108 protein-coding genes and 2 pseudogenes (2 of these 110 cut by a window edge) are annotated in these 114,605 nt (G+C 62.4%); 54 read left to right on the top strand and 56 right to left on the bottom strand.

Annotated elements, in window-relative coordinates:
• Window positions 1–622: the 5' portion of a GntR family transcriptional regulator gene (locus ON753_RS01505; RefSeq protein ID WP_265960785.1), read on the bottom strand. 101 nt of this gene lie to the left of the window's left edge; 622 of the gene's 723 nt are visible here — the first part of the coding sequence; it begins with the start codon at window positions 620–622; the stop codon falls past the left edge of the window.
• A 201-nt stretch (window positions 623–823) separates the two neighbouring features.
• On the opposite strand from ON753_RS01505, the gene ON753_RS01500 reads away from it, so the two are divergent.
• The 6 genes from ON753_RS01500 to ON753_RS01475 all read left to right on the top strand — a co-directional run bounded on the left by ON753_RS01500 (window position 824) and on the right by ON753_RS01475 (window position 6,149).
• Window positions 824–2,011, top strand: coding sequence for an ABC transporter substrate-binding protein (locus ON753_RS01500; protein WP_265960784.1), 1,188 nt, complete (start codon window positions 824–826; stop codon window positions 2,009–2,011).
• An 88-nt stretch (window positions 2,012–2,099) separates the two neighbouring features.
• Window positions 2,100–2,969 (top strand): branched-chain amino acid ABC transporter permease, encoded by an 870-nt coding sequence (locus ON753_RS01495; RefSeq protein WP_265960783.1) that lies wholly within the window; start codon window positions 2,100–2,102, stop codon window positions 2,967–2,969.
• Window positions 2,970–2,973: 4 nt separating this feature from the next.
• Complete coding sequence (locus ON753_RS01490) at window positions 2,974–3,957, top strand: branched-chain amino acid ABC transporter permease (protein ID WP_265960782.1); 984 nt, start codon at window positions 2,974–2,976, stop codon at window positions 3,955–3,957.
• On the top strand, window positions 3,954–4,736 hold the full coding sequence (locus ON753_RS01485) for an ABC transporter ATP-binding protein (protein ID WP_265960781.1): 783 nt from the start codon (window positions 3,954–3,956) through the stop codon (window positions 4,734–4,736). Before ON753_RS01490 ends, ON753_RS01485 begins: the two co-directional genes overlap by 4 nt.
• A gap of 3 nt (window positions 4,737–4,739) precedes the next feature.
• Entirely contained in the window at window positions 4,740–5,462 is a 723-nt protein-coding gene (locus tag ON753_RS01480) for an ABC transporter ATP-binding protein (protein WP_265960780.1), read from the top strand.
• A gap of 3 nt (window positions 5,463–5,465) precedes the next feature.
• On the top strand, window positions 5,466–6,149 hold the full coding sequence (locus tag ON753_RS01475; protein ID WP_265960779.1) for an aspartate/glutamate racemase family protein: 684 nt from the start codon (window positions 5,466–5,468) through the stop codon (window positions 6,147–6,149).
• 26 nt (window positions 6,150–6,175) lie between these two features.
• Here the strand turns inward: ON753_RS01475 and ON753_RS01470 are convergent, their stop codons facing one another.
• From ON753_RS01470 to dctP, 9 genes are all read right to left on the bottom strand, one after another.
• The gene (locus ON753_RS01470) at window positions 6,176–6,871 is read right to left on the bottom strand and encodes a GntR family transcriptional regulator (protein ID WP_265960778.1); all 696 of its coding nucleotides are present in this window, start codon (window positions 6,869–6,871) and stop codon (window positions 6,176–6,178) included.
• A gap of 67 nt (window positions 6,872–6,938) precedes the next feature.
• Window positions 6,939–8,222 carry a TRAP transporter large permease gene (locus tag ON753_RS01465; RefSeq protein ID WP_265960777.1) on the bottom strand — a complete coding sequence of 428 codons (1,284 nt, stop codon included), beginning with the start codon at window positions 8,220–8,222 and terminating at the stop codon, window positions 6,939–6,941.
• Between the two features lie 6 nt (window positions 8,223–8,228).
• The gene (locus tag ON753_RS01460; protein ID WP_265960776.1) at window positions 8,229–8,678 is read right to left on the bottom strand and encodes a TRAP transporter small permease; all 450 of its coding nucleotides are present in this window, start codon (window positions 8,676–8,678) and stop codon (window positions 8,229–8,231) included.
• 41 nt (window positions 8,679–8,719) lie between these two features.
• Window positions 8,720–9,697, bottom strand: a complete 978-nt coding sequence (locus tag ON753_RS01455) for a C4-dicarboxylate TRAP transporter substrate-binding protein (protein ID WP_265960775.1) — start codon at window positions 9,695–9,697, stop codon at window positions 8,720–8,722.
• 133 nt (window positions 9,698–9,830) lie between these two features.
• On the bottom strand, window positions 9,831–10,556 hold the full coding sequence (locus ON753_RS01450) for a ribonuclease activity regulator RraA (RefSeq protein WP_265960774.1): 726 nt from the start codon (window positions 10,554–10,556) through the stop codon (window positions 9,831–9,833).
• 7 nt (window positions 10,557–10,563) lie between these two features.
• On the bottom strand, window positions 10,564–12,297 hold the full coding sequence (araD, locus tag ON753_RS01445; RefSeq protein WP_265960773.1) for an L-arabinonate dehydratase: 1,734 nt from the start codon (window positions 12,295–12,297) through the stop codon (window positions 10,564–10,566).
• A gap of 4 nt (window positions 12,298–12,301) precedes the next feature.
• On the bottom strand, window positions 12,302–12,469 hold the full coding sequence (locus ON753_RS01440) for a hypothetical protein (protein ID WP_265960772.1): 168 nt from the start codon (window positions 12,467–12,469) through the stop codon (window positions 12,302–12,304).
• A 10-nt stretch (window positions 12,470–12,479) separates the two neighbouring features.
• Window positions 12,480–14,306, bottom strand: coding sequence for a TRAP transporter large permease subunit (locus tag ON753_RS01435; protein ID WP_265960771.1), 1,827 nt, complete (start codon window positions 14,304–14,306; stop codon window positions 12,480–12,482).
• A gap of 224 nt (window positions 14,307–14,530) precedes the next feature.
• Entirely contained in the window at window positions 14,531–15,556 is a 1,026-nt protein-coding gene (gene dctP, locus ON753_RS01430; RefSeq protein ID WP_265960770.1) for a TRAP transporter substrate-binding protein DctP, read from the bottom strand.
• A gap of 135 nt (window positions 15,557–15,691) precedes the next feature.
• Between dctP and ON753_RS01425 the strand changes: the two genes are divergently transcribed.
• Window positions 15,692–16,417 carry a GntR family transcriptional regulator gene (locus tag ON753_RS01425; protein WP_265960769.1) on the top strand — a complete coding sequence of 242 codons (726 nt, stop codon included), beginning with the start codon at window positions 15,692–15,694 and terminating at the stop codon, window positions 16,415–16,417.
• A 145-nt stretch (window positions 16,418–16,562) separates the two neighbouring features.
• On the opposite strand, the gene ON753_RS01420 is transcribed toward ON753_RS01425, so the two are convergent.
• Complete coding sequence (locus ON753_RS01420; protein ID WP_265960768.1) at window positions 16,563–17,249, bottom strand: FMN-dependent NADH-azoreductase; 687 nt, start codon at window positions 17,247–17,249, stop codon at window positions 16,563–16,565.
• A 227-nt stretch (window positions 17,250–17,476) separates the two neighbouring features.
• On the opposite strand from ON753_RS01420, the gene ON753_RS01415 reads away from it, so the two are divergent.
• Window positions 17,477–18,445, top strand: coding sequence for a LysR family transcriptional regulator (locus ON753_RS01415; RefSeq protein ID WP_265960767.1), 969 nt, complete (start codon window positions 17,477–17,479; stop codon window positions 18,443–18,445).
• A gap of 40 nt (window positions 18,446–18,485) precedes the next feature.
• Here the strand turns inward: ON753_RS01415 and ON753_RS01410 are convergent, their stop codons facing one another.
• Complete coding sequence (locus tag ON753_RS01410; RefSeq protein WP_265960766.1) at window positions 18,486–19,310, bottom strand: MurR/RpiR family transcriptional regulator; 825 nt, start codon at window positions 19,308–19,310, stop codon at window positions 18,486–18,488.
• A gap of 161 nt (window positions 19,311–19,471) precedes the next feature.
• On the opposite strand from ON753_RS01410, the gene ON753_RS01405 reads away from it, so the two are divergent.
• From ON753_RS01405 to ON753_RS01340, 13 genes and pseudogenes are all read left to right on the top strand, one after another.
• On the top strand, window positions 19,472–20,758 hold the full coding sequence (locus tag ON753_RS01405; RefSeq protein ID WP_265960765.1) for an ABC transporter substrate-binding protein: 1,287 nt from the start codon (window positions 19,472–19,474) through the stop codon (window positions 20,756–20,758).
• Window positions 20,759–20,834: 76 nt separating this feature from the next.
• Window positions 20,835–21,755 (top strand): branched-chain amino acid ABC transporter permease, encoded by a 921-nt coding sequence (locus ON753_RS01400; RefSeq protein WP_265960764.1) that lies wholly within the window; start codon window positions 20,835–20,837, stop codon window positions 21,753–21,755.
• Window positions 21,756–21,759: 4 nt separating this feature from the next.
• Window positions 21,760–22,788 (top strand): branched-chain amino acid ABC transporter permease, encoded by a 1,029-nt coding sequence (locus ON753_RS01395; RefSeq protein ID WP_265960763.1) that lies wholly within the window; start codon window positions 21,760–21,762, stop codon window positions 22,786–22,788.
• Window positions 22,789–22,791: 3 nt separating this feature from the next.
• Window positions 22,792–23,535 carry an ABC transporter ATP-binding protein gene (locus ON753_RS01390; protein WP_265960762.1) on the top strand — a complete coding sequence of 248 codons (744 nt, stop codon included), beginning with the start codon at window positions 22,792–22,794 and terminating at the stop codon, window positions 23,533–23,535.
• Window positions 23,535–24,251, top strand: a complete 717-nt coding sequence (locus ON753_RS01385) for an ABC transporter ATP-binding protein (protein WP_265960761.1) — start codon at window positions 23,535–23,537, stop codon at window positions 24,249–24,251. Before ON753_RS01390 ends, ON753_RS01385 begins: the two co-directional genes overlap by 1 nt.
• A gap of 4 nt (window positions 24,252–24,255) precedes the next feature.
• Window positions 24,256–24,879, top strand: coding sequence for an ATP-binding cassette domain-containing protein (locus ON753_RS01380; RefSeq protein ID WP_265960760.1), 624 nt, complete (start codon window positions 24,256–24,258; stop codon window positions 24,877–24,879).
• On the top strand, window positions 24,876–25,193 hold the full coding sequence (locus ON753_RS01375) for a cupin domain-containing protein (RefSeq protein WP_265960759.1): 318 nt from the start codon (window positions 24,876–24,878) through the stop codon (window positions 25,191–25,193). The genes ON753_RS01380 and ON753_RS01375 overlap by 4 nt, the downstream gene beginning before the upstream one ends.
• The gene (locus tag ON753_RS01370) at window positions 25,186–26,187 is read left to right on the top strand and encodes a Gfo/Idh/MocA family protein (RefSeq protein WP_265960758.1); all 1,002 of its coding nucleotides are present in this window, start codon (window positions 25,186–25,188) and stop codon (window positions 26,185–26,187) included. Before ON753_RS01375 ends, ON753_RS01370 begins: the two co-directional genes overlap by 8 nt.
• Window positions 26,184–27,001, top strand: a pseudogene (locus ON753_RS01365) (SDR family NAD(P)-dependent oxidoreductase). Before ON753_RS01370 ends, ON753_RS01365 begins: the two are co-directional and overlap by 4 nt.
• On the top strand, window positions 26,998–28,719 hold the full coding sequence (araD, locus tag ON753_RS01355) for an L-arabinonate dehydratase (protein WP_265960755.1): 1,722 nt from the start codon (window positions 26,998–27,000) through the stop codon (window positions 28,717–28,719). The pseudogene ON753_RS01365 and the gene araD (ON753_RS01355) overlap by 4 nt, the downstream one beginning before the upstream one ends.
• A gap of 14 nt (window positions 28,720–28,733) precedes the next feature.
• Window positions 28,734–30,188 carry an NAD-dependent succinate-semialdehyde dehydrogenase gene (locus ON753_RS01350; protein WP_265960754.1) on the top strand — a complete coding sequence of 485 codons (1,455 nt, stop codon included), beginning with the start codon at window positions 28,734–28,736 and terminating at the stop codon, window positions 30,186–30,188.
• Between the two features lie 3 nt (window positions 30,189–30,191).
• Entirely contained in the window at window positions 30,192–30,986 is a 795-nt protein-coding gene (locus tag ON753_RS01345) for an HpcH/HpaI aldolase family protein (protein WP_265960753.1), read from the top strand.
• 327 nt (window positions 30,987–31,313) lie between these two features.
• Window positions 31,314–32,303 carry an ABC transporter transmembrane domain-containing protein gene (locus ON753_RS01340; RefSeq protein ID WP_265960752.1) on the top strand — a complete coding sequence of 330 codons (990 nt, stop codon included), beginning with the start codon at window positions 31,314–31,316 and terminating at the stop codon, window positions 32,301–32,303.
• 30 nt (window positions 32,304–32,333) lie between these two features.
• On the opposite strand, the gene ON753_RS01335 is transcribed toward ON753_RS01340, so the two are convergent.
• The 8 genes from ON753_RS01335 to ON753_RS01300 all read right to left on the bottom strand — a co-directional run bounded on the left by ON753_RS01335 (window position 32,334) and on the right by ON753_RS01300 (window position 39,425).
• Complete coding sequence (locus ON753_RS01335; protein WP_377047306.1) at window positions 32,334–33,206, bottom strand: transglutaminase family protein; 873 nt, start codon at window positions 33,204–33,206, stop codon at window positions 32,334–32,336.
• A gap of 168 nt (window positions 33,207–33,374) precedes the next feature.
• The gene (locus ON753_RS01330) at window positions 33,375–33,785 is read right to left on the bottom strand and encodes a hypothetical protein (RefSeq protein ID WP_265960751.1); all 411 of its coding nucleotides are present in this window, start codon (window positions 33,783–33,785) and stop codon (window positions 33,375–33,377) included.
• On the bottom strand, window positions 33,782–34,504 hold the full coding sequence (locus ON753_RS01325; RefSeq protein ID WP_265960750.1) for an ABC transporter ATP-binding protein: 723 nt from the start codon (window positions 34,502–34,504) through the stop codon (window positions 33,782–33,784). The genes ON753_RS01330 and ON753_RS01325 overlap by 4 nt, the downstream gene beginning before the upstream one ends.
• Window positions 34,505–34,507: 3 nt before the next feature.
• Entirely contained in the window at window positions 34,508–35,641 is a 1,134-nt protein-coding gene (locus ON753_RS01320) for an ABC transporter permease (protein WP_265960749.1), read from the bottom strand.
• Window positions 35,638–36,801: an efflux RND transporter periplasmic adaptor subunit gene (locus tag ON753_RS01315; RefSeq protein WP_265960748.1), complete on the bottom strand. Its 1,164-nt coding sequence runs from the start codon at window positions 36,799–36,801 to the stop codon at window positions 35,638–35,640. Before ON753_RS01315 ends, ON753_RS01320 begins: the two co-directional genes overlap by 4 nt.
• Window positions 36,798–37,427 (bottom strand): TetR/AcrR family transcriptional regulator, encoded by a 630-nt coding sequence (locus ON753_RS01310; RefSeq protein WP_265960747.1) that lies wholly within the window; start codon window positions 37,425–37,427, stop codon window positions 36,798–36,800. The genes ON753_RS01315 and ON753_RS01310 overlap by 4 nt, the downstream gene beginning before the upstream one ends.
• A 134-nt stretch (window positions 37,428–37,561) precedes the next feature.
• Window positions 37,562–38,014: a protein tyrosine phosphatase family protein gene (locus ON753_RS01305; protein ID WP_265960746.1), complete on the bottom strand. Its 453-nt coding sequence runs from the start codon at window positions 38,012–38,014 to the stop codon at window positions 37,562–37,564.
• 10 nt (window positions 38,015–38,024) lie between these two features.
• A complete protein-coding gene (locus tag ON753_RS01300; protein WP_265960745.1) occupies window positions 38,025–39,425 on the bottom strand; it encodes an MBL fold metallo-hydrolase in 1,401 nt (466 codons plus the stop codon).
• Between the two features lie 215 nt (window positions 39,426–39,640).
• On the opposite strand from ON753_RS01300, the gene ON753_RS01295 reads away from it, so the two are divergent.
• The 3 genes from ON753_RS01295 (at window position 39,641) to ON753_RS01285 (ending at window position 42,088) form a co-directional block, all read left to right on the top strand.
• A complete protein-coding gene (locus ON753_RS01295) occupies window positions 39,641–40,132 on the top strand; it encodes an Lrp/AsnC family transcriptional regulator (protein ID WP_265960744.1) in 492 nt (163 codons plus the stop codon).
• Between the two features lie 160 nt (window positions 40,133–40,292).
• A complete protein-coding gene (locus ON753_RS01290; protein WP_265960743.1) occupies window positions 40,293–41,435 on the top strand; it encodes a glycine cleavage T C-terminal barrel domain-containing protein in 1,143 nt (380 codons plus the stop codon).
• 215 nt (window positions 41,436–41,650) lie between these two features.
• A complete protein-coding gene (locus ON753_RS01285; protein WP_265960742.1) occupies window positions 41,651–42,088 on the top strand; it encodes a CBS domain-containing protein in 438 nt (145 codons plus the stop codon).
• A 108-nt stretch (window positions 42,089–42,196) separates the two neighbouring features.
• Here the strand turns inward: ON753_RS01285 and ON753_RS01280 are convergent, their stop codons facing one another.
• Window positions 42,197–42,964, bottom strand: a complete 768-nt coding sequence (locus ON753_RS01280) for an SDR family oxidoreductase (RefSeq protein ID WP_265960741.1) — start codon at window positions 42,962–42,964, stop codon at window positions 42,197–42,199.
• A 452-nt stretch (window positions 42,965–43,416) separates the two neighbouring features.
• On the opposite strand from ON753_RS01280, the gene ON753_RS01275 reads away from it, so the two are divergent.
• From ON753_RS01275 to ON753_RS01265, 3 genes are read left to right on the top strand one after another with little or no spacing between them, the layout of a single operon-like run.
• On the top strand, window positions 43,417–45,336 hold the full coding sequence (locus ON753_RS01275) for an autotransporter assembly complex protein TamA (RefSeq protein ID WP_265960740.1): 1,920 nt from the start codon (window positions 43,417–43,419) through the stop codon (window positions 45,334–45,336).
• Window positions 45,333–48,950 carry a translocation/assembly module TamB domain-containing protein gene (locus ON753_RS01270; RefSeq protein ID WP_265960739.1) on the top strand — a complete coding sequence of 1,206 codons (3,618 nt, stop codon included), beginning with the start codon at window positions 45,333–45,335 and terminating at the stop codon, window positions 48,948–48,950. Before ON753_RS01275 ends, ON753_RS01270 begins: the two co-directional genes overlap by 4 nt.
• Window positions 48,926–49,621: a translocation/assembly module TamB domain-containing protein gene (locus tag ON753_RS01265; protein WP_265960738.1), complete on the top strand. Its 696-nt coding sequence runs from the start codon at window positions 48,926–48,928 to the stop codon at window positions 49,619–49,621. The genes ON753_RS01270 and ON753_RS01265 overlap by 25 nt, the downstream gene beginning before the upstream one ends.
• Window positions 49,622–49,764: 143 nt before the next feature.
• On the opposite strand, the gene ON753_RS01260 is transcribed toward ON753_RS01265, so the two are convergent.
• Window positions 49,765–51,258 carry an aldehyde dehydrogenase family protein gene (locus ON753_RS01260; RefSeq protein WP_265960737.1) on the bottom strand — a complete coding sequence of 498 codons (1,494 nt, stop codon included), beginning with the start codon at window positions 51,256–51,258 and terminating at the stop codon, window positions 49,765–49,767.
• 1 nt (window position 51,259) lies between these two features.
• Window positions 51,260–52,366 carry a mandelate racemase/muconate lactonizing enzyme family protein gene (locus ON753_RS01255; protein ID WP_265960735.1) on the bottom strand — a complete coding sequence of 369 codons (1,107 nt, stop codon included), beginning with the start codon at window positions 52,364–52,366 and terminating at the stop codon, window positions 51,260–51,262.
• Window positions 52,367–52,495: 129 nt separating this feature from the next.
• Here ON753_RS01255 and pdxR point away from each other — a divergent pair, with 129 nt between their 5' ends.
• The 8 genes from pdxR to ON753_RS01215 all read left to right on the top strand — a co-directional run bounded on the left by pdxR (window position 52,496) and on the right by ON753_RS01215 (window position 61,075).
• Window positions 52,496–53,983 carry a MocR-like pyridoxine biosynthesis transcription factor PdxR gene (pdxR, locus tag ON753_RS01250; RefSeq protein ID WP_265960734.1) on the top strand — a complete coding sequence of 496 codons (1,488 nt, stop codon included), beginning with the start codon at window positions 52,496–52,498 and terminating at the stop codon, window positions 53,981–53,983.
• Window positions 53,984–54,094: 111 nt separating this feature from the next.
• Window positions 54,095–55,171, top strand: coding sequence for an extracellular solute-binding protein (locus ON753_RS01245; RefSeq protein WP_265960733.1), 1,077 nt, complete (start codon window positions 54,095–54,097; stop codon window positions 55,169–55,171).
• A 100-nt stretch (window positions 55,172–55,271) separates the two neighbouring features.
• Complete coding sequence (locus ON753_RS01240) at window positions 55,272–56,075, top strand: ABC transporter ATP-binding protein (RefSeq protein WP_265960732.1); 804 nt, start codon at window positions 55,272–55,274, stop codon at window positions 56,073–56,075.
• Window positions 56,072–56,395: a TOBE domain-containing protein gene (locus ON753_RS01235; RefSeq protein WP_265960731.1), complete on the top strand. Its 324-nt coding sequence runs from the start codon at window positions 56,072–56,074 to the stop codon at window positions 56,393–56,395. The genes ON753_RS01240 and ON753_RS01235 overlap by 4 nt, the downstream gene beginning before the upstream one ends.
• Complete coding sequence (locus tag ON753_RS01230) at window positions 56,395–57,264, top strand: ABC transporter permease (protein ID WP_265960730.1); 870 nt, start codon at window positions 56,395–56,397, stop codon at window positions 57,262–57,264. Before ON753_RS01235 ends, ON753_RS01230 begins: the two co-directional genes overlap by 1 nt.
• Window positions 57,265–57,275: 11 nt before the next feature.
• Window positions 57,276–58,136 (top strand): ABC transporter permease, encoded by an 861-nt coding sequence (locus ON753_RS01225; protein ID WP_265960729.1) that lies wholly within the window; start codon window positions 57,276–57,278, stop codon window positions 58,134–58,136.
• Window positions 58,137–58,144: 8 nt separating this feature from the next.
• Entirely contained in the window at window positions 58,145–59,767 is a 1,623-nt protein-coding gene (locus tag ON753_RS01220; RefSeq protein WP_265960728.1) for a GMC family oxidoreductase, read from the top strand.
• 9 nt (window positions 59,768–59,776) lie between these two features.
• Window positions 59,777–61,075: an NAD(P)/FAD-dependent oxidoreductase gene (locus tag ON753_RS01215; RefSeq protein ID WP_265960727.1), complete on the top strand. Its 1,299-nt coding sequence runs from the start codon at window positions 59,777–59,779 to the stop codon at window positions 61,073–61,075.
• 71 nt (window positions 61,076–61,146) lie between these two features.
• Here ON753_RS01215 and ON753_RS01210 read toward each other — a convergent pair whose 3' ends face one another.
• The 8 genes from ON753_RS01210 to ON753_RS01175 form a co-directional block, all read right to left on the bottom strand.
• Window positions 61,147–62,037 carry a 2-oxo acid dehydrogenase subunit E2 gene (locus ON753_RS01210; RefSeq protein ID WP_265960726.1) on the bottom strand — a complete coding sequence of 297 codons (891 nt, stop codon included), beginning with the start codon at window positions 62,035–62,037 and terminating at the stop codon, window positions 61,147–61,149.
• 10 nt (window positions 62,038–62,047) lie between these two features.
• Window positions 62,048–63,478, bottom strand: a complete 1,431-nt coding sequence (locus ON753_RS01205; protein ID WP_265960725.1) for an NAD-dependent succinate-semialdehyde dehydrogenase — start codon at window positions 63,476–63,478, stop codon at window positions 62,048–62,050.
• 15 nt (window positions 63,479–63,493) lie between these two features.
• On the bottom strand, window positions 63,494–64,804 hold the full coding sequence (locus ON753_RS01200; RefSeq protein WP_265960724.1) for a biotin/lipoyl-containing protein: 1,311 nt from the start codon (window positions 64,802–64,804) through the stop codon (window positions 63,494–63,496).
• 3 nt (window positions 64,805–64,807) lie between these two features.
• The gene (locus ON753_RS01195) at window positions 64,808–65,791 is read right to left on the bottom strand and encodes an alpha-ketoacid dehydrogenase subunit beta (protein WP_265960723.1); all 984 of its coding nucleotides are present in this window, start codon (window positions 65,789–65,791) and stop codon (window positions 64,808–64,810) included.
• An 11-nt stretch (window positions 65,792–65,802) separates the two neighbouring features.
• Window positions 65,803–66,789 carry a thiamine pyrophosphate-dependent dehydrogenase E1 component subunit alpha gene (locus ON753_RS01190; protein ID WP_265960721.1) on the bottom strand — a complete coding sequence of 329 codons (987 nt, stop codon included), beginning with the start codon at window positions 66,787–66,789 and terminating at the stop codon, window positions 65,803–65,805.
• Window positions 66,790–66,844: 55 nt separating this feature from the next.
• Window positions 66,845–68,143 (bottom strand): M24 family metallopeptidase, encoded by a 1,299-nt coding sequence (locus ON753_RS01185; RefSeq protein ID WP_265960720.1) that lies wholly within the window; start codon window positions 68,141–68,143, stop codon window positions 66,845–66,847.
• A 63-nt stretch (window positions 68,144–68,206) separates the two neighbouring features.
• Window positions 68,207–69,016, bottom strand: coding sequence for an SDR family NAD(P)-dependent oxidoreductase (locus ON753_RS01180; protein ID WP_265960719.1), 810 nt, complete (start codon window positions 69,014–69,016; stop codon window positions 68,207–68,209).
• Between the two features lie 12 nt (window positions 69,017–69,028).
• Complete coding sequence (locus tag ON753_RS01175) at window positions 69,029–70,783, bottom strand: extracellular solute-binding protein (RefSeq protein ID WP_265960718.1); 1,755 nt, start codon at window positions 70,781–70,783, stop codon at window positions 69,029–69,031.
• Between the two features lie 283 nt (window positions 70,784–71,066).
• On the opposite strand from ON753_RS01175, the gene ON753_RS01170 reads away from it, so the two are divergent.
• The 7 genes from ON753_RS01170 (at window position 71,067) to ON753_RS01140 (ending at window position 78,076) form a co-directional block, all read left to right on the top strand.
• A complete protein-coding gene (locus ON753_RS01170; protein ID WP_265960717.1) occupies window positions 71,067–72,029 on the top strand; it encodes a sugar ABC transporter substrate-binding protein in 963 nt (320 codons plus the stop codon).
• Between the two features lie 66 nt (window positions 72,030–72,095).
• Window positions 72,096–72,893, top strand: a complete 798-nt coding sequence (locus ON753_RS01165) for an SDR family oxidoreductase (RefSeq protein ID WP_265960716.1) — start codon at window positions 72,096–72,098, stop codon at window positions 72,891–72,893.
• A 27-nt stretch (window positions 72,894–72,920) separates the two neighbouring features.
• A complete protein-coding gene (locus ON753_RS01160) occupies window positions 72,921–73,952 on the top strand; it encodes an ABC transporter permease (RefSeq protein ID WP_265960715.1) in 1,032 nt (343 codons plus the stop codon).
• 11 nt (window positions 73,953–73,963) lie between these two features.
• Window positions 73,964–74,965 (top strand): ABC transporter permease, encoded by a 1,002-nt coding sequence (locus ON753_RS01155; protein ID WP_265960714.1) that lies wholly within the window; start codon window positions 73,964–73,966, stop codon window positions 74,963–74,965.
• Window positions 74,962–76,473: a sugar ABC transporter ATP-binding protein gene (locus ON753_RS01150; protein WP_265960713.1), complete on the top strand. Its 1,512-nt coding sequence runs from the start codon at window positions 74,962–74,964 to the stop codon at window positions 76,471–76,473. The genes ON753_RS01155 and ON753_RS01150 overlap by 4 nt, the downstream gene beginning before the upstream one ends.
• The gene (locus ON753_RS01145) at window positions 76,473–77,348 is read left to right on the top strand and encodes an NAD(P)-dependent oxidoreductase (RefSeq protein WP_265960712.1); all 876 of its coding nucleotides are present in this window, start codon (window positions 76,473–76,475) and stop codon (window positions 77,346–77,348) included. Before ON753_RS01150 ends, ON753_RS01145 begins: the two co-directional genes overlap by 1 nt.
• On the top strand, window positions 77,345–78,076 hold the full coding sequence (locus ON753_RS01140; RefSeq protein WP_265960711.1) for a ThuA domain-containing protein: 732 nt from the start codon (window positions 77,345–77,347) through the stop codon (window positions 78,074–78,076). Before ON753_RS01145 ends, ON753_RS01140 begins: the two co-directional genes overlap by 4 nt.
• Before the next feature lie 66 nt (window positions 78,077–78,142).
• Here the strand turns inward: ON753_RS01140 and ON753_RS01135 are convergent, their stop codons facing one another.
• The 4 genes from ON753_RS01135 to ON753_RS01120 all read right to left on the bottom strand — a co-directional run bounded on the left by ON753_RS01135 (window position 78,143) and on the right by ON753_RS01120 (window position 82,954).
• Window positions 78,143–79,345 carry a mandelate racemase/muconate lactonizing enzyme family protein gene (locus ON753_RS01135; protein WP_265960710.1) on the bottom strand — a complete coding sequence of 401 codons (1,203 nt, stop codon included), beginning with the start codon at window positions 79,343–79,345 and terminating at the stop codon, window positions 78,143–78,145.
• A gap of 52 nt (window positions 79,346–79,397) precedes the next feature.
• A complete protein-coding gene (locus tag ON753_RS01130; RefSeq protein WP_265960709.1) occupies window positions 79,398–81,026 on the bottom strand; it encodes a TRAP transporter large permease in 1,629 nt (542 codons plus the stop codon).
• A 1-nt stretch (window position 81,027) separates the two neighbouring features.
• Entirely contained in the window at window positions 81,028–81,840 is an 813-nt protein-coding gene (locus ON753_RS01125; protein ID WP_265960708.1) for a TRAP transporter small permease subunit, read from the bottom strand.
• Window positions 81,841–81,943: 103 nt separating this feature from the next.
• The gene (locus ON753_RS01120; protein WP_265960707.1) at window positions 81,944–82,954 is read right to left on the bottom strand and encodes a TRAP transporter substrate-binding protein; all 1,011 of its coding nucleotides are present in this window, start codon (window positions 82,952–82,954) and stop codon (window positions 81,944–81,946) included.
• A gap of 238 nt (window positions 82,955–83,192) precedes the next feature.
• Between ON753_RS01120 and ON753_RS01115 the strand changes: the two genes are divergently transcribed.
• Both ON753_RS01115 and ON753_RS01110 read left to right on the top strand, forming a co-directional pair.
• A complete protein-coding gene (locus ON753_RS01115; RefSeq protein ID WP_265960706.1) occupies window positions 83,193–83,858 on the top strand; it encodes a GntR family transcriptional regulator in 666 nt (221 codons plus the stop codon).
• Window positions 83,859–83,973: 115 nt separating this feature from the next.
• Entirely contained in the window at window positions 83,974–84,237 is a 264-nt protein-coding gene (locus tag ON753_RS01110; protein ID WP_265960705.1) for a hypothetical protein, read from the top strand.
• 144 nt (window positions 84,238–84,381) lie between these two features.
• On the opposite strand, the gene ON753_RS01105 is transcribed toward ON753_RS01110, so the two are convergent.
• From ON753_RS01105 to ON753_RS01095, 3 genes are read right to left on the bottom strand one after another with little or no spacing between them, the layout of a single operon-like run.
• Entirely contained in the window at window positions 84,382–85,170 is a 789-nt protein-coding gene (locus ON753_RS01105) for an SDR family NAD(P)-dependent oxidoreductase (protein WP_377047312.1), read from the bottom strand.
• Entirely contained in the window at window positions 85,170–86,348 is a 1,179-nt protein-coding gene (locus ON753_RS01100) for a zinc-dependent alcohol dehydrogenase (RefSeq protein WP_265960703.1), read from the bottom strand. Before ON753_RS01100 ends, ON753_RS01105 begins: the two co-directional genes overlap by 1 nt.
• An 11-nt stretch (window positions 86,349–86,359) precedes the next feature.
• On the bottom strand, window positions 86,360–87,004 hold the full coding sequence (locus ON753_RS01095; protein WP_265960702.1) for an SRPBCC family protein: 645 nt from the start codon (window positions 87,002–87,004) through the stop codon (window positions 86,360–86,362).
• A 162-nt stretch (window positions 87,005–87,166) separates the two neighbouring features.
• On the opposite strand from ON753_RS01095, the gene ON753_RS01090 reads away from it, so the two are divergent.
• Window positions 87,167–87,700: a superoxide dismutase family protein gene (locus ON753_RS01090; RefSeq protein ID WP_265960701.1), complete on the top strand. Its 534-nt coding sequence runs from the start codon at window positions 87,167–87,169 to the stop codon at window positions 87,698–87,700.
• Window positions 87,701–87,799: 99 nt separating this feature from the next.
• On the opposite strand, the gene ON753_RS01085 is transcribed toward ON753_RS01090, so the two are convergent.
• A complete protein-coding gene (locus ON753_RS01085) occupies window positions 87,800–88,195 on the bottom strand; it encodes a PRC-barrel domain-containing protein (protein WP_265960700.1) in 396 nt (131 codons plus the stop codon).
• A gap of 355 nt (window positions 88,196–88,550) precedes the next feature.
• Here ON753_RS01085 and ON753_RS01080 point away from each other — a divergent pair, with 355 nt between their 5' ends.
• Window positions 88,551–89,189, top strand: a complete 639-nt coding sequence (locus ON753_RS01080; protein WP_265960699.1) for a PRC-barrel domain-containing protein — start codon at window positions 88,551–88,553, stop codon at window positions 89,187–89,189.
• Window positions 89,190–89,410: 221 nt separating this feature from the next.
• Here the strand turns inward: ON753_RS01080 and ON753_RS01075 are convergent, their stop codons facing one another.
• The 12 genes and pseudogenes from ON753_RS01075 to ON753_RS01020 all read right to left on the bottom strand — a co-directional run bounded on the left by ON753_RS01075 (window position 89,411) and on the right by ON753_RS01020 (window position 100,856).
• The gene (locus tag ON753_RS01075) at window positions 89,411–89,863 is read right to left on the bottom strand and encodes a hypothetical protein (protein WP_265960698.1); all 453 of its coding nucleotides are present in this window, start codon (window positions 89,861–89,863) and stop codon (window positions 89,411–89,413) included.
• Window positions 89,864–90,202: 339 nt separating this feature from the next.
• Window positions 90,203–90,703 carry a substrate-binding domain-containing protein gene (locus tag ON753_RS01070; protein WP_265960944.1) on the bottom strand — a complete coding sequence of 167 codons (501 nt, stop codon included), beginning with the start codon at window positions 90,701–90,703 and terminating at the stop codon, window positions 90,203–90,205.
• Window positions 90,631–91,254 carry a LacI family DNA-binding transcriptional regulator gene (locus tag ON753_RS01065; RefSeq protein ID WP_265960697.1) on the bottom strand — a complete coding sequence of 208 codons (624 nt, stop codon included), beginning with the start codon at window positions 91,252–91,254 and terminating at the stop codon, window positions 90,631–90,633. The genes ON753_RS01070 and ON753_RS01065 overlap by 73 nt, the downstream gene beginning before the upstream one ends.
• Window positions 91,255–91,259: 5 nt before the next feature.
• On the bottom strand, window positions 91,260–92,423 hold the full coding sequence (locus ON753_RS01060) for a dihydrodipicolinate synthase family protein (protein WP_265960696.1): 1,164 nt from the start codon (window positions 92,421–92,423) through the stop codon (window positions 91,260–91,262).
• A 19-nt stretch (window positions 92,424–92,442) separates the two neighbouring features.
• Entirely contained in the window at window positions 92,443–92,757 is a 315-nt protein-coding gene (locus ON753_RS01055; RefSeq protein WP_265960695.1) for a Dabb family protein, read from the bottom strand.
• A complete protein-coding gene (locus ON753_RS01050; RefSeq protein WP_265960694.1) occupies window positions 92,754–94,346 on the bottom strand; it encodes a GMC family oxidoreductase in 1,593 nt (530 codons plus the stop codon). The genes ON753_RS01055 and ON753_RS01050 overlap by 4 nt, the downstream gene beginning before the upstream one ends.
• A gap of 10 nt (window positions 94,347–94,356) precedes the next feature.
• Entirely contained in the window at window positions 94,357–95,115 is a 759-nt protein-coding gene (locus tag ON753_RS01045; protein ID WP_265960693.1) for a 3-ketoacyl-ACP reductase, read from the bottom strand.
• Window positions 95,112–96,596, bottom strand: a complete 1,485-nt coding sequence (locus ON753_RS01040; RefSeq protein ID WP_265960692.1) for a GMC oxidoreductase — start codon at window positions 96,594–96,596, stop codon at window positions 95,112–95,114. The genes ON753_RS01045 and ON753_RS01040 overlap by 4 nt, the downstream gene beginning before the upstream one ends.
• 3 nt (window positions 96,597–96,599) lie before the next feature.
• Complete coding sequence (locus ON753_RS01035; protein WP_265960691.1) at window positions 96,600–97,709, bottom strand: ABC transporter ATP-binding protein; 1,110 nt, start codon at window positions 97,707–97,709, stop codon at window positions 96,600–96,602.
• 4 nt (window positions 97,710–97,713) lie between these two features.
• Window positions 97,714–98,517: pseudogene (locus ON753_RS01030) on the bottom strand (carbohydrate ABC transporter permease); the annotation flags it as partial.
• A gap of 125 nt (window positions 98,518–98,642) precedes the next feature.
• Complete coding sequence (locus ON753_RS01025; protein WP_265960689.1) at window positions 98,643–99,548, bottom strand: carbohydrate ABC transporter permease; 906 nt, start codon at window positions 99,546–99,548, stop codon at window positions 98,643–98,645.
• 57 nt (window positions 99,549–99,605) lie between these two features.
• Window positions 99,606–100,856: an ABC transporter substrate-binding protein gene (locus ON753_RS01020; RefSeq protein WP_377047336.1), complete on the bottom strand. Its 1,251-nt coding sequence runs from the start codon at window positions 100,854–100,856 to the stop codon at window positions 99,606–99,608.
• A gap of 269 nt (window positions 100,857–101,125) precedes the next feature.
• Here ON753_RS01020 and ON753_RS01015 point away from each other — a divergent pair, with 269 nt between their 5' ends.
• Window positions 101,126–102,175 carry a LacI family transcriptional regulator gene (locus ON753_RS01015; protein WP_265960687.1) on the top strand — a complete coding sequence of 350 codons (1,050 nt, stop codon included), beginning with the start codon at window positions 101,126–101,128 and terminating at the stop codon, window positions 102,173–102,175.
• 8 nt (window positions 102,176–102,183) lie between these two features.
• Here the strand turns inward: ON753_RS01015 and ON753_RS01010 are convergent, their stop codons facing one another.
• The 5 genes from ON753_RS01010 to ON753_RS00990 form a co-directional block, all read right to left on the bottom strand.
• Entirely contained in the window at window positions 102,184–103,704 is a 1,521-nt protein-coding gene (locus ON753_RS01010) for an aldehyde dehydrogenase family protein (protein ID WP_265960686.1), read from the bottom strand.
• A gap of 2 nt (window positions 103,705–103,706) precedes the next feature.
• Complete coding sequence (locus ON753_RS01005; RefSeq protein WP_265960685.1) at window positions 103,707–104,474, bottom strand: enoyl-CoA hydratase/isomerase family protein; 768 nt, start codon at window positions 104,472–104,474, stop codon at window positions 103,707–103,709.
• Window positions 104,471–106,045: an acyl CoA:acetate/3-ketoacid CoA transferase gene (locus ON753_RS01000; protein ID WP_265960684.1), complete on the bottom strand. Its 1,575-nt coding sequence runs from the start codon at window positions 106,043–106,045 to the stop codon at window positions 104,471–104,473. Before ON753_RS01000 ends, ON753_RS01005 begins: the two co-directional genes overlap by 4 nt.
• A 3-nt stretch (window positions 106,046–106,048) precedes the next feature.
• On the bottom strand, window positions 106,049–107,050 hold the full coding sequence (locus tag ON753_RS00995) for a Gfo/Idh/MocA family protein (RefSeq protein ID WP_265960683.1): 1,002 nt from the start codon (window positions 107,048–107,050) through the stop codon (window positions 106,049–106,051).
• 207 nt (window positions 107,051–107,257) lie between these two features.
• Window positions 107,258–108,490 (bottom strand): DUF2254 domain-containing protein, encoded by a 1,233-nt coding sequence (locus ON753_RS00990; RefSeq protein ID WP_265960682.1) that lies wholly within the window; start codon window positions 108,488–108,490, stop codon window positions 107,258–107,260.
• Window positions 108,491–108,795: 305 nt separating this feature from the next.
• On the opposite strand from ON753_RS00990, the gene ON753_RS00985 reads away from it, so the two are divergent.
• The 7 genes from ON753_RS00985 to ON753_RS00955 form a co-directional block, all read left to right on the top strand.
• On the top strand, window positions 108,796–109,134 hold the full coding sequence (locus ON753_RS00985; RefSeq protein WP_265960681.1) for a hypothetical protein: 339 nt from the start codon (window positions 108,796–108,798) through the stop codon (window positions 109,132–109,134).
• Between the two features lie 132 nt (window positions 109,135–109,266).
• On the top strand, window positions 109,267–110,739 hold the full coding sequence (locus ON753_RS00980) for a multicopper oxidase family protein (protein WP_265960679.1): 1,473 nt from the start codon (window positions 109,267–109,269) through the stop codon (window positions 110,737–110,739).
• 122 nt (window positions 110,740–110,861) lie between these two features.
• Window positions 110,862–111,311, top strand: coding sequence for a DUF411 domain-containing protein (locus tag ON753_RS00975; RefSeq protein WP_265960678.1), 450 nt, complete (start codon window positions 110,862–110,864; stop codon window positions 111,309–111,311).
• A 137-nt stretch (window positions 111,312–111,448) separates the two neighbouring features.
• Window positions 111,449–112,063 (top strand): TlpA family protein disulfide reductase, encoded by a 615-nt coding sequence (locus ON753_RS00970; protein WP_265960677.1) that lies wholly within the window; start codon window positions 111,449–111,451, stop codon window positions 112,061–112,063.
• A gap of 13 nt (window positions 112,064–112,076) precedes the next feature.
• Window positions 112,077–112,826, top strand: coding sequence for an SCO family protein (locus tag ON753_RS00965; RefSeq protein WP_265960676.1), 750 nt, complete (start codon window positions 112,077–112,079; stop codon window positions 112,824–112,826).
• 84 nt (window positions 112,827–112,910) lie between these two features.
• Window positions 112,911–113,651 carry a cytochrome c biogenesis CcdA family protein gene (locus tag ON753_RS00960; RefSeq protein WP_265960675.1) on the top strand — a complete coding sequence of 247 codons (741 nt, stop codon included), beginning with the start codon at window positions 112,911–112,913 and terminating at the stop codon, window positions 113,649–113,651.
• A gap of 611 nt (window positions 113,652–114,262) precedes the next feature.
• Window positions 114,263–114,605: the beginning of an arylsulfatase gene (locus tag ON753_RS00955; RefSeq protein WP_265960674.1), read on the top strand. It continues 2,192 nt past the right edge of the window; the window shows 343 of its 2,535 coding nt (coding positions 1–343); it begins with the start codon at window positions 114,263–114,265; its stop codon lies off the right edge, out of view.

The raw sequence follows: 114,605 nt of genomic DNA, 5'->3' as shown, positions 1-114,605 counted from the left end.
GTGCGGCGAGGTCGGCGTTGCCGTCGACGATGGCCGCGACGATCTGGCAGTGTTCGTCTTCGGGGCAGGTTATCTTGCGGTTCGTTCCGAACAACCCGACGATCAGCGATGTCCGTGTCACAAGTTCGCGCACGACGCGGGCCAGGAGCGTATTGCCGTTGGCCTTTGCCAGTTGCACATGGAATTCACCGGAGAGCCGGATGATGTCGGTGCGGGCCTGGCGCTGCCGCGCCTCGTCTTCCAATGTGATATGCCTGCTGAGCACGTCCACGGCCGGCGGCGAGATTTCGCTGGCCAGCTTTCGAACGATGCCGGTCTCGACCAGCAGCCTGGCCTCAAACACCTCGCGGGCATCGTCGGCGCTCGGGCAGGACACGTAAGCCCCCTTGTTGGACTGAAGATCCACGATGCCCTGGCTCCCCAGAAGCAGAAGGGCGCGGCGGACGCGCATGCGCCCGACACCGAAGGTTTCGCACAGAGCCGCTTCGCTCAATTTCGTGCGAGGCGCCAGGCGCCGCTCCATCACAGCCGAATAAATCCGGTCGACGATCAACTGCTCTTCCGGGTGTATCTTGGCAATGGCTGCGGCACGTTCGGTGAATGGCTCGGTCGATGGGGGCATGGTTTCTATCTTAAATTGTTGCGGCGCTATTCCTAATATTTGCACAAATTGTATGCAAGGCAAGAATTCTTTGTTGACAAGAATTGTTAACAATAGCTGGATACATCTGCGGCGAACAAATCTCGCCGGACCGCACCAGAGGGCGATGCCGCCGATACGGCATCGAAAACAACCAAGCGGACATCAACTCGGGAGTTACTCATGAAACGCAGAACCCTAATTAAGGCCTCGGTGGCACTTGCTGTTGCCACCAGCCTGCAGGCCGGCTCGGCCTGGGCAGAAAACCCGGTTCTCAAGATCGGGTTCGTAGGCGTGACGTCAGGTCCGGCCGCGGCCTGGGGAATTTCCAACCAGCGCTCGATGGAGGCCCGCGCGGCCTGGCTCAACGAATTGGGCGGCTATGAAATCGGCGGAACCACCTACGACATCGAGATTGTTTCCTTCGACGACCAGAAGGATCCCAAGCGCGCGATCGCGGGCATGGAGAAGATGGCGCAGGAAAACATCCACTACGTTGTAGGCCCGAACGTCGATGACGGCGCTGCGGCCGTGCGCCCCGTCGCCGAGGAAAAAGGGATCATCTATTTCCCCTATGCCTTCCCGAAGGAGCTTTACACTCCCCCGGCCTCGAACGCAGTTCTGGGCATGGTGGCGAACTATCAGTCGGGACCGGCGATTTACGAGTATCTTCGTGACGAGAAGGGCGTGAAGACCGTGGCCTTTGTCGCGGCGAATGAATCCGACCCGTTGAGCCAGCGCGATGGCGGCGTCGAAGCGGCAAAGGAACTCGGGCTTGAGGTCGTTTCGTCGAACGTGACCTATCAGGTCGACACGACCGACTTCACGCCGGTGATCACCCCGGTGATCCGCACTCAGCCTGACCTGCTGGTGCTGTCGGGCGTATCGCCCGCGCATGCGCCGCAGCTTATCCGGTCCGCCCGCGAGCTGGGCTTCGAGGGCATCATCTCGACCGAGACCGCGCAGGACGCGACTGTCCTGCAGGAAGGCGCCGGCGATCTGGCGAACGGCTTCATTTCGGTCGGCGGCGCTTCAACTCCGGAAATCGCTTCCGATGCGATGAAAGAGTTCGTGCAGCGCTACACCGACATGTTCGGCGAGTACAATGACGAGTCGAACACCAAGGTCTATGCGCTGGAATATATCCTCGAGACGCTCAAGGCGAACCCCGCCGCGATCGACGATGTCGAGGAATTCAAGAAGACCATGGATACGTTCGAGGCACCGAATCCCTTCATGGAGGGCGATGCCAAACTGCGCTACGTGGGCACGACATCCTTCGGCCAGAAGCGTCAGGTGGCGGTGCCGCTGGTCGTGAACGTCTTCCAGGACGGCGAGTTCGAAACACTCTTTGTCGCCGAAGTCGACTGAGTTTCCCGCTTCGAACGGCGAGAGCACTGAACAGTGTTTGTCTCGGGCCAGCTGACGGCCCGAGATAGCCTCAAACTCTGGGACAGCCATGGAACAGATCATCGCAAACGGCATCTATCTGGGGGCGCAATACGCGATGATCGCCCTTGGACTGACGCTGATCTTCGCGCTCATGAATGTGCTGAACTTTGCCCACGGGCAGATGTACGTGCTGGGCGGCTTCGTCACCTACACAATCTACGGGCAACTGGGATTGCCCTACGTGGTGGCGCTCCTGGCGTCATGCGTCACGCTCGCGGTTCTTGGCGCACTGATCGAGAAATTCCTCTTCGGACCGGTGATCAGGCGATCGTCTCGCGAGGAGAGCACCATGCTGCTGGCGGCCGGTCTCGCGTTCCTCCTGGACGCGGTGATCCTGCTGCTCTTCGGAGAAAAGCAGCGCGGGGTGCCGAAAATCGTCGATGGCGTGCTGAACTGGGACTTCCGGATCATCATGCCCTATGACCGCATTCTGATCTGCCTCCTGGCGATCCTTTCAATCGTCGCCTTCATCTCGTTCATGCAATTCACCAAGACCGGGCGTGCTCTGCGCGCGCTTGCGCAGGATCGCGTGGCTGCCCAGCTGATGGGCGTGAATGTCGAACGGTATTCGATGATCGGCTTCGCGCTTGGCGCCATGCTGGCCGGACTGGTCGGCGGGCTCCTGGTCACCATCACCGGGATCAACCTCGGGATGGGAGGGCCGACCTCGATAAAGGCCTTCATGATGGTGATGATCGGAGGTGCCGGCGTGATTTCCGGCGCCATCGCGGGCGGTATCATTCTCGGTTTCATGGAGGCGATCGGTCTCGCCGTCCTGTCGCAATACGGCGACATCACCTATCTGCTGATCTTTGTGTCACTGATGATTTTCCTCGCCATCCGCCCGCAGGGGCTGATGGGCAAACCCTGGGGCTGAACCGATGACGCAATCACTGAAAATGCTGATCAACGCCGTGATTTTCCTGGTGGTGCTCTTCGTCGCGGTTCCAGTGCTGATCGCCGCCTCGGGCCGCACCGATTTCTACTTCACCCTGACGTCCGTGGCGCTGCTCTCCATCGCCAGCGCGGGCGTATGGCTGATGTTCTACATCGGGCGGATCAACATCGGGCAGGGCGCCTTCGCTCTGATCGGGGCCTATGTCTCGGCAATCCTCGTCACCAAGGCCGGCATGTCGTTCTGGCTGACGCTGCCGCTTGCGGGCCTGTTCGCCGCCCTCGTCGGGGTTCTGATCGGGGTGCCGATCCTGCGGCTCAAGGGGGTCTATTTCGCCATGATCAGTCTGGTCTTGACCCAGGTCGTGTCGCTGACCGCGCTTGCCCTGCCGATCACCAACGGCGCCAAGGGGATCACCTCGATACCGCTTCCGGACGAGCTGTCGGTACTCGGCGTAACCCTGATCCCCGATTTCGCCACCCTGGAGAACTCGCGCCTCGCGTTCTACTACACGGCATGTATCCTGATGGTGCTGACTTTCGCCGCCATGTACCGGCTCGTGAACTCGCGGCTCGGCCACATCTGCCGGTCGATGCAGCAGAACGAAGAACTGGCCGCGTCCATCGGCATCAACATCGCCTATGTCCGCGTGATCGTCTTCGCGATCTCCTCCTTCTTCGGAGGCATCGGCGGGGCGATGTTCGGCTCCATTGCGCAATCGGTCTATCCGTCGACCTTCGTTGTCACCGACAGCGTGAATTTCATGCTCAACTGCTTCCTCGGCGGACTTGGTTACGTCTTCGGGCCGATGCTGGGAACCCTGGTACTCTATTTCGGCTGGGACCTGATGTTCGAACTCGGCCGATTCCAGCTGCTTGTCTATTCCAGCGTGCTCATCATGCTGATGCTGGTGCTGCCGAACGGGCTCTTGAGCCTGAAGCTGCCGCGCTTTGCAGGAGCAGGCAAATGAGCGCGCTGCTGGAGGTTCGCCACCTGACCAAGAAATTCGGTGGCCTGACGGCAAACCGCGACATCTCGTTCAGCGTCAAGGAACACGAGATCCTGTCCGTGATCGGACCGAACGGGGCCGGCAAGTCGACGCTGTTCAAGATGATCTCCTCGTTCCTGCCCACCACATCGGGCGAAGTGCTCTACAGGGGCGAGCGGATCTCGAACCTGAAACCCCATATCGTCGCGCGCAAGGGCGTGGTCCGCACCTTTCAGGAAACCACGATCTTCAAGTCGATGACTGTGCGCGAAAGCATTATCGTCGCCCAGCACCTCAGGTCGAGAGCCTCGCTTGCCGGCTATTTCTGGCGTTCGAAAACCGCCCAGGAGGATATCGAGAGCTTTGGCCGGTATGCCGACGACCTGCTCGAATTCCTGGGAATGTCCGCGCTTGCCGGCGAACTTGCCTCGAATCTGCCCCAGGGCAGCCTGCGGGCGCTCGGCATTGCCATCGGGCTGGCGACCGACCCCAAGGTCCTGCTGCTCGACGAACCCTTCGCGGGCATGAATCACGACGAGACCATGCGCATGGTGGCACTCGTGCGCAAGGTCCGCGACGACCGGGGCGTCACGGTGCTTCTGGTCGAACACGACATGGCGGCGGTGATGTCGATTTCCGATCGGATTGTCGTGCTGAATTTCGGTGAGATGATCGCGGAAGGCACCCCTCAGGAAATCCAGTCGGATGACAAGGTCATCGAGGCCTACCTCGGCAGCGCCGACGACGAGATCGGAATGTAACCCATGAGCAAGATGCTGGAATTTCACGATGTCGAGCTCTACTACGACCACGTCTACGCGTTGCGCGGCGTTTCGATCGACCTTGACCAGGGCGAAACGGTCGCCCTGATCGGCGCAAACGGGGCGGGCAAGACATCGATCCTGCGGGCGATCACCGGGCTCGCCCGCCCGCGGACCGGTTCGATTCGTTTCGAGGGCGAAGAGATCGCAGGCGCGAACCCCGCCGACGTCGTCGCCCGCGGCATCGCCATGGTGCCCGAAGGGCGAAGGGTCTTTCCTTATATGAGCGTGAAGGACAACCTGCTGATGGGAGCGTTCACGCGCTCGGACAAGAAAGACATCCAGCAAACGCTCGACCGCGTGCTCGAACGCTTCCCGCGGCTGAAGGAACGCTACAGCCAGACGGCGGGCACGCTTTCGGGAGGAGAGCAGCAGATGATGGTGATCGGCCGGGCGCTGATGGCAAAGCCGCGCCTGCTTCTGCTCGACGAACCCTCGCTCGGGATCGCGCCCAAACTGGTGCAGGACATTGCCCGTTCGATCGTTTCGATCAACCGCGAAGAAGGCGTGTCGGTGCTTCTCGTCGAGCAGAACTCGCGCATGGCGCTTTCCATCTCGAACCGCGCCTATGCGCTGACCACCGGCAACGTGGTGATCGAAGGCAATTCGAAGGAATTGATGACCGATCCGCGCATCAAGGCCGCCTATCTGGGCGGCGAGGTCTGAGCCATGCGGATACTCGTCGTCAATCCGAACTCGACCGGTTCCATGACCGCCAAGATTGCCGCGGCCGCGCGTCGCGTGGCCCGGCCGGATACCCAGATCGTCGCCACCAACCCGGCCGACTCCCCGCCCAGCATCCAGGGCTTTCTGGATGCAGCCCTTTGCGTGCCCGGTCTCCTCGACGAGGTGCGCCGGGCCCGGGATTATGACGCCGTCGTCGTTGCGTGTTTCGACGATACCGGTGTCGATGCGCTCCGCTGTGTGGTGGATGTCCCGGTGATCGGGATCGGCGAGGCTGCCTATCACGCCGCCGCGATGGTGAGCACGAAGTTCAGCGTCGTGACGACGCTTTCGAGGTCGGTCGCGGGGCTCGAGGCCAATCTGCTGCGCTACGGCCTGGACCGAAGATGCGGCCGGGTGCGGGCCAGTGACGTTCCGGTACTGAAACTGGAGGAAGGCGACGAAACCACCATCGACAGGATACGCAGGGAAATCGAGGCGGCCATAACCGAAGACGGCGCAGAAGCCATCGTGCTTGGTTGCGCCGGCATGACCGACCTGATGTCGCGCCTCTCGGAGGAATTTCAGGTGCCTGTGATAGATGGCGTCACCTGCGGCGTGACGATGGCCGAGGCGCTCGTTGCGAGCGGGCTCAAGACGTCCAAGAAGCGGACCTATTCGCTGGCCTGAGTTGCGACCCGCGCAGGATACGGGCTTTATTGCCTGGCAAAATACGCGGGATGCGCATCCCTGATGGCATTCGCCGAAGCAAGGGTGCCGGTGAGGTGATGGCGCACGCTCTGCTCGGCGGCGGCCAGGTCACTGTTGGAAATGGCGCTCAGGATTTTCTCGTGCGAGGCGAGAACCTGGCTCATCTTGCCGGGATCGGGCAAATTGAGCATGCGCAGCCGGTCGATATGTCCTGACCGTCCGGCGATCAGATGCCACAAGGACGGCACCCCCGCCGCCTCGAACAGGGACAGATGGAAGAGACGGTCCAGGGCCGTGAATTCGGCGATATCCTGATCCTCACCGGCCATCTTCTGCATTCTCAGAATCCGCGAGGTCGGAAGCAGCAATTCGGCACTGCTCGTGCTGGCGAGCGTTCTTGCGACTTCCAGTTCCACTCCGAGCCGAAGAAACTGCGTATCGCGCGCATGCTCGATGTCGATCTTGGAGACCACGGTCTTGGACTGCGGGAAGGAAATCACCAGGCCTTCCTTCTCCAGTTCCTGGATGGCTTCACGCACCGGCGACTGGCTGACCTCATGCTCCCTGGCGAGGTCCGCGCGCGAAAGGACCGTGTCCGGCGGCAGGTCCAGGGAGATGATGAGGCCCCTCAACTTTGCATAGACCCGTCCGGCTGCCGAACCATGGTGAATAGGTCCGGTGCCGTCGGCTGACGTCCTCACCAAGACTTCCGATAGGGAACGGACATTCATGGGCGTGATCGACCTCGTGGAGCTGAATACCAAGCGTTTACATCAGACGGCCTGGAAGAAAAAGCGAAAGCGCCGGTATGGCGATCAGGATCGCCAGAAAAACCAGCAACCCGACGAAATAGGGAATCGAAGCCTTGGCAAACGCGCCGGTCTTGACGTTCAGAATGCCGCAGACCGTGAACATGATGACGCCGACCGGCGGTGTCAGACCGCCGATATTGATGAGCGTGACCATCAGGATCCCCATGTGGATCGGGTCGTAACCGGCGTGCACCAGCACGGGCAGGACGATGGGTGTCACCAGAAGGATATTGGCGGCACCTTCCAGAAACATGCCGCTGACCAGCAAGAGCAGCAACACTAGGACCAGTATGAACAGAGGATCTTCGGTCAGGGACGTGACGAGAGAGGCGACCTGCTGCGGCCCCCGTTCGATGGTAACCGCGTAACCGAGAACCGCGGCCATCATGATCAGCAGCATGACCATGCCCAGGTCGGTCACCGAACCCTTGACGGCATCGTACAGCTTTGCCGGCGTCAACTCGCGATAGACGAAGAAGCCGACGAACAAGGCGTAAAAGACGAGAAAGGCGCCAGCCTCCGTCGCCGTGAAGATCCCGAAACGGAATCCCACGATGAGTATGACAGGAAAGGCGAGGGCCCAGATGCTCTCCTTGAAGCTGGACCACAGCTGCCGGGATGTCGGCAGCTCTGCGAGATCCGGCAGATAGCCATTCCGCGTGGCCACAATCCAGCTGACCAGCATCAGCGTTAGCGTCAGCAGGATGCCCGGGACGACCCCGGCAAGAAACAGACGGCCGATGGAGACCTCGTTTATGAAACCGAACAGGATCAGCCCGATGCTGGGCGGAATGGTCGCCGTTATGATCGAACCGAAGGCCAGAACGGCGGCGGCAGCCGATTTGGAATAGCCGCCCTTGGCGATCATCGACGGCCCGAGCAGGCGGGCCTCCATGGAGGCGTCCGCAACGGCCGACCCCGAGATGCCGCCCATCATCAGGCTGAGAACGATGGAGACCTGGCCCAGTCCGCCGGCGAGCCAGCCGGTGAGGAGACGGGCGAAACGAATGAGGCGCTCGGTAATACCGGTGGCGTTCATCAGATTGCCGGCAAAGATGAAAAACGGCACGGCAAGCAGCGGAAAGCTCTGCGTGGCCGTCACCATCTTCTGGATCGCAACCGTCGGAGGCATGGTGCCGGTGACGACGAAAACGGGGATGGACGCCAGGATCAGCGCGAAGGCGACCGGCAGCCCGAGCAACAGAAAGAGCGCGAACAGAACCGCGATGAGCAGCAGCATTTGGCGTCAGCCTTTCCTGCGAAGGCTCGTGACGAGTCTCACCAGCAGTGTCCGGATCATCAGCGCGAAACCCAGAACCATGCTGGCGTGAAAGTAGGAGCCGGGGATCTGCAAGGCGCCGTCCAGCCGCGGATGCATGAGAACCATGTTCTTCCAGGCGAACTGGATCAGATAGAGCAACAACCCGATCACAACGATGAGGTTGAGCGTTTCGATGGCCCTGCGCCCGACCAGCGGGACGTTGTCGAGCAGGAGGCTGATGCCGAAATGCCGCTCGTCCTGCAGCGCCAGGTCGATGGCGAAGATGCACAGCCAAAGGAACAGCAGCTGTGCGACTTCGATTGACCAGATGATCGGTGAGCCGGCTGCCCGCGCGAGCGATGCCACGCCCACCAGAAGCACCACAGCCGCAAGAAGAAGGGCGGCACAGGAAAATTCGACGCGTCTCAACATCATGAATCTCGCCTTGCTTGCCTGCGCCGGCCCGAGGGTCGGGATTAGCGTCCGAGAACCTTGTTGACGATGGCAGCTTCCTCTTCGAGGTCAAGCAACCCGTAGACGCCCGACACCGCTTCCTTGAAAGGCGCCAGATCAACATCCGACACGGTCACGCCCGCCGCTTCCACGTCAGCCAGAGATTTTTCGCCCAGATCGATGGTCAGTTGCGAGGCATGGCGGCCATTCTCGACGGCGAGATCGCGCACGATCTTCTGGTTTTCCTCGGAGATCTCGTCCCACGCGCTGGCCGAGACCACGAGGGCGGTCACCAGCTGGATATGACCGGTTTTCGTGACGTGCTTGATCACTTCAAAGAGTTTGGCGCCGGTAATCGCCGTCGGCTGCGCTTCGGCGGCGTCGATGTTGCCCATCTGGAGCGCCGAATACACCTCGCCCCATGCGATCGGAGTCGGCTCGGCGCCCATGGCGCGAATGGTTTCAATCCAGATCGGCGCGCCGATCGTGCGCATGCGCACGCCATTGAGATCGGCTGGCGTCGAGATCGGCTTCTGGGTCAGGACATGGCGCGGGCCCTGGTACCAGTTGGAGGCAAGCATCACCAGGCCCGACTCTTCCTTCAACTGGTCGCCCCATTCCAGATATTCCTCGGAAAGCGCGAATTTGTCGGCCTGTTCATATGTGTCGAAGAGGAAAGGCGCCGACATGATGGCCAGCGAGGGGACAAAGCTCGACAGGCGGGCCACGTCTGTCACCGTGCCGACATTGGCACCGGCGCGCGCCTGATCGATCATTTCGGTCGTGTCGCCGAGTTGCGAGTTATGGAAGACCTGAACCACCACTTCGCCATTGGTCGCCTCCTCGACCTCCGCCTTGAACTTTTCGAGGCCCTGTCCCATCGGATCGTTGGGTGCCAGCACCGTCCCTATGCGCAGCGTGGTTTCCGCGAATGCAGGCGCGGCCATGCCCAGTGTCAGCACGGCGGCGCATAGCCCAATCATCTTGACTGTCGTCTTCATATGATCCTCCCAGATCCGAAGATTGCGATCTCCAAACTAAAATATTAATTGCACTAGTATAGTAATTACTCCGCCTTTTGCGAGTCAAACGTTTTGATTCAGGGACGAGGCGTGCCGGAATTCGGCAATATCCCTAGCGGCCGGTCTTCTTGCGCCAGTCCTCGAACTTCTTCTGGTTCTCCTCCTTCGTGCAGGGATAGAGGCCGATGATCGGGGCACCGGCTTTCACTTCCTCGAGCACGAAATCCTCGAAGCTCTCCATGCCGGCACAGACTTCCGCGATCTCGTCGGCCAGATGAGCGGGGATCACCATCACGCCGTCACGGTCGCCGACCATGACATCGCCTGGAAAGACGGGTGCGTCGCCGCAGGCGATCGGCACGTTGATGTCGAGCGCCTCGTGCAGGGTCAGGTTCGTCGGCGCGGACGGCTTGGCGAAATAGGCCGGCATGTCGAGCGCGCCGATGCCTTCTGCATCGCGGAAACCGCCATCCGACACGACGCCCGCCGCGCCGCGCAGCGCCAGGCGCGTGATCAGGATGGAGCCTGCCGTCGCCGCGCGGGCGTCCTTGCGGGCATCCATGACAAGCACATGGCCGGGCGGGCAGGTCTCGATGGCGACCCGCTGGGGATGGTCGGCATTGCGGAAGACCTCGAGCGGATTGCGGTCCTCGCGCGCGGGAATGTAACGGAGCGTGAAGGCCTGGCCGACCATGTTTTCGGCTTTGGGCGACACCGGCACCACGCCCTGAATGAACTGATTACGCAGACCGCGCTTGTAGAGCTGGGTCGCGATCGAGGCCGTGGAGATCCGCTTGAGCCTGGCCCGTGTCTCGTCGGAAAGAATGTAGTCGCTCATCATGTCCTCAATAAATATCGGGTTCGCCCGCGGTGCGGCCGAAGTCTGATTGCAGGAAATCGAAATCACAGCCCTTGTCGGCCTGCGTGACATGGCGCTGGAACAGGTAGCCATAGCCGCGCTCGTAGCGCGGCTTGGGCGCTACCCATGCCGCCCTGCGCCGCTCGATCTCGTCGGCATCCACCAGCATGTCGAGCGTGCGGTTCGGCAGATCGAGACGTACGGTGTCGCCGGTCCTCAAAAGCGCCAGTGGACCGCCGACATAGCTTTCAGGCGCGACGTGCAGGACGCAGGCACCGTAGGACGTCCCCGACATGCGCGCATCCGATATGCGCAGCATGTCCCGGTGGCCCTTTCGTATCAGTGCCCTGGGGATCGGCAGCATGCCCCATTCTGGAAAGCCGGGACCGCCCTGGGGACCGGCGTTGCGCAAGACCAGCACGTGGTCCGGGCTCACGTCGAGATCCTCGTCGTCGATCGCGGCCTTCATTTCCGGATAGCTGTCGAAGACCAGCGCCGGACCTTGATGCACCTGAAACTTCGGATCGCAGGCCGCCGGCTTGATGATCGCGCCGTCCGGGCAGAGATTGCCGCGCAGGACCGCAAGCGATCCTTCGTGGTAGACCGGGTTGGAGAGCGGCCGGATGACATCGTCGTTAAAGACCTGCGCGCCCTCGATATTCTCGCCCACGGATTTCCCCGTCACGGTCATGGCGGACAGATCGAGCCGGTCATCGATCCGTGCCATCAGCGCCCTCAGGCCGCCGGCGTAATAGAAATCCTCCATCAGATACTCATTGCCGGCCGGTCGGACGTTGGCGATCAATGGCGTCGTCCGCCCCAACGCGTCGAGATCGTCGAGACCGAGAGCGACGCCGGCGCGGCGCGCCATGGCGATCAGGTGCACGACGGCATTGGTGGAGCAGCCGGTCGCCATCGCGACGACGGCGGCGTTGCGGCAGGCCGGCGCCGTCAGGATCCGGTCGGGCGTCAGGTCCTCCCACACCATGTCGACGATCCGCCGGCCGCAATCGGTGCCCATGCGCTTGTGGCCCGAATCCACAGCCGGGATGGACGACGCCCCCGGCAGGGACAGTCCGAGCGCCTCGGCGATCGCCGTCATGGTGGAGGCAGTGCCCATCGTCATGCAGGTGCCGGCCGAGCGCGCGATGCCCGCCTGGATGCCGTTCCACTCCTCGTCGGAGATGTTGCCGGCGCGCCGCTCGTCCCAGTATTTCCACGCGTCCGAGCCGGAGCCGAGGGTCTTGCCGGCGTAATTGCCGCGCAGCATCGGCCCGGCCGGGAGGTAAATCATCGGCACGCCGGCCGAGATTGCGCCCATGACCAGGCCGGGGGTCGTCTTGTCACAGCCGCCCATCAGCACGACCCCGTCGAGCGGATGGGAGCGGATCATCTCCTCCGTCTCCATGGCGAGCATGTTGCGATAGAGCATCGACGTCGGCTTGGTGAAACTCTCATCGACCGACAGTGCCGGCATCTCGACGGGAAGGCCGCCGGCCTGGGTCACACCACGTTTTACGTCCTGGACCCGCTCGGGGAAATGCGAATGGCAGGTATTGAGTTCGGACCATGTGCTGAGGACGCCGATGACGGGCCGATCGCGGAAATCCTCCTCGGCGTAGCCGAGCTGCATCATACGTGAGCGGTGGCCGAAGCTGCGAAGATCGTCGGGTGCGTACCAGCGCGCGGAGCGCAGATCCTTCGCTTCTTTTCTTTTCATTGACTTACCCTGTGAATGCAAAAACGAGCCAGGTGACCAGAATGGTGAAGGCGAGACCGGCCGCTTCCGGCCAGTTGCCGAAGTGATGCCGATCGCGCTCCTCCTCCTGCTCGAATTCGCTCGCCGGAAGAGCTTCGTCCTGATGAGTGAGATTGTCTCGGTCGCTTTCCATCGAATTCTCCTCAGTCAAGCATCGAGGGCAGCCAGAGCGCGAGCTCCGGAAAGAACAGCACCAGGAACAGCCCGATCGCCTGCAACCCGATGAACGGGAGAACGGCCCTGAATATTTCCTGCAGTTCTACGCCTTTCGGGGCAACGGATTTCAGGAAGAAGCAGGCCGGACCGAACGGCGGTGACAGGTAGTAGATCTGGATGTTCATCGCAAAGAGAACGCCGAACCAGATCGGGTCGAAGCCCAGATCGACGACGACCGGCGCAAAGATCGGCACCGTGATGAAGATGATCGCGATCCACTCCAGGAAGGTACCGAGCACCATGACGATCAGCATCATCACCACAATGACCCAGATCGGAGCGATGTCCAGCGCGGTCAGCAGGCCGCGAAGGAACTCCCCGCCGCCGATCCGGTTATATATGCCGATCAGGGAGACGGCGCCGAGCACCAGCCAGATGATCGAGCCGACCGTCAGCACGGTCTGCCGCATCGCGTCCCGCGCCATCGTCCAGGTCAACTCCTTGCGCATGCCGGCAACGACGATCGCGCCAACAGCGCCGAGGGCGGCCGCCTCCGTAACGGTGGCAACGCCGCTATAGATGACACCGAGGACGCCGGCAATCAGGGCACCGGGCAGGATCACCCCTTTCAGGAACTTCAGGCGTTTGAAGAAAGGCAGCCCGGTCTCCGGAATGTCGTAAATCGGCGCAAGTGCAGGATTCATGCGAACACGGATCAGGATGTAAGTGATGAAAAGCGAGGCGAGCAGCAGGCCCGGCACGGCCGATGCCGCGAAGAGCTTGGTGATCGAGACCTGGGCGGCGAGCCCGTAGATGATCAGGACGACGGACGGCGGGATCAGCGTGGCAAGCGCGCCCGCGGCACAGATAATCCCGATCGAGAGCTTGCGATCGTAGCCCAGTCGCAGCATCTGCGGCAGCGCGATCAGACCGAGCATCACGATCTCGCCGCCCATGATTCCGGACATGGCGGCAAGGACGACGGCGACCACGCAGGTCTGCACGGCAACCGAGCCGCGGAACCGGCCTCCCATGATGGCCATGGAATCGAACAGGGACCGCGCGATGCCGGACCTCTCCAGCACATTCGCCATGAAGACGAAGAACGGGACGGCGATCAGCTCGTATTTGTGCAGCACCTCGCCGACATTGGCGGCGACGACGAAGAAGCCGGCGCGTTCGCCGAAATACAGGATGGCGGTGGCAAGCGAGACCGTGAGTGTCGTGATCCCGAGCGGAACACCGAGCGCCATCAGGGCCAGAAGCGATACGACGATCAGCAGGGTGATCAGCTCAATGCCCATCGGCAGACGCTCCTCGGTGTTGTGCACCCAGCGGATCACGTTCGCCGCGAGTTGGAAGAGATAGAGAATGCAGCCGACCACGAGCAGGACTTTCAGATAGGTAGGCTGGATGGAATTGAGGGCAGTGCCGGATGTCTCCATTCGCTGGAGCGCCTTGATTGCCGGATCCCACAGGGCGAGCGTCAGGATGAAGATGGCTCCCACTGCGATCAGCATCTGGATCAAGCGCAGCAAACGCCAGACTTTCGGGCTGACAAGCATCTGGATCATCGTGATCGAGATATGGCGGTTACGCTCGACGACGTATCCGACGGACAGCACCCAGGCGCTCGCGCACAGCGTCATGGCCAGTTCGGTCGACCAGACGGTCGGGCTGTCGAACCCGTAGCGCATCACCACCTCGAAGGCCGAGACGGCGATGCAGGCGAAAAGCAGCATGGAACAGCCCTGGCCGATAAAGACGCTGATGCCATCCATCACATTGGCGTAGCGGGCAAGGAAGCGGTTCATGGAAACCCTCCAACGAAAATGAAACAGGAGCCGACCGCTAGACGCGGGCGGCCTCGGTACGGAATGATGAAATTGAACGCACTGGCCGATCTGGCGGACGCAAGACGGCTGCGAGCGGCAGCGTCAAATCCCCTGGCCGATGCACCGGCATCGACCTGCGGATCTTTCCTCGCCGCTTCCTGCCGTCTTGACGCCGGTGCGTTCAATCCTGACGGGGCCGCACCCTAGTTCTTGAAGAGACCGATCTCGGTCATGTACTTGATGTTGGCTTCGAGCGCTTCCTGGGCAAGTTCCGACTTCTGGGCAAAGACCTCCCACTGCGAGCGGGCGACTTCGCGGAGCTGATCGCGATCCTCCTGGGCCCAGTCGATCACCGTGACCTTTTCGCCGGCAGCATCCCTCTCGGCCAGCTCCTTGTCCTTTTTGGAAACTTCGGCGACCATGGCGTACATTGCCTCGTACCACCAGTCGCGCAGGGCCGTCCGGTCCGCTTCCGACAGCGCATCCCATTTTTCCTTGTTGATGGTGAACTGCATCGACGGCATGGAGTGGATGCCCGGGTAGAGCGGGTAGGGCGCAACATCGTGAAGGCCGGTGGCATCGTTGTTCACGTAGGCCGATGCGTCGGCCGCATCGACGATGCCCTTTTCCAGAGCGCCGAACACCTCGGAAAACGGAATGGAAACCGGCGATGCGCCGGCGGCCTGGAACACCGCGGCCGCAAGACCTTCCGGCGACCGGATCTTCTTGCCTTCAAGGTCCTCGAAAGTGCGGATCGGCACGCGCGCCGGAAGCGCTTCGCGCGAATAAGGGCCGCAAGCAACGACATGGACCTCGCCGCCGGTAATCGAATCGGCCGCCTTTTGCATAACGGCCTCGCCGCCGCCGTCCTTGCAGAAGCCGAGCATCTGTTCGGGTGTGTCATAACCGGAAATCAGATCGCCCATGATCGCGTATGCCGGCTCGAGACCGGAGAAATAGTTCACGGAGGTGAAGTCACCGTCGAGTACGCCGGCGGCAACCGCTTCAGGCGTCTCACGCGCCGGAACAACCGACCCGTTGGCGGTCAGCGTGATCGAAATCCGGCCGTCGGTCATTTCCTCGATCTTCGGCAGCCAGTTCTCCGTCAGGTACTGGGTCGAAAAGTCGCCGGAGTTGAACGAGGTCTGGATGGTGAGTGTCTCCGCGCCGGCGACGGTCGCCAGTGTCGAGATCGATGCTACGAGCACCGCGGTCGCAGTGAATTTCATGGTTTCCTCCTGTCAAAATCGAACGGATCCTCTTTCCGTATGACTAATACACTAATATATTAGTTTGGAAGTGACAAGTCCGATGTATGGTCGGCGCAGACGTTAGCGAGAGATGCGCCGCAGGGAGGCAGGGGTATGAACAGGAAAAGCAATCTGCTGGTCCATGACGATCGCGAGATCGTCGGCAGCGCGCAGCCGCCCCGCATAAAGCGGATTTCGGCCAGTCAACAGATCCATGATGCCTTGCGCGAAAGGATCGTCTCGCTCGAACTGGCCCCCGGAGAGGGTCTTGCGAGGATGGACATCGCCGAATATTACGGCGTCAGCCAGACCCCCGTCCGCGATGCGATGATGAAGCTCGAGGAGGAAGGTCTCCTCTCGATCTATCCCCAGTCCAAGACCGTGGTTTCGAAAATCGACGTCGATCAGGCGCGCGAAACGCAGTTCCTGCGCCTGTCAGTGGAAGTCGAGGTTGCACGGCGCCTCGCACGGGATGCCGGCAGGGACGGGCTGGAAACCGCGCGAAAGGTGCTCACGATGCAGAAGGAGGCGCTGGACGCCGAAGACCTCGGCCGTTTCGCCCGGCTCGACAAGCTCTTCCACCATGCGCTGTGCGAGGGGGCGGGGGTCGCCAACCTCTGGAGGCTGATCGACTCCCGGTCGGGCCACATCGACCGGTTGCGCAACCTCAACCTGCCGGATCCTGGCAAGCCGGCAAACATCATGCATTATCACGACGAAATCGTGAACGCGATCGAGGCCGGCGATGCGGCCGCGGCGGAAAAGGCGGTCCGGGAACACCTTTCGGGCACGCTTGCGGCCGTCGACCAGATCATGGCGCACCATCCCGACTTCTTCTGAACGCAGACCGTCCGTCCAAGGGCCAGTTTCATGGGTCCTTACCAGCCATTGCTGATCTCTTCCGCCGTTCGGCCGCAATCAGCATTTCGGCGACTGCGCTGACCTCCAGCGCGTCGCCGAGTGCTTGCGTCGTGAACGCGGCAGATCAGGCCGCCAGCCTTTCGATCTGCTCCTTGGCCCCGGCAACGGCCGCTGCCTTGACCTCGTCGCCGAGGGCAAGGCCCTCCGCACGGATCACCGTGACATCGGTCAGGCCGATGAAGGCGAGCACGCCGAGCAGGTAGCTTTCCTGGTGATCGAGGTTTGCCGAGGGGCTGTCGCCGGTGTAAATGCCGCCGCGGGCCGAAGCAACGAAGACCTTCTTGCCTTTCACCAGCCCCTCGGGGCCGTTCGCCCCGTACTGGAACGTGCGACCGGCGACACAGACACGGTCCACCCAGCCCTTCAGCTGCGTCGGGATGGTGAAATTGTACATCGGCGCGCCGATGACGATGATGTCGGCGGCAAACAGATCGTCGATATAGGCGGCACCGGTGGCAAGGTCCTGGCCGAGCGCGGCATCGCCGACTTCCCCGCCCTGGAAAACGGAGATGTGATCATCCGACAGATGCATGGCAGCATCGTCGACGAGATCCCTGCGTATGACATGCGCCCCGGGGTGGAGTGCCTGCTGCCGGGCCACGATTTCGGCGGTGAGCGTCCGGCTGACCGAATGGCCGCCAAGAATGCTGGAATCGATGTGCAGAATGGTCGTCACGGGTTGATCCTCCGGCCGCCCTCTCGCGGGGGCTTTATCAGTGCGGGACAGGAAGTTCCTGATTGCGTTGAACATGGTTGGTAAGTGCCATCTCCAAGCATGACGGAAAAGCCGGTATATTATGATGCTATCCATCGGATTGTCCGATATATGATCAAGAGGAAGGCCCTCGCTGGCGGAGATACCCGCTGTCCACGTTCTCTACGGGATAGATTGCCGGACCAGTGCTGTGCCCGTATAGATCGGGATGACCTGTGTTTTATTGTAATCTCTATCGGCCCGTCCGATCGTAAGGGGGAAACATGCTGGACGGTGTATCACTTGACCAGTTGCGCATGTTCGTTGCTGCGGCTGATGAAGGAAGCTTTTCCGCGGCGGCACGCCGGCTGAATCGGACGCAGTCCGCCGTCAGCGAAACCATGGCCAATCTCGAGGCCCAGCTTGCGGTCAGACTGTTCGACCGGAGCGCCAGATACCCGCAGCTGACGACAGAGGGCGGCGTCCTGCTTGCCGATGCGCGCGCGATCGTTGCGAGCGTCGACAGCATGAAGGCGCGCGCGAAGGGCATATCCGGCGGACTGGAAGCGGAGCTGGCGGCGGTGATCGACGTCTTTTTCCCGATAACGGCCATTGCCGAGGTGGCGCACGCGTTTCGCGCTCAATTTCCCGCCACGCCGTTGCGGCTTTATGTTGAAGCGCTTGGCGGCGCGGTGCAGCCCGTGTTGGATGGCCGCGCAAGCTTCGCCCTGGTCGGGTCCCTGCCGACGCTGCCCGCCGGCCTTGTGGCTGAAAGGGTCACCAGCGTCAGCTTCATCATGGTTGCCGCAGCCGACCATCCACTGACGCGTTATGGCGGCGTTATTCCTCGCGATGAGCTGGCACAACACGTTCAACTGGTGCTCACCGATCGATCGGATCTCTCGGCCGGCCGCGATTTCGGCGTCATGTCGCCCTCTACCTGGCGGCTGGGGGACCTTTTTGCCAAGCACGCCTTTCTGCTCAGCGGTCTGGGATGGGGCGGCATGCCGCTTCACACGGTCGCGGATGATATTGCCGAGGGACGGCTGGTCGAACTTCCGATCCAGGATATGCCGCCGGGTGGCCTCCAGCTGACGATTTCCGCGGTCTACCCGCTCGCCGCGCCTCCAGGACCCGCGGGCCGCTGGCTGATCGAGCGCCTCAAGCAGTGTTCAAATGACACAACCGCGCAAGAAGCGCCTGTCGACAGCGTTGAGAGAAACCGGCCCGTCCACCAGGGCAGCCACGGTTGAAGAAGCGGCGAGCGGCGCTGTCGCCGGCTCCCGGCCCCGCTTATGTCACCGCCATGATGAGAATTTGCGCCAGGGTGATCGCTGCTCCGATTGGTTGCAGCCGGCTTGTGGCGTCGGCTTCAAGCAAGAGTGCGGTGTTGCTGTAACGGCTTAGCGGACTGTCGGCACTGTCGGTTATTGCCAGGACGACTTTTCCGGAAACATGGGCGTCCATCACGGCGTCCACGACCGGGTTCGAGTAGGGCGGGAAGGCTATCGCAATGAGGACGTCCTCGCGCTCCATGGTTGCGATCTGCGGCGCCGCCATGCCCCCTGCGAAATCCAGAAGCGAACACGCCCGTTCGCTCCTCAGGAAACCATAATGCAGGTAATCCGCGATCGGGCGCGAACGCCGAAGTCCGGCAATATAGATATGACGGGCCGAGCGAAGGATACGCACAGCCTGTTCCAGCGAGCTTCGGTCAAACGTTTTCTCCAGGCTGTCCAGGGCGCCTCGTTGCGCCTCGAGAGCGGAGGTGAGCAGTTGCTCGACATCGGGAGCCGTGTCTGTGGCGCTGACGCTGACCCGGTCTCTGACGGCTGCCTCGCCTTCGATCAGGCGCTGCCTGTAGACCTTCTGCAGGTCTGAAAATCCCGCGAAGCCAAACTCCTTGGAAAACCTGATGAGCGTTGACGGTTGAACGCCGAGCTGACCGGCGATCGCCTGCGTCGTGTTGAGCGCAATCATGTTCGGCTCCTCGAGCGAGGCACGCGCGATGCGCTGCAAATGAGGGCTAAGCCCCTGAAATCTGTCGCGAATATCCTGCCGCAATGCGTCAAAGGTCGCCGGATGCGCAGGCGCGGATTGTGGTGTGTCGTCGATCATGAACCACCGAATAACATATTTTCTATTTTTGTGAAGAAATTTTCATTGACGCGAATTGAATAAATTTTCTATCGTATGAACACAGCGTTCAATCGGCCTGGAGGAGAGGCTCTGAGCGCTTCAAGGGTCCTGTCACCAGGACCGCTTTCAGGGAGGATGGCATGTCAAATTCGAAAATAACCCGCCGCGGGCTGCTTGGCGGCGCTGCCGTTGGCGGTGTCGCGACGTTTGCAGGACCTTGGAAACACAATCGTGTCTGGGCGCAGTCAACGGATAAACCGATCCGCATCGGCATCACGTCGGACGCTTCCGGCCAATACGCGAATTCCGGGGCCTCCGATCGCAGGGGGATGCTGATGGCGATCGAGGAGGCCAACGCGCGTGGCGGGGCGCTCGGCCGGAAAATCGAGTTCATGCATATCGACACCGAAACCACACCGGCCACCGGCTCGCGGGTCGCCGAGCGGCTGATCAGCCGTGAAGAGTGCGGGTTCCTGATCGGGGCTGTCAGCTCGGGCGTTGCCAACGCCGTCAGTCAGGTGGCCCAGCGCTATGGCGTCATCTACATGAACACCAACTCGTCTTCGCCGACGGAAAGCGGGCAGAATTGTCACCGTGTGAAATTCGTCTGGGACGGCAACGGCACCAACTTCTCGAAGGCTGCGGTCCGGAACGCGATATCGACATATGGCGAAAAGGTCGTGCTGCTGACCAATGACTATGTCTGGGGGCACGACACCGCAAAGTCCACCCGCGCCCTTGTCGACCAGCACGGTGGAACCGTGGTCGAGGAAATCCTGATCCCGCAGGGCACGCGGGACTTTTCCGCGGCTCTGCTCAAGATCCAGCAGATCAACCCCGACATTGTTGCGGCGGCGGTTGGCGGGGATGACCAGATTGCAATGCGCCAGCAGGTTGCCCAGCTCGGCATGGGGTCAAAGCCCGCCTGGATCAATAACCAGCAGGACTGGCCGGATGTCTACGGACTGCCGCTCGACAACCTGTTCGGCGTGTTCGGCACCACCTGGTACTACGGACTGGATCTGCCCGGCGTGAAGGAGTTCGTCGACCGGTATCAGGCCATGTATCCGGACACGTCGATGCGTGTGCCGGGCAACGTGTTCTACAACGGCTATATGGCCACCCGCGAACTGCTGAACGCGATCGAGCGGGCGGATTCGACCAACAATATCGCCGTCATCAAGCAACTCGAAGGGCACGTCATGTCCGCCGAAGAGCGGATGCAGCACCACGTTGCGGTGATCGACCCGAATACCCACCAGGTCCAGCAGACAATCTACCTGGCAACGGCCAATGATGAGCCGAGGGATGAAAACGACATGTTCAGGATACTGACGCAGTCAGATCCGAACGACGTCCGTGATGAGGGAAGCCTCGAGGCCTGCAAGCTCGAAAGCTACGAAGACACGCCCGCTTTCGACGCCTGACCAATCGGCACCTCTGCGCGACCGGGCCGGCCAGCGGCTCGGTCGCATTCCCCTCGTGCTCGGCTTTGAGACTGAAATGGACCTTCTTCTTCCACACATCGTCAACGGCCTCACGCTGGGGCTACTGTTCGCCATGATCGCCCTGGGCTTCACGCTGATCGTCGGGGTGATGGAAATCATCAATCTCGCCCATGGTTCCCTGTTCGCGCTCGGCGCCTATTTCGCGATGGCCTGGATCGGCGGGGACTGGTTTGGCGCGAGCGAGTTCGGCATCTGGTGGGCGTCGCTTCCCGTCGGGATGCGATATGCCTCGGCCCTGATATTCGGCCCTCTTTGCGCTGCCGCGGCCGGCATGGTGCTGGAATTGTGCGTGCGCCGGACCTACGGGAAAGCCCCGCTTTACGGTCTGCTGCTGACCTTTGGCGCGGCCCTCGTCATCGAGGAACTGATCCGCATATCCTGGGGGACCGGCGAGCAGAGCCTGACGGTGCCGCAACTCATCAACGGCGCTTTTCTCGCCGGCGGCATGATTTTCTCGAAATACAAGTTTTTCGCCGCCGGCTTCGCCGCGCTGTCGATCGTGTGCGTGTGGCTCTTTCTGGAGAAGACCCCCTACGGCGCCATCATCAAGGCCGGCAGCCATGACAGCGAAATGGTACGGGCCCTCGGCTATGACCTCAGCCGGCTGCGCCTGCTGGTCTTCGGCCTCGGAGCAGCATTGGCCGGCCTCGCCGGGGTCGTCATGGCGCCGATCTGGGGATTGCGGCCGCATATCGGCGTCGATGTCATCATCCCGGCCTTCCTGATCATCGTCCTCGGCGGCGTGGGCAGTTTCTGGGGTGCGGTGATCGCAGCTGCGCTGGTCGGCCTCGCAGTCGGGATTACCGGCGCCTATGCACCGGCATGGTCAATGCTGTCGATGTACCTGCTCCTGATCGCAGTGGTCACGTTCCGCGCCCGGGGCCTCATGGGCCGCAAGAGCGCGCTGGAGAACTGATACGATGATTTCCCTTTCCGATATCCCTGCCCATGGCGGGACCCCCGTCACACTGGGGATGGGGCTCTTTCTGGCGGCTCTCGCCACGGCGCCCTTCTGGCTGGAGTCGGTCGGCCTTTATCAATACCTGGGGATCGAGGTCGCGATCTGGATCCTGTTCGCCATGGGGTTCAACCTGCTCTTCGGCTATATCGGCCTCCACAGCTTCGGGCATGGCGCCTATCTCGGCGTCGGCGCATATGCCTTTGGCCTGTTTCAGCAGGGCGTTGCCGTAAACCTCTGGGGCGGACTGCTGGCAGCAATTCTCGCGGCAGCCGTGGCAGGCGCCATTGTGGCCGCGTTTGTCTCCCATCGGCGCGGGATCTATTTTGCGCTGATGTCGATTGCTTTCGGTCAGGTCTTCTGGTTCTGCGCCATCAAGCTGCATTGGCTGACCGGCGGCGAGGATGGCCTCTTGGGGATTCCCCGGCCTGACCTCTCCCTTGGTTTCGTATCCATTCCACTCGATGACAACCGCGCCCTCTACTGGTTCGTGGCCGTGGTGGTTGCCGTGTCGGTGCTTGCGCTCTGGCGCCTCGTCAATGCGCCGTTCGGGCGGGTTCTGCAGGCAATCCGGCAGAATGAGACCCGCGCCCGTTTCGTCGGCTACAATGTCTGGCTCATAAAATGGCTCACATTCGTGCTTTCGGCCGCCTTTGCCGGACTTGCGGGGGGACTGTTCGCGATGGCGCAGGAGAGCGCCTATCCGGACGTCATGAGCCTGCACCAGTCCGGCCTGATCGTAATGATGGTTCTGGTCGGCGGCGGGCTCGTCAGCTTCTGGGGTCCGGTCCTCGGCGTCGTCCTCTACTTTCTCGCAAGGGACTTCATCGGCGGCATCACGGAAACATGGCTGCTCTGGTTCGGCCTGATGTTCATGCTGATGGTCATGACCCGGCCGGAAGGACTGGCCGGTCTGATCCATGTCGTGCGGCGACAACTCGGCCACGAAGCGGCAACGCGCTCGGAAGCGCCGAAGACGAAGGAGGTCTGAGGAATGGCATTCTTCGAGGCAAATGGCTTGCGAAAACGCTTCGGCGCACGGGTGGTGCTGGAAAACATATCGTTGTCGGTCGAGCAGGGAACGGTTCACGGCATCATGGGACCCAATGGAGCCGGCAAGACCACGTGCTTTCATGTGCTCACGGGTCACCATGCGCCCGACGGCGGCAAGATCGTTTTCGACGGGCAGGACATCACCGGCAAGAAGCCCTACCAGATCGCACGGATGGGCATTTCCCGCAGCTTCCAGATCATGAACCTGTTCGACGACACCGTCGTCCTCGAGAACGTGGCCCTGGCACTCCCCGAGTTTCGCGAGCGGGCATTCGATGTTGTCGGCGACCTGTTCGAGGATCGGCGGATCGTCGGCGCGGCATTGGAGGTGCTGGAACAGGTGGGCCTGGCCCACCGGGCCTGGGACAAGGCGGATTCTCTGCCCTATGGCGAGCGCCGGGCCCTGGAGATTGCGGTGGCGCTGGCGGCCAGGCCACGCCTGGTCTTTCTGGACGAGCCCACGTCGGGCTTGGGAACGGAAGCCACCAGGAACCTCGCCGACCTCATCAGGCGCATTCGCAAGGACTACACGATCGTCCTTATCGAACACGACATGCGCTTCCTGTTCGACCTGGCCGACACCATCTCGGTCATTCACTGGGGACAGGTGATTGCGGAGGACACGCCCCAGAACCTGCAACAGAACAAATGGGTCGCCAGATCCGCCCTCGGGGAGGTGGCGTGATGCCGGAATGTGCCAACGCAATGCTGGATGTCCAGTCCATCGAGACTTTCTATGGCGAAACGCAGGCCCTGTTCGGCCCCTCCATCAGTGTTGGCGAAGGTGAAGTCGTTTCACTGCTGGGGCCGAACGGAGCGGGCAAGACGACGACCATACGCTCGATCCTGGGTCTGACGCCGCCGCGCAACGGCAGGGTTTTCTTCGACAAGAAGGAGGTAACCCGCCTGTCGACGCACAAGATCTCGCGGCTCGGAATAGGCTGGGTTCCCGACGACCGCCGGATTTTTCCGTCGCTGTCGGGAAAGCGCAACCTTGCCCTTGGTGCCCGCAAGACCCGGTTCAGATCCTGGTCGGTCGACGAAATGGTGGAGATATTTCCCGCCCTGGATCACCTCATGGTCCGCGATTGCGAGAACATGTCGGGCGGCGAACTGCAGATGGTCTCCATCAGCCGGGCGCTGCTTGGCGCACCGGGTCTGGTTCTCTTCGATGAACCCAGCCAGGGCCTGGCTCCGAAGATCGTCCAGGACGTCATGCGCACCATACGGCGGCTGAAGGGCGAAGGCATCTCCTGCCTCATCGTCGAGCAGAATGCGCTTGCGGCGCTGGAGGTTTCCGACCGGGTCTATGTGATGGACCGCGGACGGATCGAGCACGAAGGATCCGCCCGGGAATTATTGGATAACGCGCCGCTTCGGCGCCGCCTTATCGGGATGTGAGCAGATGACAGCCATTTTACAGGTGCGCGAACTGGAAAAGATCTACACCAGAGGGCGCTTTGATCGAACCCCGACGTTCCGGCTGACGGCCGATTTCACCATCGAGAAGCCCGGTATCGTCGGCATGATGGGCCCCAACGGATCAGGGAAAACCACGTTGTTCGAACTGATTACCGGATCCAACGCCCCCAGCCGTGGCCAGGTGCTTGTCAACGGCCGCGACATCCACAAGGTCCGCACGGACCAGCGTGATCGCCTGGCGATCCACTATCACCAGTCCTATCAGGTGCGGCACTTCAGAACCTTCATGCCCAACCTGCTGCTGCAGCCTGCCGGGTCGGACTATCCGGTCCTGCATCTGTTCGACGAACCTCAGTTCAACACGCAGGACGGCTATATCGGCTTCATGCTGGATTTTTTCCGCAGGCTTCGGGACGAGAACCGCCTGGTGTTTCTCTGTGTTCACCCCAATGAATTGTTCCACCTCGAAATTCTTCAGGAGATCTGCGAGCAGTTCATCTTCGTCCACAAGGGTTCGGTGACGCCGCTTGCCGGTTACGAGGCGGTTCTGGCCCATGAGCCGGCCCGCGCCTATCTCGGCGATCTTTTGACGGAGCGCGCAGCATGACGGCATTCCATCGGGCGAAATATTCGTCTCCCCCATCCGCCGATCAGGTGCGCGAAGACTTTCCCGGCTTCACGTTCGGAACGTTTCGCGATCCGCCCGGCCAGGTCTGGGCCGACTTTGTACACGACGAGGACGAGTTCATCGTCGTGGCGCAAGGAGAGATCGTCATCACGGTCGCAGATGAGACGGCCACCTGCGGACCGGGGGACCTTGTGCGCATTCCGGCGCAAGTGAACCATACCCTGGAGACCACGGAGGCCGGCGGCAGCGTCTGGCATTACGGTTACGGAAGATTTGGAGAGACCCATGACTGATGCATTGCGTATTGCCGTGGTCGGCTGTGGCCTCATCAGCCTTTACCACATGCGGGCCTGGCGCAATGCAGGCGCCGAAATTGTCGCGGTTTGCGACACGGACCTGTCCAGGGCACAGGCAAGGGCAGAGGAATTTGGCGTTTCCCGCGTCTACCAGGACGCGGCGACGCTGTTTGACGATGGCGGTTTTGATTGTGTCGATATTGCCGCGTCGGTTGGCGCCCACGCCCCGGTAACACGGATGGCCGCGCAACGCGGTATTCCGGTCATGGTACAGAAACCGCTGACCGAAACCGTTGCCGAAGCGGAGGCGCTGCTGCGCGATGTCAGCGGCAAGACCCGTGTGATGGTGCATGAGAACTACCGCTTCCGGCCACACTACATGACCGTGCGCAAATGGGTCGGCGAGGGAAGGATCGGCGCCATACGGCACGTGCAGATTTCCTGCCGCGGATCGGGGCTGTGCGCGCGGCCGGGCACGGTGCCGTTCCTGGTGGAACGCCAGCCCTACCTCACCGGATTCCGCCGCAACCTGGTTTTCGAGACGATGATTCATCACCTCGATGTTCTCCGCTGCCTGTGCGGTCCGCTCGAGGTTGTTGCCGCCAGGTTGAACCGGTTGGCCGAGGGGCTGCCGGGCGAGGACACGGCGGCAATCCTGATGGCCGGGCCAGACGGATTGATCGCAACGGCGGACGGGTGCCTCGTGGCACCGGGCTACCCGCAACTTCACGGCGACCGGCTGGAAGTCATCGGCGAGCACGGCACGATCGTGATGGATCTCAACCGTGTCTTCGAGGTGGGCAAGGAACACGAGGCGGTCGAGGTGGACCTTCTCGGGCGCTATCAGGAGTGTTTCGACACCGCCATGCGGGGGTTCGTCGAAGCGCTCGCCGGCAACGCGCCTTTCGAAACCGACATCAACGACAATTTGGAAACCCTCCGGCTGATGGAAAGCGTCTATCGGGCGGCGGGCGTGGAGGTACCGGCATGAACCGGCCAATATCGCTGACCCCGGAAGTCGATACCAGCCGGATCGAAAACCTTTTCGATGTCAAGGGCCTGCGTGTCTTTCTGCCAGGCGGTTACGGCGCCATAGGCGAGGCTCTCTCCCTGGCCATGAGCCTTCGCGGGGCCACCGTGGCCATAGCCGGCCCCCGGGTGGAGAAGGCCGGGGAGCTTGCCTCGCGCATCGAGGCACAAGGCGGCTCGGCCCTTGCGCTGCATGTCGACGCTCAAAGCGTCCCGTCCATCGAAACGGCGGTGAATGAAGCGATTTCCGCCATGGGCGGGATCGATGTCCTGGTCAATTGCGTCGGTATTCAGCGCGAGCAGAACATCATGGACGTTACCGAAGAGACTTTCGATGAAGTCTACCGGGCCAATCTGAAATCCGCGATGTTTCTTGGCCAGGCGGTCGCCCGGGATCAGATAGCCCGGGGGAAGGGGGACGGCAGATCCATCTGCTGTCCGTGCGCTCGCAACTGGCCCTGCGCGGGCGTGGTTATTCGGCATACTGCGCGACCAAGGGTGCCCTGGTGATGTTGGTGAAGCAGCATGCGATGGAGCTTGCGCCCTACAACATCACGGTCAATGGCGTCGCCCCAACATTCATCCAATCCGATCGCATCCGTCCGCATCTGGATCGGCCCGAGTTCCGGGAATTCATTCTGGAGCGGAACCCGCTGGGGCGGATCGGGGATCCGCTCGAGGTTGCCGGACAGGTCATCGCCTTTGCCGCACCGGCGGGCAGCTACATGACCGGTCAGGTGGTCTATATCGACGGCGGCGTGACGGCCTCGCAATGACCGGGAAACTGCGCTCCGCCCGCTGGTTCGATACCGATGACCTTCGCGGCTTCGGTCATCGCTCGCGTCTCATGCAGATGGGTTACGGCCTTGAGGACTGGAACGGCCGCCCGGTGATCGCGATCATGAACACCTGGTCGGACATCAACCCCTGCCACGCGCATTTCCGCCACCGGGTGGAGGACGTCAAACGCGGGATCCTTCAGGCGGGTGGATTTCCCGTCGAGCTGCCGGCCCTGTCGCTGTCGGAGAATTTCGTCAAGCCAACGACAATGCTGTACCGCAACCTTCTGGCCATCGAGACGGAGGAGTTGCTTCGCTCGCACCCCGTGGACGGCGCGGTGCTGATGGGAGGGTGCGACAAGACCATGCCCGGCCTGCTGCTCGGCGCGATCAGCATGGATCTGCCGTGCCTCTTCCTGCCGGCGGGTCCCATGCTGCGCGGCAACCTGAAAGGCGAAATCCTGGGTTCGGGTTCCGATACCTGGAAGTACTGGGACGAACGGCGGGCCGGGCGGATAGGCCGGGAAGAGTGGCAGGGCGTGGAAGCCGGGATCGCCCGCAGCTACGGCCACTGCATGACCATGGGCACGGCCGCCACGATGACAGCAATTGCCGATGCCATGGGAATGTGTCTCACGGGAGCCTCGTCCATTCCGGCCCCGGATTCCAACCATATCCGCATGGCTGCCGCGACCGGCCGTCGCGCCGTGGAACTGGTGCTCGAAGATCTGCGGCCGTCCAGGGTGTTGTCGGCGGCCAGTTTCGCAAATTCATTGAATGTTGCAATGGCCATGGGCTGTTCCACCAATGCGATCATACATCTGATCGCGCTCTCCCGGCGGGCCGGCCATCCCCTGACACTGGAGGATTTCCACGCAGCCGGACGGCGGGTTCCGGTGCTCGCCAACATTCGGCCGTCGGGCGAGCGCTACCTGATGGAGGACTTCTACTATGCCGGCGGTTTGCGCGCCCTGATGGCGCAGATGGGACATCTCCTGGACGGCACAGCGCGCACCGTTACAGGGAAGATCCTGGGCGATGAGATAAAGGGTGCCGAGGTTTATCTCCCCGATGTCATCCGCGGGCTGGACAATCCGGTTTCCGCGGAACCCGCGATGGCAGTTCTGAGAGGCAATCTCGCGCCCGATGGCGCTGTCATCAAGCCTTCCGCGGCAGATCCGCGTCTGTTGGAGCACCGGGGTCCGGCCCTGGTCTTTGACAGCTATGCGGACATGAAGGCGAGGATCGACGATCCGGACCTCGATGTCACGGCGGATGCCGTCCTGGTCATGCGCGGGGCGGGGCCGCAGGGCGGGCCGGGGATGCCCGAGTGGGGGATGTTGCCGATCCCGCAGAAATTGCTCAGGTACGGCGTCAGGGACATGCTGCGGATTTCGGACGCACGTATGTCCGGAACCTCCTATGGCGCCTGCATCCTGCATGTTGCTCCCGAGGCCCATGTCGGCGGCCCGCTTGCCCTGGTGCGCACGGGCGACCGGATCCGCGTCGATGTGCGGGCCGGACTGCTTGAAATGGAGGTCGGTCCGGAAGACCTCGCGCGGCGGCGCGCCGAATGGGTGCCGCCTTCTCCCAGATATGAGCGTGGATATGGCTGGGCATTCACGCGCCATGTGATGCAGGCCGATCAGGGCTGCGACTTCGATTTTCTTGCAACCGGCTTTGGGGCCGCAGTTGCAGAGCCCGAGATACTTTGAAAGGAGCCCTCGAAATGGCGACCGATCGTTTTTCAGATCACCGTCCGCAGCTGCTGATTGGCGGCGAATTCCGGGACGCGGGACGCGCCCCGTCCATTCCGGTCATCAATCCATGCACCGAACAGGTCCTGTGGGAACAGCCGGCCTGCGATGCGGACGATGTTCGCGAAGCTTTGGCGCATGCCGTCCCGGCGCAGGAGAGCTGGGCCGAGCTCCACGGCTGGGAACGGGCGCGGATCCTGCGGCGGGTTGCCGAGGAGATGCGCAGCCGGACACAGGACATCGCACGCGCGCTGTCGCTTGAGATCGGACGGCCGGTCGCCCAGTCCGCAGGCGAAGTCGGGGCGGCGATCGAGCAGGTGGAATGGTTCGCGGGCGAAGCCGAACGGCTCTTCGGTCAGGTGATTGCATCGCGGCAGGGAGGGCGGCTTCTGACGGAGCCGGAACCGGTCGGGATCTGCGCCGCCTTCACCGCATGGAATTTCCCCGTGAACCTGCCGGTCCGCAAGATGGCTCCGGCACTGGCGGCCGGCTGCGCGATCCTCGTGCGTCCGTCGGAACAGGTGCCACTGACGACCACGCTCATCATGCAGGCTTTTGTGGCTGGCGGTGTTCCGGCAGGCGTCGTCCAGCTGCTGCTGGGACGGGCCCAGGATATCTCGCCGGTTATCCTGGCTGCGGACGAGGTTCGCAAGATATCCCTGACCGGCTCGACCCGGGTCGGGCAGATGATGATGGCCGAGGCCGCCAGGACTGTGAAACGCTGCTCCATGGAACTCGGCGGCCATGCACCGGTCGTCGTGGCGGCGGATGCGGATGTTCGATCGGTTGCCAGGCAGTGTGCCGCGTTCAAGTTCAGGAATGCCGGGCAGGTGTGTATCGCACCGAACCGCTTCTACGTGGAAGAGGCCGTCGCCGACGAATTCATCGACGTCATGAAACACGAAGCCGAGGCCCTCATCCTGGGCGACAGCCAGGATGAGGCCACGACGATGGGCCCGCTCACCCTTGCCTCCGGCCGCGACAAGGTCGAGCGCCTTGTCGCCGATGCCATGGAGCGGGGAGCACGCCTGGTTACCGGTGGTCAGCGCCCCAAGGGCCGCAATGCCGGCTATTTCCTGGAGCCGACCGTATTGGCGGATGTGCCCGATACATGTGACATCATGTCGGAGGAACCGTTCGGCCCGGTCGCCCCGGTCGCAACCTTTCGTGACCTTGACGACGCGATCGCCCGTGCGAATGCCACGCCCTATGGCCTTGCCGCCTATGCCTTCACCGGGGATCAGGACAAGGCCCACAGGCTGTCGAGGAAACTGCATGCCGGCATGGTCGGCATCAACACCTTCATGATCGCACACGCCGAGGCGCCCTTCGGCGGTGTGGACCATTCCGGCATGGGGCGGGAAGGCGGCCCGGACGCTATCAAGGACTATCAGAACACGAAACTCACTCACATGATGGCAGGATGATCCATGAGCTTTCGTAACCCTGTACGTGCGGTTTGGGACGAGGGCCGTCCCGCCCTGAACGGCTGGATTGCAGCCCCATCCGTTCTCGGCGTTCAGGCCATGGCCGCCGCTGGCTGGGACGCCATGACCGTCGACATGCAGCATGGAACGGCCGACTACAACGACCTCCTGACGGTGCTTCCGGTCATCGAGTCCTCCGGGGTGGCCCCCATGGTGCGGGTCCCCTGGCTTGACGAGGCCGCGATCATGCGCGCGCTGGATGCCGGCGCGCTCGGGATCATCGCGCCGATGATCGACACCCGCGATGACGCGGTCCGTCTCGTCGACGCGTGCCGGTACCCGCCTGCGGGCCGCCGCAGTTTCGGGCCCGTCCGCTCCCGGCTGGTCTGGCCCGGCTATTTTGAAAGCGCCGACCGGGAAATCCTGGTCTGGGCAATGATTGAGACCCAGGAAGGGCTGGCAGCGCTTGAAGAGATCGCCTCGGTGCCCGGTCTCGACGGGATCTATATAGGTCCGGCGGACCTCTCCCTGTCGCATGGACTTGCACCCGGGTTCGACCGGCAAGAACCGGAGATGCGGACGCGCATCGATCGCATTCGCGACGTATGCCATTCAAAGGGGCTGCGATGCGCTTTGCATTGCGGCACCGTCGAGTATGCGCTTGAAGCTGCCGAAGGCGGCATGGATCTGGTGACGGTGGGCTCTGATGCCCGCTTCATCGAACAAAGCTCCCAGATCGTGTGCAGCAAATTCCGGGACCGGATCGGCAGCACCGACGCGGGGGCGGAACAATCATAACTACCGTGACAGAAGAGATTTGATGCGCCGGGCCAGCCCTCGCAGGCGTACGCCCGCTCGACGAACATGATCTCCGGCGACGGGCGCCAGTTGACGACCACGTCCCATGAACCCGCACGCCTGTCGTCAGCGGTTCCGGTCAATCCGCAAGGAACCGATCGAACCGGCGCGTATTAGCCCCTGAACAAAGAGACCATAAAACTCGAAAAGGTGCCGTACGCCAGGTTGCTGTCCCCAAACTGCGGAAGGGCCAGCGGCGGCTGAAATGGCTGTCGCCAGATGGTCTTTCCTCACAGGTCGGGCGCACTGAGGGGTAGGAGGATTTTCATGACGAACTACGCTCTGCTGGCCGAATTCTATAGTTCGGCACTTCCCCCCGTGCGCGAGCGGCCTCTCCGGACAATGCCAAAGTCGCTCTATGCATATGTCGGCAAGGTGAGTGCCAGGCAGCAGCTGCGGTTGTGCCTCCTGACGGTTCTGGTCTTTCCGCTGACGCTGGTGCCGCTTGAACTCCAGCGCCGTATCGTCAACGGGGCCATAGAGGGCCAGAACATGGACCTCCTGGTCCGGCTCGGCGCGCTTTATCTCGCCGTCGTAACCGTGCAGGGGATCCTGAAATTCGTGCGCAATTTCTATCTCGACCGCGTCGCCGAAGGCGTCACCCGTCTCCTGCGCAAGCGCATCGCGCACAGCGACGGTTTCAACAGCGACCCCGACGAAGGCACCAGGCAGGCGATCATGTCCGCGGAAGCCGAAAAGGTTGGCGGTTTCGTCGCTGAAGCCATCGCGTTTCCGCTCCGGCAAGCCGGTGTCATGCTGAGTGTTGCCGGCTACATGCTTGTCGTCGAGCCGCTCATTGCGGCTGTTGCGTTCGCATTTCTCGTCCCTGCGATGATCGTCGTCGCGCTCTCGCAGCCCATTCTCAACCGGCTGTCGGAAAAGAAGATCATGACCGTGCGCGAACTTGGCGAGTGCGTTCTGCACGATGAGCGGGATGAAGCGGGAGCGGAGGCGGATCCTTTGATCGGGCGGATTTACGGGCTGCGGCTCCGGTTTGCCGCCATCAAGCACGCCACCAAGGGGCTCAACAATCTGATGAACCACCTGGGGCCGCTGAGTGTGCTCATGGTCGGGGGCTGGCTGGTGATTCAGGGGCAGACGGAGATTGGCACGATCGTCGCCTTCATGTCCGGCTACGAACGGATGACGGGCCCGGCGCGGGAGCTACTCAACTTCTATCGCCGCCTGGCGATGATGCGGGTGCAATACCGTCTGATCCACAACGTCAGTGGATCGTTCGACTCGGGTACGACATGAGGTGTCCGGTTCAGCCGGCGGCGCGCGCGATCAATCCTCAAGCACCGTGTGGTGCACCTCGACTGACATTCCCGACACAGTGTTGCCGGAGCCCGTGAAGGTGCCGGCGACGGGGACGACCTGGTGAATGCCGCGGGCGACGGCCACCGGGATGAGGTTCTTCGACCCGACGCTCCGGTTTGTGGGGTCGAATGCGACCCATCCCGCACCAGGAAGAAAGACTTCGGCCCAGGCATGGGTTGAGCCCGCGCCTTCATCGCCGATGAGGCGCTTTTCCGGATCGAACAGGTAGCCCGAAACGATACGGGCCCCGAAGCTGAGGGTCCGCGCGGCCTCGGCAAACAGGACCGCAAAGTCCCGGCAGGAGCCCCACCCGCGCGCCAGGGTTTCCAGCGGCGCCTGTGTCCCTTCCGTCTCCCGGCTCTGGTAGGCGATCTGTTGCGAGACACCGGTGGCAATGTCCTTGAGCAGCGACAGCGTGTCCGTCGGGCGCTGAAGGACAAAGCCTTCGACCCATTGGGAAAACCCGCCCTCGGGATCGGCATACTGCGGCGTCGTTAGCGCGCCGAGATCTGTCCAGTCGTCGCTGGAATAAAGGAACGGGAAGTTGATCGCTTCGGCCGCAATGTCGAAGACCGGCCAGACCGGCGCGGTGAGATTGACCGTCGCGCGGCTCTCGATGATCAGGTGGTCGCTCGGCATGCTGAACCGGGCTGTGGCGATGGTGTTGCCCGCTACGTCATGCGCCCATGTGACTTCGCCCTGCGGCGTCAGGGTCAGGTCGTGCGACACAAGCCGAAGCTCGGGCGTCTCCCGCGGACGCAGCATCATCCGGTGAAGCCCCAGACGGACCGGCTCCCCGTAGCTGTATTCCGTCTTGTGATACGTGGTCAACTTCGTCACGGCAGCCTTCTTTCGATTTCGGGCAAGGGACAGAACCGGATGCGCGCGATACCGGGCCTGTCCCAACTCATTTGGTGCCAGGATTGTTGCATGTTCAGGCTCGTTTCGACGCACCTTATGCAATTTGAGGGCGGACGAAGAGTGAAACCCGCCCGGCCGGGCGGGTTTTCACGGAGCGGTTCGAGAGGCGCCGGTCGCGACGAAGGCGATGCGTGCGATGATCGCCCAGACAACGGTCCTGAGCGTCAGGGCTGCGAGCGTCCGCATTTCATAGGCGCCGCCTTGCAGGACATGTATGGCAAATGCGGCAAAGACGGCGACCGTGCTTGCAACAATCGCCGCTGCCAGCCAGTAGGCCCACCGTTTGCGCAGGAAGAGCCCGACACCGGCGACGATATAGGCAAATCCGGCCAGGAAATTGAACCAGAGCACGAAGCGAACGACGTTTCCGGCCGCCTGCGTAGCCTCCTCTCCGCCGAACAGCACGACGCCTCCGGACAGGACCGTCAGCGCGCCAAAAAGCACCGCCACGGCCGCTATGACAACAAGACCTGGTGAAAGTGATCGTCCAAGTGTCATGCCAATTCCTCCTGATTTACTTCCTGATCGTCAAGGCGGCCGTCCCGCAGATGAAAAATCTGATCGAAGCGGTCAAAGATCTTTTCGTCATGGGTCACGGCAATGATGCAGGCGTCCTGTTCCGTTGCCAGTTTGCGCAAGAGATCCATGACGATGCCGGCACGCTTGGAATCAAGTGCCGCCGTCGGTTCATCTGCGAGAATGATCCGTGGCTTGTTCGCAAGTGCGCGCGCGATCGCCACGCGTTGTGCCTCGCCTCCCGAGAGTTGGGAGGGCATGGCGTTGCGACGGTGACCGACTTCCAGATAGTCGAGAAGCTCCGCCGCGCGCCGGCGCGCAGAGCCGAGGTCATGTCCCGCCAGATCGAGGACCACGGCGACGTTGTCCGTGACATTGAGGAAGGGAAGAAGGTTGTGGAACTGGAAAATGAACCCGATCTTTTCAAGGCGAAGTCGGCGCAGATTGGAACTCAGCCAGCGATCCTTGAAGACGATGTCGCCGTCGATGCTGAGCCGGCCTGCGTTCGGTTCAACAATACACCCGATGACGTTGAGAAGCGTCGTCTTGCCGGAGCCGGAAGGGCCCAGGAGCGCCACGACTTCACCGGAATTGACGTTGAGGCTGACACCCCTCAGGGCGTCGACCCGTGTGTCACGCTCGCCGAAGTGTTTGAAAATACCATCAAGCTCAATGAGAGATTTCTTTTGTGCTGGAAGCATCGTTCATCCTCCGAGAGCCGTTGCGGGATCGACCCGGAGCGCTGCCCTGACGCCCAATCCGCTGGCGAGAAGACAGACAGCAACGATTATTCCCGCAAGGACGACTGCATTGAACGGCTCCAGCACGACACGGCGCGGGAAATAGTCCTTCAGCAACATGACGACGCCGAGCCCGAACGCCCAGCCGATGCCGCCAAGCGCGAGCGCCTGTTGAACGATAAGGCCGATGATCGTCCGGTCGGGCGCACCGATAAGCTTCAGCGTGGCGATCTGCTTCAGCTTTTCCATGGTCATCGTGTAGATGATCAAGGCGATCACCACTGCGGAGACGGCCAGCAGAATTGCCATGAACAGGCCGATCTGACGCCTGGCGCGATCGACCACCGATCGGGTGAGCAGGTCTTCCTGGCCGGCTTGCGTCATCGCTGACAGGTGCTTCCAACGCCGAACCGTATCGGCTATCGAGTCCGCGGGGATATTGGGGTTCGTCCGCGCAATGACGGCATTGATCGTGTCGGTTCCCTGAAGCGTGCCGCTGCGCGCCATTTGCACGCGGGCCGCAGGCGGCGCAAGTTCGAACTGTAGGGTCTGGGCATCGCGCAAGGTCATGTAGACGGCCGGGTCGCCGCCCGAATTGACGTGATTTTTCACAAGTCCAACGACCACGAAGTCGTTTCTACCCAGTTTCAGGCGATCGCCAAGCTGCAAGCCGGCGCGGGTATCGGCGATCAGTTCATAGTGGCTTTGCGCGATCGATCGCCCGGAAACGAGAGCTTCCGGCGTTCCGGGGCGCCCTGGTTCAAACCCGACGACATACAGTCTGAGGCTTTTGCCGGCAAAAGCTGCTTCTGCCGTCTGGTAAGTGACGCTGCCGGCGTCCAATACGCCATGCAGGCGGGCAACAGCCTCACGCGTGTCGGCGGGAATGCGCGAGGATTCCGCGAACGGCCCGCGCGTTCCGGATTCAACGACCCACATGTCGACATTGGGCGCGCGCGCTATGGTGAGAGCGTCGATGACCAGCCCGTTATAGATGCCGATCATGGATAACACGACCGCCATGAGCAGGCTCAGGCCGAAGCAGGTCAGCAGAAACCGGAACAGATTATGGCGAATGTCGTGATAAGCGAGGTTCATGGCGCCTCGTCCCGGCTGCCGTTGGCCCTGCGCCCGTCCCGCATTCCCGGCACGAGCGCGCTGACGATCTCCGCTCCTTCGGGCAGCTCGCTGACGACCTCCAGTCTTGCATCTTCGCTCCGATGGCCGAAAACGAGTTCCCGACGTTCCAGCTTGCCGTTTCTGACGAGCCAGACATCGCCCTTATGCCCGTCGAACCGTGAGACTGCTGCTTCCGGGACCATGAGTGCCGTGTCGAGACGGGCAACCGTGATACGGACTTCCGCCTGTTCGCCCAGGAAAACGCGCGGGGGGCATTGCTCGCACTTGACCCAGACCTTTCGCTCTTCGTTGACCCTGTCGCTTTCAATGCCGATACGCGCCACTTTTGCCTGGTAGACGTCGTGCGGCAGCGAGCGCAGGCGCACCTCGGCCGGCTGGCCCGGCTGGATCGTGCCGGCGCGCGCTTCGTCCACGTATGCGAGCGTCCAGACGGATTCCGGCGCCATGAGCGTGAAAATCGTTTCCCCTTCCCTGACGACGGAACCGGCCTCACGGTGGCGTTTGACGACCACCGCATCGAAAGGGGCGCGCAGGGTGTGTTGTTTGAGAAGTTCCTTTTCATAGGCCAGCGCGGCCCTGGCATCGGCCCATTGAGCCTTGGCGACATCGACCTCGCTCAGGGCGACCGAATGATCCGCGGACGAGACATCTTCATCGCGCTGCGCTTCGTCGGCCTGCTGCTGGGAGACGACATTGGTTCCCACCAGTGACTTCTTGCGACGATTGGCTTCCTTCGCCTGTTCAAGGACAGCCCTGGCGCGCTGCACATTGGCTTCTGCCTTGCGGATATTGGCGGCCCCCGCCAAGGCAGCCGCCTCGGCGCGCCGCACGCGGGCTTCCTGTTCGTTCGAGTCCAGCAAGGCCAGAACGTCACTTCGGGACACCTGATCGCCGTGATCGACTTCAAGGTCCATCAGAGCGCCGCTGACCTTGAAACCCACATCTGAAAGAATCCGTGCTTCAACGGTGCCCAGACCGAAAACGCGGATCTCGACATTTTCCTCTTTCGCGACGACGGGCACCGCAAGCGGGCGATATTGAAACAGAAGATAGCCGGCAGTTCCCAGACCGATGAGGAGCGCCGCACCAATAAGCCGTCGGAAATTCCGCTTGTTCATTGCGTTTTCTCCGATGTTGCAGGTGCCTGAGCTGGCTCGCGGAAAAATCTCATGTGCATGTCGAGAAACCTGGAGCCTTCATCGACCAGCGCGAAAGTCCGTCCGCTCAACGACCAGCGTACCGCCAGCCCCTGGACAAGTCCGATCAGGATCAGTGCGGCATCATCAGGATCGAGATCACCTCGGAATTTGCCGTCGGCCTGGCCGCGTTTGAACTCGGCTGAAAGGGCTTTCCTGAAGTTGTTCATCAGACCGAGCACAGCCTTGCGAAGCAGGTCGTTCTCCGCATGCAGTTCCCGGGAAAACAGGATCGCGGGTATGCCGGGCACTGACTGGATGAGTTTCAGCTGCGCCAGCACCAGAGAGGGAAGACGATCTTCCGCGTCCTCCCTGGTCCCGAGCGCACGACGCCAACCGGCTTGCATCGCCATCGAGATCTTTTCCGCAACGCCGAGCCAGATGGACTGCTTGGTGGGAAAGTGCCGGAAAATTCCGGGCTGTGTCAGACCGACGCGCTGCGCGATCGCCTCCGTCGAGAGGCGGTCCGGACCGACTTCGTCGGACAGGTGCAGCGCCGCCTCTAGGATTTCGTCTTTTCGCTCTTCAGCGGTCTTTCTGACAGACATCGGGCACTCAGCTTTAGTTAGTTATTACTCACTAACTAAGTACGACATGTCGATTTGTCAATACGGCGCAAGGTTGAAGCGCGCCGCTGGAGGGGAGCGTCAATTATGTGGGCCGAAAGCCGAAGAACGCCGACCTAGACAGCCGTGCGCCGTTCAACATATTTGCGTACGAAGCCCTCGAGCTGCGGTGTGTCGCACTCAAAGCCCAGGGAGGCCGCCTTTTCGATCGCCTGCTGTCCGGACAGTCCTTCCTGAACGGCCATATGCATCATGACCAGCGCTCCCGAACGCTTGCCGCTGGCACAATGTACGAGGACAGGTCCGGGAATCTCTTCAACCAGCTCGCGGAACCAGTCGACCGTCTCGTTCGAGAGGTTTTCGCCGGCGACGGGGTGGTGGACATAGGACAGGCCGTGTTCCCGGACGATCTGGCCTTCCTCGGCAGGGGGCAACTCCTGCTTCTCGTCCGGTGTTTTCAGATTGACGATCGATCTGTATCCCTCGTCGGCCGCCTGACGGATGGCCCCGCCCGTCGGTGCGAACCTGGCGACGGTATACCGGTCGTTGATCCGGATTGCGTCCTGCATGGTGTATTTCCTATTTCTCTTCCTGTGTTTCGATATCCAATCCGGCACCCTTCCAGGCCATCCAGCTGCCCGGCACATTGCACACGCGTTCAAAGCCCGCGGCCGCAAGAATGCTGGCAGCCATGCTGGCGCGAAAACCGCTGGCGCAGTAGGTGGCGTATGGCTGATGGCGGTCGAGCTCCGGGAGGCGTTCCCGCAACTCGCCCAGAAACACATGCCAAGCGCCGGGGATAAAGCCGTCCTGCCACTCGTCTTCGCTGCGCACGTCGAGCGGCTGGACGGTGGGATCGGCCGTGTTCAGTTCGTGTACCGGCACCTGGGGGATCCTGGCCATTGGCCGCCCGCTCTCGCGCCAGGAGGCGATGCCGCCGGCCAGGTATCCGCCAAACTCCACAAAGCCGGTGCGCCACAGAAGCGTGACGACGCGCGGCAGATCCTCGTCGTCCTCGACAACCAGATAGATCGGTTTCCGGGGATCGAGCAGCCAGCCGGCCCACACCGAAAGCTCCGGCCTGGCACCGATGTTCAAGGCTCCGGCAATGTGTCCGGCACCGAAGGCTTGCATATCGCGCGTGTCGAGCAGTTGCGAACCGGCTTCAATGGCCTTGGCGAATGTTTCCGGAGGCAGGGCAGGCGCCTTCGGCAGGCGGCCGATCACCGATGGCCCCTCGGCGTTGACGCGCTTGAGACGCGGATAGTGTGTGGGCACCGGCGGAGCGTTCTGCGTTATCGCTTCACGAAAAGCGTCCAGGTCACCGATGCGGGCGTAAGGATTGTGCCGGCGCTCATAACCGATCGTGCTGGAAAGCCGGTCGCCGATATCCGGGCCACAGGCAGACCCGGCTGCATGGCCAGGATAGATGATGACGCCGTCGTCGAGCTTAAGGTAGAAGTCGTGAACCGTGTGGAAGAGGGCCTCGGTCAGCTCGTCGGTTTGCTCCTCTCCCAGAAGGTCGGGCCGGCCCACCGAGTCGACAAAGAAGCTGTCACCGGTGACGACGCCCCACGGCTCGTCGCGCTCGGTCTCGTGGAGGAGAAACGAAAGGTGCTCGGGCGTATGGCCGGGGACAAACCGCGCCTCCATGGTGAGGCCGCCGAAAGTGAACCGGTCGCCGTCGCGCACAGGCTCATGTGGAAAGCCGTATTCAGCACCGCCCTCGACACTGACGCAGAGCCTGGCCTCATCGCCAAGACGGTCTGCCAGTTCACGTGCCCCGCTCATGAAGTCGGCGTGAATGTGTGTCTCGAATACATGGGTGATTGCGACGCCCAGGCGCCGCGCGGCTTCCAGATAGACGTCGGTGTCCGGCCGCGGATCAATAACGGCGGCCACACCCTCGGCATCGTCGCCCAGAAGATAGGAGCAGGCCGCCACCCCTTCGGACAGGAACTGTTCGAAACGGACCGTCATGTGAATTCTCCGTTCTGGCGTCTGCGCACCGCGGTTGGCGCGGCGCTCGATTGAGGTGTCGTCCTCCAACACCTTCAGAAGGGGAAAGGTTCCGGGTCGGCGGCGCCCGTCAGGGTCAGGAGACTTCACCCCGGCCGCAAAACAGCAAGAGGGGCGTTGCTTCCTGAAGGATGTTGGCCAATGCTGTCGGCAGATGAAAAGAAAGCTCCGGCGGAATGAAGAGAACAAGTCTTGATGCCACCGACATACGCATCCTCAGCGCGGTCCAGAAGCACGGCCAACTGAGCAAGACCAGGCTTGCAGAGGTCGTCAACCTGTCGCCCACCCCCTGCTGGGCCCGGTTGAACAAACTGAAGGCGGCCGGGCTCATCCACGGGTATCACGCGGACATCGCGCTTGACCGCATCGGGGACTTCACCCAGGTCATCGTGACCATCTCGCTGGCGAGCCACCGCAAGGCCGATTTTACCCGTTTCGAGGACCATGTCGGCAAGCTCGACGAGGTCACGGAGTGCATCGCCACAGGCGGGGGAATGGACTATGTCCTGAAGGTCGTCAGCCCGACTCTCGCGGCCTTTCAGCAGCTGATGGACTCCATGCTCGTCGCCGAACTGGGGATTGAGCGCTACATGACCTATATCGTGACGCGCACGGTGAAATCCACGCGGCCCGACATTGCGAAGCTGACGGCCGGAACCGGCAAGTGACAGACGCGGACCGGTCAGTCTGCCGAGCGCCCCAGAACAGTCCGATCGGTCTTTCGGCGGCACGTTTTCAGACCACAATCGGGGCGCACCCGATGATAGACACGAATCCGGTTCAAACAGCCCACGGCCGGTCCGGCGATCGGGGCAGACGGGTGAGAAAATGGCGCAATCAGGCGACTTCGGCTTCGGCACACAGATCCGCAAATCCCCCTTTTTCGACGCAACGGTCCGCTGGGGCGCCGAGGCGTTCTCCGTGTACAATCACATGTACATCCCGCGCGATTTCGGCGATCCGGAACAGAATTTCTGGAACCTGGTGAACGACGCGATCCTGTGCGATGTGGCGGTCGAACGCCAGGTCGAGATCACGGGGCCGGATGCGGCCGAATTCACCCAGATGCTGACCCCGCGCGACCTGTCGAAAATGGCCGTCGGGCAATGCAAGTACATCCTGGTCACCAACGCGGAGGGCGGCATCCTCAACGATCCGATCCTGCTGCGCCTGGCGGACAACCATTTCTGGATGTCGCTGGCCGACAGCGACATCCTTCTCTGGGCACAAGGGGTTGCCTTGCATTCGGGCATGGATGTCACGATCCGCGAACCGGACGTCTCGCCACTGCAGTTGCAGGGCCCGAAATCCGGGGAGGTGATGCAAGCGCTCTTTGGCGAAACCATCATGGACCTGCGCTATTACTGGCTGCGCGAAGTGGAACTGGACGGTATTCCGCTGGTCGTGTCCCGCACCGGATGGTCCAGCGAACTGGGTTACGAGCTTTACCTGCGGGACGGATCGCGCGGCGACGAATTGTGGGAAAAGATCATGGCGGCGGGTGAGCCATTTGGCCTGAAGCCCGGCCACACGTCGACGATCCGCCGCATCGAAGGCGGGATGCTGTCCTATCGCGCGGACGCGGACATCGACACGAACCCTTACGAACTGGGGCTCGACCGGCTGGTGAACCTCGACATGGAGGCCGCCTTTATCGGCAAGGACGCGCTGCGGCGTATCCGGCAGGAAGGCGTGAGCCGCAAGCAGGTGGGCCTGATCATCGATGGCCCGCCGCTGAAAGGACCCAATACCACGTTCTGGCCCGTCAATATGGATGAGGCCGCCATCGGCAAGGTCACCTCGGCGATCTATTCGCCGCGGCTCGAACAGAACATCGCCCTGGCGATGGTCTCGGCGGACCATGCCGTTGCCGGCACGGAAACCGAAGTCGTCACCGGTTCCGGTCCCACCCGGGCCACGATCGTCGAGCGGCCGTTCTACGACCCCAAGAAGACGCTCGCCGCGGTCTGAACACCTCGGCCGCAAGAGACGGCGAAAAACCCCTCCCATGGGCATGATGCCTCGCTGCTGCTATAATGCTGGCTCCAGCGGTCAGGCGGAAGCGCCGTGCTCGCAGTCTCCGGCCACTCCTTTTGGCGGAAGTGCCGGCGCCTGACCGGTGTCAATGCGGCCGGGCGGCCTTATGCCAGCAAAATCAAAGCGCTGTCGGCTGGAGGAGTATCATCATGACGACGGTCCGACACATCCTCGATACGAAGGGCCACGAGGTCCATAGCGTTCACCTGGAAGATACGGTCGAAGACGCCATCCGGATGATGGCGGAGAAAGAGATTGGCGCGGTGCTGGTCATGGAGAACCAGCGCCCGGTCGGCATCTTCTCCGAGCGCCATTATGCCCGTGACGTGTTTCTGAAGGGACGAACCTCGCCGACAACGCCCCTGCGCGACGTCATGGAAAGAAACCTGATCTATGTCGCACCGGACCAGACCGCCGAAGCCTGCATGGCGCTGATGACCGACAAGCAGATCCGCCACCTGCCGGTCCTTCAGAAGGGCAGGCTGCTCGGCATCATCTCCATGGGCGACCTCCTCAAGAGCATCATCGCCGACAGAGAGTTCAACATCGAGCAGCTCGTGCATTACATGCAGGGCTCGAAGATGTAGGGGGCAGGACGGTTTCCGGCGCGCAGACCGCCCGGAACGCGGCCCTGTAAAATCAGCCGGCGTGCCGCGTGCAGGGCCGGGCCGACGGCATGAGGATTGAAGCGCCCATCACAGCGACGCGGAAATACCGCCGTCGACGAAGATGGTCGTCCCGTTGACGAAGGAAGACGCCATTGAGGACAGGAAAACGCAGGCGCCGACCAGTTCCTCCACCTTGCCCCAACGACCGGCGGGCGTTCGTTTCGCCAGCCATGCACTGAATTCCGGATCATTCACCAGGGCCGCGTTGAGCGGCGTATCGAAATAGCCGGGCGCGAGGCCGTTGCATTGCAGCCCGTATTTCGCCCAGTCCGTCGCCATTCCCTTGGTCAGGTTTGCCACGGCCCCCTTGGTTGCCGTGTAAGGCGCGATGCCGGGCCGCGCCAATGCGGTCTGTACGGAACAGATATTGACGATTTTTCCCTCTCCGCGCTTGATCATGTGCCGCGCGACCGCCTGTCCGACATGAAAGACCGAAGCAATATTCGTCTGAAGAAGACGCTCGAAGGCGTCGGCCGGAAAATCCTCCAGCGGGGTGCGGTGTTGCATGCCGGCATTGTTGACCAGGATGTCGATCGGACCCGTCGCCGCCTCGAAGTCATCCACCGCCGAACGCACTCCCTCGTGATCGGTCACGTCGAACACCAGCTCGTGAACGGTAAACCCCTCGGACCGGAGCTGCGAGCCTGCGGCAGCGAGTTTTTCCGGGTTGCGGCCATTCAGGACGATTTCGGCACCGGCCTGCGCCAGACCGCGTGCAAGGGCATAGCCGATCCCTTGCGATGAACCGGTGATCAGTGCCCGTTTGCCGGACAGGTCGAACAGGGACGGGTTCATTGAGATTTCCTTGTTTCAGGGCTGCTGACGGCTTCTTCCGTCAGGTGTGGATACCATCGAACGTCAACCGCCGGACTTCAAGCCGGTTGTTATCTGATCCGGCCCTGTCTTTCGGAGAAAATCTTGCTCCAAACGCCTCACGAATGATTTGACAGAAGACGAACCTCAGGCCTAGGTTGAGCGTTCTCAAATGCGCCACCCGTGAAGGCCGCAACGAGCAAGGCATGATGTGCTGTTTGATTTTGCGCTCACGCGCGCATAACAATCAGGAGTGCGACATGCGAACGGGAATGCGCATGAAAGGCCGCGTGAGCCTCTTTGTTGAACCCGGACGGCGAAACGGTCCGGCGGAACTTCCAGGACCGGTAACGGTCGGAACGTTTCCTCCTCGCTCGTTTTGCGTTCCGTTCAGCGGTTAGTAGAGCGTATTCGACCGCATAGGGGAGGGAGGTTTGAGCGGAAGCAAGAGACCGCATCGCGGGCGCTACAGACGATACTTCATGCCGGCGTTCGTGCTGCTGATGCTGCTCGCAACGCCCCTGCACGCCTTCGAGATCTTTGGCTTCAAATTCTTCGAGCAGGAGGCCGAGGAAGAGACCATCGGCACGCCCCAGGACTACGAGCTCGAATTCCAGGTCGCCGGCAATGGCGAGGTCGAGAACGCCCTGAAGGGCACGTCGATCCTGTGGAGAGACCGCGACAAACCCGCCTCAGGCCCCGCAGGGCTCGTCGCTATGGCGCGCGGGGAGTACCGGCGACTGCTAGACACGCTCTACGCCGAAGCCCGCTACGCCGGCACCATCACGATCACGATTGACGGACGCGAAGCCGCGGAGCTGCGGCCGGACGCGGAATTTGCGAACCCGGCCCGCGTCGTGGTGACGATCCAGCCGGGCCCGGTCTTCGCCTTCGGCCAGGCGAACATTGTCAACCAGGCGCCGCCGGCGACCGCAAAGGACGACGTGGTGACCGATCCCGCGGCGGCCGGCTTTACGGAGGGCGTGGTCGCACCTTCCACCACTATTCTAAAGGCGGGGAGGCTCGCGGTTGAGGCCTGGCGCGAGCAGGGCCACGCCGATGCGGCAATCGCCGGGCAGAGGGTGGTTGCAGAGCATACCACCGACCGGATCGACGCAGAGATCACGGTCAGCCCCGGACCGAAGGCCTTCTACGGCCCCGTCTCCGTGGAGGGTACGGAGCGGATGGACCCGGCCTTCGTCGCCTGGATGGCGGGACTTGAGCCCGGCAAAGAGTACGATCCCGACGATCTCGAAAAGGCGCGCAAGCGACTGTCCCGGCTCGACGTTTTCAGAACCGTGATCGTGGAGGGCGACAGCCCCATCCGCGCGGGCGGCCAGCTGCCCATGGGGATTACCGTCCAGGAAAGGCTGGCGCGGACTTTCGGCGTCGGCGCCTCGTATTCGACCACCGAAGGATTCGGACCCGAGGCATTCTGGGTCCATCGCAATCTGTTCGGCCACGCGGAACGGCTGCGGCTGGACGCAGAGATGACCGGGCTCGGCGAGACGATCGATCCGCAGGAACTGACCTACCATGTCGGCGCCACCTTCACCCGGCCCGGCTTTCTCACACGCGACACCAGCTTCGTCGCCTCGCTCGCCGGCGATCGCGAGGTTCTCGACGTCTATACGCGCACCGGAATTTCCGGAGCCATCGGTCTGCGGCACATCTTTGGCGACGATCTGTCAGGGCGCATCTTCCTTGAGGCCAGCCAGGGGCATTTCGAGGACGACGCTTTTGGCGAACGCGATTTCACCACCCTCGGTCTTGCGGGAGCGCTCACCTATGACGGACGCGACAGCGAGACCAATGCGACGGAAGGGTTATACCTTGAGGGCGCGGTCGAGCCGTTCTATGAATTCGTGCAGGGCAACACGGCCCTGAAGCTGACCGCGGAAGGCCGTGCCTATGCCGGCCTGGGAGCGGAAGACCGGGTGGTGCTTGCCGGGCGTCTGAAAGTCGGCTCGATCAGCGGCCCGTCGATTGCCGACCTGCCGCCGGACAAACTTTACCTCGCCGGCGGCGGCGGGTCGGTCCGCGGCTACGGCTATCGCACCATCGGCGTGGAAACATTCGGGGTCACGACCGGTGGCCGCTCGCTGATCGAAGGCTCGGCCGAGCTCAGGGTGCGGGCCACCGACAAGTTCGGCGTCGTCGGGTTCATCGACGCCGCTCAAGTCGGCGCAGAGCCCTGGCCAGAGGTCGGCGACGATCTGCGGGTCGGAGCCGGGGCGGGCATCCGCTACGATACCGGCTTCGGCCCGATCCGTCTGGACGTGGGCGTGCCGCTCGACAAACGCACCGGAGACCCCGATTTTGCTGTTTACGTGGGAATAGGACAGGCGTTTTGACACGAATTCTCATCGCACTGGCTTTCCTCAATCTGGGCTTTCCCGCCACTGCGCAGGAAACGCCGGAGGAAGAGCGTTCGCGCTTTCTGTCTTTCGTGGAGAACCGGCTTTCGACTCCGAACCGCAGCATCCGCATCAGGAACATTCAGGGCGTCCTGTCCTCCGAAGCGACGATCGGCGAGATTACCATCGCGGACCACGAAGGCGTCTGGCTGCGCATTCAGGGCGTGACGATCGACTGGAACCGCTCCGCGCTTATCCTGCGCCAGCGGCTCGACGTGGAACGGCTGGCGGCGGAAACGATCGAGATGCTCCGCATGCCGTTGCCCGATCCCGGGCTTCCCGCGCCCGAGGCGGGGACATTCACGGTTCCGGAACTGCCGATCTCGATCGATCTCGGTCAACTGGAGGTCGAAAGGCTCAGCTTCGAGGACAATGTCTTCGGACTTGCCGCCACCGTCTCATTGGAAGGCAGCCTTCGCCTTGAGGACGGCACGCTGGATGCGGCTCTCGAGGTGGTACGGCTCGACGGTCCGGGAGGACAGCTGACTCTCGAGGCGAACTATGCAAACGAGACGCAGGCCCTCGACATCAACCTGGCTGTGTCAGAGCCCGCCAACGGCATGATCGTCAATCTGCTCGACATTCCCGGAAATCCGCCGCTGTCGCTGACGGCCGCGGGCTCGGGCCCGATCGACAACTTCGATCTGGACATATCGCTGCAAGCGGCCGGCGAGCCTGCGGCAGACGGCCAGGTGCAGCTCCGGGGGCGTGACGACGGGCTGGCCTTCACGGCGGATCTTTCAGGCTCGATCGAGCAACTCATTCAGGAGCCCTATCGTGCGTTCTTCGGCGCGCAAACGTCGCTTTCCGCTTCCGGCGTGGCTCTCAACAGCGGCGCTTTCCTGCTCGACAACCTGACGCTCGCAAGCGCCGCCCTGCAGCTCCAGGCCGCAGCGGAGACAGGGGTCGACGGTTTCCTGCAGAGCCTCGATCTGGACGCCACCATCGGCGAGGCCGGCGAAAGCAAGGTCATCCTGCCGGTCCCCGGCGGGGACGTCTCCGTACGCTCGACGCGGCTGGGAGTGGTCTTCGGCAAGGCTGCGGGCGGAATGTGGACCGCCACGCTGGACGTTGTGGACCTGGCGACCGGCACCTTTTCGGCCCAAAACCTGTCGCTTGAAGCCGGAGGGGAGGCGCAGAACCTCTCGCAGCCTCAGCAGCGGCGCATCACCTTCCGGGCCGACGGCGCCATGACCGGCATATCGGCGGAACGGCCCGAACTCGCCGACGCGCTCGGAGACCGTATCGCAATTGCGCTCGAAGGCGGGTGGCAGGCCGGCGCACCGGTCATGCTCGACAGCGCCACATTGTCTGCCGAGGCATTTTCTCTCTTGCTCGCCGGCCGGATTGTCGATTACGCCTTCCTCGGGGACATCGCCCTCCAAGCCGGCAGCATCGCGCCATTCTCCGGCCTCGCGGGACGTGAACTCTCCGGCAGCGCCGACCTGGAGGCGAGCGGCGAGGTCCGCCCGCTCACAGGTGCTTTCGACCTGAGACTTGACGGGCAGGCGAGCGATGTGGAAGTCGGCGTTGCCGCGCTCGACAGCCTGCTTGCCGGCACCACCCGCACCACGGGCCGGATCGCCCGCGGGCCTGACGGGATTGCCGCGGAGAACCTTCGCATCGCCAATGAACGCGTCGAGATCACCGCGGACGGCAGCTTCGCCTCCGATGCGGCGGACATCACGTTCGGCGTGGATCTGCAGGACCTCGCACTCATTACCGACCGGGCAACGGGGCGGCTGACCGCGAGTGGCCGTGCCCTGGGCGCCGGCGGCCTCATCGACCTCAAATTCGACGCATCCGTGCCGAACGGCGCACTGGCCGGCAAGGAGCTGGGCGATGGACAGCTGACCTTCGAAGGAACGCTCCAGGACGGAGACCTGAACGGGGACGTGACCGGTGCCGGGGGCGTCGGCGGGATACCGGTCGATCTGGGAGCGAAGGTCGCGCTCGCCGAGGACGAGCGAAGCTTGAGGGAAATCGAGGTCACGGCCGGGCGGGCGCGGCTGACCGGCGAGGTCGTACAGGGCCGCGAAGGATTGCTTGACGGCCGACTTGACCTCGATGCCGAAGACATCTCCACGCTCGCCGCCCTCGCGCTCGTCGATGCGACGGGATCGGTCAACGCCGAGATCCTCCTGAATGCCGCCGACAGCGAGCAACGCGCCGAAATCATCGCGACCGCCAGCGATATCCGTGCGGAGGGGATCACGATCGGAAGCGCCGGGATCGAGGCGACCGCGACGGATATCTTCGGCGTGCCCGGGCTGGAAGGAACCGTTTCCGCAACGGAGGCGTCAGCCTTCGGCGTCGAGGTCGACAGGGCCGAGGCGACCGCCACGCTGGCCGGTGAGACGACCGACTTCTCCGCCAACGCGCTGCTCAAGAACGGCACGGCGGCTTCCGTGAGCGGTGCGCTCGTTCCCGAAGACGGCGGGTTCGAGCTGAGGATCGACACGTTCGATCTCTCCCAGGCAGGGATCGGGCTTGAACTCGTTCAGCCGGCGGTGTTCGAGGTCAGGGGCGAGGAAATCTCGTTCGACGCCGTTGCGCTCAACCTGGGCGAGGGCCGGCTGCGCGCAAGCGGAAAGATCGGCCGCGCTTTCGACGTATCGCTGGATGTGGAAGAGGTGCCGCTCTCCCTCGCCAATACGGTCCGCCCCGATCTCGGCCTTGGCGGCACGGTCAGCGGAAATGCGCAAGTCACGGGAATGCGCACGCAGCCTCAGATCACATTCGAGATGCAGGGCCGGCAGATCTCGGCAGCCCTCCTTGAGAACGCCGGCGTCTCCTCCGTCGCGGTCGATGCCGCAGGCCGCACCGTCGGCGGCAACCTGCAGGTCGACGCCAGCGCGAGGAGCCCACAGGGACTTTCGGTCACTGCGGACGGACGCATTCCGACGACGGCGGATGGAGAACTCTCCCTGGACGTCTTGGCGACGGCGCCGCTGGCGCTCGCCGAGCGTTTCGTGGCTGACCGGGGAATGCGGCTGACCGGTACCGCATCCTTTGACGGCAGCATCACGGGAACCCTTGCTGAACCGGATATCAACGGGGCGGTCACCACGTCCGGGGTGCGCCTGTTCGACCCTACCACGGGCGTTCGCCTCTCCGGCGCCAACCTGTCGGCAACAATCGCCGACAGAACGATCAGGATCAGCAGTGCCTCGGCCACGGTGGCGGCCGGCGGCAGAATAGGAGTGACCGGCTCCATCGGAATCCGGCCGGAGGCGGGCTTTCCGGTTGACCTTCGGGTCGAGCTTAGCGAGGCGCGCTATGTCGATCGTGAGCTGGTCGCCGCCACGCTCAGCGGTACGCTGACCCTGACGGGGCAGCTGAGACGCGATCCGCTGCTCGCCGGACGTGTCGTCATCGACCGCGCGGAGGTTATCGTGCCGTCCCATATCGCCGGCCGCGCAGCGACCGTTGAGGTCATTCATCGCAATCCGCCGCCGGCGGTGCGCCGCACGCTGCAGAAGGCCCGGGCCGCGGAGGGCTCTCCGGTCCCCGGGCGCGCCCGAGCGTGGTTCAGCTCGACGTCGCGGTAGAGGCACCGGAAAGTATCTTCGTGCGCGGCCGCGGCGTCGATGCAAGGCTCGGCGGCTCGGTGCGCCTGACCGGGTCTGCGGCGTCAATCGAGCCGGTGGGCGCATTCAACCTGGTCCGAGGCCGGCTGGAGGTTCTCGGCCGCCGCATCGTCTTTGACGAAGGACGCGTCACCCTGGTGGGCGACCTCGACCCCTTCATCTATTTCGTCGCCTCGACCGAAGGGGGCGACGTCGCCGTCTTCATCAACGTTCAGGGCCGGCTTTCGGACGTCAATATCAGCTTCTCCTCCGAGCCCCGGCTGCCGGAGGACGAAGTGCTGGCACGGCTGCTTTTCGGACGCGGTCTGGCGGAACTGTCACCAGCCCAGATAGGCCGGCTGGCCCTGGCGGCCGCCGAGCTTGCCGGCGGCGCGGAGACGCCCCTGCTCGCCAGCCTGCAAAACGCCATCGGACTGGACAATCTTGACGTCATTACAGGTCCCGAAGGCGGTGTCGGCGTGGGTGCCGGACGCTACATAAGCGACAATGTCTACCTCGGCGCCGAGCTTGGGGCAGAGGGCAACACGCGCGCCACGATCAACCTGGACATCACCCCCAATCTCAAGGCCCGCGGCGCCGTCGGGGCGGACGGGTCGTCGGAGATCGGAATTTTCTTCGAGCGGGATTACTAGCCAGGGACGCGGCTTCGACGATCCGTGCCCAGGATCACGGGACTGGCCCTTGTGCCCCGCGCCTGCTGGACCGCGTTTCTATTCCAGCGCGGCCGCGACTGGAGAGAACTGCCCGGCACCCCCGGTACAGCTCGGAGTTTCGCTCAGGCTATCCTCGCGGCGATGCTCTTGGTCTTGCAGTAGCTCTTGAGGCCCTCCAGGCCCTTTTCCCGGCCGAAACCGGATTTCTTGTTGCCGCCGAACGGCACCTCGATGCCGCCGGCGAAATATTCGTTGATGAAGATCTGGCCAGCGTCGATCTCGCGCGCCAACTGATGGGCCCTTGCGAAATCCGAGGTGTAGATGCCGGCAACCAGCCCGTAACGGCAGTCGTTGGCGAGCGCCAGCGCATGGTCGGCATCGTCGGCCACCTGGACGGTCAGGACCGGCCCGAAGATTTCCTCCTGCGCCAGTTCGTCATGGGCGGCGACCTTGTCGATGATCGTCGGTTCGAAGAACCAGCCCTTGCCGGTCGCCGGATCCTGCGTGACGGACCCGCCGGTGAGGATATCGGCGCCGCGGCCACGGGCCCGGTCGACGAACCCGGCAATCTTCGCCAGATGCTCCGCGGAATTGACCGGACCGACATCCGGCCGGTCGAGACCGTGGCCCGTCTTCAAGGCCTTTGTCCTGCGGCAGAGCTCTTCGACGAAGTCATCGTGAATGGATTTTTCGATCACCAGCCGTGAACCGGCGGAACAGATCTGGCCGGCATTTTCGAAGATCGCGCCGAGCACTCCGGCCAGCGCCTGCTCCCTGTCGCAGTCGCCCAGCACCACCACCGGAGACTTGCCTCCAAGCTCCAGCACCACGCGGGTAATCTCTTCTGCTGCACTCTTCATCACCGCGCGGCCGGTCTGGACCGAGCCGGTGAAGGTGATGTGGTTGACGCCCGGATGAGTGGTCAGCGGCGCCCCGGCGTCCGGACCGGTTCCCGTGACGACGTTGCAGACCCCGTCCGGCAGTCCGGCGTCGCTCAGGAGCCTTGCCAGCAGCAAGGCGGTGAACGGCGTCTGTTCGGCAGGCTTGGCCAGCACCGCGCAGCCGGCTGCAAGCGCCGGTGCAATCCCACGCGCCGCCGTGGAGATCGGAAAATTCCACGGGATGATATGCGCGGTGACGCCCACCGGTTCGTGAATAGTGTAGCCGATGTAGTTCGGGCCGAGCGGAAAGCTGTCGCCCTGCAGCTTGTCGCAGGCCCCCGCATAATATTCGAAGGTCCGCGCGGCGCCGCGCACGTCGCCAAGGGCCTCCTGCAGCGGCTTGCCGCTGTCGAGGCTTTCGGTGACCGCGAGAAGGTCGAGATTTTCCAGAATCAGGTGTGACGCCCGCTGCAGGATCCGCGCCCGTTCGACCGGCGCCATGTCCCGCCAGACGGTGTCAAAGGCCTTGCGGGCGGACTGCACGGCCTGGTCGACGTCGTCTGCCGTCCCTGCGGTAAAGCGCGCGAACGCTTCGCCCCGACCGGGGTCGAAACTCTCCAGGGTCCGGTTATGGGACGGGCGGCAAAACGCACCGTCGATAAAGTGGCCGAGTGGCAACGCCGCGAGCGTGCCGGTTGACCTGTATTCGGCGATCAGGTCGCTTGCGTTTGCCATGTCAGAGTTCCCGGGAGCTGATCTTGTAAGCGGATTTCGCCAGCCACTCGGGATTGATCTCGCCACCCCAGCCGGGCGCGTCGGTCACCGTGACGTGGCCATCGGCGATTTCATAAGGGGAGGAGACGAAGAGCCCGTATTGCCAGGGGTAATAGTCCTCTTCCTCGATCGAGAATTCCAGATACCTGCCTGCATTCGGGATCGACCGGAGAAGGTGCATCGTGAAGAGGGTGACGAGAGACAGGTTGGCGGCGTGCGGCGTGCACGGAATTCCGGCTTCATGGGCCATCCGCGCCACCTTCATTGTGCGCACCATGCCGCCGAGATAACAGATATCGGGCTGGATGACGTCGACCACGCGCTCGTCGATCATGCGCTTCCAGTCGACCAGCGAACAGTCCTGCTCGCCGCCGGCCACATCGATCTCCAGCGCATCGCTCACCTTCCGGGTCTGGTCGTAGTGCCAATAGGGGCAGGGTTCCTCGTAATGACAGATGCCGTTGTCCTGCAGGAACCTGCCGACTTCGATGGCCCTGGCCGGCGAATAGCAGGAATTGGCGTCCACCAGCAGCGCGGTGCCGTCGTCAAACGCCTTGCGCATCGTTGGCACGATCTCTTCGGTGCGGCCGGACCATTCGTCCTGGTCGCGGCCGCATTCCCGGCCGATCCGGAACTTGAAGGCATCGAAGCCGTGGCGATCCTGGAGCCTCTTGAGCCGGTCCGCTTCGTCCTTCGGCGTAATGTCCCGCTTCATCGACGAGCCATACGCCCGCACCCGGCCGGGCGTGCCGCCAAGCAGCGCGCACACAGGCTTGCCTTCCACCTTGCCGCGCAGATCGAACAGCGCCGTATCGAGCCCGCCCATGGCCCGCCGGAGATAGGAGCCCGGAAACTTGTGCTCGCGCTCCGGGATGATGTCCATCAGGCGTTCCACATCGAAGGCGTCCTCGCCCAGGGCGTAGGGCGCAACCTGCCGGTGGACCACTTGCGCGGTAATGTCCGCATAATAGGGCGCAACCTGACCCCAACCGGTGGCGCCGCTGTCCGAAGTTACCCGGACGAAGCAGACGAATTCATCGGTAAATGTCTCTATGGATTGGATTTTCATTTCCCTGTCACGTCCTTGAGCGGACCTTCCCGGTACGGGTTGTTTCGGCGTTGTCGTCGAACCTACCGGGAATTGGACTTGAATTAAGGTCCGTTTTGCGCAAACTCTCATACCAATTTGGAGAAACGCATGAAACGGCATGCCGGCGCGGTGCTGTCGTCGATCAAGATCGACAAGGGCGCCGAGAAGAAGATTTCGATCCAGCTCTACATGGCCCTGCGCGACCTGCTTCTGACCGGTACCCTGACCCCCGGCGACAGGCTGCCGGCGACCCGAACGCTTGCCCGGGAAATCGGCGTCTCGCGCACCACGGTGATCGACGCGGTCGACCGGCTGATCTCCGAAGGATTGCTGGAGGCCCGCGTCGGCGCCGGCACTTTTGCCAGCCAGGCGCTCAATGCCCGCCTGGCACCCAAGCCGTCGCCGGAGGCCAGCGACGCGGCGGCGGTCGTGCCGCGCCTGTCGCACGCCACAAGGCATGCGATTCCCGACTTCGCTGCCCGCTCCCGGCTGCCGCATAAGTCCCAGGCCTTTGTCACCGCGCTGCCGGCCCTCGATGCGTTTCCCATGGCGCAATGGGCAAAGCTTTCCGCGCGCCACTGGCGCAAGGACCGTGACATGATCGCCGGTTATGGAGAGCCTTTCGGCTTCATGCCGCTCCGCCGGGCCATCGCCCGCCAGCTCAACGCCTCGCGGGGCATCAAGTGCGATCCGAGCCAGATCTTCATCACCAACGGGGCGCAGCGCGCCTTTTCCCTGATCGGCGGCATGCTGGTCAATCCGGGCGAACCGATCTGGTTCGAGAACCCCGGCGCCATCGGCGCCCGCAACGCCTTTGTCGCCATCGGAGCCCGGCCCGTGGCGGTACGGGTCGACGAAGAGGGCCTCAGCGTCGAGGACGGGCTTGCCAAGGCTCCCCACTTCCGCCTTGCCTTCGTCACGCCCTCGCACCAGCAGCCGCTCGGCCATATCATGAGCCTGTCGCGCCGCCTGGCGCTGCTCAAGGCCGCCAACGAGGCCGATGCCATGATCGTGGAAGACGATTATGACGGCGAGTTCTACTATGGCGACCAGCCGCCGCCGACGCTGAAAAGCATCGACACCCATGGCCGCGTGATCTATGTCGGCACGTTTTCGAAATCCCTGTTTCCGGCCCTCAGGCTGGGTTTCGTCCTGGTACCGGAAGGTCTGGTGGACAGTTTCGAACGCGTCTGCCTCACCTGGCTGGCGGGTGTTCCGACTGTCACCCAGGCGATCGTCGCCGAGTTCATGGACGAGGGCATGTTCGCCACGCACATCCGCACCATGCGCCAGCTCTACAAGCACCGCCACGACACGCTGATGGCGGAAGCGGCCGGTCTTGCCGGCGAAATCGACCTGCAGCCGGCCAGCAGCGGTTTTCACGCGATCGGATTGCTCTCCCCCGACCTTGAGGAAAAGAGGATCGTTGCCAGCGCCGGCAATCACGGCGTCACCGTCGTGCCGCTGTCGCGCTACGCGCTCGGACCGCTTGCAGAGCGCGGCATCGTTCTGGGCTTCGGCAGCTGCTCGGCGGACGAGATCCGGAAAGGCATCCACACCCTGGAAGGGATACTGCCGGAATGCCGGGTTGGCTAGGATACGGCGGCCAATTGGTCTGCTAAATTATCTGCAATGGATATATTTTGCAGGCCAATTCAACCATAGGCTCCTCGTGATTGCTTGCTGCGTGTATTCAGGGAGGAAGTCATGCAACTCAAGACAACGCTTACCGGTCTTCTAGCCGCGACCATGCTCGCGGGGGCCGGGTCCGCCCAGGCGGAAACCCTGCGGCTGCTCACCTGGGGCTCCTACGCCCCGGACGAACTTGTGCAGAAATTCGAAGCCGAGTATCCGGATATCGATGTCGAGGTCACGTTCTCCAACAACGAGGAAATGATCGCCAAGCTGCGCGCGACGGGCGGTGCGGGTTTCGACCTCGCCCAGCCAAGCCATGACCGCATTTACGCGGCCCAGCTGGAATACGACATCTACAAGCCGCTTGACCTTTCGAAGATCGATACGAGCGTGATGGAAGCCAAGCTGCTGGACGGCGTGAAGGCCAATACCACGATCGACGGCGAAGTTTATGCAGTTCCCCACCAGTGGGGCACCTCCGGCCTGATGGCCGACAAGACGAAGGCCCCGGACCTGAAGAGCTGGGCGGACCTGTGCGACCCGGCCTACAAGGGCAAGACCTCGATGCGCCTGAAGCGCACGATCCTGCTCGGCACGGCGTTTTCCATGGGCGAGGACCCATTCGCGGCCTATTCGGATCTCGAGAAATACCAGGGCATTCTGGACCAGGTTGCCGACAAGCTGATCGAGTGCAAGGACAACATCAAGGCCTACTGGAAGGGCGGCGACGATCTGTCCGCAATGATGCTCTCCGGTGAAATCGTGGGCTCCGAAACCTGGGATTCCACGGCCTACAAGCTCTACGATCAGAACCCCAACATCGTCTTCGTGCCGCCGGCGGAAGGCGCGCTTGCCTGGATCGACACGTTTGCCCTGCCGCGCAAGGCCAAGGCGGACGATGCCGCCTACAAGTGGATCAACTTCGTCCTGCGCCCGGAAAACGTGACGAAGATGTCCGCCAGCACTGGCGCAATCGCCGCAGTCAAGGGCGGCAAGGACCTGCTGCCGGACGACAAGAAAGCAGCCGTCAACGCGGCCTTCACCGATGCCGACATCGACAATCTCAAGTTCTTCGCCAACATTCCTCCCGGGGTCGAGGACATGGAAGGCAAGACCCTTGAGAAGATCAAGGCGGCGACCGGCGGCTGATCCGGACTTGCCAAAAGAGCTTCAATGAAACTCATAGTGGGGGATGCCGCGGACACACGGTGTCCCCCAACTCTCAGATACTTGCAGCGAGCGCGCATTCATGAAGCAGAACTCCCCGGCCTACGACCTTGAATGTCTCGATCTCGCCAAGAACTTTGGTGCGGTCCGCGCCGTCAAGGGCGTCTCGTTCAACATCCCGAGCGGATCGTTCTTCTCCATTCTCGGGCCCTCCGGCTGCGGCAAGACAACATTGATGCGCATGATCGCCGGCTTTGAGGAGCCAAGCGACGGGGATATCAGGATCAAGGGCAAGTCGGTGCTCGGAGTGCCGCCCAACCGGCGCAACGTCAAGATGGTGTTCCAGCACCTGGCGCTGTTTCCGATGATGAACGTTTATGAAAACATCGCCTATGGTCTCAGATGCGCCGGCGTCAGCAAGACGCATATCAGGCGCAAGGTGCATGACGTCCTGGAGCGGATCGCCTTGCCGGATGTCGCCGAGCGCGAGATTCACCAGCTCTCGGGCGGCCAGAAGCAGCGCATAGCCATTGCCCGCTGCATGGTGCTCGACCCGGACGTCCTGCTGCTCGATGAACCGCTCGGCGCCCTCGACCTGAAGCTGCGCGAGGCCATGAAGATCGAGCTGAAACTGCTGCAACACCAGTTCAACACCACCTTCATCTATATCACCCACGACCAGTCCGAAGCCCTGGTGATGTCCGACCATGTCGCCATCATGAACCAGGGCCTGTTCGAACAGATCGGCACGCCGCAGGAGCTCTACAACCGTCCGAAGACCGCCTTCGTCGCCGGCTTCGTCGGCGACAGCAACCGCTGGTCCGGCACGGTGAAGGCCAGCGACGGAACCGGGGGAGGGTGGAGACGGACCAGGGCCTGCCGATGAGTTTCAGCGCCGGTGCCGGCCAGACCATCGAGGAAGGCGCCAGGGTCGAGATCTTCGTGCGTCCGGAATATATCAGGACGGTGCGCGCCGCCGAAGCCGGCAAACTGGCTGCCGACGGCGACAACCGGATGGACGGCGTCATCGACAGTCTGCTCTTCAACGGCGCCAACAGCCGCTTGCTGGTGCGCGCCGGCAGTGGCGAACTGGTCGAGGCGGACGTGACGCTGACCGGGGAAAACGACCTGAAATCCGGAGACGAGGTCTGCCTCGTCTGGTCGCCCCGGCAGGCCATGTGCTTTGCCCGCCAGGAGATTGCCTGATGCAGAACAAGGACATCAAGCGGCTTTCGCTCATCCTGCTCTTCGCTCCCTTTGCGCTGTGGATCCTTCTGCTGATCATGCTGCCCCATATCGGCATGGTGGTGCTGTCGCTGAAGGAAAAGATGGCGCCGCGGGTCTACGAGTACAGCTTTGCCAATTACCTGGAATTCCTCAACGAACCGATCTACTGGAACACGCTCCTGCGCACCGGATCCATGTCGCTCCTGGTCACGGCCCTGGCGCTCCTGATCGGCTTCCCGATCGCCTACTACATCGCCAAGATCGCCGGCCCGCGTGCACGCGGCGGCCTGTTCCTGCTTTGCCTGATCCCGCTGTGGGTCAGCGACCTGATCCGCTCCTTCGGCTGGATCCTGCTGCTGCGTGAAACCGGCGTCATCTCGAACGTCCTGCTCTGGGCGGGCCTCACCAGCCAACCCGTCGAGTTCCTTTACAACGACGTGGCCGTGATCATCGGTCTGGTCTATACCGTGATCCTGTTCATGATCGTGCCGCTGGTCTCGACGCTGGACGGCATGGACAATTCCATGATCGAGGCCGGTTACAATCTCGGCGGCAACGGCTTCACCGTGCTGCGCCGGATCATCCTGCCCTACGCCATGCCCGGCATCGTCGCCGGCTGCATCGTCACCTTCATGCTGTGCGCGGGCTCCTACCTGACCCCGGTTCTGCTCGGCGGCAAGAATTCCAGCTGGTTCACGGAACAGATCTACAACCAGTTCATCACCAGGTTCAACTGGGAGGGCGGCGCCGCCTTCGGCATGCTGCTGCTTTTGTTCACCTCGCTCGTCATCTGGCTCGGCCTCAAGCTGAGCGGCCAGACGCTCGCAAACACCGTTGCCAGGAGCTGAGGAGGCCGGACATGCTTGCCCGCAAGAAACCCTCGCCGGTCCTCACCGGCTACCGGCTCTACGTCGTCGCCTTCTTCATCTTCCTGGCGGCGCCGCTGGTCTCGGCCGGGGTGTTTGCCTTCAACGACAGCCTGTTCCCGGCACTGCCCTGGCAGGGATTTACACTGGACTGGTTCTTCAGCGACACGGAACCCAAGCTCGGCATGTTCCACGACCGGCGCCTTTTGCAGGGGCTCTACTATTCCTTCGTGATCGCCGTCTTCGTCTCGCTTCTGTCGGTTTTCGTCGGCACCACCAACGCTTTCCTGTTCGTGCGCGGCGAGTTTCCGGGCAAGAACTTCTTCTACATCATGATGGTGGTCCCCCTGGTAATCCCCGGCGTGATCCTCGGCATTTCCATTCTGGTGCTTGCCAGCGACACGGCCAATTACATGGAAAACCGTTTCGACCTCGAACTGGAGTTCCTGCGCCCGGGCATTCTTCTCGTGGTGCTGGGTCAGTTCTCCTTCATCACGACCATCACCTCGCTCGTGATCACCGCCCGGCTGAAGAAATTTGACGCAAGCATGGAAGAGGCCGCCTTCAATCTGGGCGCGACAAGGGCCCGTGTCCTGCGCACCATCACGCTGCCGTTCCTGCGCCCGGCCATGATCGCCGCTGGCATCGTCGCGTTCCTGGTCTCCTTCGAGAACTTCAACACCACGCTGTTTCTCGTCGGCTCCGAGGCGCCGCTGACGATTACCATGTATGACCGCATGGCCAAGGTCGGCTCGACGCCGGTCCTCAATGCCGTCTCCTTCGTCCTGATGGTCGGCTCCGGCCTGCTGGCGCTGCTGTCGGTCCTCATCCAGCGCGACAAGTCGGCTCAATAGGAGAATTCATGTCCGAGTTCGACTTCGTCATCGTCGGCGCGGGGTCCGCCGGTTCAGTGCTCGCCGACCGGCTTTCGCAGGACGGCAGATACACCGTGTGCCTCCTGGAAGCAGGCGGATCGGATCTGAATTTCTGGATCTGGATGCCGATCGGCTACGGCAAGGCTTTCTATGACCGGCGCATCAACTGGATGTACCGGACGGAAGCCGACCCGGGGCTCAACAACCGCTCCGGCTACTGGCCGCGGGGCAAGGTGCTGGGCGGGTCGAGCTCGATCAACGCCATGGTCTATATCCGCGGCCAGAAGGAAGATTTCGAAGACTGGAAGGCGATGGGCAATCCGGGCTGGGGCTGGGAGGACGTCCTGCCTTGTTTCAAGCGCTCGGAAACCTGCTGCGATGGCGCGGACGACTACCGCGGAGGCGACGGACCGCTGTATATCTCTTCCATCGACAGGGACGTCCATCCGCTCTGCGAGAACTTTCTCACCGCGGGCGAGGAGGCCGGCTTCCGCCGCAACCGGGATTTCAACGGCGCGGATCAGGAAGGCGTCGGGCTTTACCAGATCACCGCGAAAAATGGCTTCCGCATGTCCGCCGCCCGGGCCTATCTCGCGCGGGCGAGGAAGCGGGCGAATGTCGATGTCATCACCAACGCGCATGCGACGCGGCTGACTGGCGAGGGCGGCCGGATCGACAGCGTCGTCTACACGCGGGGCGGGAGCGAACGGATCGTCCGGGCCCGGCGGGAAGTGATCCTCAGCGCCGGCGCGGTGAATTCGCCGCAGGTCCTGATGCTCTCCGGCATCGGCAACGGAGACGAGCTTCAGGCGAAGGGGATCACGCCCAGGATTCATTCGCCGGCCGTCGGCAGGAACCTGCAGGACCATCTGGGTCTAGATTATCTCTACCGCTCCAGGGTGCCGACCCTGAACCAGCAGCTTTATCCCTGGTGGGGCAAGCTGGCGCAGGGAATTCGCTATGTCCTGACACGCAGGGGCCCGCTGTCGCTCAGCGTCAACCAGGCCGGCGGCTTCGTCAGAAGCAATCCGGACTGCGAGCGGCCCAACATGCAGCTTTATTTCTCGCCGGTGAGCTACACCAGGGCACCGGCGGGCAAGCGGCCGCTGATGAACCCGGATCCGTTTCCCGGGTTCCTGCTCGGCTTCCAGCCGACACGTCCGACCAGCCGCGGCCATATCCGCCTGCGCTCGGCCGATCCCTTCGACGCCCCGGAAATCCACCCCAATTCCCTCAGCACCAATCGCGATCTCACCGAAATGATCGAAGGCTGCAAGCTCATGCGCCGGATCGCCGCAAGCCCGGCGCTGCAATCGGTCATCGACGAGGAGATCACGCCCGGTCCGTCCGTGCGGACCGACGAGGAGATGCTCGAGGATGTGCGCGGCCGCTGCTCGACGGTGTTTCACCCGGTCAGCACCTGCCGGATGGGCGCCGACCCTTTGGAGAACGTGGTCGACAGCCGCCTCAGGGTCTATGGCGTGGACGGCCTGCGGGTCGTGGACGCCTCGATTTTTCCCACGGTCACATCCGGCAACACCAACGCACCGGCCATCATGGTCGGTGAAAGAGGGGCGGACCTGATCCTGGAAGACACCAGGGCCGCATAAGGAAAACCGATGGGACAGGAGCTGTTTGCCGAAGACTTCAGGACGACACCCTATTGGCAGGACGCCGCACCTGAAGTGTCCTTGCCCGGGGCGGAGCTGCCGCCGGAAATCGATGTTCTTGTCGTCGGCGGTGGCTATACGGGCCTCAATGCCGCCCTGCAAACGGCCCGCGAAGGGATCGGCACGCTGGTGCTCGACGCCGAGCTTCCCGGCTGGGGTTGCTCCATGCGCAACGGCGGGCAGCTGTCGACCAGTCTCAAGCCGTCCTTTTCCGGGCTGGCGCGCCGGTACGGCCGGGAACTGGCAACCCAGCTCTGCCTGGAAGGACAGGCGTCGCTCGACTATATGCACGCGCTGTCGCGCGAGGACGGGTTCGATCTGGGTCTTCGGGAAGTCGGCCGCTTTCACGGTGCCCACAAGCCGCACCTCTACGACACGCTCGCGAAGGACTGCGCGGCCGGCCACCCGGTCTGGACGACCGATGCCTTCATGGTGCCGAAAGCGGACATGGCGTCGGAACTCGGCACGGCCGCCTATCACGGCGGGGTCGTCTTTCCGCGCCATTGCAGTATCGACGTGTCGAGATACCATCCGTCGCTTCTCCGGATGGTTCTGGCCGCGGGAGCGATGGTGCGCGGCAGGTGCCGCGTCCTTTCCATCGAGCGCCTAACGAAAGGCTTCAAGGTCCAGACGAGCAATGGTGCGGTAACCGCCGGCAGGGTGATCCTCGCCACCAACGGCTATTCCGGGTCCCTGTCCCCCTGGCACCAGCGCCGGATCATCCCGATCGGCTCCTATGTCATTGCGACCGAAGAGATCCCGACCGACCTTGTCGACAGGCTGTTCCCGACCGACCGGGTCCTCTCCGACACGCGCAAGCTGGTCTATTATTACCGGCTCTCGCCGGACCGGAAACGGGTGCTTTTCGGCGGCCGGGTGTCCTTGAGCGAGACGGATCCGCGCAACAGCGCCCTCAAGCTTCACCGCGACATGACCGCACTCTTTCCCGAACTGGCGGCCATCAGGGTCTCTCACGCATGGATGGGCTTCGTCGGCTACACGTTCGACACGCTCGCCCATTGCGGTGAGGATCGGGGTCTCTTTTTCGCCGGCGGTTACTGCGGCTCCGGCGTCGGCATGGCGAGTTATCTCGGCATGCACATCGGCCGGAAGGCGGCCGGCACGGATCAGGCCCCCTCCGCGTTCGAGCGCATTCCCTTCCCGACCCGGCCGCTTTACCAAGGAAATCCCTGGTTTCTTGCGCCGTCCGTATTTGTCTATAGGCTGCGCGACCGTCTCGGTATCTGACGCGCAGGCCTCGACAACGAGCCCCTTGACCGCGCAGTTGCGGACATCGGCAAGCGCGTCGTCAGCTCCGTTCAGATCAGCATACGTCGGGGATCTGCCAGCAGTCCGGCGTAGTAGCTCAAGAACCGCGCTGCGTCGGCTCCATTGATCACCCGGTGATCATAACTAAGATCGAGCGGCACCATCCGCACAGGCTGAAAATCCCCGCCATCCCACACCGGCACGGTCCGCGTGCGGGTAATGCCGAGAATGGCCACTTCCGGCGGATTGACGATGGGCGTGAACGCCGTGCCGCCGATCCCTCCTAGGTTGGTGATCGTCATGGAAGCACCGCCCATCTCTTCCGGGCGGACCTTCCGTTCCTGGGCACGGGATGCGAGGTCGAAAATCTCCGCGGCGATCTGCCAGAGGCCCTTGCGGTCAATATTCCGGACAACCGGCACCATCAGACCATGCGCGGTGTCGACCGCGATGCCGACATGCACGTAATCCTTCAGGAACAACGTCTTGCCGTCCGAGCTCAACGAGGCGTTGAATTTCGGGAATTCCCGCAGGGCCCGTGCGAGCGCCACTGCATGAAAGGCAAGCGCAGTCAGCTTGACGCCGTGGGATGCGGCTTCGGTTTTCAGGCCTTTGCGCAGGGCTTCGACAGCCGTTACATCGGCCTGGTCGTGATGGGTTACGGCGGGGATGGACATCTGGGCCGCCGCCATATTCTGCGCCGCGACCTGCGCGAAACGGCTCATGGGTTCTTCAGTCACCGGCCCGTAAAGCGAATGATCCACATTCCATAGGGATGTGTCCGCACCTATTACCGGACGCGCGCTTGCCGCCCCCATGCCGCCTTCCACATCTTCGCGGGCGATGGAGGTGCGGCCGATGTCCCTGGCCAGTTTTTCAATGTCGATGCCCTTCTGCCGGGCCAGGGCCCTGACGGAGGGAGGCGCGATCACGTCCGACATGGTCTTCCTCCTACCAACTTGCCGAGATGTACTGGGTTTCCATGAACTCGAGCATGCCCTCATGGCCACCCTCGCGGCCGAGGCCGGACTGCTTGGTGCCGCCGAAGGGCGCAGCCGGGTCGGACACGAGACCGCGATTGAGACCGACCATGCCGTAATCCAGGCGTTCACAGACCTGCAGGCCGCGTTGCAGGTCCCGGGTAAAGACATAGGCAACGAGCCCGTATTCCGTGTCGTTGGCGCGCCGGATGACGTCCTCCTGATCGGTGAAGGTCTGGAGGGCGGCGACCGGGCCGAAGATCTCGTCATGAACGCAATCCGCCGTCTCCGGCACGTTGGAGAGCACGGTCGGCGGATAAAAGAACCCCTTGCCTTCAAGGGCCTTGCCGCCAATCTCGATCCTGGCGCCCTTTGCGACCGCGTCCTCGACGAATTCGCTCACCTTGTCGCGCGTTTCCGCATTGATGAGCGGACCGACGTCCACGGAGGGATCCGTCCCGTCGCCCACCTTGAGTCCGGCCATTGCCTCGGTGAGCCGGCGGGTAAAGTCCTCCGCCACGTCCTGGTGCACGTAAATACGGTTGGCCGCCGTGCAGGCCTCGCCAAGATTGCGCATCTTGGCGAGCATGGTGCCCTCGACCGCAAGGTCGAGATCGGCATCGTCGAACACGATGAGCGGCGCGTTGCCGCCGAGTTCCATGGCCGGCTTGAGCACCAGGTCCGCGGCCGAGCGCAGCAGCTTGCGCCCCACTGCCGTCGAACCGGTGAAGGAGACAACGCGCACGCGCGGATCGTGCAGCATGTGATCGACAAGGGCGCCCGTGCGCCTGGACGGCAGGACATTGACCAGCCCGGCCGGCACCCCGGCTTCTTCCAGCAAGGGCATCAGCGCAATCATGGTCAGCGGGGTTTCCGATGCGGGCTTGATGATCACGGCGCAGCCGGCGGCAAGCGCAGGCGCGATCTTCCGCGTTCCCATGGCAGCCGGATAGTTCCACGGTGTCACGAGGACCGCCAGCCCCGCCGGCTTGTGCTGGACGATGATACGCGCGCCGGAGGCCGGCGCGTGGGTGATAAGACCATCGGCACGCACGGCTTCTTCGGCGAACCAGCGGAAGAACTCGGCCGCATAGGTCGCCTCGCCCATGGCATCCCCACGCGCCTTGCCGTTTTCCAGCGTGATCAGACGCGCGAAGTCTTCCAGACGCGCCGTCATCAGCTCCCAGGCCTTGCGCAGCACCTCCGAGCGCTGGCGCGGCGTTCGCGCAGCCCAGTCCTTCATCGCTTTTTCGGCGGCATCCAGCGCCGCATCGGCATCCTCGGTCTCCGCGGAGGCCACGGAGGCCAGAACCTCTTCCGTCGCAGGGTTGAGGACGTCGAACCGTTCGCCTTTGGCGCCCGCGTGCCAGCCGCCGCCTATGTAGAGATCCGTGTAATCCATGACGCTCCCCATGGGTCAGAGCAGGTGGCGGAGCGGCTGCTCCATCCGGCCTGCGAAATTGGAAAGAAGGGTCACCGCTTCCGCCGCGGTGAATTGGTCGCCCGCGCATTCGAGCGTCAGACGCAAGCCCTGACCGGCGCGTACAATGCTGATCATCGGACAGTCTTCCGCGCCGAGTTGAACCGTACTGATCCGGCTGAAACGCAGATCGCGCACGCGCAGGTCAACGCGGGTGTCAGCCTCTGCCCGCGCCACCTGACCGAGCCGTGCCGAGGATACGGTGTAGGCCTGACCGCCACCAGATCCGTCGAGGGTGACCACCGCCGGCAATTGGCAAAGGCTCGCCGCGGCCAGGCCGGCAAGCAGGGCCCCGGCATCCTTGAGCCCGACAGCATCCGCAGCCCAGGCAGCAAAATCGGCAAATCCGTCTTCGGCGATCTCAGCGGTCAGATGCTGCGTTGCCGCGAGCGGCGCCGTCGAGATTGTCGGCGCCGGCAGGGCCTTCAGGGCGTCGAGATCCCTGGCATGGAACGGTTGTTCATGCCCGGCATCGACAAGGCGCTTCAGGTCCAGTCCCTGTTCGAGGGCAAGGCGGCGGGCCTTGGGCGAGGCGAGGATCTTGCCTCCCGCCTGCACCTGTCCGCCGGGCAGGGGCCTCGCCGGTGCGAGCGATGCGGATTTCGCCGGGACCGCCGGCTCTGCCGCCGGTGGCGGGTCGGAGCGAGATGGAACCGCGCCGGACCGGGCGCTTCGTTCAATCGGATTGTCCGGCTTTTCCGCACTTATCACGGCGATCGTCTGGCCGACGGGAACTTCCTCGCCCGCTTCGGCCAGAAGCGCGGCAACATAACCGTCATGGCCGGCGCTGACCTCCACGGTGCTCTTGTCGGTTTCCACCTCGAAAAGAATGTCGTCGGCGGTCACCGCCTCGCCCGGCTGTTTCTGCCAGCCAACCAGCAATCCGGTATCCTGGGCCATGCCGAGGGTCGGCATGATAACCTGATGGCCGTCGATTTCGGCCGGATTGCCGGATGCGGCGGGCATGTCCCCGGCTTCTTGCGGCGCCTGTTCGCTCTCAACCCCGCCGGGCGTGTTCGAAATCAGGGCGATCACCTGGCCGACGGGTACATCGCTGCCCGCTTCGGCGGTCACATTGGTCAGATATCCCGGTTTCGGCGCTTCGACCTCCATCGCGGCCTTGTCGGTCTCCACCTCGAACAGCACGTCGCCCTCCGCGACGGCCTCGCCCGGTTTCTTGTGCCACGCGAGGATCTGGCCGGTTTCCTGGGCCATGCCGAGCGCAGGCATGATCACCTCATGCGGCATGGATCAGCTCCCCCGACAGATCCGGCGCGCGTTTTCGATCACACCGGCTGCCGTTGGCACCGTGAGGTCTTCCAGCGCGGGCGAAAACGGCACGGGCACATCCATGGCACCCATGCGGATGACGGGCGCATCCAGGTGATAGAACGCCTTTTCGCTGATCCGGGCCGCGATTTCCGCCGTGACGCCGTAGCTCTGATGCCCCTCATCGATCACGATCGCACGCGAGGTCTTGCGCACCGACTGAAGTATCGTCTCCTCATCCAGCGGCACGATGGTGCGCGGGTCGATGACCTCGGCGCTGATACCTTCCCGGGCGAGGGCCTCCGCCGCTTCTTCGGCGACCTGAACCATCGATGACGTGGCGACCAGCGTGACGTCGTGGCCCTCCCGCTTGACATGAGCCTGGCCGAACGGGATGAGGTATTCCTCCTCCGGGACCGGCGCCTTGTCGTTGTACATGAGCTTGTCTTCGAAGATGACCACGGGATTGTCGTCCCGGATCGCCGTCTTCAGAAGACCCTTGGCTTCATAGGCCGATGAGGGCATGGCGACCTTGAGCCCCGGTATGTGCGCCACCAGCGCCTGCAGGGACTGGCTGTGCTGGGCCGCCGAGCGCCGCGTGGCACCCATGTTGGTGCGCAGGACCAGGGGCACCTTCAGTTTCCCGCCGGACATGTAATGCGTCTTGGCGGCCTGATTGCAGAGCTGATCCATCACCAGATAGAGGAAATCGCCGAACATCAGGTCGACGATCGGCCTCGAACCGGTCATTGCCGCACCGACCGCGATGCCCATGAAACCGGGTTCGGAGATCGGCGTGTCGATGACCCTGCCGGTGCCGAATTCCTCGACGAGCCCGGAAAGGACCTTGAAGGGCGTCCCGGCCTCCGCGACGTCCTCTCCCAGCAGGATGATCGTCGGGTCGCGGCGCATTTCTTCCGCGATGGCTTCGTTGACCGCCTTCGACAGAGTGATTTCGCGTGTCATGACTTCTCTCCTCAGGCAGCCGTTTCCGCAAAGACATGCATGTCGACCTCACGCGTGTCCGGGTATTTTGCCTCAAGCGCATAGTCGACGGCGGCTTTCGCCTCGGCCGCGATCTCGTTGTCCAACTCCACCAGTTCGTCCGCCGACATGATCTTCTGGTCGATCAGCCACTTGCCGAAATTGGTGATGGGATCGCGTACCTTTTTCCACTCCGCTTCCTCGTCCCTGGAGCGGTAATAGTCGCGATTGATATCGCCGACGTGGTGGCCGTGATACCGGTAGGTATCGAGCTCGATGAAAAACGGGCCTTCGCCCCTGCGGCATCGCTCAGTGAGGCTCCGGGCCAGTTCGTTGACAGCCAGAACGTCCTGACCATCCACGTTGAACGCCTCGATGCCGAAGGCTTTGGCGCGGGCGACCAGCGAGCCGGCAGCAATCTCTTCGGTCTTCGTATATTCGCTGTAGCCGTTGTTTTCGCAGGCATAAATGACCGGAAGCTTCCAGAGGGCGGCCATGTTCATGACCTCGTACCAAAGCCCTTGTGCCGTTGCGCCGTCGCCAAAAAAGCACACTGTCACATGGCTGGTTCCCAGATGTTTCGCAGAGAGTGCGGAACCGGTCGCGATCCCCATGGATCCGCCGACAATGGCGTTGGCTCCCAGATTGCCGTTCGCCTGATCGGCAATGTGCATCGATCCGCCCTTGCCCCGGCAATAGCCTTCTTCCTTGCCCAGAAGTTCGCAGAACATTTCGCGGAAATTCGCGCCCTTCGCGACGCAGTGCCCGTGCCCTCGGTGGGTCGAGGTGATCTTGTCCTCGGACGTCAGTGCCTCGCAGATACCGACGGCCACCGCCTCCTGGCCGGAATACATATGGGTCAGACCCGGCATCTTGGCAGATAGATACAGCTGGTTTGCGTTGTCTTCAAAAACACGGATGCGCACCATTTGCTTGTACATGCGCAGATAGTCCTCGGTATTGTGCTTGGCAGCGCCCATGGTTCTGGCCCTTGAAAAAGGCCCGGCCCCGAGAGGGCCGGGCAAGGTGGGGAGGTTAGTACCGGTTGGCGATCGGAAGGTCCTGGGCCGGGAACAGGGAAATGACCTCGCATCCCTTGTCCGTGACCACGACCTCTTCCTCGATGCGCGCCGCCGAAAAACCGTCCTTCGCCGGACAGTAGGTTTCGAGCGCAAACACCATCCCTGTCTTGATTTCCATCGGATTTTCCAGCGAAACCGCCCGGCTGATGATCGGGCGCTCGTGCAGCGCCAACCCAAGGCCGTGGCCGAACTGAAGGCCAAACGCGGAAAGCTCGTCGGGAAAACCGAACTCCTCCGCCTTCGGCCAGGCCTGAGCCACTACGTCGGTGGACACGCCCGGCCGTATCAGGTCGATCGACGCATCAATCCACTCCCGTGCCATCTTGTAGGCATCCTGTTGCGCAGGGGTCGAAAAGCCGATGTTGAACGTACGATAGTAGCAGGTCCGGTAACCCTGGTAGGACTGCAGGATATCGAAGAACGCCTGGTCGCCCGGACGGAAATACCGGTCCGTGAAGTTGTGCGGGTGCGGATTGCAGCGTTCGCCGGAAATCGCGTTGATCGCTTCCACATCATCGGAGCCCATTTCGTAGAGCATCTTGTTCGACAGGGCGACGATGTCGTTCTCGCGGATTCCGGGCTTCAGTTCCTCGTAGATCATGTGGTAGACGCCGTCGACCATGGACGCCGCCTGGGTCAAGAGCTGGATTTCATCGACATTCTTGATTTCCCGGGCGCTCAGCATGATTTGCTGCCCGTCGACAACCTTGAGACCGGCATCCTGGAGCGCATGGAACATCGCTGTTTCAGCGTAGTCGACACCCACCGGCATGTCGATCATGCCGGCATCGCGGATCAGTCCGGCGATTTCGTCCGCATAGCGCTTCATCAAACCGAAGCTTGGCGGAATGGTGCCGCGCATGCCGACAACGCCGGCCCGGCAATGATCCGGGATCAGCCAGTCGGAGAATTTCTTGTGATGAACCGCCGCGGAGCCGAAATCCCAGACATAGGGCGCGTCATCGCCGGTCAACAGACAGAAGCGGCACATCTTGTCCCGTTCCCATTCGCCGATCTTCGTTGCCGAGACGTAGCGGATGTTGTTGACGTCAAACAGCAGCAGCGTTCCGCAGTCGCTCGCCTTCAGGGCCTGGCGCGTGCGGCCGAGCCGATAGCGGCGCAACCGGTCGTGATCGATGCGGCGCTCGAAATCGACGGATGTGTGACCCCAGGCGGGTAGTCGTCCCTCCCACATCCAGTGCGGTTCAAGGTCCTCGGGTGTCAGAATGTTCGGTGTCAGTGCACGGGACATGAGTCTCTCCTTCAGGCGAAGTCTGCTTCGCCTGTTATTACGGAATATCAGTGAGTTAGCTCGTTATTGCATGATCATGCCGCCATCGATCATGATGAGCTGGCCGGTCATGTAATCGCTCTCGCCGGAACACAGGAACGCGGCGGTTCCCTTGACGTCGTCGGGGGTGGAAAGCTGTTTCATCAAGATCATGGTCTGCGCCAGGTGATCCATCGACTGGCCTTCTTCCTCGAACATCCCGATCTCGACGAGGTCCTTGTCGAGCTGGTTCCAGAGTTCGGTCTTCACCACGCCCGGGGCATAGCCGTTAACGGTGATCTTGTGCGGCCAAAGCGCCTTTGCGCCGCCGATGATCATCGCCAGGGCGCAGTATTTGGAGCAGGAATAGGGAACAACGTCGAGAAACGCGGTCCGGGAGACAATGCTGCCGACATTGATGATCTTGTAGGGATGATCGTCCATCGGCCCCTGTTCGATCATTTTTTTCGCCGCCTCCTGCATGCCGAACAGCATGCCCTTGGCATTGATGTTCATGATCAGGTCCCAGTTCTCCTCATCGATATCGAGGAACATCCTGGGTTTGTTGACGCCCGCATTGTTGAGCATGATATTGATCGACCCGAATGCCTCCGCGGTCGCGTTGACCGCAGCCGTGTGGTCGGCGCGTTTGGTGACGTCGAGTTTCAGGGCAATGGCCTTGCCCTGGCCGCCGGCATTGATCCGGCTTGCGACCTCGTTGACCCCATCGACGTTTATGTCGCCCAACGCGACATTCGCGCCTTGCGCGGCGAAATACTCCGCGTTGGCCGCGCCCATGCCCTGGGCGGCACCTGTGATCAGGATGTTCTTACCTGCAAGACGATTGGGGTCCATGAATTCCTCCCGTTAAAGTTTTCCGGCTTCTCGCAAGAGGCGATCGGCACGATCCTGTGCAGCCTGCAACGCGGCTTTCGGTGATTGGACGCCGCGCAGCATGTCGTGGCATTCCTCTCCGCAAATGCGGATGATGTCGTTGATTTCCGGAACGGGCGGGCGCGGCCAGAACTGCAGTTCGTCGCGCCAGGACATGCCGTCTACCGCTTCGAATATCGGCGAAAGGCGGCGCACTTCGGGATCGGCGCCGACCGAATAGCGCGGATTGGTTCTGCTGCCGTGTTCGACATAGAGTTTTTGCGCTTCGGGCGATGTGAAGACAATCAGCGCCTCGGTTGCGGCCGCCAGGCGCTCGGGGGCAATATTCGCCGGAATTCCAAGCAGGTAGCCGCCGACGGGCGCAATGTTGGCCGCGTTCGGACCCGACGGATGCGGCAGGTAGCCAACCTTGCCATAGGCCGCGCAGGACGGGTTCTGTTCGAAGTAGGGGGCAAGCAGCGTATAGCCGTAGGCCATTGCAACTCTGCCGTTGGCGAAGGGCCGCACGCGCTCGTACCAGGACATCGACAGGATATCCGGCGGCGAGTACTGCAGGAGAGCCATCAGGTATTCAGCTGCGGCAAGGCCGAGGTCGGTGTCTATCGTCGGCCGGTAGTCTGCGCCCGCCAGTCGCGAGGCGTCATAGCCACCCGCCTGTTTCGGAAGATCCAGGATCGGTTGCCCGAAGTCCGCGCAGGTCGTCATGAAAGTGTGACCAAGCGCGGTCCCGCGTGCTGCGTTCCAGGCGATGCCGTAACGTCCCATGGCCGGCTCATGCAGCTCCGCGGCAACGTTCAGGACCGCGTCGGTGGAGTGGGGCGGTTCGAGCCCCGCTTCCGCCAGCAGATCTTTGCGGTAAAACAGTAGCTCCGGGGTTGTCTGCGACGGCACGCCATAAGGCTGGCCGCCCCAATGCGCCGCCTGCCAGCCCGCGGTATGGAAGTCGCTCGGATTAAGCCTCTCGATATCGAGGATTTCGTCCAGCGGCAGCAGATAGCCTTTTTCAGCAAACTCGCCGACCCAGGGGAGGTCGAAGGCAATAAGGTCGTACCTGCTTGTGGTCCGCAGGGCGTTCTTGACCGCTTCCTCATGCAGCCGGTCGATCGAAAAGGCCCGTTGCTGAATGGAGCAGCCGACAACCTGTTCAAACTGCCGCTTCAATCCGTGCATGACCATGAAAGTCGGATCGCCGTGCACGAGAACCCGCAGTCCCCCCGACAATTTCAGCGGCTCGAGCAGGACCTGCGGCGGCTGGATGGTTTGCGCCTCCAGGTAAGACCCGCCGAAATAGTAGTCCTGCGTATCGGCGCGCCGGTCCTCGGTCCCGAATGACTGAGCCGCCAGCCTGCGGACGCGGCTGCTGAACTGTTTCCACTCCTCGAGCATCTTGGCACTCGGGTGAAGCGAGAAACTCCTGCCGCTTGCCGTCCGGGGCCGCTGCTCGATAAGGCCGCTGTCGATCATTTCGCGCAACCGCCGGCTGGCAGTCGCGTAGGGAACGCCGGACGCACCGATCAGGGACGTCGGTGTCACCGCCTTCGCTTCAAGATGTCTTTTTACCAGGTAGGTCGACATTTTGACGTAGGGGTTCGGAGCGGATATCTCCATCAAGCCGTCCAGTTCGTCTCCGAAACTCTCCAGAAAAGTCAGGACCTGGAGGATCTCGGTTTTGGCTTGCGGTGTGAGATACGGCGCTTCTCGAACCAGCTCTCCCTCATATTGGCTCATCGTGCGGCTCCATTTTCCGGGGCTGGATGAACCACCTTATTCAATTTGGATATTTTCTGGATCGACATTGGATGTCCCCTTAAACGTGACGGCAGCAGGCGAGAAGCAAAACTGCCAAACAGTCCATTTTGAACATTAATATATCCAATATGGATAATATTGGGGAGGCGCAGGTTGCCGAGGCTATGCAGTCTTTTTTTACGCTCACGGTGAGTGCGAAATCCGCATTGGAGGAGATGCGGCTTGGATTTGAAACTTAAGGTTTCTCAGGGAGGAAATCGGTATGACGAACACTCTTCGGTCACTGCTCGTTGCAACAACAACAATGACAGGCCTCGCGCTGACCGGTGCCGCGGCTGCGGACGCGATGAAGATCGGTATCACGCAGAACAATGTCGGCGTTGACAGCTATCAGACGACTTATGAAAAGGCATTCATCGCGGCCGCGGAGGCCAACGCCGATGTCGAGACTGTTGTGCTTGATGCCGGCGGCGACGTTGCCCGGCAGATCGCTCAGGTGGAGGACCTGATCCAGCAGGAAGTTGATGCCATCATCATCTGGCCGACGAACGGCGAAGCGGTCATTCCGGCGGTGCGCAAGGCCCAAAAGGCCGGTATTCCCGTCATTGTCACCAATTCGAACATCGCCGAGCAGGGATTTGACTTCGTGAAGTCTTTCTCCGGCCCGGACAACATCACGCAGGGTGCGCGCGCCGCCGAGATCATGTGCGACAAGTTCAAGGAAATGGGCATCGAGAACGAAGCCCGGATCGTCCAGATCTCCGGTCAGCCCGGATACACCACGGCAATCGAACGGGCCAATGGTTTTGAAGACCGTCTTCCGGAAGTCTGCCCGGACGTTACCCTGGTCGAAACGCAACCAGGCGACTGGAACCGCGAAAAATCGCAGAAAGTCATGGAAGCCTTCCTGGTCAAATACGACGACATCGATGGTGTCTATGCCGGTGACGACAACATGGGCGTCGGCGCCCTGAACGCCGCCAAGGCGGCCGGACGCGAAGGCATCATCTTCGTTGGCGCGACCAACTTCGCTGTCGGGTACGAGGCCATGGAGCGCGGCGAGTACTGGGGATCCATCTACCAGTCTCCGGTTGACGACGCGGAAGCGGCTCTGCAGACCGCCATCGATGTGCTTTCCGGCAAGGAAGTGCCCTTCCTGAACTATTTCGACACTCCGAAGATCACCCAGGACAACATGGCCGAGTTCAGCAAGCCGGTCTTCTGAGCCCAAACTGAGCGCAGGAGCGATCCTGCGCCTCTTTTTCCTGCAAGAACGGATTGGGAGGAAATCATGGGCCGTGTGTCCGGACGTTCCTGTATTGTAACCGGCGCGGCCAGAGGGATCGGGCGGGCGATTGGCGAAGCCCTTCTGGGAGAGGGCGCCGACGTCTGTTTCGCCGACATCAACGGCAGTCAGGTTAGGTCGGTGGCCGAGGCCAACCGGGAACAGGCCGACGAGGCCGGTGCGAAAGTCACGTGGGCGGAAGTCGACGTGACCAACCGGGACCAGGTTCGGGCCATGATCGCCAAGACGGTTGCCGCTTTTGGCAAGCTGGACGTCAAGTTCAACAATGCCGGCGTCAACAAGCCGATGAATTTCCTCGACGTGAGCGAGGAGAACTGGAACTTTATCATGAGCGTCAACGGCCTGGGCTGCCTGATCGGCATGCAGGAGGCCGCGCGTCAGATGATCGACCAGGGAACCGGTGGCAAGATCATCAATACCGCGTCGATCGCCAGCCGGCAGGGGTTCGACAATGTCGCGCCCTACTGCGCCTCCAAATGGGCCGTTGTGTCGCTGACGCAATCGGGTGCCAGGGACCTGGCCAAGCACGGTATAACCGTCACCGGCTTTGCACCCGGCGTCGTGGCGACGGAGATGTGGGAGCAGGTGGACCAGGACCTCGTCGACATCGGCGCGGCCGAACGGCCGGGCCAGGCCATGGAGGCGTTTTCCTCCGACATTCTGCGCGGACGGGTTGCCATCCCGTCGGATATCACGGGAACCACCACGTTCCTTGCTTCACGCGACAGCGATTACATGACCGGGCAGATCGTCATGATCGATGGCGGCATGACGCTCGTATAATGGAACCAACGGGTTAGGGAGGCTCAGTTGTCCGACATTTCAACCAAGGCAGTCAGCCCATCCGGCGGCTCGAAGGAGAAGACCATGCGGCGGCTGAACCTGTCGGGTGTGGGCGGTTTCCTGGCAAAGCAGGGCATCCTCGTGGCTTTCGCGCTGTTCCTGATCGGCTTCACGATCGCCAATGATCGCTTTCTGGATCCGGACAATGTCATGGGGGTCATACGTTCCTCCGCCATCCTCGGCGTGATGGCGCTCGGTGTGACGTTCGTCGTGATCAGCGGCAACCTCGACCTTTCCGTCGGATCCATGATGTCGTTTGCGACCATCGTCGTCCTGGACCTGCACGACAAGCTGGGACCCACGCTCGCCATCCCGTCGATGTATGCGATGGTGCTTTGCCTGGGTGCGTTCATCGGGTTTCTCGTCGGATATCTCAAACTCAATTCCCTGATTGTGACACTCGGCATGCTGTCGGCGATCCACGGCCTGACATTGACCTATTCCGGCGGGAAAAACATGGACATCGACGACAAGGCAGGCACCTGGTTCAGTGTCTTCGGTCAGTCCGACGCGCTCGGCATTCCGGTGCCGATCCTGATTTTCGCCCTGGTGGCTTCCATTCTCGGCATCGCGCTTGCGAAAACGCCCTTTGGCCGGAAGGTCTACGCCGTCGGCGGCAACGGCACCGCGGCGACCTTTTCCGGGATCCGCAGGGCCCGGGTGGTGTTCAGCTGCTATCTCGTGTCCGCGTTTTGCGTCGGCACGGCCGGCCTTCTGCAGGCGAGCCGGTCCCTGGGCAGCCAGAATACCGTGGGGCAGGGCCTTGAGCTGGAGGTGCTGGCCGCCGTTATCCTTGGCGGAGCATCGCTCCTTGGCGGTTCGGGCACGATCTTCAAGACCGTCATCGGCGTTCTCATTCTCGGCTTCATCCAGAACGGCCTCTTGCTGGTCGGACTGCAGTTCTACGCCCAGTACGTCGTCACCTGGATCATCATCATCCTTGCCGTCTGGCTCGACGTGGCAGCCAAGCGCGGCAAGCTCTGGTCGCCGATCGCCTAACGGAGGGAAAAATGGAACCTGGAACTCTCAGCACCTTCCTGAAGCGCGGCGCGATCTGGGGCTTCATCATTGTCGAATTGATCTTCTTCTCGGTCGCCGGGGAATATCAGTCGCTGAGCGACAAGGCCTTCATGGACCTTGATAACATGCTGCTGCTTTTCAAGCAGTCGGCTCCGATCGGCATCATCGCCATCGGCATGACCATCATCATGATCAACGGCAATATCGACCTGAGCGTCGGCGCGACCTTCGCGCTCAGTGCCGTCGTCCTGCTCGACAGCATGACCTGGCCGATCTTCGCGGGCCTGGGAGACGGAGTCATTTTCATCGGCTGGGGCCTTGCCCTGATGACGGGCATGTTGCTCGGCGCACTCAATGGACTGATCGTGTGGAAAACCGGTGTCGATGCCTTCATCGTCACGCTCGGATCCATGCTCGGCTATCGCGGCCTGGTCTTCATGTACAATGGCGAACAGCCGACCTCGCACCTCAATTGGACGCTGGTCGATTTTGCCGAAGCCCAGTTTCTCGGGTTGCACACGGCAACCTGGTTCCTGATCGCGGTCACCGCCGTGCTCTGGTTTGTGATGAACCGCACCGTCCATGGCCGCAACGCCTACGCAATCGGCGACAACCGGACGGCTGCGATCAATGCCGGCATCCGGGTCGGTCCGCACATGATGATCAACTTCATGATCATCGGTTTCCTGGCATCTCTTTCGGCCGTAGTCTTCTATTCGGAATCCGGGTCCGTGAACCCCAATGACGGCGAGCTCTATGAGCTCTGGATCATCACCGCGGTCGTGCTCGGCGGCACCAAGCTGACGGGTGGCGCCGGGTCCGTTCTGTCCACCCTGGGCGGGGTGCTTGCGATACAGCTCCTGCGAAAGGGACTGGGGCACATCGGCGCCGACACGGAAACGGTGAATATCGTGATCGGACTGATCCTGATCGCCGTCTTGTTCCTCGACCGCCAGCTCAACCTCAAGGGCCGACAGGAGTTGAGAATATGAGCAATTCGACACCCGCCCTTTGCCTGGAAGGGATCGTCAAGACATTTCCCGGGGTGAGGGCGCTCGACAACGTCTCCTTCTCCGTCATGCCGGGTGAGGTGCATGCCCTGATGGGTGAGAACGGCGCCGGCAAATCGACACTGATGAAAGTCCTCGGCGGGATCTATCAGCCCGATGAAGGCCGAATCATTGTCGGTGAGAAGCCCGTCGTCATGACCTCACCGCTTCAGGCAAAGAGCAAGGGCATCGTCTTCATTCACCAGGAGCTCAGCCTGGCAGAGGAACTGACGGTTGCGGAGAACATCTATCTCGGTGAACTGCCGAAAAAGAGCTTCGGCCTTGTCGACTGGAAGAAACTCTATGCCCGGACCGACGAGATCCTGGGCAAACTCAAGGTCGGTTTCGATGCGAAGACCAAGGTCGGCGACCTGTCCATCGCCAACCAGCAGATGGTTGAAATTGCCCGCGCACTGACCGTCGAGGCCAAGGCCGTCATTTTCGACGAGCCGACGGCCTCGCTGACCGACGCGGAAAAGGTCGTGCTTTTCGATGTCATCACCGATCTGAAGAATCACGGTGCCGGCATCATCTACATTTCGCACCGGATGGAAGAGATCTTCAAGATCACGGACCGGATCAGCGTTCTCAGAGACGGCCAGTATCGCGGCACTCTGGTCACCACCGAGACCAACGAAGATGAAATCACGCAGCTGATGATCGGGCGCAAGCTGGACCTTTCCCGCAATGTCAGCCACCACGAACTTGGCGACGTGGCGCTCGAAGTGCGCAATCTGTCCTGCGGCTCCCTGTTCCGCAACATCAGCTTTGAAGTCCGCCGGGGCGAAGTGGTCGGGTTTTACGGCCTGGTGGGAGCCGGCCGGACCGAAATCGCCGAAACGCTCTTCGGCCTTCGCGAGCCAAGCGGAGGGCAGATCCTTCTCGACGGTGAAGAAACCGTCATTCACTCCCCCGCCGACGCAATCGAGAAAGGCATTTCGCTGGTCCCGGAAGACCGCAAGGGCCAAGGCCTTGTTCTTGGCATGAACTGCCGAGACAACATGACCCTTCCCCAGATCAACGATCTGAAAACCGGGCCGTTTGTCGCCGAAGGCGCTGAGATCGCCATATTCGACCAGTACCGCGACCGGCTCGATATCCGGACGCCCGGATGGAAGCAGCTTGTCGGCAATCTTTCGGGCGGCAACCAGCAGAAGATCGTCATTGGCAAATGGCTTTCCATGCACCCGAACGTCCTGATCGTGGACGAACCGACCCGCGGCATCGACGTGGGCAGCAAGTCGGAGATCCACAATCTGATCCGGGACCTGGCAAGCCAGGGTTACGCGGTGATCGTGATCAGCTCGGAAATGCCGGAAGTCCTGCATGTCAGCGACCGGATCGTTGCCATGTTCAACGGCGAGATCATTCGGACCTTCACCTCCGAAGAGGTAAGCGAAGACAATCTCATCCAGGCGATTTCCGGCATTTCACCGGGCAAGGCGGCGTAGTGCGGGTCGGATTTGCCGGGCTTGGCCGAATGGGCGTGCGCATGGCCGCCAATCTGGCCGCGGCCGGTCACGATGTGACCGTCTGGAACCGGACGCCGGAAAAGGCAGAGACATTTGCGCGGCGCCATGGTGCCAGGAGCGCCACCACGCCGGCCGCGATCGCAGCCGGATCGGATGTCGTCATCTCCATGCTGGCGGACGATGCCGCAGTCGAGAACGTCTATTTCGGTCCGGAAGGATTTCTGAGTGCCTCCGGTGGAGCGTCCGTCTTCGCGGAAATGGGCACGATCTCCATTCCCATGGTGACGAAGGTCCATCAGGCGATGGCCGACGCAGGCCTCAGGTTTGTCGATGCGCCTGTTTCGGGTGCCACGAGGGCCGCCGAGGACGCCCGGCTGCTGATCATGGCCGGCGCGACGCAAGGTGAGGCGCCGGACCTGGAGCCGCTCTTCGGGGCAATGGGCAAACGCACCATCTGGCTGGGGGCGGCCGGGCGGGGAGCGACCATGAAACTCGGCGTGAACATGCTGATCCACGGTCTCAACCAGACCCTGTCCGAGGCGCTGGCCTTGACGTCCGCTGCCGGTATCGCGCCGGACGTCGCTTATGAAGTCGTTGAAAATTCAGCGGCGGCGGCTCCCGTCCTCGCCTACAGAAAAGACCTTTATCTCGACGAACAGGCTCACGACGTCAGTTTCACGGTTGCGCTTGCGCGAAAGGACGTGGGCCTTGCCCTCGATCTCGCCCGGACGCTCGGCGTCATCATGCCCCAGGCGGAACTCAACGAGACGGTTCTGACGGCCGCGGGCGAGGCCGGCTATGACACGCGGGACATGGCCTCCATCCTGACATTTGTTAAAAAGGGATTGAAATGAAAGCTGTGCTTTTCGTCGGCGGCTGGGAAGGCCATGCACCGACCCATTTCAGCGACTGGTATGAAGCGCTCCTGAAGGAGAACGGGTTCGAGGTCGATGTCTACGACACAATGGAACCGCTGGAGCATCCGCAGGATCTGGCCGATGTCGACCTGATCACGCCGATCTGGTCCTCCGCCCGGTCCGGCCACAGGGAAGAGTTCGGCAACATGACCAAGCCGCAGGAAGACGGTCTGTTGAAGTTGATCGCCAACGGATGCGGAATCGCGGGCTGGCACGGCCATATGGGCGATGCCTTCCGCGACCGGCCGACCTACCATTTCCTGATCGGCGGCCAGTTCGTCGCCCATCCGCCCGGCTGGCCGGACAATCTGCAGCCCCGCGAAGACTATATCGACTACGACGTCACGATCTGCCGCCCCGCGGACCCGATTGTCCGGGGGATCGACAGTTTCCGGCTGACGTCCGAGCAGTACTACATGCTTGTCGATCCCTCGAACGAGGTCCTGGCGACCACGACCTTCTCCGGCAAGCACCTCTGGTGGATCGAAGGCACCGTCATCCCCGTGGTCTGGAAACGGCGGTGGGACAAGGGGAGGGTATTCTACTGTTCGATCGGCCATGAACTGGACGACCTGAAACTTCCCCAGGTCACGGAAATCATCCGGCGCGGGTCGTTGTGGGCAGCCGAGGGCAAGGCGATGGCGGCCGCGGACAGGTGGTCATAGTCGTTGCCGATATATTACTGCCGCGATCCACGAACGACCGTCCCGGCAGGACTGTTCTCCCGACACCTACAGCGCGTTGGCGTTGGTGATCCGGCGCGTGGTGGTAAAGCGTTTGTCCAGGTCGGGTGACAGCTCCAGACCGAGCCCCGGTCCGTCCGGGACCGTGATCTGCCCGTTTTCGATCGGTGGCAGGGCCGTGACCAGGTCACGGTACCAGGTGCGATGGAAGGCCCTCACGCTTTCCTGGATAACCGCGTTGGGTGCCGCCAGGGACAGATGAGTGGAGGCTGTGAGCACCACGGGACCCGTGCAGTCATGGGGCGCGATGGGCAGTTTTTCCGCTTCGGCCATGGCGGCGACCTTGCGGGCCGTCGTGATGCCGCCGCACCAGCTCAGGTCCAGCATCACCACACCGGCGGCCCCGGTCGCGATCAGGTCGCGGAAGGCGCCGATGCCCCCGAGCGTCTCGGAGGCGGAGACCGGCGCGGGGGAGGCGTCGGCATAGCGCTTGAGCAGGTCCAGACTGTCGAGGCGAATGGGATCCTCGTGCCAATAGGTGCCGAAAGGCGCAAGCGCCTTGGCGATCCTGATCGCCGGGAGCAATTGCCACATCGAGTGAAACTCGACCATGATGTCGATCCTGTCGCCCACGGCGGCGCGGATCTTTTCAAACGGCACCAGCGCGGCCTTCAGATCCTCTGCCGAGATGTCGAGGCCGCGGGTCTTTTCCGCCGCCATGTCGAACGGCCAGATCTTCATCGCCGTGATGCCCTCGTCGAGAAGCGAGAGGGCCAGTTCGTCCGCCCGGGAGAGGAACCCGTTCAGGTCGTCGTAGTGGCCCCCGGTGCCCAGGCCGTAATTGTCCGTCTGCTGTCCGGTATCCTCCTTCACATAGTCGGTGCCGGCGCAAGTGTTGTAGGTCCGGATCCAGGGGCGGGTGAAGCCGCCCAGAAGCTGTGCGACGGGCTGGCCCGTGACCTTGCCCATCAGGTCCCAGAGCGCGATATCCAGTGCCGAGTTGCCGCGCGTTTCGGCGCCCGACGACCTCCAGCCGAGATAGCCTTCCGCCCTGAGGGACAAATACTCGATCCGGCGCGGATCCTCGCCGATCATCAGGGGCGCCAGGGTTTCGTGAATATGGGCCTCGACCGTTCCCGCTCCGTAGAAGGTCTCGCCCAGGCCGGTAACGCCCTCGTCCGTGTGGACGAGCAGCCAGATGAGATTGGGTCGCTCCGCGATCCGGATGGTTTCAAGCGCGGTGATCTTCATGTCAAATCCCCATCGGCAAGAGGTCTGGCCCGCAAGAACATGGGTTGGCGACCTACAGGAGCAGCGTCACGATCGGCGGCCACAAGAGCAGAACCGCCAATGCCAGAAGCTGTATCATGATGAAGGGCAGGAAGCCCCGGAAGATGTCGGTCAGCGAGATCTGCGGCGGGGCCACCGACTTGAGATAGAAGGCGGCCGGGCCGAAGGGCGGCGACAGGAAACTGACCTGCATGTTCATGCAGAACACCACGCCGAACCAGATCGCCACGTAGCGCGGCTCGATCTCGCCGAAGACGCCGATTTCGGCGACCGGCAGTTTCAGCACGATGGGCAGGAAAACCGGCATGATCAGCAGCACGATGCCGACCCAGTCCATGAACATGCCCAACACCAGGAAGATCGCCATCATGACCAGGATGATGCCCATCGTGGGAAGTTCTGCGCCGACGATCAGGTTGGCCACGTAGCTGGGGCCGCCGGCGAGCGTATAGGCGGCCGCGAGCGCCGCCGCGCCGATGGTCACCCAGATGATCGTGCCGGTCGATTTCAGCGTCCGCATCAGGCTGTCCCAGACGATAGTGAAGGTCATTTCCCGCCGGATTAGGCCGATCACGAAGACGGCGATGACGCCCATGCCGGCCGCTTCCGTGATCCCGGTGATCCCGCCGTAGATCGACCCCAGCACCACTCCGATCACCACCACCGGTGCAATGAGCCCGCGTCCCATGTGCCAGCCCGTGGCGGTCCGCTCGCGGCCGATGACAAAGACGATCAGCAGGAGCGCGACGGCAAAGACACCGAGGATCCATGGAATGTCGCTCACCATGCCGAGCAGGATCGGGTCGACACCTTCCGTGACATCGTTGGCGCCTGTTACTGTGAAGAAGAGTGCGCGCACCAGAAGCACGCCGCAGATCCAGAGAGTGAACCGCGCCAGGAAGCCGGCAAACAGCAGCGTCTTCTCCCGGCCGGCCGGGTCGTCCGGCTCGGGTTCCGGCAGGGGTGCCTGCTTCGGGTCGATGCGGGTTCGCAGGACGATGTAGACGATGAAGAAACTCGCCAGCATGAAGCCCGGCAGGAACGACGCCGTGAACAGGCCCTTGATCGACGTCTCCGTGACGAGCCCGTACATGATCAGCACGATGGAGGGCGGGATCATGGTGCCGAGGGTTCCGCTGGCGCAGATGGTGCCGATGGCGAGGTTCTGATTGTAGCCCAGCCGCAGCATCTGGGGCAGGGCGATCAGGCCGAGCAGCACGACTTCGCCGCCGATGATGCCGGACATGGCCGCCATGATCACCGCCATGAGCGACGTGACGATGGCAATTCCGCCCCGGGTCCGGCTGAGCCAGACGTTGAGCGAGGAATACATGTCGCGCGCGATGCCGGATCGTTCGAGCAAGGACGCCATGAAAATGAAAAGCGGCACCGATATGAGGACGTAATTCGTCATCTGCCGGTAGATGGCCTGGGCGAGCACCGAGAGCGGCCCGCGACCGAAGTCCTGGAACAGGAACTCCGGGCCGAATTTCATGACCAGCGTTGCGACCGCCAGGAAGGCCGACGCAAAGCCCAGGGACATGCCCATGGCAAGCAGGACGAACATGCCGAGGAGCAGGATCAGGGAGAGGGTGCCGATATCGGAGACCTTCATCCAGGAAAGGCTGGCAAGCAGATCCATTTCACTTGTTCTCCAGAGAGCGGCGGATGCTCTCGATCTCGGCTTCGTCGATCTCGTCCAGCGGCGAATGGTGTTCGGGTTCGCTGTCCCAGTCCAGGATCAGGTTCGACAGAGCCTGCAGGGCCACCAGCGCAACGGTAATGAGGATCGCGGGTTTGATTGTGCCGGGAATCGGCGGGTTCCATGCGGTTCCGAAGGCCTCCCACCGCAGCAGTTTCGTCAATGCCTCGTTGAACCCGCCCCAGACAAGGGCGGCGGCAAAGGCCCAGATCAGGAGCACCGAAATGCAGTCTGAGGCCTTCTGCAACCAACGGGGCATCAGGTCGTAGACGATGTAGATCCGGATATGACTGCGCTGCTGCATGGCGTAGAGCCCGGCCAGCAGGAAGATGAACCCCGCCATCCAAAGCGAGAATTCGTTGGCCCAGAGCGTCGGCGCTGCGAAAACGTAGCGCGCGACGACCTCGTAGAACATGACGAACACGAGAAAACCGATGCCCAACATGGCCAACCTGCTGCAGATCAACGAGATGATGTCAAAGAAACCCCGGGGCCGCATTTCGATGGCGCCTACGGTGTCCGACAGGTAGATGGAGGAAAAGAGAAGCGCGAATAAGAGCAACCACAACGTGATCTTGACGGAAAGAAGATCGCCGGGTCTCAACATTTGCTGCATGCCGATTTCGGACCCGAGGAACAGTCCACTGAAGATCAGCCAGCCGGCACTCAAGAGTGCGAGGCTTACGAACAGGATCGCCGCCTTGCGGACCAGACCGCGCAGCGATCCGAGCCAGCAGTAGTGTTGCTCTTGCATGGCCAAACCCTCCTCTTTTGGCACTCACAGATCGTCTGCCGCAGGCAAAAGACCGGCGGACCTTGAAAAGATCCGCCGGCGTATTACAGCTTGGCTGAGAACCTCAGTTCGCCATGCCCTGCGACTTGAGATACTCGGTATGGGAGTCAACCAGCGCCTTCGCTTCCTCGGTCGTGGCGAATTCGGGCCAGGTCGAAACCGCCGCTTCGCGGAAGGCGGCACGCGCTTCCGGGCTGAGATCATGCAAGGTCACGCCATCGGCGCGCAGTTCGGCAGCGGCCTTGTTGTTTTCGTACTCTGCCGTCAGGGCCTGCTGCAGTGCCAGTTTCTGCATCGCAGTGTCGAGGATGCGGCGGTGATGCTCGGGCATGGCATCCCAGATCTCCTTGTTGCACGCCAGATGATCTGACGGCATCGAATGGAAGCCCGGGTAAGTGGCGTGTTTCACGATGTCGTAAAGACCCATGCCCTTGTTGTTCGCAAGGATCGATGCATCGGCCCCCTCGATAATGCCGGATTCGAGCGCGGTGAAGACTTCGGTGAAATCCATCACGATCGGAGACGCACCGAGTTTTTCAAAGATCTTGGTTTCCATGCCCGGAGGCGAGCGGAATTTCCAGTTCTTGAAATCGTCAACGGTCTTGATCGGTTTGGACGATGCCAGCGATTCCTGGCCGACGACCCACCAGCCGACGAGATGCATGCCATACTGGTTGTACAGCTCCTGCGCCGCGTCATAGCCGCCACCCTTGTAGAGCCAGCCGAGCTGCTGATAGGGCGTGTCATAACCGCCCATGATGTCGCCGACAAACTGGAACGCCGGGTTCTTGCCCGTCTGATAGGCACCGCCGGTCATGTCGCACTCGAGAATGCCGTTGACCGCCGCGTCGAAGGTTTCGACGGAGGCGACGACCGAAGACGAGTAGAACATCTCGATCGTGATTTCGCCGTTCGACATCACCTGGACGTCATCGATGAATTGCGCCGCGTTCTTGCCCGAGATCGTCTCGGGGCCGTAGTGCGTCTGGATCCTGAGGTGGGTTTCCTGGGCCGCGGCGGGGGCCACAATAAAAGCTGTAATGGCTGCCGACGTGAGAAGCGCCTTAATCGTCATCCTATTTCCTCCCTTTTCAGCCGGTGTCTGGCTGCTGGTTCGGTCTGGGCGGCAGCCTTGCCGGCTGCTCTTGTGTACCAATCCCGAAAACAGGCTAGCGAATGGCAACTCGACAATCAATGGATTTTGGTATACCAAATTTAAATCCTTTAAATCTCTCCTCTCGACAGGATTGCGCCAGCCCGGACGAACCGTCTGGAACCGGGGCACATCGCGGATCTTTCGGAGAAGTACAATAATGTCGGAACCGAACCTGGCGGACGAGATCGCGGCGCGGCTTCGCCGTGACATTCTTCGCGGCAAGCTTCCCCCCGGTTCGGCCATCAAGGAACGGGACAATGCCCTGGAGCTTGGAGTGAGCCGGACTCCGATGCGCGAGGCAATCCGCATTCTGGCGAAAGAAGGGCTGGTCATCCTGCGCCCCTCGCGCAGCCCGGTCGTCGCCCGGCCGAGCTTCAAGGAAATCTCCGACCAGGTCGCCGTGCTGGTGGCGCTTGAGAAGTTCTCCGCGGAGCTGGCCTGTGAAAACGCCACCGAGGCCGACATGGCGGCGTTGCGGGCGCTCAACCGGCGGATCTTTGACTGCTACGATCGCGCGGACGCCCTCGACCTCTTCGAGATCGACATGGAATTTCACACCGTCATCGCAAGGGCGTCGCACAATGCCGCGCTTGCCGAAACGCACCGCGCGTATCTGGCGCGCCTTTGGCGGGCCAGGTTTCTCTCGGCAAGCCAGCGGCGGAACAGGGACCGCGTGATCGGCCATCACGCGGCTATCCTCGATGCCCTTGAGGCCCGCGATGCCGATGCGGTGCGCGTTGCGATCGAGCGCCACCTCGGCAACCTGGCCGAGGATATCCGTCTGGTCATCGAGAAGGAAGAGTCATCGCCGCCAACCGTGTAACCCTGGGCCGGCGAAACCGTACACCCGGAACCACCTGCCGGGTTCTCTCGTTAGGGCACCACGACCCCCAGCTGCGGGCCTTTTGCGGCAGCTGCAAACAAGAGAGGGAGCGACCATGAGCTCGGCAGTCAGCACCACAAACCATGAGACGATCAGGAAATGGGTGGAGGACCGTGGCGGACATCCTGCAAAGGTCAAGGGATCCCAGGAGGGTGGCATACTGCGGATCGATTTCGGAGAACCCGAAGAGGGGCTGGAGGAGATCGGCTGGGACGAGTTCTTCCGCATCTTCGAGGAGAACGGCCTTGCATTCCTTCACCAGGACGAGACCGACGCGGGCGGCACGAGCCGTTTCAACAAATTCATCGAACGCGGCTGAAAGCCGCTGCCCAAGCAGGATTGCCGGTACGATCCCGCTCTTCGGCCGCCTCATTCCCGGTTGCGCTTGGTGACAAGCGGTGCCGGACGCAGAGGTGGGGCCTTGACCGCGCCCGATGACGTCGACCACCCCAGGCCAGCCTGATCAGTCCGGCGCAGAGCCGGGCTCGGCCATCCGGCGATGCATCTCGGCCAGAGTTGGTTCCGGAATGATGTCGGAGAAGGCCACCCGCACCTTGTTCATGAATCCGGTGACGACGCTTGCCCGTCCGTCCATCATGGCCTTGTAGGCTGTCTTCGCCACCTCGGCGGGATCGTCCTTGTCGCCGGCGCCGATCTTCGTGTCTTCCAGTCCGGCGCGCTCGAAGAACGGCGTGTCGGTAGGGCCGGGCATCAGGCAGGTCACCGTCACACCGGTCTGCTTGAGCTCGTTGCCGAGTGCGAAGGCGAAACTGTCCAGAAATGCCTTGGTGCCGTTATAGACCGCCTGGAAGCTGCCGGGCATGAAACCGGCAATGGAGCCGGTGATGAGAATCCGTCCGCTGCTCCGCTGCCTCATGTCGTGGCCGATCTTGTGGATCAGCGACAGTGTGCCGCTGACGTTGGTGTCGATCACCCGCTGTGCCTCGAGCAGATCCTCGTCGAGGAACGCGTCGCCGAGCCCGATGCCGGCATTTGCGACCAGAAGGTGGATGTCGCGGTGTCTCGCCACGCGGTAGAGGTCTGCCACGCCGCTTTCCGTCGCAAGATCGGCGCGAATTGCCTCCACCCTGGTTCCGCGCTCGCGGAAGTCCTCCGCCGCCTGCTTGATCTGGTCTTCGTCGGCGCACACAAGGAGATTATAGCCGTCTTCGGCACAACAGATGGCCAGATGGTATCCGATGCCGGTCGAAGCGCCTGTCACCAGCGCCCACCGTCCGTTGTCCTCACTCATCATGCCGCTCCTGGCTTGAGAACCACTTTGGTCCATTCGTTCTGATTGTCGCGGAAATTCCTGTAGCCTTCGGGGGCCATCTCCAGCGGCAGACGATGGCTGATCAGGAAGGTGGTGTCGATTTCACCGGCCTCAATGCGCCTGAGGAGGTCCTCGCTGTAGCGCTGTACATGCGTCTGACCGGTGCGGATCTCGATGCCCTTTTCCATCATGGCCCCAAGCGGGAACTTGTCGAGGAACCCGCCGTAGACGCCGGGCACCGACACCCGTCCGCCCTTGCGCACCGCCATGATGGCCTCGCGCAGCGCATGCCCGCGGTCCGCGCCGATGCCGACTTTCTGCTTGGCAATCTCCAGCAGGTTGTCGATGGCAAATCCGTGCGCTTCCATGCCCACGGCGTCGATCACCGCATCGGGGCCGATGCCGCCGGTCATCTCCATCAGCGCCTCGCCCACCTTCGTCGTTTCGAAGTTTATGATCTTGGCGCCAAGGCTGCGGGCAAGCTCCAGACGGCGGGGATAGTGGTCGATGGCGATTACCTGATCGGCTCCCATGAGAAGGGCGCTCTGGATGGCAAACAGGCCGACCGGTCCGCAACCCCACACGGCGACGGTGTCACCTTCCTCGATCCCGGCATTCTCGGCCGCCATCCAGCCGGTGGGCAGAATATCGGAAAGGAACAGGACCTGTTCGTCCTCCAGCCCGTCCGGTACCACCACCGGTCCGACATCGGAGAAGGGCACGCGCACATATTCCGCCTGACCGCCGGCATAACCGCCCGTCATGTGCGAATAGCCGAACAGGCCACTCATGGCGTGCCCGTAGAGCTTTTCGGATATGTCCTGATTTGCGACCGGGTTCGAGTTGTCGCAGGCGGAAAATTGCTGCTTTTCGCAGAAGTAACAGGCCCCGCAGCCGATCGTGAAGGGCACCACAACCCGCTGGCCCTTCTTGAGCGTGCTTTTCGGACCGGTTTCCACCACCTTACCCATGAACTCGTGACCGAGAATGTCTCCCTTCTGCAGCGTCGGGATAACGCCGTCATAGAGATGCAGGTCAGAACCGCAGATCGCGGTGGACGTGACCTGCAGCACCGCGTCCCGCGGGTTGATGATTTCGGGGTCGGGTACGGTGTCGACGCGAACGTCGTGCGTGCCGTGCCATGTCAATGCGCGCATCTGGGGCCTCCTCAGGCAGTTTGCGTGTGGAACTGGGCGGTGGCGATTTCGCCGGTCTCCATCAGCATCTTGAGACGTTTCAACTCGCGGCGGCCCTGGATGTTCGGCTCCTTCTGGAAAAGCTTGGCGATGAGCCGTCCGGTTTCTCCGGCAGGAGGCTTGTAGGCGATGATGGCTTCGATGACCGTGCCGCGTCCGGCGGGGGCGTCCTTGAAATGAATTCGGCCCTCGGTTTCTACCTCCGAGCCTTCGACGCTGCGCCAGGCGATGAGCTCGTCCTTGCGCTCCTCAACGATCTCGGTTTCCACCTCGACGGTCTGTCCGAACGGAGCGGAAATGGTCCATACGGCGCGTTTTTTGCCGGTGAACTGGACCGACTGCACGTTTTCCATGAACTTCGGCAGGTTCTCGAAATCACGCCAGAAGGCGAAGAGCTCCCGGCGCGGCCGGTTGATGGTGACCGAGCGCCCCACGACCGCATAGTCGCCGAAACGGGTTCTGCGGGCTGTCCGGCCGGGAGCACTGTCGCGCGCGGGCGGCGGGACGTGCCCTGATGAACCAAGCAGTTTCAGGGCCACGGCCCCGCCGAAGACGGCAAGGGCAAGGGGAGCCAGAGATATCCGCGAAGCCGGGCGATGAGTATCGGAATGTGCCATTTGAGCCTCGTCCTGTTGATAAGGACGGTCGCGGGCGCGACCTGATGGTGGCTCAACGCAGCCCGAACCACGTGGTTCCAGCATATCCGGCCTGGCCAATGCCGGAACATTCCCGACCCGTCTCCGTTACCCGGCAAGACCCAACGAACAGGGAGCGAACGGATGAGACACAGAACGAAACTCCTCACGAGCGTGATAGCGGCCGCTTTGCTGTCTGCCGGTGCGTCTGTCCCGGTCTTTTCGCAGGAGCCGGCCAAGGCAATCGCACGGCTCACGACATCCGAAGGTGAGCCCGCAGGCAGTGTGGAATTCACCGACGGGCCGAATGGGGTCCTTATTGAAGCACTGATCACCGGGCATGCGCCGGGCGAGCACGCCATCCACCTGCACGAGACGGGCAAATGCTCGCCCGATTTCTCAGCGGCAGGCGGCCATATTGCGCCCGAAGGCACCGTGCACGGCTTCCTTTCGCAGGAGGAACCTCACACCGGCGACCTGCCGAACATTTTCATGGATGTCGAAGGTGCTGGCACGGCCCATTTCTTCCATCGCGGCATTTCGCTCGGCGGGGAGAAAGCCGACCTGCTCGACGATGACGGAACGGCTGTGATCGTGCATGAACATGCCGACACTTATACGGCCAATGCCGATCCCGGCGCTCGCGTCGCCTGCGGTGTCGTGGAACCCTATCTTTGAGGATTGACGTCTGGCGGTGCGTTGCCTGAGATTGAGGAATGCGCCGCCGGATCTCTGACAGCGATCGCCTACCGGCGTCCAGATAAGCGAGTGGGGGGATCAGCCATCCCAGTTGGGCAGGGATTCGACTTCTTCTTTCGTCATATTCAGAACCATGCGCAATCCGTCCAACTTTATCTGTTCCAAGGCGATCACCACGGATCTTTCGCCGACACCGAGATAGCCGCCGACATCCAGGGTCACAGCAGCAACCTGGCCGTCCTGGGTGGCCAGTACGTCGTCAATGTCGCCGATTTTCTCGTTGTTCGCGCCGAACACAGTCATGTCGCGGAGATCCTCGACTGTGATGTTGAGCCGCTGGACAAGCAAATCGTTACGGCCGGAGACTTCCACCAGCACATTCGGCGTGGCGGTCTGAGCAATGGCTGGCCCGGCCACAAAGGCCAGTGCCGCAATCAATATGCCTTGCCCGATCATTGTCCTGACTTCAACCATTCTCTCTCCTCGCCGCGGCCGGCGGCTGACCGTACATCCAAGTTGTTGGCTCATACGCATTCAACGCTTTCGCTGAATTATTGTTCCGCGCTGCGCCGGTGCACCCGGTTTGTCGGGTGCCACGTTCGCCGCAGAAGCTTTTGGAACTTCTCGGCCAGGTGGGGATTAGGCCGGAAACGGGCTCGGGCTTTACGACACACTTCGATTTTACTTGCCGAGTCCCGGAACCGGACCTGAGGAGGATTCGATGAAGAAGCTGCTTTATGGAACCAGCGTGCTCGCAATAGCCTTTGCAACCCAGGCGCTTGCCCAGGATCAGACCGCCAACGAGTAGCCGGCGGGCGAAAACGTCGTCGTGCTGAGCGAATGGCGTTACGACCCGCTTTATTCCGCGGGCTGGAGCGTCGAGAGGATGTTCGATGAAACGGATGTCGTCGACACTGCAGGCGAGGAAATCGGCGACGTCGAGAACATCATTTTCAGTGACGATGGCCGGGTTCTTTCCGTCATAGCCGAGGTCGGCGGAGTGTGGGACATCGGCGACACGCACGTCTCGATTCCGTGGGAAGAAGCCCGGCTTTCCGAAGATGGCACGCGCCTCACGGTTCCTGTGACGGAAGACAATGTCGATGACTATTCGGTGTTCGAAAAAGAGTTCCTTTTCCAGACCGATACCGAAGATATCGCCAAGGTCGAGGATGATCTGGCGACGGGGACAACGGTCTTCAAGGCAACGGATCTCATGGGCGACTATGCATATCTCAGCGAGAACACCCGCTACGGCTACGTGACCGACATGATCGTGAACAACGGCACGATCAGCGCGGTAATCGTGGATGCCGCAGCCTATGGACGGCCCGGGTTTTATGCATACCCCTATTATGGATATAACGCCGCGCCTTCATATTATCCGCGCTACAATCTGCCCTACGCGGCCGATGAAATCGATGTTCTGGAGAACTTCGACTACGATCAGTTGCGTTCGCAATCGTAACGGTTGATACCCACGTCGGCCGGGAGACTCCGCACCCCGCCTTCCGGCGGGGTGCGGTCAGCAAAAGCACATCACCGGGCTGGTTTGTAAGGCCGGTAATCCAAGTTCAACAGGATATCAGGCTGCCGCCACCCGGGTAAGGAAATCGTCGACGACGCTCTTGAGCTGTTCTGTCCGGCTCGCCACCGCGCCGGAGGCGGTGTCCACCTGGGCAGCGGTCCCTATGTGCCGGACATGTTTCCAGGCAGGTACTTGTCCGATGCCCACAGCAGCAATCCGAACAGGAGATGCGGCACGAAGGACGCCACAATCAGTCTTGGGCTGACAGACAGCCCCGCAAAGCCCCATCCGACAATGGGGAAGAAGGCCACAAGGATGATCACCCAAAGAGCCGCCGCAAGCAGCAACGCGGTCCAGATATCCCGCTTCGGAAAATACCGCACGTAAACCACGCACCAGAACGTCACGTATACTGTATGGAAAAGGAGGCCAACCGGAAGCGGCAGGCTTCGCATGAGCACGGTTTCGGCAAAGGCAAGGGACGGTGGTTTGGGGAAGGGGGACATGCCGGCGGCCGTGAGCGCGAGCATAACAACCGCAGTGAGAATAGAGACGAGAATGCCGATTCCTACAGCTCGGGACCACGAGCGACCGTGGCGTTCAACAGCAGCCATTGTCTTCTCCCTTCCAACAAAAGTACCAGAAACCTTAGCGTTTCGAAAGGCGCCTGGCGGCATCGCGACGTGCAGCAGCGTTCCCGTTTCAAGGGCAACGCCCAAGATCTCAGTATTGCCGGCACGGACGGGCAGGTGCCGCGCAGGACAGCAGCGTTCCATCCTATATAGTACGATATGTTATAACATTACGCATAATATAGATTATGGAACATTTGGCGGCGCCGCAGGACAGGACAAGAAGGCGGGCAGCGCGTCCGCAAGTCCGGGCAGCAAATGGACCGGATGCATCCTATGCGCTCGTGCCCCCTTGCCGGGGCCGCCGCCGCAACTGCAGCTTCAAAAAGCTGCCGGAGCCGATTTGTCGGACTGCTTGCCGTCGTTGTCTGGCCAGAGGCTGGACTGGCGCGCAATCAGTTCGACGTCGTAGCGCCTTTTGTCCGGAGGCCGCTTTCCCTCGGTAATCCATGCCAGCATCGCCTCCGCGGCGTTGCGGCCGAACAGGGCGGAATCGCACCTGACGGAACTGAGCCGCGGAAAGGCGATCGAGCTTTCCTCGATGTCATCGAAGCCGACGATCCTGAAGTCCCTGCCGGCGCGGATGCCGGCTTCGGCAAAGCCGCTGAGCATTCCCAGGGCAACCAGATCGCTGAAACACACCGCTGCCTCGATGTCCCTGTGTACCGTTGCAAGGTGCAAGGCGATGTCGCGGCCAAAGGCCCTCGACGGCCGCCCGTGGAAGGCCCTGGGCACCAAGGACTGCGAGGTCATCGCCGCACTGTAGCCGGACATGCGCTCAAGCGTGATCGGCCGGTCCTTGATGCCACCGACGAAGGCAATGCTCCGGCTGCCCAGTTCGATGAGATGTTCGGTCGCCAGGACCCCGCCCCCCGCATAGTCGTGGGACGCAAAGGGAAAAGGTCCGTCCGTTCATCGAGTTGCCGAAGCACCTGCATGGCCGGGATGCCGGCGCGCCGGATACGATCGAACGGCTGGTTGTCACCGCCATAGGTTGGCGAGATGACGAAGGCGGAAACACCGTGTTCGATCATGGCATCGATCACCTGCGCCTGGATCTCCGGATCCTCGTCGGTGTTGGCGATGACGGTTGAATATCCCTGCCGGGCGAAACACATCTGTGCGCTTGCCGCGAACTCGGTGAAGAACGGGTTGCGCAGGTCGTTGATGATCAGGCCGATCAGACCGGAACCCGCCCCGCGCAGGCCCGCGGCCGAGCGGTTGTAGACATAGCCGAGGTCGGCAATCGCCCTCATGACATCTGCCCGGGTCGTCTCCTTGACCAACGTGGAATTCTGCAGAACGAGCGACACGGTCGACTTGGACACACCTGCGTGCCGTGCAACATCCAGAATTGTCGGTCTTTTGTTCATTCGCTTCAGCCAATCCCATGCAGCTTCAAGAGCAGGGTCATCCGTTCCACTGCGACATCGGGTTTTGACAACAAACGGGATCGGTCCGCAAGCCGGAAGACCTCGGCATAGTGGGTGATTTCCCGCGAGGACTGAAACCCGCCCGGCATGATGAAGTGGCTTTGCGCATCGTTGAGCCAGGCCAGGAAGGCGATCCCGGCCTTGTAGAACCGGGTGGGCGCCTTGAAGATTTCCCGGCTGAGCGGAACGGTCGGCGCGAAAAGCCGGTGATAGGTTTCGGTATCGCCCTGCGCGAGGGCTTCGAGCGCCTGGCTGGCCACGGGCGCGATGGCCGCGAAGGCGCCCAGCAGGGCGTGCGAATAGTGCGTCCCGTCGCCTTCGATCAGCTGCGCATAGTTGAAATCGTCTCCGGTATAAAGCCGGACGCCATCTGGCAGGCGCGCCCGGAAAGCCTCTTCATGTGCCTGGTCGAGCAGCGAAATCTTGATACCGTCGACCTTTTCCGGATTGTCTTCGATGATGGAAAGCACCGCATCCGACGCCGCGCCGATGTCCTCCGATCCCCAGTAGCCTTTGAGCGCCGGATCGAACATGTCCCCGAGCCAGTGCAGGATGACCGGTGCCGCAGCCTGCTTCACCAGCTTGCCATAGACGCGGGCATAATCGTCCGGCCCCGCCTTGATGGCGGGAAAGGCGCGCGAGGCCATGATGATCACCTGTCCGCCGGCAGCCTCGATGGCCTCCATCTGCTCCGAATAGGCTTCTGCGATAGCCTCTGTGGTCCTGAGGTCCTCGAGCGGCACCTGATCGGTGCCTGCACCGCAGGCAACGCGCGGCTTCATCGGATGCGCCCTTGCCTCCTTCATGGTGCGCTCGATGAGCTCCCTTGCCGTCGGCCAGTCCACACCCATGCCGCGTTGGGCCGTGTCCATGGCCTCGGCAAGACCCAGGCCCTGATCCCAGAGCCAGTGCCGGAAACGCAGGGTGTTCTCCCAGTCGACGGCGGGACGGCCGACCCAGGGATCGCGTTCGCGCAAGGGATCCGAGACCACATGGGCGGCCGCAAAGGCCGTCCGCGTCAAGGGCACACGTGGGGCACGCGGCGTCAGGGCCTGGCCGGAAAGCGTGTAGGTCTCCAGGCGGTTGTCCGTGGTGGGGAGCGTCAGCATGGTATTCTCCAGCGAAAGGTCAGGCGGCGACGGGTATGTCCAGGACGAGAATCCCGTCGATCCCGCCAATCGCGTTGGCGACCAGCCTGGCACCGAGGGCTTTGTGGTCGGGATGGGTCTGATACGCTTCCAGCGCCTCCCAGTCGGCGAAATCGATGACGAAGCCGTGCATGTAGCCCCGCTCGATCTTCTCCGGGCTTTCGCTGCGCCCGGAAGTGATTCCGAGAATTCCGGTCACTTTCGCTTCGATGGCGCGCAGTTCGGCAAACAGCCGGGCGATTTCTTCTTCGCCGACGCCGGGCTGGAATTTGATGAGCACGATGTGACGTATCATGAGGGATACCCGTGGTCCTGGCGGATCATGTCGGCGGCTTTCTCGCCGATCATGATGGCCGCAGCATTGGTGTTGGAAGAGATGAGCCTTGGCATGATCGACGCGTCCACGACGCGCAGGCCCTCAAGACCGTTGAAGCGAAGGCGGGGATCGACGACCGCCCTGTCATCGGCCCCCATCCGGCACGTGCCCGCGGCATGGTGGGACGTCTTGGAATGCTCGCAGATGAAGCGGAAGTAGTCTTCGTCGGTCCTGACGTCGGGCCCGGGCAGGCGCTCGGCCTTGATGAAGGGTTCGAGCGGTTTCTGCGTCAGGATCTCCTGCGTCAGTTTCAGGCCGCGGATGGACATCTCCCTGTCCTGCGGATCCTCCAGATAATTCGGATCGATCAGGGGAGCGGCGCCCGGGTTGGCGCTTTGAAGGCGGACGGACCCGCGCGAGCGCGGACGCAGATAGCACGAGTTCAGCGTAACGCCGCCATCGGGCATTGCCGCGACGCCCGATTCAATGCCCGTGCCAAGGCCGAGGTGGAACTGGATATCCGGAGACCTTGCTTCCGGGTCCGCGTACCAGAAGCCGCCGGTCTCAAATAGACTGGAGGAAACCGGACCGCGCCGGGTGAAGAGATATTGCAGGCCGGCGATAGCCGACAAGTGGGGCTTTGCGAAGCGGTCATAGGTATGCGGGCCGCTGACCTCGCAAATGCAGTAGAGGTCAAGATGGTCCTGGAGATTGGCGCCGACCTCCGGCTGGTCGAGGACGACCTCGATGCCGAGGTCCTTGAGGTGATCCGCAGGGCCGATGCCCGACAATTGCAGCAGCCTGGGAGAACCGATCGCCCCGGAGGAAAGCACGATTTCGCAGCTTGCGGTCAACCGGGTGCCGTCGATCAGCTCGACGCCGGTCGCACGGCCGTTTTCAACCAGGATCCGGCGCACCTGCGCCCCGGTCCTGACGTGGAGGTTCGCCCGGTTGCGGTTCGGCGCGAGATAGGCCATCGCCGCCGACGACCGGCGGGCGTTTCTCTGGGTCAGCTGATAATAGGCGACACCGTCCTGCTTCTCGCCCGCAACGTCATGATTACGTGGAATGCCGAGTTCCGCGGCGGCCTCGAAATAGGCTTCGCAAATCGGCAGCGGGGCGCATGGCCTGGAAACGCCGAGGGGACCGCCCTTGCCGTGGTACCTGTCGTCGAACGTGTCGTTGTCTTCCGCCTTTCGGAAATAGGGCAGAACATCCTCGTAGCCCCAGCCCTCACAGCCCAACTGGCGCCACTCCTCGTAATCGAGCGCATTGCCGCGGGTGTAGATCTGCGCATTGATCGCCGAGCCGCCGCCGATCACCCTGGCCTGGGTATAGCGGAACACGCGGCCGTTCATGTGCTTCTGCGGGACCGTGTGCCAGCCCCAGGAGCCGATCCCCTTGGTCATCTTCGCGAAACCGGCAGGCAGATGATAATAAGGATGCCAATCGCGTCCGCCCGCTTCCAGGAGCAGGACCTGCACGTCCGGATTTTCCGTCAGCCGCGCGGCGACGACCGAGCCCGCGCTGCCGCCGCCTATGACGATGAAATCGTAGCCTTTTTCCATGAAGTGTCTCTCAAAGTCGCGGGATCGACAGGCCGCCGTCGACCGCAATGGAAGAACCGGTCGCAAAGGCCATCCGGCCTTCGGCGATCGGAAGAATGATTGAGCCGATATCCGCCGGCTGCCCCCAGCGTCCGGCAGGAACAAGACCGCCCTCGATCCGCGCGGTATACTTGTCCTTCACGCCGGCGGTCATGCCGGTTTCGATGATGCCCGGCCGCAGCTCGAAGACGCCGATGCCGTGAGGAGCAAGCCGGACGGCGAAAAGCTCCGCCATCATCGCGGCGCCCGCCTTGGACAGGCAGTATTCGGCCCGTTCGATGGAGACCATTGTGGCACTGACGGAGGTCACGAAGGTGATCGAACGATACGTGTCCTCCGGCAGCTTCAGCATCCGGCGCGCCACGTCCTGGGCCAGAAAGAATGCTCCTCTGAGGTTCACACCGAGAACGAAGTCGAAACTGTCCGGCCGGAGATCGAGCATGTCGCCGCGCACCTTCGCGGGAACGCCGGCATTTGAGACGAAGGTGGTGACCGGCCCGAGCCGCTCCTCCACCCTGTCCAGCACCTGACCGTGACCGGCGACATCCTGCAGGTCGTGGCAGAAATAGGCGGCGCGGTCCCCGAGCCGCTCCAGAGCCTCGCCGACGTCCGCCGCTTCCGGTTCACTGCGCGACAAAAGGGCGACGTTGTAACCGGCCCCGGCAAGCGCCTCCGCGATACCCAGCCCGATGCCCCGCTGTCCGCCGGTAATGAGCGCGACCTTGTTCATCTGGATAGTTCCTGTCTGATTGTCCCGGCCGCCCGAAGCGAAAGGGCGGCGACAGTGAGCGCGGGATTGACGGCGGCCGATGTCGGCAATGCCCCGGCATCGGTGACGAAAAGGCTCGGATGATCCCAGGATCTGCAGTCGGGATTGAGCACCGAGGCCGCCGGATCCGTCCCCATGCGAACCGTGCCGCACTGATGCGAAGGCACTCGCCCGTCGAAAAGACGAGTCAGGACGAGCGGGAAGCCGGCCTTGCGCAGCATCTTTTTGGTCTTTGAGACGAGCTTCCTGTGCGCGGTCATGTTCGAGCGCCGCCACAAGAGGTGGATCCTGCCGTCCTTCAACACGACCCGGCTTTCCGGGTCGGGCAGATCCTCGGATATGAGATAAAGGTCCAGCGCGTGGTCCGAGATCCAGCGGGCCGCGAACATGGGCAGCTGCGGTACCTGTATTTTCAGGATATCCGCTGTCACGCGCCCCAGAAGCTGGACGTTTCCGAGCGGCCTGCCGTCCGCGCCGTCCGACAGGTACCAGTCGTTGATGCCGAAGGTCTTCTGGTAGACCGCGTCATTGCGGAAGCCCGGATCAATGGCGATGATCGCTGTGGCGTTGTGGTTCATGAAACAGCGGCCGACATAGCCGGAGCTGTTGGCGATGCCCGATTTCAGCAACAGCGCGGCCGACTGAACGGCACCGGCGCAAAGGGCAACGACCTTTGCCGTAAGGCGCGTTTCGACCCCGTCCTTCTCGTAGACGACCTCGTTGATCCGCCCGGTCTCAGGGTCCGCCACAAGCGCTGTAACGCGTGCGCCCGTGACCAGGGTGACGTTCTCATGGCCAAGGGCATGCGCCAGCCCGCAGGTTTCCGCATCCATCTTTCCGCATCTGAGATCCGGATAGCCGTCCCAGCCGGTTTGCCCGGATGCCAGCCAGCGATCGAGATCGATCCCCAGCGGAAGGCTGAAGGGCCGCGCGCCGGCCGCTTCCAGACGCTTGCGCGCCAACCGGATGGCGGGTTCGTCCGGCACCGGCGGAAACGGATAGGGCCCCGAATGTGCCGGTTCACTCTTGTCGGAACCGGCATCTCCCCTCACCTGGTAGAGCGCCTCCGCGGCGTCGTACCAGGGCGCCAGCTCGGCATAGGCAAAGGGCCAGGCGGGCGAGACACCGTCATAGTGTTCCAGCTCTTCAAAATCCTCTTTCCGGTAGCGGATGAGCACCGCGCCGTAGAGTTTGGTATTGCCGCCGACATTGTAGTAGTTGCCCGGCTCGAATGGGCGCCCCTCCCCGTCCAGCCAGCTCTCGCTCGAGCGGAAGGCACTGTTGGTGTAAATGCGCCACGGGTCGCGCGCAGGGGCATCGTCCGGAATCTGCTCGCCGCGTTCCAGGATGGTGATCTTCGCACCGCTCGGCGCAAGGCCGGCGGCAAGCGTTGCGCCGCCCATGCCGCTGCCGATAATGATGACGTCCGGTGCGATGCTCATGCCTCAGGCGATCCGGTTCTCGGTTTTCGGATCGAAGGCAACCGCCTTCTCCATGTTGAACGCAAAGGGGAAGACATCCCCCGCACGTACGGAGACATCCGCGCGGAACCGTCCGGTCACGTCCTTGCCGCCGATCTGGCTGACAACGAACGTGTCGGATCCGGCCGGTTCGGTCACTTCGACGGGAGCTTCCACCACATGCACGGAGTGCGAATTCCGGTCCGCTCCGTCGCGATCCGTGATCGCCTCCGGGCGGATCCCCAGAACGATCTCCCGGCCGAGGCTCGAGCCGAGCCTGTCATTGGCAAATGGAATGGCCGCCGTCCTGCCGTCGGCCAGCATCACTTCCGCCGCCGGTCCGGCATCCGTCGAGACGACCTTGGCCGGAAACAGGTTCATGGAGGGCGATCCCATGAATCCGGCGACGAACATGTTCGCCGGATTTTCATAGATCTCCCTGGGCGTCCCGAGCTGCTGGACGTAACCGCCGAACATGACCGCGATCCTCGTCGACAGCGTCAGCGCCTCGATCTGGTCGTGGGTCACGTAGACGATGGTGGTCCCGAGTTTCTGATGGAGCTTCTTGATCTCGGTGCGCATGTCGACGCGCAGCTTCGCATCGAGGTTGGAGAGCGGTTCGTCGAACAGGAAGACGTCGGGCTCGCGCACGAGGGCCCGGCCCATGGCGACGCGCTGGCGCTGACCGCCGGAAAGCTGCCCCGGCTTGCGGCCCAGCAGATGCGTGATCTGCAGAAGATCGGCGACATGGGCAATGCGCCTTTCCCGCTCCGCCTTCGGGATGCGGTGCATTTCCATGCCAAAGGAAATGTTTCCGGCAACTGTCATGTTCGGGTAGAGCGCGTAGGACTGAAAGACCATCGCGATGTTCCGGTCAGCCGGCCTGACCCCGTTCATGCTTCTGCCGCGAATGGCGATCTCGCCCGACGTGATGCCCTCCAGTCCGGCAATCATGTTGAGAAGCGTGGATTTTCCGCATCCGGAGGGTCCGACAAGCACGAGGAACTCGCCCTCCTCGATCGAGATGTCGGTTTCATGGAGGACCTTCACGGATCCGTAGGATTTGGTCGCCTGCTTGATGTCGAGGAAGCCCATTGTCTTATCCTTTTACTGAGCCGGCCATCAGGCCACGGACGAAGTAGCGCCCGGCAACGATGTAGACGAGGAGGGTCGGAAGCGCGGCCATGATCGCACCGGCGAAATGGACGTTGTATTCCTTCACCCCGGTCGAGGACTGCACCAGGTTGTTGAGCGCGACCGTCATGGGCTGACTGTCGAAGTCCGAGAAGGAGGCGCCGAACAGGAAGTCATTCCAGATGTTGGTGAACTGCCAGATGATGCAGACGACCGCGATCGGTCCCGACGACGGCAGCAGGATGCGCCAGAAGATTCGGAAGAACCCCGCCCCGTCGATCTGGGCCGCGCGGACCAGCTCGGTCGGAAAGGCCGCGTAATAGTTCCGGAAATAGAGCGTCGAGAAGCCGATGCCGTAGACGAGATGTACGAAGATCAGCCCCGGCACCGACCCGGCGAGCCCCATCAGTCCCAGCATCCGGGCCATCGGGATCAGAACCATCTGGAAGGGAATGAAACAGCCGAACAGCAGCAGCCCGAACAGCACGGTCGAGCCACGGAAGGCCCATTTCGTCAGGACATAGCCGTTCAGCGCACCGAGCAGCGTCGAGATGGCGACGGCCGGAACCACCATGATGATGGAATTGAGGAAATAGGGGCGAAGGCCCGTCGCCTCGACGCCGACCTGCGCGGTCGACCAGGCGCTTTGCCAGGGCGCGATCGTCCATGCCCGCGGAAGCGACATCATCCCTCCCGCGGTGATTTCGGAGAGCGGTTTCAGCGAGTTCACCACCATCACGTAGAGCGGCAGCAGGTAGTAGATGCAAAAGAGCGCGAGGAGGAGATAGAGGATGATGCGGGCAGGCCTCACCGAGCCGGTGAGGCTCTTGCGCGCGGTACCGGCCGCGCGCGCGGCGGATCCGTTCAGCGTCTGGGTGTCGGGAGCGGTGGACATCACTTCTTCTCCCGCAGTTCTGACCACAGATAGGGAACGATGATCGCCGCGATCGTCATCAGCATGATCACCGCAGAGGCTGCACCGATACCCATCTGGTTTCTGGTGAAGGTATAGGAATACATGAAGGTTGCAGGCAGTTCTGTTGCGTTTCCGGGCCCTCCGCCCGTCAGGGCGACAACGAGGTCGTATGATTTGATCGCCATGTGCGCGAGCACGACAAAGGCCGACATGAAGGCGGGACGCAGCTGCGGAATGACGATCCTGCGGTACAGGGCAAAGGTCGAGGCGCCGTCGATCTGCGCCGCTTTCAGCATTTCGTTGTCGATGCCGCGCAGGCCGGCCAGGAACATGGCCATCACGAAGCCGGAGGTCTGCCAGACCGCGGCGATCACGATCGTGTAGATCGCCATATCCCGGTCCTTGATCCAGTTGAAGGTGAAGCTCTCCCAGCCCCAGCCTCTGACGACGGCCTCGAGCCCGATGCCCGGATCCAGAAACCATTTCCAGGCAATGCCGGTGACGATGAAGCTGAGGGCCATCGGATAGAGGTAGATCGTGCGGATGAAACCTTCGGCGCGGATTTTCTGGTCGAGCAGGATCGCCAGCAGCAGTCCCAGCACGCAACAGATAACGATGTACAGAAGGCCGAACACCACCAGGTTCGAAACGGCGGTATCCCACGCGCGGATCCTGAACAGGTTTTCGTAGTTCTGCCAGCCGACCCAGCCGAAGGTGGGCAGGATGCGGCTGTCCGTGAACGACAGGTAGAGCGTGAAGGCGATGAACCCGTAGACAAAGACCGCCACGATGGCGACGGTCGGGCTGAGAACGAGTTTGGGCAATGCGTCACGCAGTCTGTCAACAACGGAACCGCGCGGGTTCGCTGTTTCAGAAATAGACATCTCGAGTTCCCCGACCCATGGGAGAGCGGCGACGGATCGCCGCTCTCCGCGTGGTCGTTACTTGTTGATCTGGACAGCGGTGACGAGCTCTTCGACAGCCGTCGCGCTGTCGTACTCGCCGTTGAAGTGAGCCGTGATCACGTCATACATCGCGTTCTTCACGGCTGCCGGGTTGGCGTGTCCGTGCGCCATGGAGCCGTAGAGATTGCCGCTGGAGGCAGCCTTTTTCAGGTCCGCCATGCCCTTCTTGCCGCAGGCATCGAAGGCCTCGTCTGACACGTCGGTGCGGGCGGGAACCGAGCCCTTGACGACGTTGAAGGCGGACTGGAAGTTCGGCGACAGGATGGCCGTTGCAAGAGCGGCCTGTTCCTTGCCGACTTCCGGGCCCTGCGCAAACATGGCGAACTGGTCGGCGTTGAAGGTCACCTGGTCCTGGGTGCCGGGGAAACGGAAGCAAAGGAAGTCCTCATCCGGCTTCTTGCCGGCATTCAGGAACTCGCCCTTTGCCCAGTCGCCCATCATCTGGAAGGCGGCGTCGCCGTTGATGACCATGGCGGTCGCCAGGTTCCAGTCGCGTCCGGAGAAGTTGTCGTCCACATAGGAACGGATCACCGCCATGCGGTCGAAGGACTCCTTCATGGTGTCGGAGCCGAGCGCTTCCTCATCCAGCTCGATGAAGGCTTTCTCATAAAAGTCCGGTCCGCCGGTCGCCATGACCACGGCGTCGAAGATGGTGGCGTCCTGCCATGCCTGACCGCCATGAGCGACGGCTGTCTTGCCGGAAGCCTTCACCTTTTCCAGTGCGGCAACGAATTCGTCCCATGTCTTCGGCGGTTCGATGCCGAGTTCATCCAGCACCGCCTTGTTCGCCCAGACCCAGTTGGTGGAATGGACGTTCACCGGTGCGGCGACCCACTTGCCGTCATACTTGGAGAATTTCTGCAGGGCTTCCGGGACCACAGCATCCCAGCCCTCCATGCCGGCGAGGATGTTCAGGTCGGCAAGAGCGCCTTCCTTGGCCCAGTCGGTGATATCGAAGCCGAGCATCTGCACGGCGGTGGGCGGGTTACCGGACGTGACGCGGGCCCGCAGCACGGTCATCGCCTGGGAGCCGCCGCCACCGGCAACAGGCATGTCCTGCCAGCCGATGCCCTGGCTTTCCAGGTCTTCCTTCAGAACGTTGAGGGCAGCGGCCTCGCCGCCGGAGGTCCACCAGTGCAGGACCTCAACATCGCCGGCATGGGCGAGGCTGGTGCTCAGGGCCAGGGCGGCTACGCCCAGCTTTAGCGATTTCAAAGACATCGAAATTCCTCCCATTAGGTGCCAATTGGCGCTTCGAGTGCCGGATCCCGGCATCACGATCATCACGCAACGTCCATTGTAACGTTGCAAACCGGAGAAGAGTCAATTGTTTTCATCAACTCCGGAAACCTACGCATTTTGCTTGTTTTACATATTACTAAGCAGGATATCGCGTTGCTGCACTGCAGCGCATTATTGTGTTGTAACGATTTAAATTCGCTGATTAGACTTGACCGGCTTTTTGGGCTAGAACGCCCCGGTTGAAGTGAACGGGCATGACGCGAAAGATCTTGGACGAAACGAAAGGCCGCACGGTTGAGAGGGTCCCTCGCCCGACCCTGCGCACGGTTGCAGAAGAGGCCGGTTTTGCGGTCACCACGGTGTCGCGCGCCCTTGCGGGCGATCCGCGGATTGCCGAAGCCACCCGAATGCGGGTCGCGGACGTCGCCCGCCGGCTGGGCTACGTTCCCAACCGCGCCGCCCAGAGGCTGCGCACCGGCCGTACTAAGGTGATCAGCCTCTTGCTGAACACCCGCCACGAGTTTCTCAGCTTCACGTCGGAATTCCTCGGCGGCATGTCCGAAGGGCTTGCCGGCACGGGATACGCGATCACCATCACGGCCGATCGTCTCGCCGACGACCGATTTGAAGTGATCCGCAACATCCGCCGGCATTCCCTGGCGGACGCCATCGTCTTCACCCGGACCGAATGTTTCGACGACCGGGTGCGCTATCTGCTCGAGCACGACTTTCCGTTTGCCACCCATGGCCGGACGGATTTCACGACGCCGCATCCCTATGTCGATTTCGACAACGAGGCCTTCGCCCGCATGGCCGTGGACCGGCTGGTCGAGAAGGGCCGGCGGCACATCTGCATGGTCATGCCGAACGAACGCTACACCTTCGGCCAGCACCTGCGCTTCGGCGCCCGGCAGGCGGCCATGGCCCATGGCGTCAGCCTGACGATCCCTGCCGAGGTCGACCTCGACAGCGAACCGGATGCGATAGCGGCAACGCTTCGCGCCCTTCACGCCGGGCCCGACGCGCCGGATGGATATGTCTGTGTCGGCGAGGTAATGGCGCTGGTCACCCTGGCCTATCTGAACGACATGGGCTTGACGCCCGGACAGGAAGTCGACGTCGTCGCCAAGCGCGCCTCCCCCATTTCCAACCATTTCCGCCCGAGGATCGAGACTATCGACGAGGACCTCCGGGCCACGGGCCGGGCGATGGCCGAGGTGCTTCTGGCCAGGATATCCGGCGCTCCGATGGAGGAGATGCAGGTTCTCCTCAAACCCGAAGGTCCATTCTCGATTTCGGATTAGCTTCGCCATCACGCCACCCAGGGTGTCCGTGTCCTGCCGATCCGCATGGTCACGGTTTTCGCCTCGAGGAACTCTTCCAGTCCGTACCGGCCGAGTTCACGGCCCTGCCCGCTTTCCCTCATGCCGCCAAATGGCAGTTCGGCAAAGCCGTCCATCCAGGTATTGGTCCAGACCGTCCCTGCACGGGCACGCCGGGCAAATTCCAGGCAGGTGTGGACGTTTTCACTCCATACACCCGCGGAAAGTCCGTAATCGGTACCGTTCACCAGGTCGACGGCCTCCTCCAGCGTCCGGAAGGTCAGAACCGAAAGAACCGGACCGAAGACTTCGTCCCTCGCAATCGGCATATCGCTGCGCACGTCGCAGACGACCGTCGGCTGGTAGAACTGACCATTCAGCCCCGGCACGTCGAGCGGTCCGCCGCCCAGACGGACGGAGGCGCCGGAATTCGCGGCGTTACGGACATGGGTATGGATTTTGGCCTGGTGTTCGGGCGTGATGATCGCGCCGACTTGGGTCGATGGGTCCAGGGGATCGCCGAACGGGACCTTTCGCGACAGGTCCACCGTGCGCGCAACGAACTCCTCGGCAATGTCTTCATGGACGATGATGCGGGAGCTGGAATTGCAGCATTCGCCCGCATTGAAATAAACGCCGAACACGACCGCATCGACGGCACTTGTCATATCGGCGTCCGGGAAAATGACCTGCGGGTTCTTGCCGCCGAGTTCAAGCGACACCTTCTTCAATGTTCCTGAAGCCGCCTTGACGATGGCCTTGCCGACAGCCGTCGAACCGGTGAAGGTCACCATTTCGACCCGCTTGTCCGCCGTCATGGCCGCGCCGACCGGATCGCCGTAGCCCAGGACGATATTGACGACCCCGGCCGGAATGCCGGCCTCGACCAGGAGTTCGCCCAGGATGACCGTCGTTGCCGGCGTCATCTCGGACGGCTTCACGACAGCGGTACAGCCGGCGGCCAGGGCAAATGGCAGCTTCTGGGACACGATCAGGAACGGAAAGTTCCATGGCGTTATGATCGCCACGACACCTGCCGGCTCCTTCAGCACAAGCCCGAGAATGTCCTCTCCCAGCGAATTGTGGCTTTCCCCATGCATCGTGCGGGCGAGCGAGGCCGCATACCGCCACAGGTCGGCCGCGCCCTCGATCTCGGCCTTGGCCTGGCTGATCGGCTTTCCCGATTCAAGGGTCTCCATCAGCGCGATCCGGTCCCGTTCCCGGTCGATCAGATCGGCGATCTTCAGGAGATAGGTCGCCCGTTCCTTGCCGCTGGTGCGCGACCAGCGGCCCTTGTCGAAGGCTTGACGCGCTGCGAACAGCGCGGCGTCCACATCGCGCAACCCGCCCCGTGCGGCCAGGGTCACCACGGAGCCATGGGATGGCGATACGCGCTCGAAGCTCGCGCCGTCCGCACTCTGCCGCCAGTCCCCGTCGATCAGGTGCCGGGCAATGAAAGGGCCTGCAGGAAGTTTTGCAGCACTGATGGAAACGACGTTCAGTTCACTCATGACTATTTTCCAGGAAAGCTCGGTTTGCGTTTTTCGCGGAATGCGGCAACGCCTTCGTTGCGATCTTCGGTCGATCCGATCATCCCGGCGCCCAATGCCTCGATCATGGCGCCCCGGTCTTCGCCGGCGGCGGCGTGGATCATGTATTTGGCAACTTCCATGGCCCTCGGCGATTTGCCGGCGAGGGTCTGCGCGATCTCGAATGCGGCGGCTCTCGGATCATCGGCAATCTCCGCGGCAAACCCGGCGGCGAACGCGCGTTCGGCGGAAATGCGGCGGCCGAACAGCGCCATTTCCTTGACGATCGGCTCGCCGAGCAGACGGATGAGCCGCTGCGTGCCCGACCAGCCCGGCACGATGCCGACCGAGGCCTCGGGAAGCGCCAGCGTTGCGTCCGGCGCCATTATCCGGATGTCGCACGTTGCCGCGAATTCCAGCCCGCCGCCGAAAGCATGCGCATTGATTGCCGCGATCACCGGCTTCGAGAGCCGGGCCAGCCGGTCGAACACACGATGACCCTCGCGAACCCAGTGCCGGGCAAAATCGCAAGGCGCCAGCTCCGACCATTCCAGTATGTCGGCGCCCGCGCAGAAGGCCCGGCTCTCCTCGGCCGTCACGACGACGGCCCGGATGGCCGGATCTCTTTCCAACTCGTCGCAGTAGGGCTCGATGGCCTTCAGCATCGTCAACGTGAAGGCATTGAGCTTTGCCGGGTTGTCCAGCTTCAGCTCCGCGATCGCCCCGTGGCGTATCAGATGAAGTGCGCTCACAGGTCCAACTCCATCGGATGTTCGCAAAGCAGCGCCTTCGGCATTTCCTTCAAGTTGTCGGCGAGACGCACCCTCCCCTTCGACGCTTCGAAGATGTCGCGAACAGGATCGATGCCCGGCATGATTTCCGAGGCGACCAATCCGCTTTCGGTCAATTGAATGACGCAGCGCTCGGTCACATAGAGGACTTCCTGGCCCAGTTCGCGTGCCCTGCGTCCCGAGAAGGTCACGTGCTCGACTTCATCCACCATCTTGGTGAATTTGCCCGGCGTCCTGACGGTCAGGGCGTCGTCGGTCAATTCCAGCTCGGCGCCTGCCTCGAACAAGCCCGAGAAAACGATCTTCTTCGCATTGGCGGTAATATCCACGAAGCCGCCGCAGCCCGCGGTCAGGTAAGGTTTCTTGCCGAGCTTGGAGACATTGACGTTGCCTTCCAGGTCGATCTCGAGGAACGACAGGAAAGTCACGTCGAAGCCGCCACCCTGGAAGTAGGTGAATTGCTGCGGGGAAGGCATGAAGGCATCCGCATTCGAAGCGCAGCCGAAGGCAAAGCCCGTCAGCGGCATGCCGCCGGTCGCGCCTTGTTCGATGGCCCAGGTCACCGCCTGTTCCTTGCCGGCCTCCAGCAGCACGCGCGGCACCATCGCGGAAATGCCGAAGCCGAGATTGGCCGCCTGTCCGGATTTCAGCTCCATGGCGGCACGGCGGGCAACGACCTTTTCAACACCATGCTCGGCCAGGGAGAAACTGGACCACGGACGCATGACCTGGCCGGAGATCGCCGGGTCATAGTCCGTTTCCGTCGTCTGGCGCTGATCGGGATCGACGACCACCAGGTCGACCAAGTGCCCCGGCACGCGCACATCGTGGGGACGCAGGGATCCCGACGCGGTAACCCGCTTGACCTGGGCAATCACCAGCCCGCCGTGGTTGCGCACGGCAATCGCCTGTTCCAGCCCGCCGAGATAGGCGCCCTCGTGTTCGTATGTCAGGTTGCCGCGCTCGTCCGCGGTGGTCGCACGGATGATGGCAACGTCCGGAACGATGTTGGGGAAATGCAGCCAGGTATCGCCGCCCAGCTCCATGCGCGCGACGATCGGCTTCGCCGCCGCCGCTTCGTTCATGGCACAGCCCTCTCGCACGGGATCGACAAACGTATCGAGTCCGACCTTGGTGAGGACGCCAGGGCGCCTGGCCGCCACATCGCGGTGCATGTCGAAGAGGATGCCCGAAGGAACGTTGTAGGCGGCCACCCGGTTCTCGACCAGCATGCGCCAGATCGCCGGCATCGGCAGGGAGGACGGCCCGGAAGGATAGGAGCCGGCAATGATCGTTGAGAGCAGTCCGTCTTTGGCTAGGTGATCGATGCCCTTGATGCCGTACATGTCGCCGGCCGCAATGGGGTGGAGCGTCGTGAGGTTTCTCGGGTGCCCTTCGCGGTCGAACCTCGCGCCAATGGCCTCGAGGATCTTGTCCGGGCACCCGAGACCGGAGGACGAGGAAACCGTTACGACCGCACCGTCCTGAATTCGGGCTGCGGCATCTTCCATCGGCACAATCTTGGAGGACATCGCTCAGAAGCCTCCGTAACCGACACGGACGGCCTTGCCCGTCAGGGCCGCTTCGCGCACCGCAAGAGCAACGGCGAGAGACTTCACGCCGTCGACACCATCGGCCGACGGCCGCCCGCTGCCGTTTACCGCCGAGGCAAAAAGGCCGAGGGAATACTCATAGAGATTGTGTTTCTCGAACGGGATCGGCGTTTCGCCGCTTGCATCCACAAGGCGGATGTCTCCGACCGGCTCCTGGGTCATCACGTTTCTGGCGAAAATCGACCCTTCCGTGCCGTGAAACTCGATGCCCGTGCCGGCAAAGGGATGGGTGAAGCTTTCATGGGTTTCCACCATGGTGCCGGACGGCATCGACCAGACGGACATGACGCTGTCCTCGACGCCCTCGCCCAGTCCGGAAGCGCCTGCCCTTGCAACCACTTCCTCCGGATCTTCGCCCAGGTGGAAGCGGATCGTGTCCGCATCATGGACAGTAATGTCGGGGATAACGCCGCCCCCTGCCGCCGCATTGTTGATCCGCCATCCTCGCAGGACTTCCGGCAGGTTGACCGCGTGGAAGACACGCGCGCTCAGGACCCTGCCGATACGGCCCGACCTGATGAGTTCACGAATGGCAAGGTGAGAGCCGGCATTGCGCAGATGGTGATTGGTCGCAAAGACGACGCCCCTCTCGTCCGCCGCCCGCACCATTTCGCCGGCCTCGTCCAGCGTCATTGCCAGCGGCTTTTCACACAGAACGTGCTTGCCCGCGGAAATCGACGCGAGCGCCTGCGCATGATGTTTTTCGTTGGTGGTGGAGATATAGACCGCATCGACACTGTCGTCGCCGAGCAGGTCGTTCAAATCGGTGAAGCTGCGGGCGATCCCGTGTTCGCGTGCATAGGCCTCGCCGCGCGCCGCATCGGAGCTGAGCACCGAGGCAATGCTCGAGCCCTCCCCTGCCCGCATTGCATCAATCATGTAGCTCGACGCAATCCGGCTCGCGCCTATCAGGGCCCAACGCATGAAAACCTCCCGGCTGAAACTATTTTTGGAACGTTCCAATTTCTTGAACAACACCTAATGGAACGTTCCAAATGTGTCAAGGGAAGATATGCGCGATCGGGTTGGCCGTTATTGTGAATCAGCTTCACCTGAACGCTTTCCGAGGAAAAGCAGGGCCGTGAACTCATCCTTCGGGCAAGCACACCTGTGCCAGGACGTGTCCGCACCCTAAGGCGCGACCGACCGGATTGCAGCGAGTTCCGACGGCAGAAGCGAGGCGGCGTCGGCCCGTTCGAGCGCTTCCTGCGCCATCTGCTCGCAAGCCGGCCCGAAGATCCGGGGCGCGGCTCCCCGGAGCGCGGCCAGCGCCTTGTGCAATCTTATCTGGACCTCCAGGAGGGACGCCCCATCCCGGGCGATCGGTCTGAACGCGTCCTCAAGGGCGTCCCGGAAGGTGATCGCGGGCACAAAGACGCGTTCGAACTGCACATCCACATCGTCGCGCTCACGCCATTGCGAAAGAATACGCACGTGCCGGCTCAGGATGTCGATCGCCGTGCCGGGATCGTTCACCGCCGGCGACAACGCCCGCGAGGCGATTTCGGTCATCACGATCAGTCCGTAGCGCGGATCGTCCTCGAAGGTGCGCCGGCTGCCGATCGTGAACGCCCGGCGCAGCGCGGCTTCCTGCTTGTCTTCGAGCGACGCTGTGGCGACAACGGCCAGCGGCACGTCGGGTGCGACGAAGGCACCGGGAAGACGGCGCACGAAGACCTGCGCGCCCAGCCCCTCGGCGCAATCCTGAAGCGCCTTCATATCGATATGCTGAAGGTAGCCGGTTTGCGTCGACGCAAGGGACAAACATCCTGAGGGCGGAGCGGCGAGCAGCGGTTGGCCGGCCAGATAGGGGTTGTCCAGACGCTTCTGCAACGCATTGGACGCAGCGCGCTCTACCCGGTCGAGTGTGTCGCCCATTCGCCCGAATCCCATTAGATGGTCGATCCAGCGGATCAGCGCCACCACGACGAGCCCGATCACGACAACGGTGAAGATGAAGATTACCACTTTGCCCGAGGCACGGTAGTAATCGCCATGCAGCGCGATCAGCCCAACGAGGCCGAACAGGAAGGCCCCAAGAAAGGTGGCCAGAACGTTCTGTGTCGTCCGGTCCTGCTGCAGGAGAACTGTCGCCCGCGGCGTGGCGGTCTCGGCGGCGGCAGTAAAGGCCGAGACGGCAATCGACAACGAGAAAGTCGTCACCGCGAGCATGGAGGACGTCAGGACCCTGAGAAGCTGCCCCACGGCCTCCGATCCCGTCTGGAGCGCGAGGGCCTCAGGCAGGTAGGGTGAAAGGACACGCGCAAGACCGGCCGCCAGAAGGGCGAGAACGGCGAAGCTGGCGACCCGCACCCAGACCATCTTCAAGGTTTCGCGGAAATACCATGCGTAACGTGAGATCATGACGCTTCCTGCCCTTCTGTCGAGACCCCGGTTTCGTTCCATCGAGCGCATAAATGGCCGATCGCTTCGCTGATCTGGCAGGTCCGGCCCCTTCCCCGCGCCCGATCTCGAAGGATCGTGCAGTGCGCCGGCGAGACGGAATGGCATGGAACCCGTGATCGCAATGACCGATATTGCACCGATGTTATCGGGGATTGCCAGCGACGGAACGAAAATCCGCAGGCTGTCCGGGATGCGCCGACCGGGCCCTTGCTGCGACGGTACGTCCATCGACAGGATGAAGGGCTTGCGATATACAGGAAGGGATGACGAGAAAGTTCCGCATATTCATGTTTGTGGTGCTTGCCGCTTTCGCGGCGGGAACGGTGGCGCATGCCACAAATGCCGTCACCATGAACACGAAGATGACGCTTGCCGTTATCGATGGCGCGGACATGGGCGACTGCCAAAATTGCCCGGACGGCAACGACGATGCGCTTGCGTGCGACATTGACTGTCTGTCACCGATCCTGGCCGTGGTACCGTCCGGCCAACCGGGCCTCCTCAAAGCCGGGACACTCACCGAAAGCGTGGTTCCGCAGAGTGCGACCGGGCATACGGGACGGCCGGATCCTCATCCTCCACGATTCACCATTTTGAGCTGACGACGCCCGGATTCCTTCCGGTCCTCGGCGCCTGGCCTCATGTGCGGTCCATGTGACCGTCCATGATATGCTACGCATAGCGCGGATAGCGCGCTGCGAGCCCGAGTTCCCTCTCAGGATGGTTGAACTGTCATGGTATTGTATCTGCCGACGCCGACGCGTCGGGCCTTTCTCGCATCCGCCGCGTCCTTTGCCGCCGGTGCGTTGTTCGCCGGTCACGGAATTCGGAGCGCTTACGCCGCTTCCGTCAGGGAATTCCGGCTGAAAGCGGCACCGGCCAACGTGCGTCTTGTTCCCGAACCTTATGACAAAACGCCGGTGTGGTCCTACGGCGCGGAAGTGCCCGGCCCGGAAATCCGCGTGCGCCAGGGAGACCGCCTGCGCGTCATGGTCGAAAACGGCCTCGACGAGGAAACCACCGTCCACTGGCATGGCGTCCGCACGCCCAACGCCATGGACGGCGTGCCCCATCTCACCCAGGCGCCGATCGCTCCGGGCGAGACCTTCACGTACGAGTTCGACGCCGTCGATGCCGGCACCTTCTGGTATCACCCGCACCAGAACAGCACGGTGCAGGTGGAGCGCGGTCTCTACGGGCCGCTGATCGTCGAGGAAGCTGATCCCGTGCGCGTCGATCGCGAGTTGACCTGGATCCTCGACGACTGGCGGCTCACCAGAGCCGCGGCGATCAGCGACGATTTCGGCAACCGGCACGACCTGATGCACAACGGCCGTGTCGGCAACACGGTCACCATCAACGGCCGCGTGCCGGAAAGGATTGCGGTCCGCGCAGGTGAACGGATCCGGCTCCGCCTGATCAATGCCGCCAACGCCCGCATCTTCGGGTTGGATTTCGCCGATCTCGAGCCGATCGTGATCGCTCTTGATGGCCAGCCCGTAACGCCCCATGCGCCTGCGGATGGGCTCGTTACGCTTGGCCCGGCCATGCGGATGGACCTGATCATCGATATGAGCGGCCGGCCGGGCAGCCACGCTACCGTAACGGACCGGTTCTACCAGAGGCTGGAGTACAGGCTGGTGGATCTCATCTATGACGAAACCGCTCTGCGCGACAGTGCGCCGGATTGGCCCCTCGAACTGCCCGCCAATCCGTTGGCAGAACCGGACCTGGGTACCGCACTCCGCCACGAAGTCACCTTCAATGGCGGCATGATGGGCCAGATGGTCATGATGGAAATGGGCGGTAGCATGGGGGACGCACCGGCCGGCGGCATGATGGCCAACATGATGCATGGTGAGGGCATCTGGTTCGTCAACGGCAAGGCCGCCACCGGACATGTCATGGACCCGCTGCTGACGGTGGCGCATGGCCGCACCTGCGTGCTGGCGATGACCAACGCCACGGCCTGGCATCATCCCATTCACCTGCACGGACATTCCTTCCGCGTCCTGTCGCGGAACGGGCTCCCGACGGCCCACCGCGAGTGGCAGGATACGGTGCTGATGGCGCCGCGCGAGAAGGTCGAGATCGCCTTTGTTTCCGACAACCCGGGCGACTGGATGTTTCATTGCCACATCCTCGAACACCAGGCGGCCGGAATGATGGGCGTGATCCGCGTTTCCGGGCGGGAGGAGCGGAGATGAGCCGAACGGCCCTGACCCTTCTCCCGGTGATCTGCGTCAACGCCTCCACGCTTCGAACCACACGCGAAGAGACATGCAGACGAGCCACAAGACTCGCTCCTCAACTTGAAAGGACACCGAAGATGCGCAAGGCCCTCTCCCTCCTGACAGTTGCCGCAGGCCTCCTGACCGGAAGCGCCTACTTCTTCTGGATCAGTTCCTCCGAAGCATCCGAAGTCATGCTCTACAAGAACCCGCAATGCGGTTGCTGTGAGAGCTATGCCGAATACCTGCGCCAGAACGGTTTCACGGTCACGGTCCAGCCAACTCACGAACTCGGCGAAATGAGCCGGGATGCGGGCATTCCGGACGAGTTCCAGGGCTGCCATCTGTCCATGATCGAGGACTACGTCGTGAGCGGCCATGTTCCGATCGACACGATCAACAAGCTCCTGACGGAGCGTCCCCGGATCAAGGGCATCACCCTGCCCGGCATGCCCCTGGGCTCGCCCGGAATGGGCGGCAACAAACAGGGACCTTTCACCGTCTACGAGATCGGGGACGAAACGCCGAAGGTTTATTCAGAGGAGTAGGACCCCATGATGCAGGGCGCTCAGTCTCAGCACCTTTTCGAGGCATCGCGCCCGAACCGGCTTGGCCAGGTCCGTCTGCCGGCGGCGGAACCGCCGTGCTGTCAGGCGGCCGGCCAGGCTGTGCGGGAGATTGACCGATGACGGGCCTTTTCAATCGGCGGCGCGCCATCCTCGTCGCGCTGGCGGCAGGCGTACCCGTGCTGGTCGCGCTTGCGGCCGCAAGCGTGATTTACGTCCGGGGCGCCGAGCCTTCGGGCGGCTCCATCGGCGATCGCCCGAAGGCTGCGGCCGCCTCGTCCAGGTCCTTCGTCGTCCATGAAGCACCGCGGTCGCTTCCCGATATCACCTTCGCGGACGGTAGCGGTCAGTCACTCACCTTGGCCGACTTTGACGGCAAGATGGTATTGCTCAACATCTGGGCGACCTGGTGCCTTCCCTGCCGCACGGAGATGCCGGCGCTTGAGGCGCTGGAGGCGCAACTCGGCGATGCCGGCTTCCAAGTTGTGCCCCTCTCGGTCGACCGGGCCGGACCGGGCGCGATCCGCAAGTTCTACTCTGACATCGGCATCCGCCAACTCGGCCTCTATATCGACGCCTCGATGCAATCCTCTTTCGACCTTGCTGCGCCGGGACTTCCAACGACGCTTCTCATCGATGCGCAAGGCCGGGAAGTCGGGCGGCTCATCGGCCCGGCCGAATGGGATGCGCCCGAGATGATCGCGTTCCTCAAGACCCATCTTATTCCGAACTGAACAGGGAACCGCAATGGCGACGACAGGAAGGTCCGACGCAAAAGACTCCCCGCTGGAACCCATGGAAACCCTGCGAACTTCACAATTTATCGCCGCGGTTTTCATCGCCGTTCTGGGGTTCGCCTCCCCTGCCCTGGCGCATCATCCGGGAACCAATCTCGACAAGGTGATGGGCGACAAGGAAAAGTTCTTCCAGGCCGTCGACAAACCTGCCCCCGGGTTCGGCCTGGCGGACGCGGCGGGCAACTCCGTCTCCCTTACCGATTTCGAAGACAAGGTCGTTATCCTCAACTTCGCTTATGCCGGGTGCCTCGACGTCTGCCCGCTGCATTCGCAAAAGATCGCCGAGATCCAGCGGCTTCTCGATGAAACGCCGATGAAGACGCAAGTGCAGTTCATCACGGTGACGACCGACCCGGACCGCGACACGGCCGAAGTCCTGGAAGGCTACGGCGAAACGCACGGGCTGGATCCGGCCAACTGGATATTCCTGACCAGAAAGCCGGGCGTTCCGGCGGATGCCACCCGCGTTCTGGCGCGCAGCTACGGGCTCGAATTCACCGAGACCGAAGACGGACAGCAGATGCACGGCGTGGTGACACACGTCATCGACCGTGATGGCCGCCTTGCCGCCCGGTTCCACGGGCTTCGCTTCGAGGCGGTGAACATGGTCCTCTACGTCAACGGGATCATCAACAATGCCGATGTGCCCGAGCCGACGGCCGGCAAAAGCTGGTGGAAGCGGCTGACGAACTGGTTCTGACGGTGGACAGTTTGCAGGGACGAATTCCACGCAGGAAAGGATCGGGACTGATGAACCCGGAGCAGCCTCAGAAAGACCGACCGAATGCCTGAACTCTCAAATATCGGTATCCTCAGCGCATTCGTCGCCGGGATCATTTCGTTTCTGTCGCCCTGTGTCCTGCCGCTGGTGCCGGGCTACGTTTCCTATATCGCCGGCCGGTCCGCCTATGCCACCGCGTCCGGCGCGGTTGCCGCTGCGCGCTCTGCAACACTCGGCCTCAGTCTCTGCTTCGTGCTCGGTTTCACGACTGTTTTCGTCATCCTTGGCGCCAGCGCCACGGCGCTCGGGCAGTTGCTGCTCCAGTACCGGTTCGAAATGAACATCGTCGGAGGCGGGATCGTCACGCTGTTCGGACTGTTCATGCTCGGTACGATCCGGCCGACATGGATGATGCGTGAAGCGCGCTTCCATCTGGATATGCCCGGCGGCAGGGCCGCATCGGCCTATGTGCTCGGCCTGGCCTTCGCCTTCGGCTGGACGCCCTGCATCGGCCCGATCCTCGGCGCCATCCTGACGGTCAGCGCGGCGTCTGCAACGGTTGCCGACGGCATTGCCCTGCTCACGATCTATTCGTTCGGTCTTGGCGTACCGTTCCTGCTTGCCGCATTCTTCACCGATACGCTGTCCGCAAGACTGAAGACCTTCGGACGCCTCGGCCGCGTTCTGCGGACGCTGGCGGCGGCGGTCATGATCATCATGGGTGTCGCCATGATGACCGGATATCTCTCGGCCTTCGCCTTCTGGCTGCTGGAAACCTTTCCGGTCTTGTCTTCGATCGGGTGAGGCGGGCCGGGGCGGAGGAACGCCGTTATCGCCGATGCGGTTGCCCAAAGCCGGCCGCGCGCCAGGTTCGCGGCCGCATCCGCACCACAACAGAAAACGGAGGATTCGCGATGCAAGATATGATGAATGGAATGGGCTGGTTGATGGGTGGCGGGATCGTGATCTGGCTGCTGGTCCTTGCCGTGCTCGTTCTCGCGGTCGCTGCACTGATCAAATATCTCAGGGACTGACGGATCAGCCCCAGTAGCCATCAGGATGGGGCTCTTCCGCCCTTGATCTGACTGGCGACCACCACCACCTGCCCTCTCGCGAGCCTATGTGTCGCTGGCCGAAGGCCGGTTCAGGAGAACGGTATCGGCTCCAGCCCGAACTGACGTAGAAGCGCGCCCTCATCCTTAATGAATTCCAAGAATTAATTATCATCTTCCGCAACGTTAATTCATTGCGCGTGCCTGAAAACTGTGTACGAATATTCCAATTATTAGTTGTGCTCTGATTTTTTCTTGCACGCATGCGGTGGCGCTTGAGCGCGTTTTCGAACCGCGTTTTTTGATCCTGACGCAGCTTGGCTTGCCGCCAAGTTCTCGCTGAAGGAAAGTGGGGATGATCTGATGATGTCTATAAACTTCTATACCGCAAGCAGCGCCCCTTTGGCCGTGGCCATCACCATTGCCGTTGCCCTAACTTCCTCTGGCGTCGTGCAAGCTGACGAGATCATCGGAACACCTGGAAGTCCCTCGGCGGAAAGAGTTCTTGATGGCAACCAGCTTCCTCCCCAGGACATGCCCTTCGGCGGTGAGATCAAGGACGGCGCGCTTCAGTCCACACCTTGGTGGCCGCCGCGCGTGGTACCGCCGGCCGAGGCACCGAACGTCCTGCTGATCATCACCGATGACGCCGGGTTCGCGGTGCCGAGTACCTTCGGCGGCGTTATCCCCACAGACACCATGGACA

It is taken from the genome of Roseibium salinum (assembly GCF_026240905.1).
Classification (GTDB): domain Bacteria; phylum Pseudomonadota; class Alphaproteobacteria; order Rhizobiales; family Stappiaceae; genus Roseibium; species Roseibium salinum.
This window is presented reverse-complemented; position numbering and strand designations above follow the sequence as displayed.

Coding starts and splice junctions, on each gene's coding strand:
- ON753_RS01500 (WP_265960784.1), top strand. CDS start 824: ATGAAACGCAGAACCCTAATTAAGGCCTCGGTGGCACTTGCTGTTGCC.
- ON753_RS01495 (WP_265960783.1), top strand. CDS start 2,100: ATGGAACAGATCATCGCAAACGGCATCTATCTGGGGGCGCAATACGCG.
- ON753_RS01490 (WP_265960782.1), top strand. CDS start 2,974: ATGACGCAATCACTGAAAATGCTGATCAACGCCGTGATTTTCCTGGTG.
- ON753_RS01485 (WP_265960781.1), top strand. CDS start 3,954: ATGAGCGCGCTGCTGGAGGTTCGCCACCTGACCAAGAAATTCGGTGGC.
- ON753_RS01480 (WP_265960780.1), top strand. CDS start 4,740: ATGAGCAAGATGCTGGAATTTCACGATGTCGAGCTCTACTACGACCAC.
- ON753_RS01475 (WP_265960779.1), top strand. CDS start 5,466: ATGCGGATACTCGTCGTCAATCCGAACTCGACCGGTTCCATGACCGCC.
- ON753_RS01465 (WP_265960777.1), bottom strand. CDS start 8,222: ATGCTGCTGCTCATCGCGGTTCTGTTCGCGCTCTTTCTGTTGCTCGGG.
- ON753_RS01460 (WP_265960776.1), bottom strand. CDS start 8,678: ATGATGTTGAGACGCGTCGAATTTTCCTGTGCCGCCCTTCTTCTTGCG.
- ON753_RS01455 (WP_265960775.1), bottom strand. CDS start 9,697: ATGAAGACGACAGTCAAGATGATTGGGCTATGCGCCGCCGTGCTGACA.
- ON753_RS01450 (WP_265960774.1), bottom strand. CDS start 10,556: ATGAGCGACTACATTCTTTCCGACGAGACACGGGCCAGGCTCAAGCGG.
- araD (WP_265960773.1), bottom strand. CDS start 12,297: ATGAAAAGAAAAGAAGCGAAGGATCTGCGCTCCGCGCGCTGGTACGCA.
- ON753_RS01440 (WP_265960772.1), bottom strand. CDS start 12,469: ATGGAAAGCGACCGAGACAATCTCACTCATCAGGACGAAGCTCTTCCG.
- ON753_RS01435 (WP_265960771.1), bottom strand. CDS start 14,306: ATGAACCGCTTCCTTGCCCGCTACGCCAATGTGATGGATGGCATCAGC.
- dctP (WP_265960770.1), bottom strand. CDS start 15,556: ATGAAATTCACTGCGACCGCGGTGCTCGTAGCATCGATCTCGACACTG.
- ON753_RS01425 (WP_265960769.1), top strand. CDS start 15,692: ATGAACAGGAAAAGCAATCTGCTGGTCCATGACGATCGCGAGATCGTC.
- ON753_RS01420 (WP_265960768.1), bottom strand. CDS start 17,249: ATGTTCAACGCAATCAGGAACTTCCTGTCCCGCACTGATAAAGCCCCC.
- ON753_RS01415 (WP_265960767.1), top strand. CDS start 17,477: ATGCTGGACGGTGTATCACTTGACCAGTTGCGCATGTTCGTTGCTGCG.
- ON753_RS01410 (WP_265960766.1), bottom strand. CDS start 19,310: ATGATCGACGACACACCACAATCCGCGCCTGCGCATCCGGCGACCTTT.
- ON753_RS01405 (WP_265960765.1), top strand. CDS start 19,472: ATGTCAAATTCGAAAATAACCCGCCGCGGGCTGCTTGGCGGCGCTGCC.
- ON753_RS01400 (WP_265960764.1), top strand. CDS start 20,835: ATGGACCTTCTTCTTCCACACATCGTCAACGGCCTCACGCTGGGGCTA.
- ON753_RS01395 (WP_265960763.1), top strand. CDS start 21,760: ATGATTTCCCTTTCCGATATCCCTGCCCATGGCGGGACCCCCGTCACA.
- ON753_RS01390 (WP_265960762.1), top strand. CDS start 22,792: ATGGCATTCTTCGAGGCAAATGGCTTGCGAAAACGCTTCGGCGCACGG.
- ON753_RS01385 (WP_265960761.1), top strand. CDS start 23,535: ATGCCGGAATGTGCCAACGCAATGCTGGATGTCCAGTCCATCGAGACT.
- ON753_RS01380 (WP_265960760.1), top strand. CDS start 24,256: ATGACAGCCATTTTACAGGTGCGCGAACTGGAAAAGATCTACACCAGA.
- ON753_RS01375 (WP_265960759.1), top strand. CDS start 24,876: ATGACGGCATTCCATCGGGCGAAATATTCGTCTCCCCCATCCGCCGAT.
- ON753_RS01370 (WP_265960758.1), top strand. CDS start 25,186: ATGACTGATGCATTGCGTATTGCCGTGGTCGGCTGTGGCCTCATCAGC.
- araD (WP_265960755.1), top strand. CDS start 26,998: ATGACCGGGAAACTGCGCTCCGCCCGCTGGTTCGATACCGATGACCTT.
- ON753_RS01350 (WP_265960754.1), top strand. CDS start 28,734: ATGGCGACCGATCGTTTTTCAGATCACCGTCCGCAGCTGCTGATTGGC.
- ON753_RS01345 (WP_265960753.1), top strand. CDS start 30,192: ATGAGCTTTCGTAACCCTGTACGTGCGGTTTGGGACGAGGGCCGTCCC.
- ON753_RS01340 (WP_265960752.1), top strand. CDS start 31,314: ATGACGAACTACGCTCTGCTGGCCGAATTCTATAGTTCGGCACTTCCC.
- ON753_RS01330 (WP_265960751.1), bottom strand. CDS start 33,785: ATGACACTTGGACGATCACTTTCACCAGGTCTTGTTGTCATAGCGGCC.
- ON753_RS01325 (WP_265960750.1), bottom strand. CDS start 34,504: ATGCTTCCAGCACAAAAGAAATCTCTCATTGAGCTTGATGGTATTTTC.
- ON753_RS01320 (WP_265960749.1), bottom strand. CDS start 35,641: ATGAACCTCGCTTATCACGACATTCGCCATAATCTGTTCCGGTTTCTG.
- ON753_RS01315 (WP_265960748.1), bottom strand. CDS start 36,801: ATGAACAAGCGGAATTTCCGACGGCTTATTGGTGCGGCGCTCCTCATC.
- ON753_RS01310 (WP_265960747.1), bottom strand. CDS start 37,427: ATGTCTGTCAGAAAGACCGCTGAAGAGCGAAAAGACGAAATCCTAGAG.
- ON753_RS01305 (WP_265960746.1), bottom strand. CDS start 38,014: ATGCAGGACGCAATCCGGATCAACGACCGGTATACCGTCGCCAGGTTC.
- ON753_RS01300 (WP_265960745.1), bottom strand. CDS start 39,425: ATGACGGTCCGTTTCGAACAGTTCCTGTCCGAAGGGGTGGCGGCCTGC.
- ON753_RS01295 (WP_265960744.1), top strand. CDS start 39,641: ATGAAGAGAACAAGTCTTGATGCCACCGACATACGCATCCTCAGCGCG.
- ON753_RS01290 (WP_265960743.1), top strand. CDS start 40,293: ATGGCGCAATCAGGCGACTTCGGCTTCGGCACACAGATCCGCAAATCC.
- ON753_RS01285 (WP_265960742.1), top strand. CDS start 41,651: ATGACGACGGTCCGACACATCCTCGATACGAAGGGCCACGAGGTCCAT.
- ON753_RS01280 (WP_265960741.1), bottom strand. CDS start 42,964: ATGAACCCGTCCCTGTTCGACCTGTCCGGCAAACGGGCACTGATCACC.
- ON753_RS01260 (WP_265960737.1), bottom strand. CDS start 51,258: ATGGCAAACGCAAGCGACCTGATCGCCGAATACAGGTCAACCGGCACG.
- ON753_RS01255 (WP_265960735.1), bottom strand. CDS start 52,366: ATGAAAATCCAATCCATAGAGACATTTACCGATGAATTCGTCTGCTTC.
- pdxR (WP_265960734.1), top strand. CDS start 52,496: ATGAAACGGCATGCCGGCGCGGTGCTGTCGTCGATCAAGATCGACAAG.
- ON753_RS01245 (WP_265960733.1), top strand. CDS start 54,095: ATGCAACTCAAGACAACGCTTACCGGTCTTCTAGCCGCGACCATGCTC.
- ON753_RS01240 (WP_265960732.1), top strand. CDS start 55,272: ATGAAGCAGAACTCCCCGGCCTACGACCTTGAATGTCTCGATCTCGCC.
- ON753_RS01235 (WP_265960731.1), top strand. CDS start 56,072: ATGAGTTTCAGCGCCGGTGCCGGCCAGACCATCGAGGAAGGCGCCAGG.
- ON753_RS01230 (WP_265960730.1), top strand. CDS start 56,395: ATGCAGAACAAGGACATCAAGCGGCTTTCGCTCATCCTGCTCTTCGCT.
- ON753_RS01225 (WP_265960729.1), top strand. CDS start 57,276: ATGCTTGCCCGCAAGAAACCCTCGCCGGTCCTCACCGGCTACCGGCTC.
- ON753_RS01220 (WP_265960728.1), top strand. CDS start 58,145: ATGTCCGAGTTCGACTTCGTCATCGTCGGCGCGGGGTCCGCCGGTTCA.
- ON753_RS01215 (WP_265960727.1), top strand. CDS start 59,777: ATGGGACAGGAGCTGTTTGCCGAAGACTTCAGGACGACACCCTATTGG.
- ON753_RS01210 (WP_265960726.1), bottom strand. CDS start 62,037: ATGTCGGACGTGATCGCGCCTCCCTCCGTCAGGGCCCTGGCCCGGCAG.
- ON753_RS01205 (WP_265960725.1), bottom strand. CDS start 63,478: ATGGATTACACGGATCTCTACATAGGCGGCGGCTGGCACGCGGGCGCC.
- ON753_RS01200 (WP_265960724.1), bottom strand. CDS start 64,804: ATGCCGCATGAGGTGATCATGCCTGCGCTCGGCATGGCCCAGGAAACC.
- ON753_RS01195 (WP_265960723.1), bottom strand. CDS start 65,791: ATGACACGCGAAATCACTCTGTCGAAGGCGGTCAACGAAGCCATCGCG.
- ON753_RS01190 (WP_265960721.1), bottom strand. CDS start 66,789: ATGGGCGCTGCCAAGCACAATACCGAGGACTATCTGCGCATGTACAAG.
- ON753_RS01185 (WP_265960720.1), bottom strand. CDS start 68,143: ATGTCCCGTGCACTGACACCGAACATTCTGACACCCGAGGACCTTGAA.
- ON753_RS01180 (WP_265960719.1), bottom strand. CDS start 69,016: ATGGACCCCAATCGTCTTGCAGGTAAGAACATCCTGATCACAGGTGCC.
- ON753_RS01175 (WP_265960718.1), bottom strand. CDS start 70,783: ATGAGCCAATATGAGGGAGAGCTGGTTCGAGAAGCGCCGTATCTCACA.
- ON753_RS01170 (WP_265960717.1), top strand. CDS start 71,067: ATGACGAACACTCTTCGGTCACTGCTCGTTGCAACAACAACAATGACA.
- ON753_RS01165 (WP_265960716.1), top strand. CDS start 72,096: ATGGGCCGTGTGTCCGGACGTTCCTGTATTGTAACCGGCGCGGCCAGA.
- ON753_RS01155 (WP_265960714.1), top strand. CDS start 73,964: ATGGAACCTGGAACTCTCAGCACCTTCCTGAAGCGCGGCGCGATCTGG.
- ON753_RS01150 (WP_265960713.1), top strand. CDS start 74,962: ATGAGCAATTCGACACCCGCCCTTTGCCTGGAAGGGATCGTCAAGACA.
- ON753_RS01140 (WP_265960711.1), top strand. CDS start 77,345: ATGAAAGCTGTGCTTTTCGTCGGCGGCTGGGAAGGCCATGCACCGACC.
- ON753_RS01135 (WP_265960710.1), bottom strand. CDS start 79,345: ATGAAGATCACCGCGCTTGAAACCATCCGGATCGCGGAGCGACCCAAT.
- ON753_RS01130 (WP_265960709.1), bottom strand. CDS start 81,026: ATGGATCTGCTTGCCAGCCTTTCCTGGATGAAGGTCTCCGATATCGGC.
- ON753_RS01125 (WP_265960708.1), bottom strand. CDS start 81,840: ATGCAAGAGCAACACTACTGCTGGCTCGGATCGCTGCGCGGTCTGGTC.
- ON753_RS01120 (WP_265960707.1), bottom strand. CDS start 82,954: ATGACGATTAAGGCGCTTCTCACGTCGGCAGCCATTACAGCTTTTATT.
- ON753_RS01115 (WP_265960706.1), top strand. CDS start 83,193: ATGTCGGAACCGAACCTGGCGGACGAGATCGCGGCGCGGCTTCGCCGT.
- ON753_RS01110 (WP_265960705.1), top strand. CDS start 83,974: ATGAGCTCGGCAGTCAGCACCACAAACCATGAGACGATCAGGAAATGG.
- ON753_RS01105 (WP_377047312.1), bottom strand. CDS start 85,170: ATGAGTGAGGACAACGGACGGTGGGCGCTGGTGACAGGCGCTTCGACC.
- ON753_RS01100 (WP_265960703.1), bottom strand. CDS start 86,348: ATGCGCGCATTGACATGGCACGGCACGCACGACGTTCGCGTCGACACC.
- ON753_RS01095 (WP_265960702.1), bottom strand. CDS start 87,004: ATGGCACATTCCGATACTCATCGCCCGGCTTCGCGGATATCTCTGGCT.
- ON753_RS01090 (WP_265960701.1), top strand. CDS start 87,167: ATGAGACACAGAACGAAACTCCTCACGAGCGTGATAGCGGCCGCTTTG.
- ON753_RS01085 (WP_265960700.1), bottom strand. CDS start 88,195: ATGGTTGAAGTCAGGACAATGATCGGGCAAGGCATATTGATTGCGGCA.
- ON753_RS01075 (WP_265960698.1), bottom strand. CDS start 89,863: ATGGCTGCTGTTGAACGCCACGGTCGCTCGTGGTCCCGAGCTGTAGGA.
- ON753_RS01065 (WP_265960697.1), bottom strand. CDS start 91,254: ATGAACAAAAGACCGACAATTCTGGATGTTGCACGGCACGCAGGTGTG.
- ON753_RS01060 (WP_265960696.1), bottom strand. CDS start 92,423: ATGCTGACGCTCCCCACCACGGACAACCGCCTGGAGACCTACACGCTT.
- ON753_RS01055 (WP_265960695.1), bottom strand. CDS start 92,757: ATGATACGTCACATCGTGCTCATCAAATTCCAGCCCGGCGTCGGCGAA.
- ON753_RS01050 (WP_265960694.1), bottom strand. CDS start 94,346: ATGGAAAAAGGCTACGATTTCATCGTCATAGGCGGCGGCAGCGCGGGC.
- ON753_RS01045 (WP_265960693.1), bottom strand. CDS start 95,115: ATGAACAAGGTCGCGCTCATTACCGGCGGACAGCGGGGCATCGGGCTG.
- ON753_RS01040 (WP_265960692.1), bottom strand. CDS start 96,596: ATGAGCATCGCACCGGACGTCATCATTATCGGCAGCGGCATGGGCGGC.
- ON753_RS01035 (WP_265960691.1), bottom strand. CDS start 97,709: ATGGGCTTCCTCGACATCAAGCAGGCGACCAAATCCTACGGATCCGTG.
- ON753_RS01025 (WP_265960689.1), bottom strand. CDS start 99,548: ATGTCTATTTCTGAAACAGCGAACCCGCGCGGTTCCGTTGTTGACAGA.
- ON753_RS01015 (WP_265960687.1), top strand. CDS start 101,126: ATGACGCGAAAGATCTTGGACGAAACGAAAGGCCGCACGGTTGAGAGG.
- ON753_RS01010 (WP_265960686.1), bottom strand. CDS start 103,704: ATGAGTGAACTGAACGTCGTTTCCATCAGTGCTGCAAAACTTCCTGCA.
- ON753_RS01000 (WP_265960684.1), bottom strand. CDS start 106,045: ATGTCCTCCAAGATTGTGCCGATGGAAGATGCCGCAGCCCGAATTCAG.
- ON753_RS00995 (WP_265960683.1), bottom strand. CDS start 107,050: ATGCGTTGGGCCCTGATAGGCGCGAGCCGGATTGCGTCGAGCTACATG.
- ON753_RS00990 (WP_265960682.1), bottom strand. CDS start 108,490: ATGATCTCACGTTACGCATGGTATTTCCGCGAAACCTTGAAGATGGTC.
- ON753_RS00985 (WP_265960681.1), top strand. CDS start 108,796: ATGACGAGAAAGTTCCGCATATTCATGTTTGTGGTGCTTGCCGCTTTC.
- ON753_RS00980 (WP_265960679.1), top strand. CDS start 109,267: ATGGTATTGTATCTGCCGACGCCGACGCGTCGGGCCTTTCTCGCATCC.
- ON753_RS00975 (WP_265960678.1), top strand. CDS start 110,862: ATGCGCAAGGCCCTCTCCCTCCTGACAGTTGCCGCAGGCCTCCTGACC.
- ON753_RS00970 (WP_265960677.1), top strand. CDS start 111,449: ATGACGGGCCTTTTCAATCGGCGGCGCGCCATCCTCGTCGCGCTGGCG.
- ON753_RS00965 (WP_265960676.1), top strand. CDS start 112,077: ATGGCGACGACAGGAAGGTCCGACGCAAAAGACTCCCCGCTGGAACCC.
- ON753_RS00960 (WP_265960675.1), top strand. CDS start 112,911: ATGCCTGAACTCTCAAATATCGGTATCCTCAGCGCATTCGTCGCCGGG.